We start from the raw sequence: 98,806 nt of genomic DNA, 5'->3' as shown, positions 1-98,806 counted from the left end.
AATGTCCAAGGAAAAGTTTGAAAGAACAAAGCCCCATGTCAACATCGGCACCATCGGCCACGTTGACCATGGCAAGACCACGCTGACTGCCGCTATCACCAAGGTTCTCGCCGAAGCCGGCGGCGCCGAGGCGATGGCCTTTGACCAGATCGACAACGCTCCCGAAGAGCGCGAGCGCGGTATCACCATTGCCACCGCCCATGTCGAATATGAGACCGACACCCGGCATTACGCCCATGTTGACTGCCCGGGTCATGCCGACTACGTCAAGAACATGATCACCGGTGCTGCGCAGATGGACGGCGCGATCCTGGTCGTGTCCGCGGCCGACGGTCCGATGCCGCAGACCCGTGAGCATATCCTGCTCGCCCGTCAGGTCGGTGTTCCGGCGATGGTTGTCTTCCTCAACAAGGCCGACATGGTCGATGACGAGGAGTTGATGGAGCTGGTCGAGCTTGAAGTTCGCGAGCTGCTCTCCAGCTACGACTTCCCCGGTGACGATATTCCGATTGTGGCCGGCAGTGCTCTGGCCGCCCTCGAAGGTCGTGACGACGCCATTGGTAAAGACAAGGTTCTTGAACTGATGGCTCAGGTCGACAGCTACATTCCGACCCCGGAGCGTGACATCGACAAGCCTTTCCTGATGCCGGTCGAGGATGTTTTCTCGATTTCCGGTCGCGGTACCGTGGCCACCGGTCGTGTCGAGCGTGGGGTTGTCAAGGTCGGCGAGGAGATCGAGATCGTCGGCATGAAGGAGACCAGCAAGACCGTCGTGACCGGCGTCGAGATGTTCCGCAAGTTGCTGGACCAGGGGCAGGCCGGTGACAACATCGGTGTTCTGCTGCGCGGCGTGAAGCGCGAGGAGATCGAGCGCGGCCAGGTTCTGGCGAAGCCGGGCAGCATCACCCCGCACACCAGGTTCAAGGCCGAGGCCTACATCCTGACCAAGGAAGAGGGTGGTCGTCATACCCCATTCTTCAAGGGCTATCGTCCGCAGTTCTACTTCCGCACCACCGACGTGACCGGGATCTGTACTCTCCCCGAGGGGACCGAGATGGTCATGCCTGGCGACAACGTGGCGATGGAGATCAATCTGATCACCCCGATCGCCATGGACAAGGAACTGCGTTTCGCCATCCGCGAAGGCGGCCGCACCGTCGGTGCCGGCGTCGTCAGCGAAGTTATCGAGTAATTTAAGGGCATACAGGCCCCCTCCCGTGCGGGAGGGGGCTGAGGAATTTTTATCATGCGGGATATTGTTACTCTCGCTTGCACTGAGTGCAAGCAGCGAAATTATACGACCACCAAGAACAAGAAGACCACGCCGGACCGGCTTGAGTTCAAGAAATACTGTCGGTTCTGCCGCAAGCATACACCGCACAAGGAAACCAAGTAGTCGGTGATCATCCGGTCGTTCATGGTTTCGGCCGCAGTCCGCTGTGGCTTTTTGTCTGCAGGCCAGTAGCACAATTGGCTAGTGCACCGGTCTCCAAAACCGGGGGTTGGGGGTTCGAGTCCCTCCTGGCCTGCCACTTTAATAACCCTCTCCAGGATTGGAGAAGCGCATAGTGATTGGCAAAACGAACGAGTTTCTCGGCAACGTCAAGAGTGAACTGAAAAAAGTTACCTGGCCCACCCGCAAGGAGACCTACAGTTCGACCATCGTGGTGGTTGTACTGGTCATGATTGTTGCGGTTTTTCTCTGGGTGGTCGATTCGGCCTTGTCCACCGCAGTTCGCATGCTGCTTAATTGAAGGTGGAGGGGAGGTTCCGATGACGATGAAATGGTATGGAGTTCACACTTACTCCGGTTATGAAAACAAGGTCAAGGCCAATCTGGAAGAGCGAATCCGGCAGTTGGGCGCCGAGGAGGAGTTCGGTGAAATCCTGATCCCGTCCGAGACTGTGGTGGAACTGAAGAAGGGCGAACGCAAGACTTCTACGCGCAAGTTCTTTCCCGGTTACATCCTGGTGCAGATGGAATTGACCAACGAAACCTGGCACGTTGTCAAGGATACCCCCAAAGTGACCGGTTTTGTCGGCGGTGGTACCAACCCGCCCGCGATCCCGGACGAAGAGGTTGCCAAGATCGCAAGTCGGATGGAGGAAGGTGTCGACCATCCCAAGCCGAAGGTTGAATTTGAAGTCGGCGAGACGGTGCGTGTCATTGATGGCCCGTTTCTCAATTTCACCGGCGTGGTTGAAGATGTCAAGCCGGAGCGGGCGAAGCTCAAAGTCATGGTCAGTATTTTCGGTCGGGTGACCCCGGTCGAACTTGAATTTATACAGGTCGAAAAAACCAGCTGACGCTGGTCGCGATAGTTTTCACTCAAGGAGTCTCTCATGGCCAAGAAGGTTATTGGACAGATTAAGCTGCAGATCCCTGCCGGACAGGCAAACCCCTCGCCTCCGGTCGGCCCGGCGCTCGGTCAGCACGGTGTCAACATCATGGAGTTCTGCAAGGCGTTCAATGCCAAGACCCAGAGCGAAGCCGGCATGATCATTCCGGTGGTTATCACCGTCTATGCCGATCGCTCATTTTCCTTTATCACCAAGACTCCGCCGGCGGCGGTACTGCTGCTCAAGGCGGCCAAGCTGCAGAAGGGCTCCGGAGTTCCGAACAAGGAAAAGTGTGGCAAGGTTACGCGTGATCAGGTGTGGGAAATCGCCCAGATCAAGATGCCCGATCTTAACGCTTTTGACATTGAGGCAGCGATGCGAACCGTGGAAGGTACCGCGCGCAGCATGGGTCTCGAGGTTGAAGGGTAACATTCCGTTCCAGTTGGAGATTGAACCATGGCGGTAGGAAAAAAACATACTGAAGCCAAGGGCAAGGTCGATCGTGAATCGACCTACGCGCTTGATGAAGCGCTGGCGCTGCTCAAGGAAACTGCGCATGCCAAATTCGATGAAACCGTGGATATGGCGGTTCGGCTCGGAGTTGATCCGCGCAAGGCTGACCAGATGGTTCGCGGCGCGGTAGTGCTTCCCAACGGGCTCGGCAAGACGGTTCGTGTTGTTGTCTTCGCCAAGGGCGAGAAAGCCCAGGAGGCAACTGCTGCCGGGGCCGATTTCGTCGGCGGCGAGGACCTTGTCGAGAAAATCAAAGAAGGCTGGTTCGATTTCGATACCGCTATCGCGACGCCTGACATGATGGGAACGGTCGGCAAGATCGGCCGCCTGCTCGGACCGCGTGGTCTGATGCCGAATCCCAAGGTCGGCACTGTGACTTTTGAAGTTACCAGGGCGGTTGAAGAGGCCAAGTCGGGCAAGGTTGAATACCGTGTCGAGAAAGCCGGGATTATTCATGCCCCGGTGGGCAAGGTGTCCTTTGATGTTGAGAAACTGCAGGGCAATGTTCTCGCCCTGATGGATGCTCTGATCAAGGCTAAACCGAGTACTGCCAAGGGGACGTACCTGAAGAAGGTCAGTCTCTCAAGCACCATGGGCCCCGGCATCAATCTCGATGTCCCCGCCCTGCAGGCTCTGGTCAAATAAGAAAGATGAAGGATTAAAGACCTTCAACCTGACCTGTCGGTCAGTTCAGACATAGCTTTCAGCACCCGGTCAAAGACAGCAGGTACGCATGCGCGTTTAATGGAACTCGCCACCTGCCGAGGCCGAGGACGGAAGGACGACCTCTGAATCGTCTCTCCCGCGCCTCAGACTGGGTCCCGGACCCACGAGGCATCCGGAAATACCGAAGAAAGGAGGAGAGACGTTGAATCGAAATACGAAACAGGAAGTTGTCGCCGAATTGAACGGCAAGCTGTCAGCCGCGACCGCTACATTTGTGGCCGATTACCGTGGGCTGACTGTCGAAGAAGTCAATGATCTGCGTGGCAAGCTTCGTGAAGCTGGTGTTGAGTACAAAGTGGTCAAGAACACTCTGCTCAAGCTTGCCATCAAGGATACCGACAATGCCTGCCTTGAGGAATTTCTGAACGGCCCGACGGCGCTTGCCATCGCCGGTGATGACCCGGTGGCCCCGGCCAAGGTCCTCAGTGATTTTGCCAAGGCCAACGGCAAATTCGAGCTCAAGGGTGGATCCCTCGAAGGCAAGGCGCTCGACCTGGACGCCATCAAGGCACTGTCCGATCTGCCCAGCCGCGAAGTTCTGCTGGCCAAGATGCTCGGTTCGATCAATGCGCCGGTCAGCAACTTCGTTGGTGTACTGGCCGCCGTTCCGCGGTCCCTGGTTCAGGTTCTTGCCGCCGTGCAGGAAAAGAAAGCCGCCTGAACAGGGATTTGAAACAAAATTTTAAACACTTTCTATTTATACGGAGAATTGAATCATGGCTGAAGTTACCAAAGAACAGGTTATTGAGTTCATCGAGAACATGTCGGTGCTGGAACTGTCCGAACTGGTCAAGGAACTGGAAGACAAGTTCGGCGTGTCCGCCGCCGCTCCGGTTGCCGTGGCCGCCGGTCCCGTCGCCGGTGGTGAAGCTGCCGCGGCCGAAGAGAAAGACGAGTTCGATGTTGTCCTGACCGCTGTCGGCGACAAGAAGATCAACGTCATCAAGGTGGTTCGCGCCATCACCGGCCTGGGTCTGAAAGAAGCCAAGGAAATGGTTGACGGTGCTCCGAACACCATCAAGGAAGCGGCCGGCAAGGATGAGGCCGAAGACATCAAGAAGCAGCTGGAAGAAGCCGGCGCTTCGGTGGAACTCAAATAGTTCCTGATCCATACATTCTGTGTCAAGCCAAGGTCGCCTCGCGGCCTTGGCTATTCTTACTTTCATATGCCCGGGCTGTTTCCCACCGCCGTCAGCGGCCCTGGCGAGGGGTTGTTCCGGGCAATCGCCCCGAACAAGTAAAGTCTTGATTCCAAAGGGGTTCTGCGGACGCCCGGCCGGCGTTACGTGGACACATCAAAGGAGAACCCATGGCTTATTCGATTGCGAATAACCAGTTGCTGAGGAAGCACTTCGCCGATATCAAGAAAATTATTGATATCCCCAACCTCATCGACATTCAGAAAAACTCCTATAAACGTTTTCTGCAGTCTGACCTGCCCGCGTCGGCGCGTCAGTGCATCGGGCTGGAAGCGGTTTTTCGTTCGGTTTTTCCGATCCGCGATTTCAGTGAGACCAGTTCTCTGGAATACGTCTCCTATTCCCTCGGTACACCGAAGTACGATGTGGAAGAATGTCATCAGCGCGGTATGACTTTCGCCGCTCCGGTCAAGGTTCGGGTGCGCCTGGTTTCCTGGGATGTCGACAAGGAATCGGGAGTTCAGTCGATTCGTGACATCAAGGAGCAGGAAGTCTATTTCGGTGAAATTCCGCTGATGACCGAAAACGGCACCTTTATTATCAACGGGACTGAAAGAGTCATCGTCAGCCAGTTGCATCGTTCCCCCGGGGTCTTTTTCGACCATGACAAGGGGAAGACTCATTCCTCCGGCAAGATCCTGTTCAGCGCCCGGGTGATTCCCTACCGAGGGTCCTGGCTCGACTTTGATTTTGACCATAAAGATATCCTCTACGTGCGCATCGATCGTCGGCGAAAACTGCCCGCCACTGTGTTGCTCAAGGCCCTGGGCTACAGCACGGAGGAGTTGCTCAACTATTATTACGACACCGAACAGATTTCTTTCAGTGACGGGCAGTTCAGGAAAACCGTCAACCTTGAACTGCTGGCCGGTCAACGGGCCGAAACCGATGTCTGTAACAGCAAGGGAGAAGTTCTGGTCAAGGCCGGCCGCAAGTTCACCAAGGCCGCGCTGCGTAAAATCGAAGAGGCCAAGGTCGATTCGATCGTCGTGGCCGAGGAGTCCCTGGTCGGTCGTATCGCTTCCACTGACGTGGTGGACACCGCCACCGGTGAGGTGGTCATCGAGTGCAATGAAGAGGTGACTGAAGCCAAACTGGAGGAAATCAAGCAGCGTGGCATCGAGCAGTTCAACCTGCTGTTCATCGATAACCTCTATGTCGGCCCTTACCTGCGCGATACCCTGCTGCTCGACAAGGTTGCCAACGAGGAAGAGGCGATTATCGAGATCTACCGCCGCCTGCGTCCTGGAGATCCGCCGACCCTGCGCAGTGCCACCGCGCTCTTCGAGGGACTGTTCTTTAACCCCGATCGTTACGATCTCTCTGCCGTCGGCCGCCTGAAGCTGAATTACAAACTCGGGCTGGAGACTCCGCTGGAGCACAGCACGCTGACGAAGGAAGATATCCTTGAGGTGGTGCGCTACCTTGTTGACCTGCGCAACGGCAAGGGTTCCATCGATGACATCGATCATCTCGGCAACCGTCGCGTTCGCGCTGTCGGAGAACTGCTGGAGAACCAGTACCGGGTCGGTCTGGTGCGCATGGAGCGTGCCATCAAGGAGCGCATGAGCCTGCAGGAAGCCGACAGCCTGATGCCGCATGACCTGGTCAATTCCAAGCCGGTCTCGGCAGTGGTCAAGGAGTTCTTCGGCTCTTCCCAGCTTTCCCAGTTCATGGACCAGACCAATCCGCTTTCCGAGATCACTCACAAGCGACGCCTGTCGGCGCTTGGCCCGGGTGGTCTGACCCGTGAACGGGCGGGATTCGAGGTTCGTGACGTACACCCGACCCATTACGGGCGGGTCTGTCCGATCGAGACCCCGGAGGGACCGAACATCGGTCTGATCGCCTCGCTGTCGACCTACGCGCGGATCAACGAGCATGGTTTTGTCGAGACCCCGTACCGGATTGTCAAGGACGGCAAGGTGACCGCAGAGATCAAGTACTTTTCAGCGCTTGAAGAAGAGGGGCACGCCATCGCCCAGGCCAACGCGCCGCTCGACGACAAGGGCCGGTTCGTCAACGAACTGGTCAATGCCCGGCAGAGTGGTGAGTTCATGCTGATGAACCGCGATGACATCCAGTTGATGGATGTCTCTCCGAAACAGCTGGTTTCGGTTGCCGCGGCCCTGATTCCGTTTCTGGAAAATGACGACGCCAACCGCGCTCTGATGGGGTCGAACATGCAGCGCCAGGCGGTTCCTCTGCTGCGTGCCGACGCGCCGCTGGTCGGTACCGGCATGGAGCGGGTTGTCGCCCACGATTCGGGCGCCGCGGTGGTGGCGCGTCACGATGGTATTGTCGAGGCGGTCGACGCCGACCGGATCGTGGTCAAGATCGATGAGGGTGAGATTGACGAGACCGGCACCGGTGTTGATATCTACAACATGATCAAGTTCATCCGTTCCAATCAGAACACCTGCCTCAACCAGAAGCCGATCGTTGAAGTGGGTGATCATGTCAAGCGGGGCGAGATTATCGCCGACGGTCCGTCGACTCAGTACGGGGAGCTGGCCCTCGGCCAGAACGTATTGGTCGCTTTCATGCCCTGGCATGGTTACAACTTCGAGGATTCGATCCTGATCAGCGAAAAACTGGTCAAGGAGGATCGCTATACCTCGATCCATGTCGAGGAGTTCGAGTGTGTCGCCCGCGACACCAAGCTCGGCAAGGAAGAGATTACCGACGATATTCCCAACCTCGGAGAGGATGCTCTGGCCGATCTCGATGAATCCGGTATTATCCGCATCGGCGCCGAAGTCAAACCGGGTGATATCATGGTCGGCAAGATCACTCCGAAGGGCGAAACCCAGCTTTCCCCGGAGGAAAAACTGCTGCGCGCCATTTTCGGCGAAAAAGCCGGTGACGTTCGTGACACCTCGCTGCGGGTGCCGCCGGGGGTTGAAGGTGTGGTGATCGGGGCACGGGTTTTCTCGCGCAAAGGGTCCGACAAGGATGCCCGCACCGAGTTGATCGAGAATGCCGAAATCGAAAAACTTCTCAAGGACCAGGATGATGAGATCCGCATCATCCGGGAATCGGCCCACGGTAAGCTTGAACAGCTGCTGGTCGGCCAGACCTCGGCGGTTACTGTTAACGATGTGACCGGCAAGGTGGTCATCAGCAAGGGCAAAAAGCTTACGGCCGAATCCCTTGACAAGGTTCCCTTCAGCCAGTGGCAGGAGATCAGCCTCGCCAAGGCCGACGAGGTTGAGGAGAAGGTCGCCACTCTGTTCGCTCGTCTTTCCGAGCGGGAAGAGCTGATCCGCGGTGTTTTCAGCGACAAGATCGAGAAGCTCAAGCGTGGCGATGATCTGCCGCCGGGCGTGATCAAGATGGTCAAGGTTTATATCGCCATCAAGCGCAAACTTTCGGTCGGTGACAAGATGGCCGGACGCCACGGCAACAAGGGTGTCCTTTCCCGCATCCTGCCGGAAGAAGACATGCCTTATATGGCTGACGGAACACCGGTTGAGATTGTCCTCAATCCCCTCGGCGTGCCATCGCGTATGAACGTCGGGCAGATTCTGGAGACCCATCTCGGACTCGCCGCTCGCGGCCTGGGGCAGCAGATTCAGCAGATGATGGAAACCAGGTTCAGCACCGCGGCGATGAAGAAGCAGATCAAGTCGTGTTATGGTAATAAAGAACTGAATTCTTTCATTGACGGCCTTTCCGACTCTGAAACCCGCAGTCTTGCCCGCCGGCTTTCTTCCGGTGTGCCGATGGCGACGCCGGTTTTCGAAGGTGTCAGCGAGGAGCAGATGAAGGCGCAGATGGAGAAGGCCGGGGTTCCCACCAGCGGCCAGATGACCCTTTACGACGGCAAGACCGGCGAACCCTTCAAGGAACAGGTCACCGTGGGCATCATGTATATGCTCAAGCTGCACCATCTGGTTGATGACAAGATCCATGCCCGTTCCATCGGTCCCTATAGTCTTGTTACCCAGCAACCGCTCGGTGGCAAGGCGCAGTTCGGTGGCCAGCGTCTCGGGGAGATGGAGGTCTGGGCGATGGAAGCCTACGGCGCGGCTCACGCGCTGCAGGAATTCCTCACCGTCAAATCGGATGATGTTGCCGGTCGGACCCGGATGTACGAGGCGATCGTCAAAGGCAAGCACACCCTGGAGGCCGGCCTGCCCGAGTCCTTCAACGTGCTGGTCAAGGAACTGCAGTCGCTCTGTCTCGATGTAGAGCTGCTGGAAGAGGACGACGCGTAAAAAAGCTGCCATCCACTAAGGAGGATGTGTTTTGGAAGATATTTTCAGTCTGTTTGAGCGGCCGAAAGATCCGTTGAACTTCAACGCCATCCGTCTCTCGGTTTCCTCTCCCGAGGCGATCCGCGAGCGTTCCTTCGGCGAGGTCAAAAAGCCGGAGACGATCAACTACCGGACGTTCAAGCCTGAGCGTGATGGCTTGTTCTGCGCCAAGATTTTCGGTCCGACCAAGGACTACGAGTGTAATTGCGGTAAGTACAAGCGCATGAAACACCGCGGCATCGTCTGCGAAAAGTGCGGCGTCGAGGTCATTCCCAGCAAGGTGCGTCGTGAGCGGCTCGGGCATATCGACCTGGCCTGCCCGGTGGCGCATATCTGGTTCCTCAAGTCGCTTCCGAGCCGCATATCGACCCTCCTCGACCTGACCCTGAAAGAGGTTGAGCGGGTTCTCTATTTCGAGGCCTATATTGTTCTGGACGCCGGCGATACCGCGCTGACGGTCGGCCAGTTGCTGACCGAGGACAAGTACCGTGAGGCGATGGACGAGTTCGCCGGCCAGTTTACCGCCGGCATGGGGGCCGAGGCCATCCGTGAACTGCTGATGGCCATCGACCTCGAGGAACTCGGGACCACCCTGCGGCTGGAGATGAAGGAAGCCGCGAGCGAGGCCAAGCGGAAAAAGACCGCCAAGCGACTCAAGGTGGTCGATGCCTTCCGCGACAGCGGCAACCGTCCCGAGTGGATGATTCTTGAGACGATCCCGGTGCTGCCGCCGGAACTGCGTCCGCTGGTTCCTCTTGACGGCGGCCGTTTCGCGACCTCCGACCTGAACGACCTCTATCGTCGGGTGATCAACCGCAATAATCGACTCAAGCGGTTGATGGAACTGCGTGCTCCGGATGTCATTATCCGTAACGAGAAACGGATGCTGCAGGAGGCGGTCGATGCCCTGTTTGACAACGGTCGACGCGGGCGGGCGATTACCGGCCCCAACAAACGTCCGCTGAAATCTCTCTCCGACATGCTCAAGGGCAAGGGTGGCCGGTTCCGGCAGAACCTGCTCGGCAAGCGTGTCGATTATTCCGGTCGTTCGGTTATCGTTGTCGGCCCCGAGTTGAAGCTGCACCAGTGCGGGTTGCCGAAGAAGATGGCCCTCGAACTGTTCAAGCCGTTCATCTACAACCGGCTTGAAGAACGCGGCTTCTGCACCACCATCAAGAGCGCCAAGAAGATGGTGGAGAAGGAAAAGCCGGAGGTGTGGGATGTTCTCGAAGAGGTCATCAAGGAACATCCGGTGATGCTCAACCGTGCCCCCACCCTGCACCGCCTCGGTATCCAGGCTTTTGAACCGGTGCTGATCGAGGGCAAGGCAATTCAGTTGCATCCGCTGGTCTGTACCGCTTTCAACGCCGACTTCGACGGCGACCAGATGGCGGTTCACCTGCCGCTTTCGATTGAGAGCCAGATCGAGGCCCGGGTGCTGATGATGTCGACCAACAACATCCTCTCCCCGGCGCACGGCAAGCCGATCATCGTTCCGTCGCAGGATATGATCCTCGGTCTCTACTATATGACCCGTGAGCGGGCCTTCGTGCCGGGGGAAGGGCAGACCTTTGCTGATGAGGACGAGGTGCGCCGTGCCTATGATGCCGGGGAGGCCGATCTGCAGGCAAAGATCAAGGTCCGTTTGTCTCCCGTAGCCGGGCAGTCGCCGGAACTGGTCGAAACCACCGTCGGTCGCGTCCTGCTGCATGAGGTGCTGCCCGCGTCGATCCCCTTCAGTTATATCAACAAGGTGATGGGGAAGAAAAATGTTGCCGAGTTGATCGATGCCTCCTTCCGGCTTGCCGGCAACAAGGACACGGTTATTCTCGCCGATCGTCTTAAGGCAACCGGCTATCGTTTTTCGACCCTGGCGGGGATTTCCATCTGTCTCGATGACATGGTTATTCCGGAAAACAAGCAGGATTATATCGATGCCGCTGTCAAGGAGGTCACCGAGATCCAGCAGCAGTACACTGAGGGTTTGATCACCGATGGCGAGCGTTACAACAAGGTCATCGATATCTGGGCCAAGTGTACCGAGGATATTGCCGAAATCATGCTCGGCAATCTTTCCATAGATGAGGTCGAAGACCCCCGTACCGGGGAGAAACGAACCATCCCCTCGCTGAACGCCATCCATATGATGGCCGACTCCGGCGCCCGGGGCAGTGCCCAGCAGATTCGTCAGTTGGCCGGTATGCGTGGTCTGATGGCCAAGCCGGACGGTTCGATCATTGAGACCCCGATCACCGCCAACTTCCGTGAGGGCCTGACGGTTCTGCAGTACTTCATTTCGACCCACGGTGCCCGCAAGGGTCTGGCCGACACCGCGCTGAAGACCGCCAACTCCGGTTACCTGACCCGACGCCTGGTCGATGTTGCCCAGGACGCCATCGTCACCGAGCAGGACTGCGGCACCCTCAACGGCATCGAGGTTTCATCGTTGACCGAGGGGGGAGAAGTGATCGAACGGCTCGGTGACCGGATCCTTGGCAGAACGTCTCTTGAAGATGTTCTTGATCCGGTGACGGATGAAGTTCTGGTCGAGGCTGATCAGGAGTTCACCGAGGAGCAGGTGGCTAAAATCGAGAATGCCGGAATCGAGAAGCTGAGTATCCGCTCGGTGTTGACCTGCCAGAGCAAGCGCGGTATCTGCGCCCTCTGCTATGGGCGGGACCTGGCACGCGGACACATGGTCAACCTCGGTGAGGCAGTCGGCGTCATCGCCGCCCAGTCGATCGGCGAACCGGGAACCCAGCTGACCATGCGGACCTTCCATATCGGCGGGACCGCCGCCAAGAAGGCCGAGCAGACCTCCCTGGAGGCCCGTTTTGATGGAACTTTGAAATACATCAATCTCAACACCGTCGTGAACCGTGAGGGCCACCACGTGGTCATGAACCGTAACGGTGAAATCGCGGTTGTCGACGAAACCGGGCGTGAGCGTGAGCGTTACGGAGTCGTCTATGGTGCCCATCTGCCGGTCGGGCCCGACGGCGAGGTCAAGCCCGGGGCGCTGCTGGCGGAGTGGGATCCCTACACCATGCCGATCCTCACCGAGATTTCCGGACATGTTCGTTTCGGGGATATCATCGAGGGTGTCACCATGGAGGAACAGCTTGACGAGGTGACCGGACTGGCGCGTAAAGTTGTTGTTGAAAGCAAGAATATTGACAAGCGTCCGCGGATCACTCTCAAGGGCGAGGATGGTAAGACTGCCAAGTTGCCCAATGGCCAGCCGGCACGTTACATGCTCCCTGTCGGGGCCAATATTATCGCCCCTGAAGGTATCGAGGTCGGTGCCGGAGAGATCCTCGCCAAGATCCCGCGGGAAACCACCAAGACCAAGGACATCACCGGTGGTCTGCCGCGGGTTGCCGAACTGTTCGAGGCCCGTAAGCCGAAAGAGTATGCCGTCATCTCGGAAATCGATGGTATCGTTTCCTTCGGCAAGGATTCCAAGGGTAAGCGCAAGGTGGTTGTAACCCCCGAACTGGGTGAAAGCAAGGAATACCTGATTGCCAAGGGCAAGCACATCTCGGTTCATGAGGGCGACTTCGTCAAGGCCGGTGAGGCCTTGATGGACGGCTCTTCCAACCCCCACGATATTCTCCAGGTGCTCGGTGAAGAAGAGCTTTCGAAGTACCTGGTCGATGAGGTGCAGGAGGTTTATCGCCTGCAGGGGGTCGGGATCAACGACAAGCATATCGAGGTTATCGTCCGCCAGATGCTGCGCCGCATCAAGATCAAGGAGGTTGGCGACACCGGCTTCCTGGTTGATGACCAGGTGGAACGTTGGCGGTTCGAAGAAGAGAACGAGCGGGTTCTGACCGCCGGCGGCCAGCCGGCCGTGGGTGAACCGTTGATGCTCGGTATCACCAAAGCTTCGTTGTCGACCGAATCCTTTATTTCGGCCGCCTCCTTCCAGGAAACCACCAAGGTGCTGACCCAGGCCGCTATCGAGGGCAAGGTGGATCAGTTGCGTGGGCTCAAGGAGAACGTCATCATGGGACGGCTGATTCCCGCCGGAACTGGGGTTATGAAGTATCGCAGCGCCCAGCTGCTGATCGAGGATCCCGAAGAGTTCATGGAGGAGCCGGAAGAGATCGACGAGGAGGCCGAGGAGGTCGCCGAAAGTGCTGCCGAAGGGCCCTCCGAAACCGTAAATTAGCCCTTTTTCCGGCGTTGCCGGAAAAAGGAAAAACAGTCCAAAAAGTCCTTGACAAGAGGGAGGCCGATTGATAGATTCAGCGGGTTTTCCCCCGAAGGAGCCGTACGCTCTTTTGCAAGGAAGCTTACTGAGAAAATGGGAGTCTTTGAATGCCGACGATCAATCAATTGATCCGTAAGGGACGTAAGAAGAAAATCAATAAATCGACCGCGCCGGCACTGCAGTGCTGTCCGCAGCGGCGCGGTGTCTGTACACGCGTTTATACGACGACGCCGAAGAAGCCGAACTCGGCTTTGCGTAAGGTGGCGCGTGTGCGGCTGACCAACGGCATTGTGGTGACCTCCTATATTCCCGGGGTCGGCCATAACCTGCAGGAGCACTCCGTGGTGTTGATTCGTGGCGGCCGTGTCAAGGACTTGCCGGGTGTTCGTTATCACATCGTGCGTGGTGCTCTTGATCTGGCCGGTGTGCAGGATCGCCGCCAGGGACGTTCCAAGTACGGCGCCAAGCGCCCGAAATAAGATAGGTTTTGAGAGGTCGTTATGCCTAGAAGAAGAGAAGTTCCGAAGCGTGTTATTCTGCCCGATCCGAAGTATCATGATCGGATGCTGGCCAAGTTTGTCAACAGCATCATGCTTGACGGTAAGAAGAGTACCGCTGAGGGAATCGTCTACGGCGCTTTTGATCTGATTGCCGAGCGTACCGGAGACGACCCGCTTGAGGTCTTCAAGAAGGCGCTTGAGAATGTTCGTCCGGTGCTGGAAGTCAAGTCCCGCCGTGTTGGTGGTTCGACTTATCAGGTGCCGGTGGAGGTTCGTTCTGATCGCCGTAATGCCCTTGCCATGCGCTGGCTGATCAACTATTCGCGGCAACGTGGTGAAAAGACCATGCGTGAGCGGTTGGCTGGAGAGCTTCTGGATGCTGCCGGGAATCGCGGCAATTCGGTCAAGAAGCGTGAGGATACCCATCGGATGGCCGAGGCCAACAAGGCCTTCGCCCATTATCGCTGGTAGTTATATTTTCTGGTCGGAATGTGCGGTCCGACTGAGGCTTGAAAGACGTGGCACGTAAAGTAGCACTTGAAAAGACGCGTAATATCGGCATTATGGCTCATATTGATGCCGGCAAGACAACGACCACTGAGCGGATTCTCTATTATACGGGGGTCTCTCACAAGATCGGTGAAGTCCATGATGGTGCTGCCACCATGGACTGGATGGAGCAGGAGCAGGAGCGTGGTATCACTATTACCTCCGCCGCGACGACCTGTTTCTGGAATGATCATCGGGTCAACATCATTGACACCCCGGGGCATGTCGACTTTACGATCGAGGTTGAGCGCTCGCTGAAGGTGCTTGATGGATCGATCGCGGTCTTCTGCTCGGTTGGCGGTGTCGAGCCCCAGTCTGAGACCGTCTGGCGGCAGGCCGACAAATATGGTGTTCCGCGGATAGCTTTCATCAATAAGATGGATCGTATTGGTGCCGATTTTCAGCGAGGCATCGACATGATGCGTGATCGGCTTGGTGCCAATCCGGTACCGATTCAGTTGCCGATTGGCAGGGAAGATCAATTTCGTGGTGTCATCGACTTGGTGCAGATGAGGGCGATTGTCTGGGATGATGAGTCGATGGGTGCCAACTACGAGGTGATCGACATCCCTGATGACCTGAAGGGTGAGGCCGAGGCTGCCCGTGAGGCGATGATTGAAGAAATCAGCTCTCAGGATGAAGAGCTGATGGAGAAGTATCTTGCCGGTGAAGAGTTGACGATCGACGAGGTTAAGGCCGGCATCCGTAAGGCGACCATTGGTCTGCATATCAATCCGGTCCTCTGTGGGTCCGCCTTTAAGAATAAGGGTGTTCAGACCCTGCTTGATGCTGTGGTTGATTACATGCCGTCGCCGCTTGACGTTCCCGCCATCAAGGGTGTCAATCCGGATAATGGTGAAGAATTGACCCGGCCCGCTGATGATAATGGGCCCTTCTCGGCTCTGGCGTTCAAGATCATGACCGACCCGTTTGTCGGTCAGTTGACCTTCTTCAGGGTTTACTCCGGAGTCGCTGAGTCCGGCGCTTCGGTGCTGAACTCGACCAAGCAGAAAAAAGAACGGTTCGGTCGGCTGTTGAAAATGCACGCCAACAAGCGGGAGGAAATCAAGCAGGTTTACTCGGGGGATATTGCCGCGGCGGTTGGGCTGAAAACGACGACCACTGGCGATACTCTCTGTGATGACAAGCAGCCCTGTCTCCTGGAGGCGATGGAGTTTCCGGAACCGGTCATTCATATCGCCGTTGAACCAAAGACCAAGGGTGATCAGGAGAAACTCGGAACCGCACTGCAGAAGTTGCTGCAGGAGGACCCTTCGCTGCAATGTCATACTGACGAGGAGACCGGTCAGACCATTCTTTCCGGAATGGGTGAACTGCATCTTGAGATCATTATCGATCGTCTCAAGCGGGAGTTCAAAGTTGAGGCCAATGTCGGTGCGCCCCAGGTTGCCTACCGTGAAACTATTACCAAGACGGTTGAGGTAGAGGGCAAGTTCGTGCGTCAATCGGGTGGCCGTGGACAGTATGGTGATTGTCATTTGCGGCTTGAGCCGGTGGAGCCGGGCGGCGGGTTTGAGTTCGTCGATCAGATCAAGGGTGGCGTCATCCCGCGAGAATATATCCCGGCGGTCGGCAAGGGCTGTGAAGAAGCCTGTCAGAATGGCCCTGTGGCCGGATATCCGATGGTCGATGTCAAGGTGACTTGCTTTGACGGTTCCTATCATGATGTCGACTCCTCGGAGATGGCTTTCAAGATTGCCGGTTCCATGGGCTTTAAAGAGGGGGCCAAAAAGGCTGGACCGGTTCTGCTTGAGCCGATGATGGCGGTCGAAGTCGTGGTTCCTGAAGAATATATGGGCGATGTCATGGGTGACTTGAGCAGCCGACGCGGCAAAGTTATGGGAATGGACAGTCGCGGTGGAGCTCAGGTGGTGAATGCCCATGTGCCGCTGGCAAATATGTTCGGTTATGCGACCGATCTGCGCAGCTCGACCCAGGGCCGTGCGACCTACACCATGGTTTTCGATCATTATGAGCAGGTACCGAACTCGATTGCAGAAGAGATCGTTGCCAAGGCTAACGGATAAAGGATCAGGGAGGACGACCCCATGTCCAAGGAAAAGTTTGAAAGAACAAAGCCCCATGTCAACATCGGCACCATTGGCCACGTTGACCATGGCAAGACCACGCTGACTGCCGCTATCACCAAGGTTCTCGCCGAAGCCGGCGGCGCCGAGGCGATGGCCTTTGACCAGATCGACAACGCTCCCGAAGAGCGCGAGCGCGGTATCACCATTGCCACCGCCCATGTCGAATATGAGACCGACACCCGGCATTACGCCCATGTTGACTGCCCGGGTCATGCCGACTACGTCAAGAACATGATCACCGGTGCTGCGCAGATGGACGGCGCGATCCTGGTCGTGTCCGCGGCCGACGGTCCGATGCCGCAGACCCGTGAGCATATCCTGCTCGCCCGTCAGGTCGGTGTTCCGGCGATGGTTGTCTTCCTCAACAAGGCCGACATGGTCGATGATGAGGAGTTGATGGAGCTGGTCGAGCTTGAAGTTCGCGAGCTGCTCTCCAGCTACGACTTCCCCGGTGACGATATTCCGATTGTGGCTGGCAGTGCTCTGGCCGCCCTCGAAGGTCGTGACGACGCCATTGGTAAAGACAAGGTTCTTGAACTGATGGCTCAGGTCGACAGCTACATTCCGACCCCGGAGCGTGACATCGACAAGCCTTTCCTGATGCCGGTCGAGGATGTTTTCTCGATTTCCGGTCGCGGTACCGTGGCCACCGGTCGTGTCGAGCGCGGGGTTGTCAAGGTCGGCGAGGAGATCGAGATCGTCGGCATGAAGGAGACCAGCAAGACCGTCGTGACCGGCGTCGAGATGTTCCGCAAGTTGCTGGACCAGGGGCAGGCCGGTGACAACATCGGTGTTCTGCTGCGCGGCGTGAAGCGCGAGGAGATCGAGCGCGGCCAGGTTCTGGCGAAGCCGGGCAGCATCACCCCGCACACCAGGTTCAAGGCTGAGGCCTACATCCTGACCAAGGAAGAGGGTGGTCGTCATACCCCATTCTTCAAGGGCTATCGTCCGCAGTTCTACTTCCGCACCACCGACGTGACCGGGATCTGTACTCTCCCCGAGGGGACCGAGATGGTCATGCCTGGCGACAACGTGGCGATGGAGATCAATCTGATCACCCCGATCGCCATGGACAAGGAACTGCGTTTCGCCATCCGCGAAGGCGGCCGCACCGTCGGTGCCGGCGTCGTCAGCGAAGTTATCGAGTAATCAGGGAGCAGTTTCATGCAGAGCCAGAAAATAAGAATTCGTTTGAAGGCGTACGATCACAAACTGCTCGATCAGTCCGTTACCGAGATCGTCGACACCGCGAAGCGGACCGGCGCTCGGATTGCCGGGCCGGTGCCGTTGCCGACCGTGATCAACAAGTACTGTGTTCTTCGCGGGCCGCATGTCGACAAAAAGAGTCGTGAACAGTTCGAGATGCGTACCCACAAGCGGTTGCTTGACATCGTTGAGCCGACCCAGCAGACGGTCGACGCGCTGATGAAGCTTGACCTGTCAGCGGGTGTCGATGTCGAGATCAAGCTGTAACCAAACGTTTTCGTCGCATCAGGGATACGAACGATGATCAAGGGAATTTTGGGAAAAAAACTGGGCATGACCCAGATCTACGCGGCCGACGGGCGGCGGGTGCCGGTGACAGTTGTTGAGGCCGGGCCCTGCGTTGTTTTGCAGAAGAAAACCGTCGAGAGCGATGGCTACAACGCCGTACAGCTCGGATTCGCGCCGAAGGCTGCCCACCGGGTCAACAAGCCGGAGATGGGTCATTTCAAAAAGGCCGGCAAGGGAGCGTTTGCTCACCTTAAAGAATTTCGAGTCAAGGATATTGACGGTATTAATGTCGGTGACGAGGTGACCTGCGCCGACATGTTCCAGATCGGGGATATCGTCGACATCACTGGCACCAGCAAGGGTAAGGGCTACCAGGGTGTCATGAAGCGGTGGAATTTTGCCGGTGGTCGTTCGAGCCATGGTTCCAAGTTTCATCGTGCTCCCGGTGCCATCGGTTGCAGCGCGTGGCCATCACGGGTCTTCAAGGGCAAGAAAATGGCCGGTCAGATGGGTAATGAGCGTGTCACCACCCAGAACCTGGCAATCGTTGATGTTCGCCCCGAGCAGAATCTGCTGCTCATCAAGGGGGCCGTTCCGGGGTCGCGCAACAGTGTTGTGACTATCCGTCCCGGTGTTAAGCTGCCCACCGAATAACGGCGTGGTCGCTCCTGGAGAAAGATAATGGCGAAGATTACTGTTTTTGATATCGATAAAAATGAGGTCGGGGAACGAGACCTTGCAGACGCTGTTTTCAACGACGACGTCAAGGGTTACCTGATCCACGATATGGTTCGTTACCAGTTGGCCAAGAAGCGTCAGGGAACGGCCAAGACCAAGGGGCGCAGTGAAGTCTCCGGTGGCGGCAAGAAGCCCTATCGGCAGAAAGGGACCGGCAACGCCCGCCAGGGTACCATGCGGGCTCCCAACTTTGTCGGTGGCGGTACGGTGTTCGGCCCGACCCCTCGCGACTACACCTTCAAGCTTAATCGCAAGGTGAAGAAAGCGGCACTGCGAAGCGCTCTCTCCGCTCGTTACAAGGAGGAGAAGCTGACCGTTCTCAATGGACTGAAGTTCGAAACGATCAGCACCAAGGGCTTTGCCGCAGTTTTGTCGCGCTTCGAGCTCGACAAGACCCTGGTGGTTATTGATCAGCCCGAACCGACCGTCGAACTGTCGGCGCGCAATCTTCCCGGTGTCAAGGTTCTGCGCGCCGAGGGCGTCAATGTGTATGACATTATGAAGTACCCGAACCTGGTACTGACTGAGGCCGCCGTGGCCCAGCTTGAAGGAGCGTTGGCATCATGAAACCCCTGCATCAGATCATCAAGCGCCCCTTGATTACTGAAAAAACCAGCATGGTTCGTGAGGGTGGCAATGTTGTGGCCTTTGAGGTTGCGCGTACTGCCAACAAGATCGAGATCAAGCAGGCCGTGGAAAAAGCCTTCGATGTCAAGGTTGAGGGAGTGAACACGGTTCTGGTCGCTGGTAAAGTCAAGCGTGTCGGCCGGAATTTCGGTAAGCGCAGTAATTGGAAGAAGGCCTATGTGACCCTCGCCGAGGGGAACGAAATCGATCTCTTCGGGGTTTAGGTCTTCAGACAGTGGATAGGGAGTTGCGATAATGGGCATCAAGAAATATAAACCGACATCGGCCGGCCGCCGTCATATGACCTCGGCCAACTTCGACGAAATTACCCGTTCGGAGCCCGAGAAGTCCCTGCTGGCCCCGCTCAAAAGCAGTGGCGGCCGCAACAACAACGGCCGCATCACCAAGCGGCATACCGGGGGCGGTCATAAGCGCAAATACCGGATCATCGATTTCCGGCGTGACAAGAAGGAGATCCCGGCCAGGGTTGTCGGGGTTGAGTATGATCCGAATCGTTCAGCGCGTATTGCCCTGCTCCATTACGCTGACGGTGAAAAGCGTTATATCCTGGCTCCGAATGGATTGCAGGTCGGCCAGGAGGTGATTGCTTCAAGCAGCGCCGACATCAAGCCCGGCAACGCCCTGCCGATCCGTTCGATACCGCTCGGTACCTGGGTTCACAATGTTGAACTCAAACTTGGCAAGGGCGGGCAGTTGGCGCGCAGTGCCGGCAGTTACGCCATGATCGCCGCCAAAGAAGGCAAGTACGCTCAGTTGCGGCTCCCTTCGGGCGAAGTCCGACTGGTGCTGCAGGATTGTTGTGCCACTGTTGGTCAGGTCGGTAATCTTGACCATGAGAATGTCAAGCTTGGCAAGGCCGGCCGCGCCCGCTGGCTCGGCAAGCGCCCGCAGTCCCGCGGTGTCGCCATGAACCCGGTCGATCATCCCCATGGTGGTGGTGAGGGCAAGAGTTCCGGTGGTCGCCATCCGGTCACTCCCTGGGGCGTTCCGACCAAAGGCTACAAGACTCGAACCAACAAGCGTTCCGACCGCTTTATCGTGCGGCGGCGTAAGAAATAAGTTTCCGCTGCGCGGATGAGATTCTAGAGGAGAATATCGATGGCAAGATCGATCAAGAAGGGACCTTACGTTGAAGAAAGCCTGATGCGTAAAATCGACCCCGAGGGGCAGCCCGATTCACGCAAGGTCATCAAAACCTGGTCCCGGCGGTCCACCATCCTGCCCGAGTTCGTCGGCTACACCTTTGCGGTCCACAATGGTCGCAAATTCGTGCCGGTCTTCGTCTCCGAGAACATGGTTGGCCATAAACTTGGTGAGTTCGCTCCGACCCGGACTTATTACGGGCACGGTTCTGACAAGAAAAAGAAAAAGTAAATTCGGCGAGGAGTGGTTCCAATGGAAGCCAAAGCCAAATTGAGATATGTACGCCTGTCACCGCAGAAGGCGCGTTGGGTGGTCGACATGGTCCGCGGCAAGGGAGTGCAGGATGCCTTGAATGTCCTGAAATTCTCTCCGCAGAAAGCCGCCGGGATCGTTGCGACCCTGGTCAGTTCCGCGGTCGCCAATGCCGAACAGAAGGGCGTTTCGGACGTTGACCAGTTGTACGTTAAAACCATCACTGTTGATCAGGGTCCGGCCCTTAAGCGGTTTCTTCCGCGCGCCCAGGGGCGGGCCACCCGTATCCGTAAACCGACGAGCCATATCACCGTGGTTCTGGACGTGAAGTAGTCGTTGAGGAGGTGAAACTTTGGGCCAGAAAGTTCATCCAGTAGGTTTTCGTCTCGGAGTAATCCGGACCTGGGAGTCGAAGTGGTTCGCAACGTCGAACTATGCCGACTTGCTGCATGAGGATATCAAGCTCCGTGACTACCTCAAGAAGCGACTGTTCCATGCCGGGATCTCGAAGATCGAATTAGAGCGTGCCGCCAATAAGGCCAAGATCAATATCTTCGCCGCGCGGCCGGGTATCATCATCGGCAAGAAGGGCTCTGAAGTTGAAGCCCTGAAAAGAGAGCTTGCCAAGCTGACCGATAAAGAGGTGTTTATCAACATCCAGGAGATCCGCAAGCCGGAAGTTGATGCGCAGCTGGTTGCCGAGAATGTCGCCCTGCAGCTTGAACGCCGGGTTGCGTTTCGGCGGGCAATGAAAAAATCGGTTGGCCAGGCCCTCAAGTTTGGTGCCGAAGGCATCAAGATCGAATGTTCCGGTCGTCTTGGCGGTGCTGAAATGAGCCGCCGCGAATGGTACCGCGAGGGACGGGTTCCGCTTCATACCCTGCGCGCCAATATCGACTATGGTTTCGCTGAGGCCAAGACCACCTATGGCATTATCGGTGTCAAGGTGTTGATCTTCAAAGGCGAGGTCCTGAGCCAGGAACAGGCTCAGTAAGATTTAGAACAGAGGAGTTCCCTGACCATGTTAATGCCCAAAAAGGTTAAACATAGAAAGCAGTTCAAAGGGCGCATGAACGGAGCCGCCAAGGGAGGTACCGGCCTGAATTTCGGGGACTTCGGTCTTCAGGCTACCGAGTGTGGCTGGCTTTCATCCCGGCAGATCGAAGCTGCCCGGCGGGCGATGACCCGTTATATCAAGCGTGGCGGCAAGATCTGGATTCGTGCCTTTCCTGACAAGCCGCTGACCAAAAAACCGGCCGAAACCCGCATGGGTAAAGGTAAGGGATCGCCGGAGAGCTGGGTTGCCGTGATCAAGCCCGGTGTCATGCTCTACGAAATGCAGGGTGTCAGTGAAGAGGTTGCTCGCGAGGCGATGCGCCTCGGCGCCCACAAACTTCCGATGCGGACCAAGTTCGTGACCAGGGAGGACTCCAATGAAGGCAAGTGAGATTCGCGAACTGGATGCTGCCGAGCTGGAGAAGAAGATTCTGGAACTCGATCAGGAACTCTTCAACCTTCGCTTTCAACTGCATACCGGACACCTTGAAAACACCGCCCGTATCGGTCAGGTGCGTAAGGATATCGCCCGGGTTAAGACGGTTCTGCAGCAAAAGCAGGCGTAACAGACGCGACGAGGAAAACAGATGACGCAGCGTGGTAATCGAAAAACCCGAGTTGGGGTTGTGGTCAGTGACAAGATGGATAAAACCGTCGTTGTCAAGGTTGATAACCTGGTCAAGCACCCCGTTTACAAGAAATATATCAAGCGCCGTTACACCTGTAAGGCCCACGATGAGCAGAACAACTGTGAAATCGGGGACAAGGTGCTGATTGTGGAAACACGTCCTCTCTCCAAGCAGAAGCGCTGGCGGGTGCGTGAAATCCTTGAGAAGAACGTCTAGGCAGGTTTAGGAGATACACCGATGATCCAGATGCAGTCCATGCTCGATGTAGCAGACAATTCCGGTGCCCGGAAACTCTGCTGTATCAAGGTTCCGGGAGGCTCCAAGCGGAAATACGCCGGTCTGGGGGACATTATTATTTGTTCCGTCAAGGAGGCGATGCCGAACTCCAAGGTCAAGAAGGGCGATGTGGTGAAGGCCGTCATTGTCCGGACGAAGAAGGAGATCAACCGCCCGGATGGCAGTTATATCCGTTTTGACAATAACTCGGCAGTGGTGATCAATGCTGCCGGTGAGCCGGTGGGGACACGAATTTTCGGTCCCGTGGCGAGAGAGTTGCGCGCCAAGCGTTACATGAAGATTGTCTCTCTTGCTCCCGAAGTTCTGTAATTCGCAGCGCTTGGAGATTGTGAACGATGGCAGCGATCAAATATCACGTTAAAAAAGATGATACCGTCATGGTTATTGCCGGCAAGGAAAAAGGCAAAACCGGCAAGGTGATGCGTATCATCGCTGACAGTAACCGTGTTGTGGTGGAAAACCTCAACATGGTCAAGCGTCACACCCGCCCCAGCCAGACCAATCAGGATGGGGGGATTGTTGAAAAGGAAGCGCCGCTGGCCATCTCCAACGTGATGTTGGTCTGTGCCTCCTGCAACAAGCCGACCCGGACTGGTGTCCGTGTCCTTGATGACGGTGCTAAGGTCCGCTTCTGCAAGAAGTGCAACGAGATCGTGGATAAGTAACGGAGTTTTTCCATGGCCAGATTGAAACAGCAATACGAGACCGAAATGGTCCCGCGCCTCAAAGATTCCCTGGGGCTTAAAAATGTGATGGAAGTGCCCAAGGTTGAAAAGGTCGTTGTCAACATGGGGCTCGGCGAAGCGATTCAGAACATCAAGGTTCTAGAGTCCGCTGTTGAGGAGCTTGGCCTGCTGACCGGGCAGAAACCGATCGTCACCAAGGCCAAGAAGTCCATCGCCCAGTTCAAATTGCGCGAAGGGATGCCGATCGGTGCTGCCGTGACGCTGCGTCGCGAACGGGCGTACGAGTTTCTTGATCGCCTGATCAATGTCGCATTGCCTCGGGTTCGCGATTTCAAGGGAATTTCTCCCAAGGCATTTGATGGTCGTGGTAACTACACTCTCGGCATCAAGGAACAGATCATTTTCCCTGAGATTGATCTCGACAAGATCGATAAGGTCAAGGGGCTGAATATCACCATTGTCACTACTGCCAAAAACGATGAGCATGGCCGTGCGCTGCTGCGTGAACTCGGCATGCCGTTCCGTAAAGGCTAGGGCGGAGGAACAACGTGGCTAAGAAATCCATGATCATCAAGGCCAAACGGCCGAAAAAGTTCAAGGTTCGGGAGTACAATCGCTGTCCCCTCTGCGGTCGTCCCCGTGCTTACTATCGTAAATTCAACATGTGCCGGATCTGCCTCCGGAAGCTTGCCTCCGACGGTAAACTTCCCGGAGTGACCAAGTCCAGCTGGTAACACCTCGAGGAGTAGCAGCCAATGTCGATGACAGATCCTATCGCGGATTTGCTGACCCGCATCCGTAATGCCGGAATGGCTAAGCACCAGAAGCTTGACATGCCGTCTTCGAAAATCAAGGTGGCAATCGCGACGGTGCTCAAGGAGCAGGGTTACATCAAGAATTTCAAGGAGACCCCCGACTCCAAGCAGGGTATGCTGCGGATTTACCTCAAGTACGATGAGGAACAGCAGCATGTCATTCATGAATTGCGGAGGGTTTCGACTCCGGGTTGCCGGGTCTATGTCGGCAAGGACGAGATCCCCCAGGTTAAAAACGGCCTCGGCTGTGCCATCCTGTCCACCTCGCAGGGGGTGATGGGGGATGTGGCCGCACGTGGAGCGGAAATCGGCGGCGAGCTGATCTGCACCATCTGGTAGGCATTAAAGGAGAGTTTCGGATGTCTCGAATCGGGAAGAAACCCATCAGCATACCTTCCGGCGTCAAGGTTGCCCTCTCCGGGGCGGTCATCAACGTTGAAGGGCCCAAGGGCAAACTGAGCCGCAGCGTGCACCAGGACGTCAGTGTTGAAGTCGGTGCCGAAGAGATCCTGGTCAAGCTGGGTGAAAGCGCCAAGGGGACGGCCATGCAGGGCCTGACCCGGTCCCTGATCGCCAATATGGTGGAAGGGGTGACCAAGGGCTTTGAAAAGGTTCTCGAAATTAACGGTGTCGGCTACCGTGCGGATCTGAAAGGCAATGTCCTCAATCTGTCGCTCGGTTTTTCTCATCCGGTTGAGTTTTCTCTGCCGGACGGAATCACCGCAGAGGTTGAGAAGCAGACCAAGGTTTTCGTTCGCGGGATCGACAAGGAACTGGTCGGCTCTACAGCCGCCAAGATCCGCTCGTTCCGCGAGCCCGAGCCCTACAAGGGCAAGGGCATCAAGTACGCAGACGAACGCATTATCCGCAAGGCGGGTAAGGCCGGTAAGAAATAACCCGCAACAGGGTAAGGAGTCAGACCGTGAACAACGCAGAAAAACGGCGCCAATCCCGACTCAAGCGGCAGGTCCGTGTTCGCAACAAGGTGCGGGGCACCGCAGAACGCCCGCGATTGAGTGTTTTTCGCAGCGCCCGCCACATTTATGTGCAGGTGATCGACGATGTCAACAACCGCACCCTGGTGTCCGCCTCGACCGTCAACAAAGAGGTTGGCGCGGATCTGCAGGGGACCGGGAATGTCGATGCCGCCAAGGCGGTTGGTGTCGCCATCGCCAAGAGGGCAATCGCCCAGGATATCAAACAAGTGGTATTTGACCGCAATGGCTTTCTGTATCACGGCCGGGTCAAGGCCCTTGCCGACGCGGCTCGGGAAGCCGGCCTGTCGTTTTAGCTGAAGGAGGAGATCCTTGCTGCGCAATGATCCGAACGAAATGGAATTGACCGACCGCGTGATAGATATCAATCGCTGTTCGAAGGTCGTCAAAGGTGGCCGACGTTTCAGTTTCTCTGCACTGGTTGTGGTCGGTGATGGAAAAGGCTCAGTCGGCTTCGGGCTTGGTAAGGCCCGCGAAGTGCCCGAGGCGATTCGCAAGGGTGTTGAAAAGGCCAAGAAGAGCATGATCACCGTACCGCTCAAGGGCAAGACGGTCCCTTATGACGTCATCGGCAAGTATGGTGCCGGGCGCGTGCTGCTGAAGACCGCTTCGGAAGGTACCGGGGTTATCGCCGGGGGACCCGTCCGTGCTGTTCTTGAGGCGGCAGGGGTTGGCGACATTCTCTCTAAGTGCCTGGGATCGAACAACCCGCACAACGTGGTCAAGGCGACCCTTAATGCTCTGCAGCAGCTCAAGAGCCCAGAGACCATTCTGGCCCGCCGCGGCATTACCGCTGACGAATAGGCGGCACAGCAGGAGATACCCAAGATGGCCAGTGAATTGAAAGTCACTCTGAAACGAAGCCCCATCGGACGCCCTGAGTACTTCAAGAAAGTGCTCAAGGGGATGGGTCTGACCAAGCTCAACAAGACGGTCGTGCTCAAGGATACGCCTGAGATTCGCGGGATGATCAACAAGGTCTCGCATATGGTCTCGGTGGCCGAGTAAGCCGACAAGGATGGGTACCATGGATTTGAGCAATCTCAAACCGGCAATCGGTTCGACAAAAAATAGAAAACGGATTGGTCGCGGCCCCGGGTCGGGCACCGGAAAGACTTCCGGCAAGGGACATAAGGGGCAGAATGCCCGTTCCGGCGGTGGAGTCAAGCCCGGGTTCGAGGGTGGCCAGATGCCGATGCAACGGCGTCTGCCGAAGCGCGGCTTCACCCCGCTGATGAAGAAGGTCTATGCCCTCGTCAATCTGCGTGATCTCGAATTGTTCGAGGCCGGCAGTGTTGTCGATGTGGCAGCTCTCGGCAAGGCCGGGCTGATCAACAAGGTCGGTGACGGGGTCAAGATTCTCGGTGACGGTGAGTTGAGTAAGGCTCTGACCGTCCAGGCTCACAAATTCAGCAGGTCGGCCGCCGAGAAGATCGAGGCTGCCGGCGGAAAAGCCGAGGTCCTCTAAATTGTTCGCCTTCATCCAGAATATCTTCTCCATACCTGAACTGCGACGTCGCATCCTCTTTACCCTGGGCATGCTTGCCGTCTACCGTGTCGGTTGTCATGTGCCGACCCCCGGTATCGATGCCAGCGTGTTGGCGAAGTTCTTCGAGGGGACGCAAGGAACGTTGCTGGGGCTGGTCAGTGCCTTTACCGGCGGCGCCTTGAAACGGATGACGGTTTTTGCTCTCGGAATCATGCCGTATATCTCGGCATCGATTATTCTGCAGTTGCTGACTGTGGTCTTCGAGCCGGTTGAAAGACTGGCCAAGGAAGGGGAGCAGGGGCGCAAAACGATCACCAAGTGGACCCGTTACGGGACCATCATCCTGTCGGTGATCCAGGGTAGCGGCATTGCCATCGGCCTGCAGACCATGACCGGACCGGCCGGTGAGCCGGTTGTGCCCAACCCCGGAACCGGTTTCATCCTGCTCACGGTCATTACCTTGACCGCCGGTACCGCTTTCATCATGTGGCTGGGTGAGCAGATTACCGAACGTGGGATCGGCAACGGTATTTCGCTGATCATCTTTGCCGGCATCGTTGCCAACATGCCGAGCGCGCTGGTCAACTCGGTGCGGTTGATGAAAACGGGTGAAATCACCCTGTTCATCTCTCTGCTGATCCTGATCATCATGGCACTGGCCGTATGGGCTATTATCTACATGGAGCGGGCGCAGCGGCGGATACCGATTCATTATGCCAAACGAGTGGTCGGTATGCGTAATGTCGGCGGGCAGACCAGTCATCTGCCCCTGAAGATCAACATGAGCGGAGTTATTCCGCCGATCTTCGCCAGTTCCATTATCATGTTTCCGGCGACTGTCGCCAACCTGGTCGATGTGCCCTGGGTTCAGAAGATCGCCTCGATGATGACGCCGAGCCACTGGCTGTACAATCTGTTTTACGTTGCATTTATCATCTTCTTCTGTTATTTCTACACGGCTGTCACCTTCAACCCGGTTGATGTGGCGGACAATATCAAGAAGCAGGGTGGTTTTGTTCCCGGGATTCGTCCCGGATCGGCGACTGCCGAGTATATCGATACCGTTCTCGGGCGGATAACATTTGCCGGTGCGATCTATGTGTCCGCCGTTTGTGTTTTGCCGACTTTGCTGATCAGCAACCTGAATGTTCCCTTTTACTTTGGCGGGACTTCGTTGCTGATTATTGTCGGAGTCGGGATGGATACTGCTTCGCAGATCGAGTCTCATCTGATTTCGCGGTCTTATGAAGGGTTTATGAAGGGTGTCTCGCTTAAGGGCCGTCGTGGCTAGGTGGAGGGTAAGGTGAATCTGATATTGCTTGGCCCTCCCGGGGCCGGAAAAGGCACCCAGGCGAAACTGCTGATCGAACACTTCGGTATCCCGCAGATTTCGACCGGTGATATGTTGCGCGCCGCCGTCAAGGCGGGTACAGAGATGGGACTCAAGGCCAAGGCGTGCATGGACTCAGGCGCCTTGGTTCCTGATGAGGTTGTTATAGGAATTGTTCGGGACCGACTCCAGGAAGCAGACTGTGAAAAGGGTTTTATTCTGGATGGGTTTCCCCGTACCGTTCCGCAGGCCGATGCCCTGAAGAGCACTCTGGCTGGACTGGGCAAGGAATTGCAGGCGGTGATCTCGCTTGAGGTCGATATCGAGGCTTTGGTTGAGCGTCTGACCGGCCGTCGCACCTGTCGCAGCTGTGGACAGGGCTTCCATCTCCGTTTCGATCCTCCCGGGACTGCCGGCGTTTGTGATGCCTGCGGGGGCGAATTGTATCAACGCGATGATGACCGTGAAGAGACGATTCGTAACCGAATGAAGGTTTACCAGGAACAGACGGCACCATTGGTTTCTTATTACCAGCGGGACGGTTTGTTGGCGGCGATTGACGGAATGCAGGATATCGCTGTCGTTCAGTCAGATATTCGCGCCGCTCTTCTGGAAGGCTGAATTGATAGTTCTGAAGTCGAGGCAGGAAATCGACCGGATGCGTGTTGCCGGGCAGATGGTCGGAGAAATACTCGCACTGCTTAAAGAACGGATTCAGCCGGGAGTAACCACCGGCGAGCTTGATTGCCTCGCTGAGAAAGAATGCCGGAAAAGGAAGGCCTTGCCAGCCTTTAAGGGGTATGGCGGTTTTCCTTTTTCGATTTGTGCATCGCCCAACAATAAGGTTGTACATGGGTTCCCTGATGATGTTCCGTTGCAGGAAGGGGATATCCTCAGTATCGACTTCGGCGTGCTTTACAAGGGTTATTACGGTGACTCGGCAATGACTGTTCCGGTTGGGAAGGTCAGTCCGCATCGCCGACAATTGCTGGAGGTGACCGCGCGATCCCTTGATGCCGGGATCAGTCAGGCGTTGGTTGAGCAGCGATTGGGAGATATCTCCCATGCCGTCCAGGCCACTGTAGAACCGCTTGGATTCAGTGTTGTCCGTGAGTTTGTCGGCCACGGAATCGGGCAGAAATTGCATGAGTCGCCGCAGGTACCCAACTTCGGCCGTCCCCATCAGGGGCCAAAGCTCAAGGAAGGAATGGTGCTGGCGATCGAGCCGATGATCAATGCCGGCAAGCCCGGTGTCAGCGTGCTTGAGGACGGCTGGACCGCGGTGACCATCGATGGTGCCGATTCGGCCCATTTTGAACATACCGTGGCTATTACGGCCAATGGGCCGGAAATATTGACCCGGGTCTGAGGTCGACAGTCTGCCCGGATTCACGATAACCAGGAAGAACGTTAAAGGAACGGACCATGAAAGTTCGAGCTTCGGTCAAAAAAATCTGCGACAAATGCAAGGTCATCAAGCGCAAGGGTGTGGTTCGCATCATTTGCGAAAACCCCAAGCATAAGCAGAGACAGGGCTAAGGGATTAAAGGAGCAGACAATTGGCACGTATAGCTGGTATTGATTTGCCGAGAAACAAGCGGATTGAAATTGCGCTGACCTACATCTATGGAATCGGGCGTTCAACGTCCCAGCAGATTCTCAGCAAGGCCGGGGTTGATCCCAACACCCGCTCTGATGATCTGACCGAGAGTGAGGTTGGACAGATTCGGTCCATCATTGACAATGACTGTAAGGTCGAAGGCGATCTGAGACGTGATGTGACCATGAACATCAAGCGTCTCATGGATCTCGGTTGCTACCGGGGCCTGCGTCATCGCCGCGGTCTGCCGGTGCGCGGTCAGAAAACCAAGACCAATGCCCGGACCCGTAAGGGGCCGCGCAAAACTGTCGCCGGTAAGAAGAAATAATGCGGAGGAACCATGGCTAAGCCAGGGAAGCGTACAAGCAGAAAAAAAGTCGAAAAGAAGAATGTGGCCACGGGTATCGCGCATATCCAGGCGACCTTCAACAACACGATCGTTACCTTTACCGATGTGGCCGGGAACGTTATCTCCTGGGCCACGGCCGGAGGTTCCGGTTTTCGTGGGTCGCGCAAAAGTACTCCTTTTGCCGCTCAGGTCGCTGCCGAAAGGGCTGCCAAGACGGCTCAGGACCACGGCATGCGCAGCGTTGAGGTTCGTGTCAAGGGGCCGGGGTCCGGTCGTGAATCCGCTCTGCGTGCGATCTCTGCTGCGGGGTTGACCGTGACCATGATCAAGGACGTTACGCCGATTCCGCACAATGGCTGCCGTCCCCCCAAACGTCGTAGAGTCTAAGTAGAGGAGGACGAACGTTGGCTAGATATACTGGTTCCGTCTGCCGTCAGTGCCGGCGAGAAAACATGAAACTGTTCCTCAAGGGGGACAGGTGCTATACCGACAAATGCGCCATCGAGAGACGCAATTACGCTCCCGGCCAGCATGGTCAGGGTCGTATCAAGGTTTCCGATTATGGCACTCAGCTGCGCGAGAAGCAGCGGGTCAAACGTACTTACGGCCTGTTGGAGAAGCAGTTCCGGTCCTATTTCAAGAAAGCGGACCAGATGAAAGGTGTTACCGGTGAGAACCTGCTGGTTCTGCTGGAGCGCCGCCTCGACAGCATGGTCTACCGTCTCGGGTTTGCCTCGTCGCGCAATGAGTCCCGGCAGTTGGTGCGTCACGGACATTTCCTGGTGAACGGGCGTAAGGTCAATATCCCGTCCTACCTGGTTCGTCCCGGGGACGAGATCACCCTGCGTGAAAAGAGCCGCGAAGTTGTGCGTATCAATGAAGCGCTTGACGGCGTGATGCGGCGCGGGGTCCCGTCCTGGGTGGAGCTTGATCGGGCCGGTTTCAAAGGAACGGTCAAGACCCTCCCGGTTCGCGAAGAGATGACGACTCCGGCTTTCAATGAACGCCTGATTGTCGAACTGTACTCCAAATAATTCAACGTGATATCAGGCTGCTGGCCTGAACGTGGAGGGAAACGCATGTATAAAAACTGGAGAGATCTGATTAAGCCCAAGCGCCTCCAGGTCGAAGCGGATACCCTGACGGACACCTACGGCAAGTTCTACGCCGAGCCTTTTGAGCGCGGATTCGGTACCACTCTCGGCAATTCTCTGCGCCGGGTGCTGCTCTCTTCCCTGCAGGGAGCGGCCATCAGTTCGGTGCGGATCAAGGGTGTCCTCCATGAATTCTCCACCATCCCCGGGGTGACTGAGGATGTCACGGATGTCATTCTCAACCTCAAGGGTGTACTGCTGAAACTGCATGGCAGTGACAGCCGTAACGTGCGGATTGTGAAGAAGGGCGCAGGAGAAATTACTGCCGCTGATATCATCACCGATTCACAGGTTGAGATTCTCAATCCCGATCATCATATCGCCACCTGTTCCAAGGAGGCCGATGTCGAGATCGATATGGTGGTCAAACTCGGCAAAGGGTACGTGCCGGCGGAACGCAACCGCGATGAGAAGGCCCCGGTCGGGACCATTCCGATCGATTCGCTCTTCTCGCCGCTGCGCAAAGTCAACTTCAACGTTACCAACGCCCGTGTCGGCCAGATCACCGACTATGACAAGTTGACGCTTGAAGTCTGGTCGGATGGAAGTGTCCGCCCCGATGATGCCGTGGCATATGCAGCCAAGATCCTCAAGGAGCAGCTGCAGATTTTCATCAATTTCGATGAGGAGCAGGAGCCGGAGGAGAGTGAGGAGACAGAAGAGAGTCGCCGGATCAACGAGAACCTCTACCGGACTGTCGATGAGCTTGAACTCTCGGTGCGCAGCGCCAACTGCCTGAAGAACGCCAATATCCGCCTGATTGGCGACCTGGTTCAGCGCAGCGAGGCCGAAATGTTGAAAACCCAGAATTTCGGCCGCAAGTCCCTCAATGAAATCAAGGATATCCTTGCTGAAATGGGACTTGGCCTGGGAATGGTTCTTGAGAATTTCCCTGATCCGGAATATCTGAAAATTTTGCAGAAGCAGGCTGACGAAGAATAGACCGTCCGTCGAACTGTCAGAAAGGATTTAGAGATCATGCGCCATCGTAAAGCAGGAAGACGCCTCGGTCGCAACAGCAGTCACCGCAAGGCAATGCTTCGCAATATGGTAACTTCGCTGCTCCAGCACGAGAAGATCACCACCACCGATGCTCGCGCCAAGGAGTTGCGCAAGCTGGTTGAGAAGATGATTACCCTCGGCAAGCGCGGTACCCTGCATGCCCGTCGTCAGGCCCTGCAGGTGATTCAGGACAAGAAGGTGGTCGCCAAGCTCTTCGAGCAGATTGCGCCCCGCTACCAGGAACGTCCCGGTGGCTATACTCGTATCATCAAGCTTGGACATCGCTCGGGTGACAATGCCTCGATGTCGATCATTGAACTGGTCGAAGAGGAACTGACGATCAAGCCGAAAAAGAAGAAGGCTGCCAAGAAGGCGGAACCCAAGGTCGAGGCACCGGTTGTTGAGGAAACCACGACGGAGGAAGCTCCGGTCGAAGAAGCCCCTGTCGAGGAAGGCACGGCCGGGGTAGAAGCCGCTGAGGAGCCCGCGGCTGAAGCCAGCGTCGATGATGACGCGGTCGGGGAAAAGAGTAAAGACTGATTTTTGCAGTTTTTTGCGCAACCGGGGGCAGGGATAATACCTGCCCCTTTTTTTGTTTTTTGTCCGGCGCAAACTTGACGATTCAGGGGTCTCCGTGCTAATGATGATCGACTTATCGCCCCTCCCGGAGACCGCATGTTTTATCCTACCTGTGAAGAATTCCAGGCCTTGTCAGCAACCGGCAACCTGATTCCGGTTTACCGCGAAATCCTGGCGGATATGGAAACTCCGGTGTCCGCGTTTCGCAAGATCGACGACGGGCAGACCGCTTTTCTGCTCGAAAGTATCGAGGGCGGCGAAAAGTGGGCGCGTTATTCCTTTCTCGGCGGCGGCCCGGGGCGGGTGTTCCGCAGCCGGGACAACTATTTTGAGATCTGCGCCGGAGACCGGGTGCTGCGCAGTGGCGAAAGTGACGATCCGCTGGCGGAGCTGCAGAGTCTGATGGCCGAGTACCGGGCGGTGGAACTGCCGGGACTGCCTCGTTTCTGCGGTGGTGCCGTCGGCTACCTCGGTTACGACATGGTTCGTTTTGTCGAGACTCTTCCCGATCACAATCCGCGCCGGATCGATACCTGGGACAGTTGCTTCCTGCTCACCGAGCGGTTGTTGATCTTCGATAATGTGCGGCAGAAGATCAAAGTCGTCTGCAATGTCCATCTGCAGGCGGATGAAGACCCTGAGCTCGCCTACAGAAGGGGCGTAGCCAGTGTCGAGGAGATGATCGCTCAACTCCGGCAGCCGATTGATCGCCGCGGTATGAACGTCCCGGTCACCGCTGATGGGGAGCTGCAGCCCAACTTCACCCCCGACCAGTTCAAACAGGCGGTTGCCCGTTGCAAGGAATACGTCCGGGCCGGTGACATTTTCCAGGTGGTGCTTTCGCAACGATTTTCCGGTGAACTCGGTGCCGATCCCTTTGATGTCTACCGCGCCCTGCGGACGCTGAACCCGTCGCCCTACATGTTTTTTCTCCGTTTCGGCGAAACCCAGGTGATCGGTGCCTCGCCCGAGGTTCTGGTGCGCAAGGAGGGACACCGGGTTGAGGTGCGTCCGATTGCCGGTACCCGGCCGCGGGGAGCGACGCGCGAGGAGGATCTGGCGCTGGAAGCGGATCTTCTGGCCGACGCCAAGGAATGTGCCGAACACATCATGCTGGTCGATCTGGGCCGCAACGACCTCGGGCGGGTCTGCCGCACCGGAACGGTTGAGGTCAGCGAACTGAAGGTCATCGAGCGCTATTCCCATGTCATGCACATCGTGTCCAATGTGCGCGGCGAAGTCGATGCCGACAAGGATTGCTTCGATGTCTTCCGCGCCACCTTTCCTGCCGGCACGCTCTCCGGCGCGCCCAAGATCCGCGCCATGGAAATTATTGACGAACTGGAACCGGCACGCCGCGAGATCTACGGTGGAGCCGTCGGTTATTTCAGTTTTTCCGGTAATATGGATACCGCCATCGTGATCCGCACCCTGGTCGCTCATGATGGTCGCATCCACCTGCAGGCCGGCGCCGGGATTGTTGCCGATTCCGATCCACAGATGGAATACCAGGAAACTCTGAACAAGGCGATGGGGGTTTTCAAAGCCATTGCCATGGCTCGGGAGGGGCTCGATTGAGATGTTGTTGATGATCGACAACTACGATTCGTTCACCTATAACCTGGTTCAGTATTTCGGTGAACTCGGCGCTGAGGTCGAGGTTTATCGCAACGACCGGATCAGTGTTGCCGACATCGAACGGCTGGCTCCGGATCACCTGGTCATCTCCCCCGGCCCCTGTACTCCCAACGAAGCGGGAATTTCGGTGGCCGCGGTGCAGCAACTGGCCGGCCGGATTCCATTGCTCGGCGTCTGTCTCGGACATCAATCGATCGGTCAGGCATTCGGCGGCAAAGTGGTCGCCGCCGCCTCGCTGATGCATGGCAAGACCAGTCCCGTTGAACATGACGGACGCGGGCTGTTTGCCGGTCTCGACAACCCTTTTGTCGCTACGCGCTATCATTCGCTGATTGTCGAGCGGGAAAGCCTGCCCGATTGCCTTGAGGTCACCGCCTGGACCGCGGACGGTACCATCATGGGGCTGCGACATCGACAGCTTCCGGTCTGGGGTGTCCAGTTCCATCCGGAATCGATTCTGACCAGCGCCGGCAAACAGCTGTTGCGCAACTTCCTCAACTTCACCCCCGGAGCCCTGGCTTCGGAAAGGGGGGCGGCATGATTAAACAGGCTATCGCCAAACTGGTCGAAGGACAGAACCTGAGTGAAGCGGAAATGATCGAGGTGATGAACCAGGTCATGGGCGGGGAGGCGACTCCGGCCCAGATCGGCGCGCTGATCACCGCCCTGCGCATCAAGGGCGAGACAGTCGAAGAAATCCGCGGTGCCGCGCGGGTGATGCGGGACCACGCCACCCCGATCCGGGTCGGCCGGACCCTGGATATCGATCGCGACGAGATCAATCTTGACCGTGAGTCGATTCTCGATACCTGCGGCACCGGCGGCAGCGGTACGCGCAGCTTCAACATTTCGACCACGGTCGCCTTTGTTGTCGCCGCCTGTGGCGTCAAGGTCGCCAAACACGGTAACCGCAGCATCTCATCGGCCTGCGGCAGTGCCGACGTGCTTGAGGCTCTCGGCGTCAATCTTGATGTGACCCCGGATCAGGTTGCCGCCGCCATCGAGCAGATCGGTGTCGGTTTCCTCTTTGCCCCGGCTCTGCACGGAGCGATGAAACATGCTATCGGTCCACGCCGCGAGATCGGCATCCGGACTATTTTCAATATTCTCGGGCCCTTGACCAATCCGGCGGGTGCTGATTGCCAGGTCCTCGGGGTTTTTCGCGAAGACCTGGTCGCGTCGTTGGCGGAAGTCCTTTGCGGACTGGGCTGTCGACGCGGGTTCGTTGTCCATGGCAGTGACGGTATGGATGAGATCACTCTGACCGGGCCGACCCGGGTGGCCGCGATTGCCGATGGCAAGGTGGACATGGGACTCATCGATCCACGCAATTTCGGCCTGGAAACCTGTTCGTTGAGTGACCTGCAGGGTGGCGATGCCGCATGTAACGCGGCCATTGTCCGCGCTGTTCTTGCCGGTGAAACAGGCCCGAAACGGGATGTGGTGCTGCTCAATGCCGCTTATGCCCTGGTGGCCGCAGGCGCTGCCGAGAACCCGCTTACGGGGCTGTCCCGGGCCGCGACCGCCATCGACGAGGGACGGGCTCTTGCCTGTCTGAATGCCCTGGTCGAACTGACCAACCGGGTCTGATCTGCCTGAGTGAGTTGCAACGGATGTCGATTCTGGACAAAATTCTGTGTCATAAACAGCAGGAGGTCGCCGATGCGGTTGCCCGGATGCCGCTCTCCGAGTATCGGGCCCGCTGTCGTGATCTCGAGCCGACGCGCGGCTTTGCCGCCGCTCTTTCGTCCCGCAGTGAAACAGGCACCGCCATTATCGCCGAGGTGAAGAAGGGGTCTCCCTCGCGGGGAATTATCCGGGCCGATTTCGATCCCGTCCGGATCGCCGGTGACTACCGGGACGGTGGTGCGACCTGCCTGTCGGTGTTGACCGACCGGGAGTTCTTCTACGGTGATCTCGCTTACCTGCAACGGGTCCGGGATCAGGTTTCGCTGCCGTTGCTGCGCAAGGATTTTATGATCGACCGCTATCAGCTTTTTGAGGCGCGGGCGGCCGGCGCCGATGCCGTACTGCTGATTGCCGCCGCCCTCGAGTCGGCCCAGCTGGAGGATTTTGCCGCCGAGGCGGCCGAACTCGGTCTCGATGTGCTGCTTGAAGTGCACGACGCGGCTGAAATCGAAAAAAGTTTCCAGGTCGCCGCGCCGCTGTTCGGCATCAACAACCGCAACCTGAAAACCTTTGCCACGGACCTGGCGACCACTGAGCGGCTGTTGCCGCTGCTGCCGCCGGAGGCGTTGCCGGTTGCCGAGAGCGGACTGCACACGCGGGCGGATATCGAGCGCCTGCAGCGGGCCGGGGCGCGCGCGTTTCTGATTGGTGAGAGCCTGATGCGTGAAACTGATATTCCGGCCAAGCTGGCCGAACTCCAGGGAGGTAGTCATGTCTGAGGTAATCAAGATTCTTCTTCCGGAAGACCGTATTCCGACCAGCTGGTACAATGTCATCCCCGATCTGCCGGGCCCGATGGCACCGGTGATCCATCCCGGCACCCTGCAGCCGGTGACCCCGGACGATCTGCTGCCGCTGTTTCCCATGGGACTGATTGAACAGGAAGTTTCCAGCGAGCGCTGGATCAAGATTCCCGAACAGGTTCTGGATATCTACCGCCTCTGGCGTCCTTCGCCGCTGTTCCGCGCCCGTCGTCTGGAAAAGGTCCTCGGCACCCCGGCGAAGATTTACTACAAGTACGAAGGGGTTTCCCCGGCCGGCAGCCACAAGCCGAATACCGCCGTTCCCCAGGCCTATTACAACAAGCTGGCCGGGACCAAAAGGATTGCCAGCGAGACCGGCGCCGGGCAGTGGGGGTCGTCGATCGCCCTGGCCTGCCAGATGTTCGGCCTGGAATGCACCGTCTACATGGTCAAGGTCTCCTTCAACCAGAAACCCTACCGCAAGAGCATGATGCAGCTCTGGGGAGCCAATGTCATTCCCTCGCCCTCGGACCAGACCGATGCCGGCCGGGCGATTCTCGAACAGCATCCCGACAGCAACGGTTCGCTGGGAATCGCCATCAGCGAGGCGGTGGAGGATGCGGTGACCCACGAGAACACCCGCTATGCTCTCGGCAGCGTCCTCAACCATGTCTGTCTGCATCAGTCGGTGATCGGCCTGGAAGCCAAGGAGCAGCTGGCCCTGGTCGGCGACTATCCCGATGTTGTCATCGGCTGCCATGGCGGCGGTTCCAATTTCGCCGGGCTTGCCTTCCCGTTTGTGGCCGACAAGGCGGCCGGCAAGGAGGTTCGTCTACTGGCGGCCGAGCCCCAGTCCTGCCCGACCCTGACCAAGGGGGTCTACGAATTCGATTACGGTGACACCGCCAAGATGGCACCGATTTCCCGGATGTACACCCTCGGCCACGATTTCATGCCGCCGGGTATTCATGCCGGCGGGCTGCGCTACCATGGTGCCGCTCCGCTGGTGTCGCAACTGCTGGACGCCGGTGTGATCGAGGCACAGGCGTTCGGCCAGACCGGTTGTTTCGAGGCCGCGGTGCAGTTCACCCGCGCCGAGGGCATCATCCCGGCGCCGGAGTCATCCCACGCCATCCGGGCCGCTGTCGTCGAGGCCCTCAAGGCGAAAGAGGAGGGTAAGGAACGGACCATCCTGTTCAACCTCTCCGGTCATGGCCATGTTGACATGGCCGCCTACGACGCCTACTTCTCCGGCGCACTGGAGGATTACTCCTATCCGGCCGAGGCGATCAGGGAATCGCTCGCGGCGCTGCCGAAGATCGGTTAGGAGCGCCGGTGACGGTTCGGGTCAAAATCTGCGGTATCACCCGTCGCGAGGATGGCGAGCATGCTGTCGCCTGTGGTGCCGATGCGCTCGGGCTGGTCTTCTTCGAGGGCAGCCCGCGTTGTGTCAGCATCGAGCAGGCGCAGAGGATTGTTGCCGGGCTGCCGCCCTTCATCACTCTGGTCGGCCTGTTTGTCAATGCCGACCCGCAGACGATTCGCGAAACGGTGGCGGCCTGCGGACTGGATGCCGTTCAGTTCCATGGTGACGAGCCGCCGGAAGCCTGCCGTATGGACGGGGTGAAGGTGATCAAGGCATTGCGGGTGCGGAACGCGGCAACCCTTGAACAGGCGGGTTCCTATCAGGTTTCGGCGCTGCTGCTCGATGCCTGGGATCCGGAGTGCTATGGGGGCAGCGGACGCAGTTTCAACTGGCAGCTGGCGGCGGAGTTGGCGAGTCGCCGTCCGCTGATCCTGGCCGGTGGGTTGACACCGGACAATGTTGCTGACGCCGTGCGTTGTGTCGGACCCTATGCCGTTGACGTTTCCAGCGGAGTCGAGTCGGCGCCGGGAATCAAGGATCCGGCCAGGGTTGCAGCCTTTATCAGAGCTGTCCGGAGAGAGAGCCGGGGGATGAATTCGCCTCCCCGGCGGGAGATGTGAGAGTGAGCTACAATTATCCAGACAACCAGGGGCACTTCGGTATTTTCGGCGGTCGCTACGTTGCCGAAACCCTGATGCCGGCGATTCAGGAACTGGAGGAGGCCTATCGCAAAGCGCAGGCGGACTCCTCCTTTCAGCGCGAACTCGACTATTACCTGCGCCATTATGTCGGCCGTCCCAGCCCGCTTTATTTCGCCCGGCGCTTGACGGAGCATCTCGGCGGGGCGAAAATCTACCTGAAGCGTGAAGACCTTAACCATACCGGGGCCCACAAGGTCAACAATACCGTCGGCCAGGCTCTGCTGGCACGGCGGATGGGCAAACAGAAGGTGATCGCCGAAACCGGCGCCGGCCAGCACGGGGTCGCCACCGCTACGGTCGCTGCCCTGTTCGGGCTCGAATGCCAGGTTTTCATGGGAACCGAGGATATCCGCCGCCAGGCACTGAATGTGTTTCGCATGAAACTGCTCGGCGCCGAGGTTCACGGGGTGACCAGCGGTACCGCCACCCTCAAGGACGCGATGAATGACGCCCTGCGCCACTGGGTCACCCACGTGCGTGATACCTTCTATGTCATCGGCACCGTGGCCGGGCCGCATCCCTACCCGGAGATGGTGCGCGATTTCCAGGCGGTGATCGGCCGTGAGACCCGCCGCCAGATTCTTGAGATTGAGGGGCGGCTGCCCGACGGGGCGGTGGCCTGTATCGGTGGCGGCTCCAACGCCATGGGTATGTTCTATCCCTTTATTGCGGATGAAAAGGTGCGCCTGATCGGGGTCGAGGCGGCTGGACTCGGTATCGACAGCGGCAGGCACGCCGCGTCCATCGGTGCCGGCGAGGTCGGAGTTCTGCACGGCAACAAGACCTACCTGCTGCAGGACGAACATGGGCAGATCGAGCATGCCCACTCTATTTCCGCCGGTCTCGATTATCCGGGCGTCGGCCCCGAGCATGCCCACCTGCATGATATCGGCCGGGCCGAATATGTCTCGATTCGGGATGACGAAGCGTTGGCGGCGTTTCAGACCCTGACCCGGCTTGAGGGGATCATTCCGGCGCTGGAGAGCGCCCACGCCATCGCCCAGGTGATCAAGCTGGCCCCGCAGCTTGGCAGGGATCAGGTGCTGGTGGTCTGCCTCTCCGGTCGCGGCGACAAGGATATACATACCGTCGCCGATGCCATCGGCGTCGAGATTTGACTGGCACCTGAATCAGTGAATTCAGGTGCCAGGCTGATGAAAAACGTCCGTCTGCTGCGTTGTCCTTCCCCCGCGTCAACGACGTACCTTCCGGTACGCCTTATTCCGCGGGTGTGCGGACGCCTTACATCTGGATATTTTTGCTCAGCCCGGGGAACGATTTTTTCAGCACCCAGCTAAGGTTTTCATCCGGGACTGATTGTTTATCGGCCGGATTTCGCAGACCTCGCCATTTATGGCGGGTACGTTCATCAACAGGATGCCAGATCCCGCAGTCGCGGTGATCCGCAACATCCGGAACCAGGAGCTTATGAAATTTACCGAACTCGACCTGCCGGCCGAAGTGCTGCAGGGGATCAACGCTGTCGGTTTCAGCGAACTGACCCCGGTGCAGGAACAGTCCATCCCGCTGGCGCTGGCCGGCAAGGATGTCGCAGCCCAGGCCCAGACCGGAACCGGCAAGACCGCCGCCTTCCTGATCTCGCTCTTTACCCGTCTGCTGCGCAGCGGGGGACGGACCACCGCCAACCCGCGCGCCCTGATCATCGCCCCGACCCGGGAGCTGGTGGTGCAGATCTGCGCCGATGCCGAAGGACTCGGCAGCGGTTGTCCATTCAAGGTGCAACCGATTTTCGGCGGTGTCGATTATGAAAAACAGCGACAGGCGCTGCGCAACGGCGTCGACGTGATTGTGGCGACACCGGGGCGTTTGATCGATTACTACAAACAGAAGGTCTTCGCCCTCGACCGGATCGAGGCGGTGATCATCGACGAGGCCGACCGGATGTTTGACATGGGCTTCATCCGTGACCTGCGTTTTCTGTTGCGCAAGCTGCCGTCCTATGAAAAACGCCAGACCATGCTCTTTTCGGCGACCCTCAGCCAGCGGGTGATGGAGCTGGCCTACGAGTTCATGGATATTGCCGAAAAGGTTCGCATCGAGCCGGAGAAGATGACCGTCGACCGGGTTGAGCAGATTCTCTATCATGTGACCCGCCGGGAGAAATTCCCCCTGCTGCTGGGGCTGATCCGGCAGGAACAGCCCCAGCGCACCCTGTTGTTTGTCAATACCAAGCGCGAGGCGGAACATCTGGCCGACAAGCTCAAGGCCAACGACTGCAGGGCGGCGGTTATTTCCGGTGACATCGTGCAGCGCAAACGGATGCGTATCCTTGACGATTTCAAGGCCGGACGGTTGAATTTCCTGGTTGCGACCGATGTCGCGTCCCGCGGCATCCACGTCGAGGATGTCAGTCACGTTGTCAATTACGATCTGCCGCAGGATCCGGAGGATTATGTTCATCGCATCGGTCGGACCGCGCGTGCCGGAGCGATGGGGAAGGCGATCACCCTGGCTGATGAAGAGCTGGTTTTTTACCTGGCCGACATCGAGGAATACCTGGGACAGAAGATTCCCAGCACCTTTCCCGAGGATGATCAGCTGGTCTGGAATTACAAGCGGCCGGCGCCGCGCAAGAAGCCGCCGCAGAAGGGACGACCGACCGAAGGTGAAAAGCGGCGTCGGTCCAGACGACACCCCCGGCAGAAACCGCGCGGTTCGAAGAGCGGATCCTGACGGACAATGACCATTGTCCGCCCACCAGATCCGGCACTGTTCCACTGGATCGGGTTGCCAGGAGATGATGATGCTCGGTGCTGAACTCCCCGGTCTGTTGAGCTGCCGGTGTTGCCCGCGCCTGGTGCAGTTGCTCGGTGATCTCCCACCCCGCCAAGGTCTCAGTCGAAGTGATTACTGGAACCGGCCGGTGCCCGGATTCGGTGACCGCCGGGCACGTGTCTGCCTGGTCGGACTGGCGCCCGGGGCGCACGGGGCCAATCGGACCGGACGCCCCTTCACCGGGGACGGTGCCGGTGACTTCATGTACCCGTTGCTGCACCAGGCGGGGTTCAGCAATCAGCCCCAGGCGGTGGCGGCGAATGACGGCCTGCGGTTGCATGATCTCTATCTGACCAATGCCGTCAAGTGCCTGCCGCCGGGAAATAAACCGCGGGCCGATGAATTTCATGCCTGTCGCGGTTTTCTGCTGAATGAGCTTGCCGCCCTGCCGCGGTTGCGGGTGGTGGTCGCCCTTGGAGGAGATGCTTTCCGTTCCCTGCTGCAGGCCTATAAGGCGTGGGGGTTTGTCGAACGTCTCGGTGATTATCCCTTCGGGCATGGTGTTGTTTATCCCTTTGCAGGAGCGCCGAGCCTGGTCGGCAGCTATCACACCAGCCGCTATAATATTCAGACCGGTCGTCTGACGGTTGCCATGTTTCAGGACCTGCTGCAGACGGTGCGACGCCTGGCGGGATAACGGTTGAAAAGGCATCGTCGTTCGATTAGACTGGCAGAATTTGAATGGAAAACGGGTAAAGCATGGGACGGATTGCCGAAACATTTGCTAAACTGAAAAAACAGGGCCGCAAGGCACTGGTACCCTTTGTGACCGCCGGCGATCCTGATATGGCGACCACCGAGACGTTGTTGCACTCTCTGGTTGAGAATGGGGCCGATGTCATTGAGCTGGGGATTCCGTTTTCCGATCCGATGGCGGACGGACCGACGATTCAGGCCGCTTCAGAGAGGGCCCTGGCCGGTGGCGTGACTCTTGGGGCGATTCTGCAGCTGGTGAGTCGGGTGCGGCAACACACCAACACGCCGATTGTGCTGATGGGGTATTACAACCCGGTGCTGCGTTATGGCATCGACGCCTTTGCCGCGGATGCCGCCGCCGCCGGGGTGGATGGCCTGTTGCTGGTCGACCTGCCGCCGGAAGAGGCGGGAGAAATCCATGGAGCTCTGCGCCGCAGGCAGATCAACCTGATAACGCTGCTGGCCCCGACCAGCCCCCCGGAACGTCGTCGGCAACTGGCTGCCGCCGGCGAAGGTTATCTCTATTATGTTTCGATGACCGGCGTCACCGGTACTCAGCATGTCGATCCTCAGGCGATTGCCGCAGACGTCGCCGCGTTGCGCCGCGAAAGCAGGGTTCCGGTTGCGGTCGGTTTCGGTATCACCTCGCCGAGCGACGCGGAAGCGGTGGCTGCTTTTGCCGATGCGGTGGTGGTCGGCAGCGCGTTGGTCAAAATTATTGCCGAATATGGCAAATCACCCGAACTGCCGGAGCGGGTCGCGGAATTCATCGCCGCCCTGCGCCAGGGAGTTGACCGGGCCACCTGAAGCTCGGGGCGGTCCACGGGGAATTCATGGAGATACGTGTCTTAGGCAGTTTCGGATCGCGCCTGCCCGGCTTCAATACCAGCAGCCTGCTGCTTGACGGGCGGCTGTTGCTCGACGCCGGAACCGTGACCGCCATTCTTCCCCTGGAAGAACAGGCTGCCATTGACGATGTGCTGCTGACTCACGGCCATCTCGATCATATGGTCGACCTTGCTTTTCTGGTTGACAATGTCCTGACCCTGCGCGAAACCCCGTTGCGGGTTTGGGGCCCTGCTGTCGTGCTGGAAAGCCTGCGCCGCAATCTCTTCAATGGTGAGGTCTGGCCCGACTTTTCGCGCCTGCCGCAGGCCGCCGCGCCGGCCCTGCAGTTCTGTCCTCTCAATGAGGCGGGTGGAACTGAAATCGCCGGTTATCGGGTCGAGTGGGCTCGAACCAGCCACCCGGTCTTCACCGCCGGCTATCTGCTCCATGGTGATGCCGGTTCGGTTCTCTTCTCCGGGGATACCACGACGACCGAAGCCATCTGGCAGCTCGGCAGAGGGTGTCGTGATCTGTTGCTGGCGTTTATCGAAACCTCATTTCCGGACCGGCTTCGTGAGCTTGCGATTGCCAGCGGTCACCTGACTCCGGCGATGCTCAGGAGTGAACTTGCCAAGTTTGGCCGTCCGGATGTTCCCGTCAAAATTTTCCATGTAAAACCCCAGTTTCTGGCTGAAGTTGAAGCCGAACTGGCCGCCTTGGGAGACCTTCAACTGGAAGTTCTCAAGGGGGGCGAAGCCTTCTATTTCGCCGGTTCTGTGCGTGCTGCGAGGTAACCATGGCCTGGTTCAAGAGAAAGAAAAAGCCCCTGACCGGGGCGGTTGAGGCGAAAAAGGTTCAGATGCCCGAAGGTGTCTGGACCAAGTGTAAAAACTGCGATGAGATCATCTATACCAAGGAGATCGAGCGCAATCTGAACGTCTGCCCGAAATGCGATTACCATTTCCGCATTTCCGCGCGGGCGCGGATCGACCTGGTGCTTGACGGCGGTTCCTTCGAGGAGGTCGATGCTGGCATGCAGTCGGTTGATTTTCTCGGTTTCAAGGACTCGAAGAAATACAAGGAACGCATCAAGGCCGCCCTGGCCAAGGCCGGGGGGGGGGATGCCATTGTCTGTGGAACGGGCGCCATCGAGGGTCTGCCGGTCGCCGTCGGAGTCTTTGATTTCAGCTTCATGGGCGGCAGCATGGGTTCGGTGGTGGGCGAGAAAATCACCCGGATCATGGAGAAGGGGCTGGAGTTGAAGTGCCCGGTCATTATCTTTTCTTCGTCCGGTGGCGCGCGGATGCAGGAGAGCATTCTCTCCCTGATGCAGATGGCCAAGACCAGCGCCGTGCTGGCCAAGCTCAAGGCCGAAGGTGTTCCATTTATTTCAGTTCTTACCGATCCGACCACCGGTGGCGTGACGGCGAGCTTTGCCATGCTCGGCGACATCAATATGGCTGAACCGAAGGCGCTGATCGGTTTTGCCGGTCCGCGGGTCATTGAACAGACCATCCGCCAACAGCTTCCGGACGGGTTTCAACGCTCCGAATTTCTACTTGAACACGGCATGGTCGACATGATTGTCCAGCGCCAGGAAATGAAGGCACGCCTGGCGCAGATCCTGCGGATCTTCACCAAGAGCTGAGCGGTGGATTACCGCCGCAGCCTGGATTACCTCTACGGCCTGCAGCAGTTCGGCATCAAGCTCGGGCTTGACAATGTTAAGGAACTGCTGAGGCGGGTGGGGAATCCGCAGCATTCGCTGTCAATCGTGCACCTCGCCGGAACCAACGGCAAGGGTTCGACCGCCTGTGCCCTTGCCGCCCTGCTCGGCAGCAGCGGCCTGAGGGTCGGGCTGTATACCTCGCCCCATCTGCATTCCTTTACCGAACGCATCCAGATCGCGGGGACGCCGATCCCGGAGTCCGAAGTCGCGGCACTGACGGCGGAGTTGAAGTCAGTCGCGGTCGGCATTCCGGTCACCTTCTTCGAGTTTACGACGGTGCTGGCGCTGCTCTATTTTCAGCGTTGCCGGGTCGACTGGGTGGTCCTCGAAACCGGTCTCGGCGGGCGGCTTGACGCCACCAATGCGGTGCATCCGCAGCTTTGTCTGCTGACACCGATCGCCCTTGATCACCAGGCCTACCTGGGGGAAGGATTGACGGCGATTGCTATGGAAAAGGCGGGAATCATGAAACCGTCAGTGCCGGTCCTCAGTGCCCGGCAGACTCCCGAGGCGATGCGGGTTGTCCTGCAGCGCGCCGTGCGTCTTGCCGCCCCATTGCGCATTGCCGGGGTGGATTGGCGGGTCGCGTCCTGTTCCCCGCGAAGCATCCATTTCTCCGGTCGCAACTGGCGGCTGACTGACTTGCCGCAGGCCCTGCCCGGCGCCCACCAGTGTGACAACCTCGGACTCGCCCTGGCGGCTGCTGAACAACTGACTGAAATGGGCTGTGCTCTTGACCCTCGCCTCTTTTCCGCCGCCCTGAAGAGACTGACCTGGCCCGGTCGGATTGAACTCTGGCGGGGACGGGGGCCGGTTCTGCTCGATGGTGCCCACAACCCTGCCGGTGCCCGCAGCCTGGCCGACTATCTCGCTGCCGAGGGACTGGACGAACTGGTTCTGGTTACGGCATTCAAGGCGGACAAGGACTGCGGCGAAATCCTCTCGCTGCTGGCCCCCTTCTGCCGCTCCTGCTGCATCGCTCCCCTGGCCGGCCAGCCGAGCGTTGCGCCCCGGGAGATCGTCGAACACCTCCGGGCCTCCGGTCTGCCCGCGGATGTTTTTGCTTCGGTTGCCGAGGCGTTGCGGGCGGCCCTTGAAAGCCCCGGCAGTGAGAAGGGGGTGCTGGTGGCCGGCTCCCTGTTCCTGGTCGCCGAGGCGCGGACAGAACTGTGTCGCGCCGATAACTATGTATTGACTGTTTCTTCGGATTGTTGAGGGTATCGATGCGTTCGGTTCTGCTGCTGCTTTTTTTGCTGTCGCTGTTGCCCGGTCGTCCCGTGGCGGCCGCCGATCCTCAATCGGAGGAGACTGTGTCGGCTGTCGGCGCCCTTGATCAGTTGAAAAACCAGCCCATCGACATCGAGGCCGACCGGCTGGAGTTTGACCAGCAGAGCGGAACCTACCAGGCGGACGGCGCGGTACGTATCACGTCCGGTCCGATAACGCTGCGTTCCGAGTCGGTCAGGGTCAATCCGCAGACGACGGAGGTCACGGCCAGCGGCAAGGTGAGCATCAGCAGCCCGGAAGGAGAGGTCCAGGGCGAGTCACTACGACTCAACCTTCGTTCCGGCCGAGGTCGCCTGGAAAAGGGGAAATTACTGATCCGGGAGCAGAACTTTCATGTTGCCGGTGAGGAGATTGAGAAGATCGACCAGAAAACCTACCTTCTCACCCGCGGAAGTTTTACCACCTGTGACGGTGACAACCCCGACTGGCATTTCTCGGCCCGCGACCTGGAGGTAACTGTCGATGGTTACGCCAAGGGGCACGATGCGGTTTTCTATCTGCGCGATATCCCGATCCTCTACACGCCCTACCTGATTTACCCGGTCAAACAGAAACGTGAAAGCGGGTTCCTGATACCGAGTGGGGGTTATTCGCAGAAACGGGGCACCCAGATTTCGATCCCCTTCTACTGGGCCATCGCCCGTAACCAGGATGCCACTTTTTACCTTGACTGGCTCTCCGATCTCGGCCTCGGCAAAGGGGCGGAATATCGTTACGTGTTCAGTGGCGGCAATGTCGGTGATCTCGACCTCTACCATATCAACGGGGTCAAGGGGGCTGACAGCCGCTATGCCGGCAAATGGAATCACGACGGCATGCTGCCGTATCAGTGGCGGTTGAAAGCCGATGCCGAGTATGTCAGCAGTCGTGACTATTTCGAAGATTTCGGCAAGGTCTCCGGGGAGTACAACAAGGACAAGGTTGATACGACAATCAGTGTCAACCGCAACTGGAACAAGTTCAATCTGACGACCCAGGTCAAGTACACCAAGGACCTGCAGAAAAATAACGACCAGACCCTGCAGCGACTCCCCGAGGTTCGTTTCGAAGCCATGCAGCAGCGGCTTGGTTCCTTGCCCGTCTACGCGGAATTTGCCGGGGCAAGTACCTACTTCTGGCGGCGGAGAGGCCTCAAGGGGGAACGGTTGCAGGGGCGGCCGGCGCTGTCGGTGGTCTGGCAGCCGGGGGACATCATCGAGATCCAGCCGGAAATAGGCTATACCCGCAGCCATTACTGGACGTCCAAAGAAGGGCCGGGGTACGAAGACAGCGGCATCTATGATTTCAAAACCCGCATTTCGACCACCCTTTACCGGGTTTTTCCGTTGTCGGGAAAACTGGTGACCCGGATTCGACACAGCATTGAAACCGATCTGGCTTATACTTTCGTTCCTGACGAGGATCAGTCACATCTGCCGGAGTTCGATTCTCTCGACCGGATCGAAGCGGTCAACCGTCTCAGCTACGGTCTCACCAATCGGCTGGTTGCCCGGATTGAATCGCCCGGCGCCGACCCCGTTTACCATGAATTCCTTTATCTGCGTCTCACACAGGAGTACGATATCGGAGAGTCACGGCGGGAGCTGCTCAACCCGGTTGATGAGCGGCGGCCCTTTTCGTCTCTGCGCAGCGAACTGATTCTGCGGCCGACCCGCAAAAGCCTGCTTGATATCGACGCGCGGTTCGATCCCAATCGGGATACACGTGGCTTCACCACCTTCAATGTCGATGGTCGTTATCGTGACGGCCGTGGCAATGGACTGCAGATCGGTTATCGTTATCGCGAAGGGACGGTTGATTACGCCCGTGCTGAAATTGATCTCTCTGTTTTGAAACCGCTCTATGTCAATTATCAGCAACGCTACAATTTTTCCGGCGGCGGCGGGAGCCTGGAAAAGGTTGTTGATCTGGAATATCGTTCCCAATGCTGGAGTCTTTATTTTACCTATCGTGACCGCCGTGATGATACCGAGTATCTCTTCTCCTTTTCCTTGAGCGGGCTGGGGCGTAGCGGGTCGCGCAGGGAACCGCTCGCAACGCAGCCGTGACAGTCATGACTGAACCGTTTTCATTTCGCCGGCGTTTCCGCTTTCCCCTTTGGTGGTTGCTTCCGCTACTGCTGCTGGCCGGTTTCGCCCTGTTGGGTGACAACGGCGTGCTGCGTCTGTGGAAGGGGTACCAGCAGCGCCAGGAACTGCGGATCAAGGTGGGGCAGTTGCGTGATGAGAACCGCCATCTGCGGCGGGAAATCGAAGCGTTGAAAAATGATCGGCGCACAATCGAGGACCTGGCAAGGCGAAAACTCGGGATGGTTCGTCCGGATGAGCTGGTCTATCAGTTTCCGCCAACCGGAAAGACGGGGACTGCAGCGGAAAAATGATCGTCAGGGGACGGGTCGGCTGCCTTGACACCCCGCTCGACGGAGCGCTAACATGTCCTGCCGTTTCAACCGGGTCAGTTCGTCGCTGATTCAGGTCTTGAACAAGGAGGCCCCATGAGCCGTCCGAACCAGAAAACCTGCCTGGTCTGTGCCTGGCGGGCGAATTGCCTGAAACGATTCAATAGGGGCAGTGACGTCAGCCTGCATTGTCCTGATTTCAGCGAAGATCTCACCTTGCGCAGGTCGTCGGCACAGGATGCCGATGAAGATTCTTCAGAACTTTCCGGGAAAAAATGAAAAAACAACTAGAAAAGCATATTGTCACCGCTCTTGAATCCTGCTTTGCCGAGGGAACCCTCGATTCCGCCCAGTTGCCGTCCGGCTGGACCATCGAGGTTCCCGGCAACCCGGACCATGGCGATTTCGCCAGCAATGTGGCCATGACCATGGCTCGCGCCGAGCGCAAGGCCCCGCGCAAGATCGCCGAAATCCTGATTGCGGCTCTCGGCCGGGTTGACGGTCCCTGGGAACGGGTCGAGATCGCCGGCCCCGGTTTCATCAACTTTCATCTCAAACGCGGCTGCTGGTACGCGGTCCTCGACCAGGTCCTGAGCCGGGGACGATCCTATGGATTGGCGCCTGAGGCCGGTGGTGAGAGGATCCAGGTCGAATTCGTCAGCGCCAATCCCACCGGGCCACTGCATATCGGCCATGGCCGCGGCGCGGTGGTCGGCGATGCCGTGGCCTCACTGCTGGAGGCGGCCGGGCATCAGGTGCAGCGCGAATACTATATCAACGACGCCGGCAACCAGGTCACTCTGCTCGGCCGTTCGATCTGGCTGCGGTTGCGCGAGCAGGCCGGCTGTCCCGTTGATTTCCCCGAAGATGGCTACCAGGGGGAGTATATTCGTGAAGTTGCGGCCTCGCTGGCCGCGGAACAGCCGGCCCTGGTGGATGCGCCGGAAGCCGAGGCGGTGCCGATCTGCAGCTCCTATGGCGTCAAGCTGTTGCTGGGTAAAATTGAGGAAGATCTGGCCTGTTTCGGCATCCGTTTCGACAACTGGTACAGTGAGTCGTCCCTCTACGAGCGTGACCTGGTGGCCGAAGAACTGGGCAAACTGAAAAAACTCGGACTGACCTTCGAAAAGGATGGCGCCCTCTGGCTGCGGACCACCGACTACGGTGATGACAAGGACCGGGTGCTGATCCGTTCCGACGGCAGCCCGACCTATTTTGCCTCGGATGTCGCCTACCACATGGAAAAATTCGATCGTGGTTTTTCGCGGGTGATCGATGTCTGGGGGGCGGATCACCATGGCTATGTTCCGCGTATGAAGGCGATGCTGGCCGGTCTCGGGCGTGAACCGGAGGCTCTGCAGGTGTTGATGATTCAGATGGTCAACCTGCTTCGGGGCGGAGAACCGGTGTCCATGGGGAAACGTTCCGGCCAGTTTGTCACTCTGCGTGAGGTGGTTGACGAGGTCGGCCGGGATGCCTGCCGTTTCTTCTTCCTCATGCGGCGAGCCGACAGCCAACTCGATTTCGATCTTGAGCTGGCCAAACAGCAGAGCAATGACAACCCGGTCTACTATGTCCAGTATGCTCATGCCCGGATCTGCAGCATCAACCGCAACGCGGCCGAGCAGGGATTGCAGGTGCCGGGGGTCGGAGAAGCCGATGTCGATCGACTGACCGGGGCCGAAGAACTGGCGCTGGCCAAGATGCTGTACCAGTATCCCGAAACATTGGCGACGGCGGCCCGCAATCTGGAGCCGCACCGGGTTATTTATTATCTGCAGGATCTCGCCGCCATGTTTCACAGTTATTACAATCGTTGCCGGGTGTTGGGTGAAGATGTCGAAACCGGTCGGGCCAGACTCTATCTGTTCAACGGTGTTCGCCAGGTCCTCGAAAACGCCCTGCGGCTGCTGGGTGTCAGCGCGCCGGAACGGATGTAGGGGAGGGGAGGCGGCAACATGGCTCAAGCTCAGAGAGTTGTTTCGCGCACGCAGCGACGCATGGAACGTAAACAGGCGGTGATCCTGGTGCTGCTGGTGCTGGTGGTGTCTCTGGCGAGTTTTTCACTTGGGGTCATGGTCGGCCGCAGTGGCGGTCGCGAGCCGTCGCCGGTTGTCCGGATGGATCAGCCCTTGTCCCTGCCGAAAGCCAATTCAGCGGGGGTGGCGTCCACTCCCGCGGCGGGACAATCCCCCCCGGCGGCAACGACCGATGCGTCCTCCGGAACTCAGGCTCCGGCCGCTGCCGATGAAGGCGCGACCGACAAGCTGACCTTTTACGACACCCTGCCGCGCGGCGAGCAACCGCTCGGCAGTGGTATCAACCTGCCGCCGGTGACAACACCCGCGCCGTCGTCACTCCCGGAAAAGGGGGCTGCTGCCACCAGGCCGGTTCGTCAGGCCCGCCCGGCGGTGGTGCCGAAACCGGTTGCGCCCGCGCCGCGCACGATGCCTTCCGCCGCACCCGTTTCGGGGCCTGGTTACGTGGTGCAGATCGCCTCCTTCCAGAAGGCGGAACAGGCGACCGCGTTGCGCAACCGGTTGGCCGGCAAGGGCTATGTGACCTTCGTCAAACGGACCGATCTCGGCAGCAAGGGGATCTGGCACCGGGTTTACGCCGGACCGTACAGTGAGCGCGGGCTTGCTGATAAGGCCGCCGGACGATTGCGCAAGGAAGAAAAATTTTCACCGCTGGTGCGCAAACGCTGAGCCGTGGTGTGTGGCGCGGATGGAGCGAAAAAAAATCTTGACTTTGCCACTTCGGGCGAGTAAATTCCCAAGCTCTGACGCGGGGTGGAGCAGTTTGGTAGCTCGTCGGGCTCATAACCCGAAGGTCGGGGGTTCAAATCCCTCCCCCGCAACCAGAATCAATGCCTTTCGGGATGGAAGGCTGACCATAGTTTACGGCGGTGTAGCTCAGTTGGTTAGAGCATGCGGCTCATATCCGCAGTGTCCGGAGTTCGAATCTCTGCACCGCCACCAACCATGACAGCAGCCCCCTTCGGTTTCGGAGGGGGCTGCCGTCGTTTCGAGGCTGCCGTGTTTCAGCAATTCCTTGCCGCCCTGCAGGGGCCATGTCGTCTTGCCGCCGGAACCCGGCTGGTTGTGGCCTGCTCCGGTGGCGCCGATTCGATGGCGCTGTTGCAACTGCTTGTTCTGGCGGCCCCGGCCCTGGATCTTCATCTCGTTGTGGCCCACCTGGATCATGGCCTGCGTCCGGAGAGTGGTGAGGACGCACGATTTGTCGTTTCACAGGCCGATCTCCTCGGCCTGCAATGCTTTGTCGAACGGGAGAATATCGCTGCCGCAGCCGCCGGCGGGAATCTCGAAGCCGTTGCCAGGAGGGTACGTCGCAGTTTTCTTTGCCGGGTGGCGGAACGGACCGATTGCAGCCGTATTGCTCTTGGTCACCACCGCGATGATCAGGCGGAAACAGTCCTGTTTCGCATTTTGCGTGGTTGCGGCACCACCGGCCTGGCCGCCATGGCGCCATGTGATCCCCCTTTTCTTCGCCCCCTGCTGGGTTTCTCCCGCAATCAGTTGCGGGCTTTTTTACATGACCGGCAACTGACGTGGCGGGAGGACCGCAGCAACCGTGACCTGGCCCGGACCCGCAACCGTCTGCGTCATCAGGTTCTGCCCCTATTAAGCGAAATTCAGTCGGATGCGCCTGAGAAGTTGGCCGAATTGGCCTCCCGGGCGGGGCGGGACGAGGATTACTGGCGGCAGATGGTTGACGACTGGGCCGACTGTCACGTTCACTCCGAGACCGACGGCGCGTGGCTGCCGCTGGCCTCTCTGGCGCAACAGCATCCCGCCCTGAGGCACAGGATCTGGCTGCAGTTGCTGCGGCGGTACGGCGGCAGGGATGACTACGGTGAAGTTCACCTGGTTGCATGCGAGAGGTTGCTCGAGGCCGCCCGACCGCAGTTGGCGGTCGATCTGCCCGGACTTTGGGTGGCGCGTCGTTACGACCGGGTGCTGCTGCGCCGGCAGCCCCCGGAAATTCCCGGCGAGTGGCAGATTGAAGTTGCCGCCCCGGGAGTCTACCCACTTCCCGACGGCCGGTTTCTGCGATTGGCTTTCGCGGAAAGGGGCAGGGCCCTGGGAGAAAATGAGGTTGAATTCTCCGCGGATCAAATCCGTTTTCCCCTGTGGTTGCGGAACCGACGTCCTGGAGACCGTTTTTACCCTTGCGGCGCACCCGGTCAGCGCAAGCTCAAGGATTATTTCATTGCCGCCCGGTTGAGTCATGAACAGCGGGCCGGTCAGGCGCTGCTGGTCGGGGACCGGATTCTCTGGGTTGTCGGTCTTCGCCGGTGCCATGGGCTGGTCGCGGGAGAGGGTGCAAAAGTGCTGCGGTGCTCGCTTGTTCGGGGGGCGGAGGGGACAAAACTGCTTGAGAAGACGACTTTTTCGTGTTAAGTTTTCCGGATCATTAAGCGCTTGAGGAAGAGCGCATTCCTGTCGCTACGCCACCTAGGGGGTACCGTGAACCAGTTTTATAAAAATCTCGCTTTGTGGTTGGTCATTTCCCTGGTCATGATCCTGCTGTTCAACATGATGACACAGCATGGACAGGATCAGAAGCCGATCAGCTACACGGCGTTTTTAGAGGCCGTCAATGACGGCCAGGTCAAGGAAGTCACCATCCAGGGGCCAAATCTCGAAGGTCGCTACGAGGATGGCAAGTCTTTCAAGACCTACATTCCGGATGATCCTGAACTGATCAAGGATCTTCGCGCCAAGGGGGTTGTTATCCAGGCGCGTCCCGAGGAGGATCGCAGTTTCTGGTTCACCCTGCTGGTTTCCTGGGGACCGATTCTGCTGCTGATCGGGGTATGGATCTTTTTCATGCGCCAGATGCAGTCCGGCGGCGGCAAGGCGATGAGTTTCGGCAAGAGCCGGGCCAAGCTGCTCAACGACGGTCAGGCCCGGGTGACCTTCAAGGATGTCGCCGGAATCGATGAAGCCAAGGATGAACTTGAGGAAATCGTCGCCTATCTCAGGGACCCGAAAAAGTTCTCCCGGCTTGGCGGCCGTATTCCCAAGGGCGTATTGCTGGTCGGGGCACCGGGAACCGGCAAGACGTTGCTGGCCCGGGCGATAGCCGGTGAAGCCGGGGTTCCCTTCTTTTCCATCTCCGGTTCTGATTTTGTCGAGATGTTTGTCGGCGTCGGTGCCAGCAGGGTGCGTGACCTGTTCGTACAGGGCAAGAAACAGGCACCCTGTATCATTTTTATTGATGAAATCGATGCCGTCGGCAGGCACCGCGGAGCCGGTCTGGGGGGGGGGCACGATGAACGAGAGCAGACTCTCAACCAGTTGCTGGTCGAGATGGACGGGTTCGAATCCAACGAAGGCGTGATTCTGATCGCTGCCACCAACCGTCCCGACGTTCTCGACCCCGCGCTTTTGCGTCCCGGTCGTTTCGACCGTCAGGTGGTGGTGCCGCGTCCTGACATCAAGGGACGGTTGAAAATCCTGCAGGTTCATGCCCGCAAGGTGCAGATGGCGGACAATGTCGATCTGGAGACCGTTGCCCGCGGCACGCCTGGTTTTTCCGGGGCTGACCTGGCCAACCTGGTCAATGAGGCGGCCCTGCTTGCCGCCCGAGCTGACAAGAACCGGGTTGAAACCGAGGAACTTGAGGCCGCCAAGGACAAGGTGATGATGGGCGCGGAGCGACGTTCGATGGTCATCACTGAAGATGAGAAAAAGGTGACGGCCTACCACGAGGCGGGGCATGCGCTGGTTGCCCAGTTCATTCCGGGTGCTGATCCGGTACACAAGGTTTCGATCATTCCCCGGGGGAGGGCCATGGGGGTCACCATGTATCTGCCCGAAGAAGAAAAATACAATGAAACCAAAGTCGGGTTGCATACCAAGATCTGCACCCTGCTCGGTGGTCGGGTGGCCGAAGAACTGACCTTCGACAGTGTTACCTCCGGTGCCGCCAACGACCTGGAACGGGCCACGGCCATTGCCCGCAAGATGGTCTGCGAATGGGGGATGAGTGATACCCTCGGACCCCTGACCTTCGGTGAAAAGGAAGGTGAGGTTTTCCTCGGCCGTGATATGGGCCATATAAAGAATTACAGTGAGGACACGGCGCGGCAGATCGATGAGGAGATCCAGGCGATCGTCACCTCCAATTACCAGCGTACCCGGCAGATTCTGGAAGATCATAAGGCTGAACTGAATCGGGTCGCCGAGGCGTTGCTGGAGCGGGAGAATCTTGACGCCGGGGAGCTCAAGGACCTGGTTTTCCCGGCGGAACAGACCCCTGCGGACAGGGATTCCGACAGACGGGCTGTTCCGGAGAATGCGCCGGAGGCCGATCCCCCGGAGTCCTGATGCCCTTCCTTGCACAGGCTCCGGCCCCTGTCCTTGAGGGTAGAGAGTGTCGGATTCAGCTTGATCGCCCGCGAATCATGGGGATTCTCAATCTGACCCCTGATTCCTTTTATGACGGCGGCTGTTACACTGGTCTGGATGGGGCTCTGCGCCATGCGGAACGAATGTTGGCTGAAGGCGTCGACCTGATCGATGTCGGCGGCGAAAGTACCCGTCCCGGTGCCGCGGTTGTCAGCGAAGAGGAAGAACTGGCCCGGGTTGTGCCGGTGGTCGAGGCCCTTGTCGGGCGGCTTGGGCCGATCATTTCGGTTGATACCAGCAAGAGTCGAGTGGCACGCGAATGCCTTGCCGCCGGTGCTCATTTCGTCAACGATATCAGCGGTCTCAGTTTTGATGCCGAGATGGCTCAGGTGGTTGCCGCTGCCGGAGCCGGGCTGTTTCTGATGCACACCCCGGCGCGCCCGGATCGGATGCAGCAGCAAACCGGCTACGATGATCTCTTAGGTGAAGTTGTTGCCTTTCTGCGTCGGGCTATGGATCAGGCCGAGGCTGCCGGAGTTCCCCATGCAAAGCTGGCGGTTGATCCCGGTATTGGTTTCGGCAAAGATGTGACCGGAAATCTTGAACTTCTGCGCCGCCTTTCCGAGTTGCGGTGTCTTGGAGTGCCGATTCTCCTGGGGACTTCACGCAAGAGTTTTATCGGTCGGATACTCGACCAGCAGGATCCGGAGCAGCGCCTTGCCGGAACCCTGGCGACGGTGGCACTGGGAGTCAGCCGGGGTGCCATGCTGCACCGGGTGCATGATGTCGCCGCGGCACGCCAGACGGCGCTGATGGCCTGGGCGGTTTGTCGCGATCCCGTTGTCTTTTAGGTCGCCCGTGTCCCGTTACGCTCGGGACGAATGATTCCCGTTATTTCTCTGCTGCACAGGATGGAGCCCCATGGGCGGTCTGATTGACGCACTGCATGATTTTCGCTGGTTGCTCGATGCACTCGATATCGGGCTGGTGGCGTTTATTATCTATCGCATCATCCTGTTGATCAAAGGCACCCGTGCGGTGCAGATGCTGCTCGGCCTGGCGGTCGTTCTGATCGTCTATGTCGTCTCCCAGGCCTCCGGGCTCTATACCCTGCACTGGTTGCTCGATAATTTCCTTTCTTCAATCATTCTGGTCATCGTTGTCATCTTCCAGAATGATATCCGGCGGGCGTTGATTCACGTCGGCCGGAATCCCTTTTTTGCCGACATGTCGTATCGGGAAGAGAGCGCGATCATGGAGGAGCTGGTCAAGGCCTGCGTCATTATGGCCGGCAAACGCATCGGCGCGCTGATCGTCATCGAACGTGAAACCGGGCTCAACGATTTTCTTGAGGTTGGTGTCGAGATTGACGCCCAGGTCAATTGCGAGCTTATCATTTCCATCTTCAATCCCAAGGCCCCGATTCACGACGGCGCCCTGATCCTGCAGGAGGGACGCCTGAAACGTGCCGGCTGCTTTTTGCCGCTGACCCAGGATACCACTGTCAGCAAGGCCCTCGGAACCCGGCATCGCGCCGCTATCGGGCTCACCGAACTGGTCGATGCTCTGGCGATTGTCGTGTCGGAGGAAACCGGCAAGATTTCGGTGGTTATCGGGGGGCGGATTACCCGTGATCTCGACTCTAACGGCTTGAAACGGGTGTTGAAGAAACTGCTGGAGCCGAAGGATCGCAAGACCCGGAAATCCCCGAAAAAACGGTGATTTATGCTGAGTAGCCTGGCGCAAAACTGGTTCCTGAAACTGATTTCACTGATATTCGCTCTGGTTCTGTGGTTTTTTGTCATGGGAGAACGGCGACAGGAAATCGGCCTCTCCGTCCCCCTCAACCTCGGCAATATTCCAAAGGGGATGATGATTGCCAATGAAGTGCCGAACCTGATCGATGTGCGTATCAGTGGGCCACGTACCCTGCTGATGAATCTCAGCCCGCAGGATGTCAGTATTTCTGTCGATCTGAAGGGCCTGGAACCGGGAATCACTTCCTTTAAACGTCTTGATGAACGGCTTAATATCCCCAGCGCGTTGCGTGTCACGCGACTCTCTCCATCCTATGTCGATGTCAAACTGGAACGGGTTAAAAAGAAGAGTGTTCCGGTTAAGGTGGCCGTCAGCGGTGAACCGCCCGAAGGCTACAAACTGGTCAAGGTCAGTATCAAACCGTCAAAGGTTACGATCGAGGGCGCCGAGAGCGAACTGAAAAATGTCCACCAGGTCCAGACCGAGCCGGTTGATCTGGCCGGAGTCAAAGAGAGTTTTACGCTGATGGTGCCGATTGCTTACCGCGGCACCTATACCAGGCTGACCGGACAGGCGGCCGTTGAAGTGCAGGTCACAATTAAGGGACCTCCTGAGCCGGAGGGCAACCTGGTGGAAAAGGTTCCGGCCGAAACTGCCGGTGATGCCGAATCCGCCGGCGGCGCCAAGGGCTCCGCCGGCAAAAAACAGGACGCAAAATGAAGAAGAAGTTGTTCGGCACCGACGGTGTGCGCGGCGTTGCCAATATCCACCCGATGACCAGTGAAATCGCCATGCAGCTCGGACGGGCGGTGGCCTATATTTTCAAGGACGGTGTGAAGCGACATCGAATCGTCATCGGCAAGGATACCCGTCTTTCAGGTTATATGATCGAGAATGCCCTTGCCGCCGGGATCTGTTCCATGGGCGTTGACGTGTTGCTGGTCGGGCCCCTGCCGACACCGGGTATTGCCTTTATCACCTCGTCGATGCGGGCCGATGCCGGGGTGGTGATTTCCGCTTCTCACAACCCCTATCAGGATAACGGCATCAAGTTTTTTTCCGGCGACGGATTTAAACTTCCCGATGAGCAGGAACTGAGTATCGAAGATCTGATTTTCTCGAAAAAGATCGATGCCCTGCGACCGATTGCCGCCGAGGTCGGCAAGGCCTTCCGTATCGATGATGCCGGCGGCCGTTACATCGTCTTCCTGAAAAATTCCTTCCCCCGTGATCTTGACCTTAAGGGCCTTAAAATTGTCCTTGATTGCGCCCATGGCGCCGCCTACAAGGTCGCACCGGCGGTGCTTGAGGAACTTGGGGCGGAGGTGGTTCGTCTCGGGGTGTCTCCGGACGGGACCAATATCAATGCCGGTTGCGGCAGCCTTCATCCCGAAGGGATTGCCGAAGCGGTGCGCGAGCACCGGGCTGATCTCGGTATTGCCCTGGATGGTGACGCCGACCGGGTTATCTTTGTCGATGAATTCGGTAACGAGGTCGACGGAGACCATATTATGGCGATCTGCGCCATTCGGATGCTGGACTCCGGAACCCTGGCCAATAAAACGCTGGTGGCGACGGTGATGAGCAATCTCGGCCTCGAACTGGCGATGCGCAAGGCCGGCGGCAGGATGGTCCGTACCGCCGTCGGCGACCGCTACGTGGTCGAGGAGATGCGCCGTAACGGCTATAATTTCGGTGGCGAGCAGTCGGGGCACATGATTTTTCTTGATCACAATACCACTGGCGACGGTATGCTCTCCGCGTTGCAGGTGCTGGCGATCATGCAGCGCAGTGGGCGCAGACTCTCGGAACTTGCCCGGGTGATGACCGCTCTGCCGCAGGTACTGGTCAACGTCCGGGTTGCCGAAAGACGCGATCTTTCAGAATGTCCCGGTGTACGGAAAACTGTTGCCGCAGTGGAAAAAAAGCTCGGTCGGGAAGGGCGGGTATTGATCCGTTATTCAGGTACCGAACCGTTGCTGCGGATTATGCTGGAAGGATCTGACAAACGGCAGATCGCCGAAATGGCAAATGACATCGCGGTCATGGTCAAAAATGAAATCGGCGTGGAAGAGGAGGCTTGATCCAGTGGCAAAACTAGGCGTCAATGTTGATCATGTTGCCACGGTGCGTCAGGCCCGTGGCGTCAGTGAACCCGACCCGGTTATCGCCGCGTCTCTGGCGGAACTTGCCGGAGCCCACGGTATCACCGTCCATCTGCGCGAAGATCGCCGCCATATCCAGGACCGTGACGTGCGCCTGCTTCGACAGACAGTGCAGTCACGGCTCAATCTGGAGATGGCGGCAACGGACGAGATGGTCGGCATCGCGCTTGATATTCTTCCCGACAGTGCCACTCTGGTTCCGGAAAAACGTGAGGAATTGACCACCGAGGGCGGGCTGGATGTTTGCCTGCATCGAAACCTGATCAAGAAACAGACCGGTCTTCTGCGGCAGGCCGGTATCAGTGTCAGCCTTTTCATCGACCCTGATATAGAACAGGTCAAGGCGGCCCATCGGGCCGGCGCCGACTTTATCGAAATCCATACAGGATCCTATTGCGAGGCACGTACCGACCAGCTTCGCCGTCAGGAACTGGAGAAGATCGAAACCGCCCTGCGGGCCGGGCGCAAGCTTGGCCTTGGGGTCAACGCCGGACATGGTCTCAATTACCAGAACGTCGATAAAGTGGCGGCGCTGAGCGGGTTTCATGAATTCAATATCGGTCACAGCATCATCTCCAGGGCGGTGCTGGTCGGCATGGAGCGCGCGGTGCGTGAGATGCTGGCGTTGATCAGCTGATGCAGCTCACATCTTCCATTGCCGGGTTGGGCGTCGACCTGGTTCGCATTTCCCGTTTTGAAAAATTGCTTGCCGACCCGGCCAGGGCGGTCCTGGGGCGGCTTTTCACCGCTTCGGAACGGGATGACTGCCTGGCCCGGGCGGTTCCGGCCCGCCACTTCGCCGCCCGCTTCGCCGCCAAGGAGGCACTGCTTAAGGCTTATGGCCTTGGCCTGCGTCAGGGGCTCAGTTGGCAGGATATGGAGGTGGTTCGTGACGCGCTGGGAAAACCATCCTTTGTCCTGACGGGAACGGCGGCCGAACTGCAGGCGGAGCGCGGGTTGCTGCCGCCGGTACTCTCCTACAGCCATGACGGTGATTACGCCATGGCAACTGTTATACTGGAGAAGTCATGCGAGTCCTGACTGCCGAACAGATGCGCGAACTGGATCGGCGCACCATCGAGGAGATCGGGGTGCCGGGCGTCGTTCTGATGGAAAATGCCGGACGCGCGGTTGCCGATGTTCTGTGCCATGAGTATGCCGACCTTTCTCCGGGACCGGTGCTGATTCTGTGCGGCAGGGGGAATAACGGCGGTGATGGCTTCGTGGTTGCCCGGTTGCTGCTGGATCGCGGCTGGCAGGTTGAAACCCTGTTGCTGGCCGAGGCCGATCAGGTTGTTGGTGATGCCGCCGTCAACCTGCGGGCACTGAGGAATCGCCATGGAAAGATCACAGTCGTCGTCGATGAGGAGAGCCTGCGGACCGAACTGGCTCGTTGTCAGCCGAAACTGGTGGTCGACGCCCTGTTCGGCACCGGTTTGAATGCCGATCTGCGCGGCCATGCGACGATGGCCGTCGCGTGGATCAACGCTTTCGCGGGACCGGTTGTGGCGGTCGATATTCCGTCGGGAGTTGCCGCCGGAAGCGGTCGGCAGCTCGGTTGTGCCGTCCGGGCCGATGTGACGGTAACCTTTGCCGCGCCGAAACTCGGTCACCTGCTTCATCCCGGTGCCGAGTTGCGGGGGGAATTGCGTATTGTTGATATCGGCATCCCGCAACGTCTGGCCGAAGATCTGGACGAAAGTTGCTTTTGGTTGACCGCGGAGGAGGCGCGCTCCCTGCTCCCGGATCGTCCCTGTTGCGGACACAAGGGCACTTTCGGGCATCTCCTGCTGGTTGCCGGTTCCCGAGGTAAAAGCGGAGCGGCGGTTCTCGCCGCGAAGGCCGGTTTGCGCAGTGGCGCTGGGCTGGTCTCGGTGGCTGCGCCCGGCAGCCAGCAGCCGATTATCGCGGCTGCGGTTCCGGAAGCGATGACGGAACCGTTGGCCGAGGATCAGGGGAAGATCGCGGCCGCGGCGGCTGATGCGCTGTCGCGACTGACGGTCGGAAAACAGGCGCTCGCCATCGGGCCCGGTTTGGGACAGTCCTCTTCGATCCGGTCGCTGGTGACCCGTCTGCTTGGTGACTGGAAGGGCCCCCTGGTGCTCGACGCGGATGCTCTCAATGTCCTGGCCGACGCAACTGAGATTCTGCGTCGTCATGGTGGAGAGCCACTGGTGGTGACGCCGCATCCCGGGGAGATGGCTCGTCTGCTGGGAACACGTGTCGCTGAGGTTGAAGCCGACCGACCGTCCGCGGCCCGTGATTTTGCCATGCGCCGGGGCGTGGTGGTGGTCCTCAAGGGGGCACCGACGCTGATTGCTTCTCCCTCGGGAGAGTGGGCGGTCAACAGCAGTGGTAACCCGCTGCTGGCCACTGCCGGTAGCGGCGATGTCTTGACCGGGCTGATCGGTGGACTGCTTGCCCAAGGACTGAACAGTTTTGCAGCGGCACGCCTGGGTGTCTACCTGCATGGCGCTGCCGCAGACCGGTTGCGTTGCCGAATCGGGGATGCCGGCATGCTTGCCGGTGAACTGGCCACCGAAATTCCCTCGACCCGCCAGGCTTTGAAAGGAGGCTAGCTATGCTGACCGCTGCTGACATCATGACCCGCGAAGTCTACACGGTAACACCTGACACCAGCGTTGATGAACTGGGGAAAAAGTTTGTCGAACTGGACAAGAACGCCTTGCCGGTGCTCGATGAGCAAAAGAAGCTGTTCGGCATCGTCACCCAGACCGATCTGGTCGAGCAGGACCGTCCCCTGCATATTCCGACCGTAATTTCGATTTTTGACTGGGTTTTCTATCTCGAAAGCGAAAAGGAGTTCCGGCAGGAAGTCGAGAAGGTCACTGCCCGCCGGGTTGATGCTATCTGCCGTCGTGACCCGCCAACCTGTCGCCCGGAAACACCCGTTGCCGAATTGGCGCAGATGATGGTCGATAAAAAAGTTCACCTGATTCCGGTCGTGGATGACAATCGTCATGTCCTCGGCGTGGTCGGCCGGCTTGATATTATTCGCTCGATGAATTTATGAACTGTTGCTGGGAAATGCTCAGTCGCAGCGCGGAGGATACCCATCGTATCGGACGGATGTTCGGCGAGACTGCTCCGGCGGGGGCGGCGCTGTTTCTCAATGGTGAACTGGGGGCGGGAAAAACCTGCTTTGCCCAGGGAGTGGCTGCCGGTTTGGATGTCCCGGAGCGGATGCCGGTGACCAGCCCCTCCTATACCCTGCTCAATCTCTATTCGGGAAGGTTGCAGCTGTTTCATTTCGATCTCTACCGCCTCACGGATATCACGGAGCTGGATGAGATCGGCTTTGATGACTGTCTCTACGGAGATGGCGTCACGTTGGTTGAGTGGCTGGACCGTTTCCCGGATCTGCAGCCGCCGGGAATCTTTCTGCGGCTCGGTTATGGTCAGAAAGAGGACGAGCGTCTGCTCAGCTTCAGCCCCCGGGGAAGCCTGGCCGGAGCTTGGCTGGAACAGGTCCGTAACAGGTGGCAAACGGAAAACGGCCCGCAGATGCCGGGTTGTCAGGGAGGAAACGATGAAGGAATTTGATATCGCAGTCGTCGGAGCGGGCCCCGGCGGTTACGTCGCGGCGATCAAAGCCGCCCGTGCCGGCGCGGCGACCTGTGTGATTGAAGATGACAAAGCTGGCGGAACCTGTCTCAATCGCGGCTGTATTCCGACCAAGGCCCTGTTCAGTACCGCCCACCTGCTGCGTCGTCTGCGGCAGGCTGCCGATCATGGCATCGATATCCCTTCGCTCAATTTTGATTATACCCGTGCCGCTGAACGTAAGGACAAGGTGGTGGCGAAACTTGTCGGCGGGGTTGAACAACTGCTCAAGGGTCATGGTGTCGACCTGTTTCGTGGCCGCGGTACCCTGGAGGGTCCGGGACGTTTGCGGGTGCGGCGAGGAGGGGTGGTCGGTCATGTCCGGGCGAAAAAGATTATTCTGGCGACCGGTTCGTTGCCGGCGGTGCCGAAAAGCCTGCCGGTTGACGAGGAAAATATTTTGACCAGTACCGGAATTCTTGCTATTAAGAACCTTCCGCAAAGCCTGCTGGTGGTCGGTGGAGGCTATATAGGTTGTGAATTTGCAAGTATTTTTTCAACTTTCGGTTGCCGGGTGACGGTGGTCGAAGCATTGCCGCGGCTGTTGGCGATGAGTGACCGGCAGGCGGTACGGGAGGTTGAAAAAAGCTTTCAGAAACAGGATGTCAAGGTTCTCACCGGTACCTCGGTCACGTCTCTTGAGACCATTGACGGCGGGGTCAGGGCGACTCTTTCAAACGGTGACGTCCTGCAGGTGGAAAAAGTTCTGATCGCGATCGGCAGGCGACCCAATACCGAAGGTCTTGGGCTTGAGGAGGTCGGCGTCGCCCGCGATGAGCGTGGTTGTGTTCGGGTTGATGACCAGATGCGCACCAGCGTTGATGATGTTTATGCCATCGGCGACGTGACCGGCGGCATTCAACTGGCTCATGTTGCTTCCTACCAGGCCGGTATTGCTGTGACCAACGCTCTGGGGGGGGCGGCGCATGCGGACTACCGGGTGGTGCCGAGTTCCATTTTCACCCTGCCCGAAGTCAGCCAGGTCGGCCTCAGTGAAGAGCAGTGCAAGGAGCAGGGGATCGAGGTTGCGATCGGCCGCTTCGCTTACCTGGCGACCAGCAAGGCGGTCTGTGAAGGCGAAACCGAAGGATCAATCAAACTGCTTGCTGAAAAGAGGAGCGGTCGCCTGCTCGGCGCGTCGATCGCCGGGGCCGATGCCTCGACCCTGATTGCCGAGGTCGGTGTCGCCATGGCCGCCGGTCTGACAGCTGAGCAACTCGGTGAAATTATTCATTCTCACCCGACCCTTCCGGAGATGGTCAAGGAGGCGGCTGAGGATGTCAGCGGTCAGGCCGTTCACAAGGTCGGACGGCGTAAACGTTAACAGTTGCCGGTCACTGCATGTGCCGGTCTCAGGGAGGACGGAAGAACCATGGCTCTGGTGGTTCAGAAATACGGCGGAACGTCGGTCGGCACGGTCGAGCGGATCCGCAATGTTGCCCGCCGAGTGGCAAAAACCTATGATAAAGGCAACGATGTGGTGGTCATCGTCTCGGCCATGGCCGGAGAAACCAACCGCCTGGTCGCCCTGACCCAGGAGGTCTGTGAATTTCCCAACGAGCGCGAATACGACGTTGTTGTTTCGACCGGAGAGCAGGTGACGATCGGCTTGCTGGCGATGTGTCTGCAGTCGATGGGGTACGCCGCCAAGAGTTATCTCGGCAGCCAGATCCCGGTACGGACCGATGCCGTTCACACCAAGGCCCGAATCGACTGCATTGACGATGCCCGGGTGCGGCACGATCTCGATGCCGGCAGCATTATCATCGTCGCCGGTTTCCAGGGTATCGATCCGGACGGCAATATCACCACCCTCGGCCGCGGCGGCTCCGATACCTCCGCGGTGGCTATGGCGGCAGCTCTCAAGGCCGATGTCTGCGAGATATACACTGACGTTGACGGCGTCTACACGACCGATCCGCGCATTGTCGACAATGCTTCCAAGATTGAGAAGATCTCCTACGACGAGATGCTTGAAATGGCCTCGTTGGGAGCCAAGGTGCTGCAGATCAGGAGTGTCGAGTTTGCCAAGAAATACGGCGTGGTCATTCACGTCCGCTCAAGTTTCAACGACCACCGGGGGACCCTGGTGACGAAGGAGGATGCCGATATGGAAACCGTGCTGGTTTCGGGAATCGCCTATAACAAGGATGAAGCCAAGATCTCCGTGCTGGGAGTCCCCGACAAGCCCGGCATTGCCTCGCAGCTCTTCACGCCGCTGGCGCATGCCAACATTACCGTCGACATGATCATTCAGAATGTTTCAAGTGACGGCATCACCGATATGACCTTCACCGTCCCCAAGGGAGATTATCGGAAGGCCCTGCAGATTGTCGGGGAGTGCGCCCGGGAAATCGGTGCCGCCGAGGTTTGCAGTGACGAGGCGATCTCCAAGATTTCCATTATCGGTGTCGGTATGCGTTCTCACTCCGGGGTTGCCAGCAAGATGTTCCAGGTCCTGGCGCAGGAGGGTGTCAATATCCAGATGATTTCGACCAGCGAGATCAAGGTTTCCTGTATTATCGACGCGAAATATACCGAGTTGGCGGTACGTGTTCTGCACGAGGCTTTCGGGCTGGGTGCCGAGGATGTGCAGCAGGAATAGACTGCTGCGCTCCGGCGCAGCTATTTTGCGGGTGGCCTGCCGATATGGGCGGGCTCCTTTGAGAAGGGGAGGAGAGTATGAGTCAGATCCGTTTGTATGATACGACCCTGAGGGACGGCACCCAGGCCGAAGATATTTCGTTTCTGGTTGCCGACAAGGTTCGTATTGCCGAAATGCTCGATGACCTTGGCATCCATTATATTGAGGGCGGGTGGCCGGGATCCAATCCGAAGGATATCGCTTTCTTCAAGGAGATTCGCAACATCTCCCTCAAACAGGCTAAAATCGCCGCCTTCGGATCGACCCGTCGGGCCAAGGTCAAACCGGAAGATGACGACAACATCCGTACCCTGATCCAGGCCGAGCCGGATACCATCACCATCTTTGGAAAATCCTGGGATTTTCATGTGCGCGAGGCGTTGCGGATCTCCCTGGAACAGAACCTTGAGTTGATCAATGACTCGCTGGTTTATCTCAAGCAGCATGTCGGTGAAGTGATCTATGATGCCGAACACTTTTTCGACGGTTACAAGGCCAACCCCGCGTATGCCCTGCAGACGCTCAAGGCGGCTGCCGATGCCGATGTTGACTGCATTGTCCTGTGTGATACCAACGGCGGCTCCCTGCCGTTTGAGATCGCCGACATCATTGACGACGTCAGGAAACATATCAGCACTCCGCTCGGGATTCATGCCCACAATGACAGTGAATGTGCTGTTGCCAACTCCCTGACCGCTGTTGAACACGGCGCCGTTCATGTCCAGGGAACCATCAATGGTTTTGGTGAGCGCTGCGGCAATGCCAACCTCTGTTCCATCGCTCCGGCTCTGGCCCTGAAGATGAACCGCCCGTGCATGACCGAAGACCAACTGCGCCATTTGCGGATCGCTTCGCGGACGGTGTACGAACTTGCCAACCTGGTGCCGAACAAGCATCAGCCCTACGTCGGCAATTCGGCCTTCGCCCACAAGGGCGGAGTGCATGTTTCAGCCATCCAGAGACACCCCGAAACCTACGAGCACATCCGTCCGGAGAAGGTCGGCAATCTGACGCGGGTGCTGGTCTCGGATCTTTCCGGGCGCTCAAATATTCTGGCCAAGGCCGAGCAGTTCAATATTGATCTTGACAGCAAGGACCCGGTGACCCAGGAGATTCTTGAAACCATCAAAAATCTGGAGAACCAGGGGTTCCAGTTCGAGGGAGCGGAAGCCTCCTTTGAGTTGATGATGCGTCGGGCCCTCGGCACCCTGCGGCATTTCTTCTCGGTCCTCGGGTTTCGGGTGATCGATACCAAGCGCCATGATGATGACAATCCTCTTTCCGAGGCGACGATCCAGGTCAAGGTCGGTGGCAAGATCGAGCATACCGCGGCTGAAGGGCGGGGGCCGGTCAACGCTCTCGACCATGCCCTGCGCAAGGCGCTGGAGAAGTTCTATCCGCAGCTCAAGCAGATGAAACTGCTCGACTACAAGGTTCGGGTTTTGCCGGCAGGCCGTGGTACGGCTTCCATTACCCGGGTTCTGATCGAGTCGGGAGATAAAAACTCCCGTTGGGGAACCGTCGGTGTCAGCGACAACATTATCGATGCTTCCTACCAGGCCCTGATCGACGCCATCCAGTACAAACTTGTCCAGGATTATGCTGCCGACAAGAAAGAGTAAACGGGATGGCGGTCGCCTGCTGGGCTTGCTGCTGCTGGTTCTGATAGCCACATCATTTTACCGGGGTCCCCTGCTACATTGGGGGACCCCGTCTTTTGTTTTTGACCATAATAAGTTACTGATATCACTTGGAAAAGGGTTTTGCAGTCCGGGCATCCACCAATTTTCTGACGCTTCTGATGTATTGTCCGTCATTTCAATGACGGTTTCTTCGGAAAATCGGGCTCGCCTCGTTCGGGAGTTGCGGAGATGGCCGATCAGAAGCGGAGAATGCCTTGAATTTACAGGGAATCAGGCGCAAAATCAGGTTCTTGTGCGGCATTGGATGCCGGCGGCGCAGCGGGTTGTTTTAGGGATACCGCTTCACCCTGACCGAATGACAGAATCGGATTGGTGTTTTTTATCGGGCGTGGGGCCGGGTTTGGCCCGGCGGATTGTTCAAAATCGTCAAAAATATGGCGATTTCCGTAACTTCAATGGACTTCAGAGAGTTCCCGGTATCGGTCCTGCTGTATTAAGAAAAAATTCAGCATTATTTTGATCTTGGAAGTTGCCGAAAAATAAAGAGAAAAAAAATTAAGGATAAATATTACTAAAAAAGTCATTTTATTTTTCTCAGTCTGGCACGTCCTGTGAAATAGCTCTATGGCACACGGGAAAGAAAACATCCTGTCAGGGATTTGATCAAGCCATTGAACAAGGAGGAGACGCCATGAAATGCCCGAAATGCCGTGGACGCATGTACGCTGAGAAGTATTACGATTTTGTTCGTTCCTTCGACGCCTGGAAGTGCTGCTCCTGTGGTGAGGTGGTCGATCCGACGATTCTCGCCAACCGGGCGAGGAACAACAATGTTTTTCTGGGTTGAATGACCCACGTAGATTATGTCGTTACAAAAGGCCGGGCTGCACGCCCGGCCTTTTGCTATTGGTGTTGCAAGGGGTAAACTGTTTTAGTGACTAGGGTTGCGGTCTATTTGGGGAGAGACATTGTATGGGGAAGACTATCTGTTTGCCGAAATTGAGCGAGGAGATGCAGGAGGGCACCCTGCTTGGCTGGCGTGTCGGAGTCGGGGATCCGGTTCATCAAGGGCTTGTCATTGCCGACATTGAAACCGACAAGGCGACGATTGAGTTGGAAGCCGATTGTGATGGGGTGATTGCCGCGTTGCCGGTTGCAGTCGGGGAGACAGTGCCGGTTGGCGGTGTTCTCGCTCTGATCAGCGATGCTTCACAAGAGCGACGGGGGGGGGCGGGCAGCCGTGAGACCGGTCCCATGTCACCGGCGGCCGAACAGAGAGTCGCGGAATTGGGTCTGGACCCCGCGACTCTTGTCGGCAGCGGCCCCGGGGGCAGGATTGTTCTGGAGGATGTCGAACGGGTTGCCGGTGTTTCATCCGGGGCGACAGCGTCCATGCGGGAAACTCCGGAGAAACCTGCCAAATTAAAGAAATCAGTGAAAATCAGGCGTATCATGGCACGCAAGATGACGGAAGGATGGCGTACCATCCCCCATTTTTATGTCACTTACGCGATCGATATGACAGATGTCATTCGTTTTCGTAAAGATCTTGATATTACCATTAATTCGTTTGTTCTGGCCGCTGCGGCCCGGACTCTGCGGGAACATCCCTGGGTGAACAGCTGGTGGGTTGACGGTGAGGCCGTTGAACAGCCGAAAGTCAATATCGTCATGGCGGTCGCGACGGACCGCGGGCTCTACAATCCGGTCCTCAAGGATTGCAGCGGGATGAGTCTCAAGGAAATCAGCCGCCGGGCCGCCGAGCTTGTTGACCGGGCACAGCGGGGCAGGTTGCTGCCGGAAGATCTTGATACGGGAACTTTCACGATCACCAACATGGGCATGCTCGGAGTTGAATCCTTTCGAGCCATCATCACCCCCCCCAGGCGGCGGTGCTGGCGGTCGGAACGGTGCGGGGCGAGGTGATTGTCGATGATCATGGGGAACCGGCGGTTGCCACTGTGGCGCGCATGACTCTGGCGGCCGACCACCGGATTCTGGATGGCGCGGATGCGGCTGAATTCATGATGACGCTGAAAAGTTATCTGGAAGCACCGATAACTCTTCTCACTTGTGACTATGGTGACGAGGGGAGCTGAGTCAGTCCCCTTTCCTCCCAGAATTTTTCCGCTCCCGGATGAAGCGGTGTTACGACTCCTGTCAGTGCGCCGGTGATGGACATTGCCCGGGCGGTACTCTTGACCTTGACCATGTAGCTCAATCCTTCAGGGCTGAAAATATCTTCCAGGGCGCGATGGACGATTTCTGACGGGACCTGGCTGCCGACAATCCAGAGAGCGGCATCCTGAAAAGTCCTGATGTCCCTGCCGAGTCCGGGGTAGGTGGCGGCTGGTATGGTGACCGGATCGTAGAAGGGGTAGTTTTGCAGGAGCTGTTCCTCGGTCCCGGTTTCCCAGGTATCCACCAGGCGGATTTTTTTTCGGGCGGCGAGTTGGGTGACGCTGGCATTGGGACATCCGGCCAGGATCCACATGGCGTCTATCTGGCCACCGGCCAAGGCTCGCGCCGCCTCGCTGTAGCCGATAAATTCAATCTTCATCCGTGTCCAGAGACCCCGTGCGGTGAAGTAGCGTCGTGCGGCGGCCGCGGCGCCTGAACCGGTTCCCCCGACAGCAATCCTGTGCCCGACAAGGTCTTTGACCTTGTGAATGTCACTGCTCGCGAGAGTGACCAGGTGGACCGGTGCTCCGTACAGATAGGCCATGACCCGGACGTTAAGGTCGTTTTTCGGATCTTTGTCGAGTCTCCCTTTTGCGGCCAGGAAAATGTCTCCCGCATAGGCGATGCCGAAATTGGCTTCGCCGGTGTTGACACGGCGAATGTTTTCCACGGAGCCGGCCGAGGAAAGATTGTTGACTTCGAGGTTGTTGGCCAGACGGCTGAGGCGGGTGGCAATTCCGTTGGAGAAGTACTGGAAGGTTCCGCCGTCGGGTCCCCCGCTGAACTGGAGTGTTGTCGTCGCGGCTCCTCCGGTCTGCGGAGGGACCAGGAGGAGCAGGAACAGTATTGCCAGAACCGTAAACGGCCGGCGAATGGTCATCAGGCCCTCCTTGAACTGATGCAAAAAGGGCGGTACAGGGAAGACCCTGTACCGTCCCGCATAGGATGCCGGAAGGATCTTCTCTCAGTTCGGCAGGGGAATGGCGAAGACCGGCCGTTTCGACTTGCGCAGCACCTTCTCCGCCGTACTGCCGAGAAAGGTATATTCAAGGGCCCCTTTACCGTGTGTTCCCATGACGATAACGTCGGCCTTGATTTGATCGGCGACCTGCAGGATTTTCGCGACGGTCGGGCCGTGGGTGACGATGCTTCCGGCAAAACGTTTCAGATCCTCTGGATGGTCGGTCAGTTCAGTGGTGGCAAAATGATCGATTTCAGCGTGGATCGCGGCCTGTGCCCTGGTCTCATGCTGAGCTTCAAAGTCTTCCAGTTTTCCTTCCCCCATGACCGCGGCAACATAGCTGCGAACCGTAGCGTCAATTTCGGGGACGACATGAAGCAGATGGATTCTGGCATCATTATGGCGGGCCAGCATCACCGCGTGGCGGAATGCGTGTTCCGAGTTGGGACTGAGGTCGGTGGTCACGAGAATGTTCTGATATTGAGGCAGCATGGGATCTCCTTATCAATCGCGTTTCAGGAAATGACGACAACGACATCCTGTCTTCTTGTCCGGTCACTCACCGGGTGTTGGAAACGTGTCGGCGGTACCTGGTCAATTTTAACATGCTTCAGCGGTTTTCGGTCAGCTGTAGATATACATTGGACGGGTATGAATGTCGTCTTTTCTGCTTCTCACCGGCAGTATTTATTGCTCCGCCGCCACCGTGTCTTCGATCAGCTTTCTGCCGATTGTGTCGTAGAATTCGGGATAGATTTTCCGCAGTCGGATCTGCCAGGCATGACGCTGCTCCGGGGTCAGGTCGTGGATGCGGGTTTTGCCGGAGAACCTGATGGCCTTCAGGCTCTGCCGATTCAGTTCGGCCGCCCTGCCGCGGATATAGGCGGTGGCTTCCTGCAACGAGCTGGTAATGATTTTTTTCTGTCGGCCGGTGAGCTGGCCCCAGAAGAGCTGGTTGGTGACCACCAGGTAGCCGAGATAGCCGTGGTTGGTGAGACTGAGATCTTTCTGAACCGCATAAAATTTTTTGCTGTAGATGTTGGACAGGGTGTTTTCCTGCCCATCAATCGTTTTGTGCTGCAGGGCGCCATAGACCTCGGCAAAGGGAAGCACTTCCGGTTGAGCCCCGAGAGCCCTGAATTGTCTGGCCAGGACCATGGAATTCATAATCCTGAATTTCAGGCCGGCGGCATCTGTGGGGTACACCAGCGGGCGGTTGGCCGTCAGTTGTTTGAAGCCGTTGTCCCAGAATCCGAGTCCGACCAGTCCACGTTTGGAAACACTTCTGAGCAGGGCCCGTCCGACGTCTCCATCGAGGACCCGGTGCAGGTGCCGGGTGTTTTTAAATAGAAACGGGAGGTCGAACAGCTGCAGTTCCGGAACAAATCGGGTGAACTTGGCAAACGCGGGAGCTGCCATCTGCAGGACATTCAGGGAAAGTGCCTCGATGGCTTCGTGATCGCTGTAGAGAGAAGCATTGGGGTAGACTTCGACCCTGATGCTTCCCTTTGATTTCTGCTCGACAAGTCGTTTGAAATAGAGTGCGGCCTGCCCTTTCGGAGTGTCGGTGGCAACAACATGGCTGAACTTGATCGTCACCTGGGCGGCCGGAGCCGGTGTGATGACGGCCAGCAGAAGCAGAGGCACCAGGAACATGAACAGGCGGTAGGGCTGCAGGCTGAGCTGCCTGATGATGGTTTTTCGAGTCAAACGTCGCATCGTTTCCGGTCGTCATAAGGATGTCCTGCCGGCAGGGGCCGTGACCCCTGCCGGCAGGTTTGTGATCGCCTGTCAGTACCCCTTGAGGTAGTCGATATATTCCGGCAGCCAGAGTGAGATCTGCGGAATGTAGGTGATCAGTGCCAGGAAGAACAGCAGGATCATCAGCCACGGCAGGGCGGCGCGAAGCACCCAGACCAGGTTTTCTCCGGTGATCCCGGCGGTGACGAACAGGTTGAGTCCGACCGGCGGGGTGATCATGCCGATCTCCATGTTGACGACCATGATGACTCCGAGGTGGATCGGGTCGATGCCGAGTCTGACCGCGATCGGAAAGAGGATCGGGGCCATGATCAGGATGATCGCCGAAGGCTCCATGAAGTTGCCGGCCGCCAGCAGCAGCAGGTTGACCACGACCAGGAAGCCCCAGGCGGGTAGGCCCCAGCTGACAATGATCTCGGCGATGTGGTGCGGAATCCGCTCGGTTGTCAGCACGTGGGCGAAGAGCATGGCGTTGCCGATGATGAACAACAGCATGATTGAAACCTTGGCCGAGTCGAGGAGAACCTTCTTGGTGTCCTTGTGAAACAGTGACAGCGGAAAGGCCTTGATCGACAGCAGCAGGTTGCGGGCGAAGACGGTGCTGGCGGAATCTCCTTCGCGCCGCCAGGTCATTCCCTTGAGCGGTCCCATGTCGCGGTAGACGAAGATGGCGATGAAGAAGGCGTAGACCGCGGAAACAGCGGCGGCTTCGGTCGGGCTGGCGATGCCGCCGTAGATCGAACCGAGAACGATGACGATCAGCATCAGGCCGCCGCTGGCCCTGCCTCCCGATTTGAGAATGCCCTTGAATCCGACCCAGGGCTGTGCCGGCAGACCTTTGACTCGCGCGACCAGGTAGATGACCAGCATCAGCAGGGAGCCCATCATCAGGCCGGGCAGGAACCCCGCCATGAACAGACGCGCCGCGGATTGCTCGGTGGCGGCCGCGTAGACCAGCATGACGATCGAAGGTGGGATCAGGATGCCGAGGGTTCCGGCGTTGGTGATGACCCCGGCGGCCATCTCCTTCGGGTACCCCGACTTGACCATGCCGGCGATGACGATCGAGCCGATGGCGGCAACGGTGGCCGGGGATGAGCCGGAAACGGCGGCGAAGATCATGCAGGCGAGAACCGAGGCCATGGCCAGTCCGCCGCGGATCCAGCCGACGCAGTCCGTGGCAAAATTGATGATGCGGTTGGCGACCCCGCCGGTCGACAGGAAAGTCGACGAGAGGATGAAGAAAGGGATCGCCAGCAGCGTGTAGTGTTCGGACTGGGTGGCGAAGAGCTTGAGAGCGATCGAGGCCAGCGAGTCGTGTGAGAAGAGCAGGATTGTCGTGATACTCGACAGTCCGAGGGCAAAAGCGATCGGCATGCCGGTCAGCATGCACAGGAGCAGAAGAACAAACAGTGCCGCCGTGGTCATTTGGAATCACCTCCCGCACCAGCTACCTGGACGGTTTCTTCCGCCAGACGCATACTTTCCTTGGCCTCGTCGGTGAGGACGAATCCTTCGTTTTTGCCGGTAAAAATTCCCCATAACAGCTGCAGAAGGCGCCAGGCGATCATCACCATGCCGATCAGCAGGATGCTGTGGGCGATCCATTTGGGGATCGGCATATCGTCGAGTTCGAGGCCGATGCTGTAGACCTTGTGCAGGTAGACCCAGGCTCCCTCGATGAAGAGACCGCAGTAGAAAAGGCAGGCACAGATTGCCACCCCACCGACTATTTTACGTGCCAGGGGGGGGAGAATTTTGACCAGGGCATCGACGCCGATGTGCGAGCCGACCTTGAGGCCGTACGAGGCGCCGAAGAGGACCATCCAGGCCGAGAGGTGCAGGGTCAGCTCCTCTCCCCACATGACCCCGGTTCCGAAGCCGTAGCGCATGACGACCTCGATGAAGACTTCAAGAGTCATGGCGGCCAGAAGAATGCAGATGATCCCTTCTTCGAGGCTGTTTATCATCCTGTTCAACATAATCAATTCCTTATGACACCGTGCAGTAAATAACGCGGACCCCGCCCGGCGAGGTCCGCGTCAGGGTTGTTCCAAGCGTGGTTAATCGTTCGCTTTGACAGCGGCTTCGATGTAGTCCTTGCCGATCTGGCCTTCGAACTTCTTCCAGACCGGTTTCATCACTTCAACCCACTTCTGACGCTGGGCGTCGGTCAGCTCGATGACTTCGCACCGGCCGGAGTCGATGATCTTCTGGCGGTCGGAAATCGCCTTCTCGGCAGCAACCTTGTTGCCGAAAGCGATGGCTTCATCGAGGGCTTTCTTGACTTCGGTGCGGATATCGGCGGGCAGGCCGTTCCAGAATTCGGACGAAGTCACGACCAGGTAGTCCAGGACGCCGTGGTTCGACTCGGTGATGTAGGGCTGCACTTCGTAGAACTTCTTGGAGTAGATATTCGACCAGGTGTTCTCCTGGCCGTCGATCGCCTTGGTCTGCAGCAGGGTGAAGACTTCGGAGAAGGGTTTTTTGATCGGCAGGGCGCCCACCGCTTCAAACTGCGCGGCGAGAACGTCGGAACTCATGATGCGGAATTTTTTCTTGGCGGCATCAGCAGGAACAACCAGCTTGGAGTTGGCCGAGAGCTGTTTGAGGCCGTTGTGCAGGTAGCCGAGGCCGATCAGCCCCTTTTTCTCCGTGGCCCGGAGCAGTTTCTGCCCGTAGGGACCCTGCTGGAATTTTTCTACCGCGTCCATGTTCTTGAACAGGAACGGCAGGTCGAAGATCTGCAGGCTCTTGGTGTACTTCTTAAATTTCGACAGGGAGGGGGCCGCAATCTGCACGTCGCCGAGCAGCATCGCCTCAAGGACTTTCTTGTCGGTGAAGAGCTGCGAGTTGGGGAAGACCTCTACCTCGACCTTGCCGGCCAGCCGCTCATCGACGAGCTGCTTGAACTTGTTGGCCATCTGACCCTTGGGAGTGTTTTCCGCGACCACGTGTGAAAACTTGATGACGATTGGGGCGGCAAAAGATGCCGTGGCCGTAACGACCATGGCAACCGCAGCAAACAGACTGACCAGCAATAGTTTCTTTTTCATGTTCAACTCTCCTCTTTGCGTGATGGGTGATAAATAATGTTGCTACCATAGCAACACTTTAAAGGCAGTGATGCCTATTGGAACGCCGATTCGCATACGGAGCTGTCCGGCTCGACCGAATTCGCAACTTCAGTTTTTGAGCAAATAGAATGCCAGTAAATAGAACGAAATTTCCCGTTTGAATTTTTCGAAGGCGATTAGTTCTCGAAATTCAGCATGTTGGAAGCATTTTCAGTTATGCTGCAAAACTCATGTTTAACAGGAGCAAAAGCTGCCCTCGCGCTGTCCGGCGGCAAAATCATCTCTTCTGACAAGGTTCCTGCAGGAGGGTCGAAACTGGCGGGAAGGACGCCCAAGTTGTTGAAATACAGGGTATACGACAGGGGTGTTGAGAGGCTCCGGGGACGATTTTTCCACCGGACATGAAAGAAAATAGAATCCTTTTCTATTTAACTGTTGCGCCCATAGATGGCCTGTCCTGCAACGCGAACGGTTTTCTGAAGGGGTGGCCAATTTCAGCCGATTGGAAGTTGATGGTGGCCAAAATTGCCCATTTTCTCTGAGGAAGATTCCCGGTTGAATGCGGGCGTGACATGGAGTAGGTTCAGGTATTGATCAATGAAAAGGATTGTTCAGATGATTGAGCAGACTACTTTCAGGGCTGCCGCCAAAATAAACCTCTGTCTTCATGTGCTCGGTCGGCGGAGCGACGGTTATCATGAACTGGCCATGCTGATGCAGCAGGTCGGGCTCTATGATCGGGTGACGATCACCTTGCGGGACCGTCCGGGGATCGAGATTGTCTGTCCCGGTCTGCAGCTTGCTGCGGGTGAGGAGAATATTGCCGCGCGCGCCGCACGTATGGTGCTGGAGAAAGCGGGTGCCCGTTGCGGTGCGGTGATTGCCATTGAAAAACAGATCCCGGTTGCCGCCGGTCTGGGAGGAGGTTCTTCGGATGCGGCCACGGTCCTGCGGGGGCTCAACCAGATGTTGAAGGCGGGCCTTTCTGTTCAGGAAATGATGTCCATGGGGATTCGCCTCGGTGCTGATGTGCCCTTTTTTCTGCTCGATTCGGCAGCCTGGGCAACGGGGATCGGTGAATGCCTCCGGCCGGTGGCCGATCTGCCGCGGGTATGGTACCTGCTGGTCAATCCGAATATCCCGGTTTCGACCGCCTGGGTGTTCCGAAATTTGGGGTTGACATCCCCCGGGCAGACGGCTAAACTGCGCGAGTTTCCCCGGGATTCAGGTGACTTGGTGCGTCTGTTTCACAATGATCTTGAGGCGGTGACCTGTCGCCGTTTTCCGGTGGTTGCGGAAATGAAGCAAAAGTTGCTGTCCGCTGGAGCCTTGGGGGCTCTGATGTCGGGCAGCGGGGCAACGGTTTTCGGTCTGTTTGATTCCGAATCGGCCGCCCGCGAAGCGGAGCGGTTCATCTCCTCCGCTACTGGATGGAGTACTTTTGTGGTTCGATCGTTGCCCTGAACCGGCAGACTGCGGGCGCGAAGGCATTGTTGGGGCGTCGCCAAGCGGTAAGGCACCGGATTTTGATTCCGGCATTCCCAGGTTCGATTCCTGGCGCCCCAGCCACTCCGCAGTTGTGGTCCTCTCGTTGATTTCGCGTGGTTTGAAGGCAACGTCGGGATGTATGTTCGGGTTCACATTTAATGAATAGCGGAAGGCGTTGGAGCGGGTCCCGTCTTTCTTCCTCGGCAACCGGGCAGGTCATGGCGCTTCCATGGCCTCATCGTTTTTTTACGGGTAGCGGATATGAGCAGTAAGGTCATCGACAAGTTGAAGATTTTTGCCGGGAATTCCAATCCCGAGTTGGCCAGGGAGATCTGCCACAACCTGTCCGTTCCCCTCGGCAAGGCCAATGTCAAGACCTTTTCCGATGGCGAGATCATGGTCGAAATCGGTGAAAATGTCCGTGGCTGTGATGTCTACCTGATTCAATCCACCTGCAAACCGTCGAACAATACCCTGATGGAGCTGCTGGTCATGACTGATGCCCTGAAAAGGGCTTCGGCGGCCAGTATTACGGCGGTCATTCCCTATTTCGGTTATGCCCGTCAGGATCGCAAGGTGGCACCGCGCACGCCGATCACCAGCAAACTGGTCGCCGATCTGATTGCTGTCGCCGGTATTGACCGGGTGGTCACCATGGATCTGCATGCCGGGCAGATTCAGGGTTTTTTCAATGTTCCGGTCGATCATCTCTATGCTGCTCCGGTTATTCTGGCTGACGTCATGGAGCGCTTCCGGGACCAGTATCTGGTGGTCGTGTCACCCGATGCCGGCGGTACCGAACGGGCCCGTGCTTTCGCCAAGCGCCTTGACGCGGGGCTGGCGATCATCGACAAGCGGCGTAGCGGTCCGAATGTTTCCGAGGTCATGCATATCATCGGGGACGTGGAAGGGCAGACCTGCCTGATCGTCGATGATATGATCGATACTGCCGGAACTCTCTGTCAGGCTGCCCAGGCGCTGATCAAGCAGGGGGCCGGCAAGGTTTACGCCAGCGCCACGCATCCGGTTCTTTCCGGCCCGGCTCTGGAGCGGATCAATGACAGTGCGCTTGAGGAAGTCGTTGTCACCAATACCATCGGTATTGAAGATAAACTTGAAAAATGTTCCAAGTTGCGAGTGCTTTCGGTGGCAGGCCTGCTCGCCGAGGCGATCCGGCGTATTCATGGGGCCGAATCGGTCAGTTCCCTGTTTGTCTGACGAAGGTCGGAGAACAGAACATAATTTACGAGAATTTACTGGAGGATCATAGATATGGCACAAGTTGAACTTAATGTTTCCGCCCGCAACAAGGTCGGCAAGGGTATCTCCCGCTCTCTGCGACGTGAAGCGCTGGTCCCCGCTGTGGTGTATGGCCCCGGTATGGAGCCCAGCCCGATCAGTGTTGATCCGAAAGTGCTGGTCAAGTGTCTGGATCCGGAAGCCGGTTGGAACACGCTGATCACTCTCAAGGGGGATGGAGCTTTCGACGGCCGGCAGGTGATCGTCAAGGATATGCAGGTTGATCCCCTGCGGGGACAGACCCTGCACGTTGATTTTCACGCTGTTGATCTGACGTCCACGGTCAGCGTCATGGTTCCCCTGGTGCCGGTGGGCAAGTCGGCCGGCGAGATTGCCGGCGGCAACCTCGAAGTGGTGCGCCATGAACTGGAAGTTGTCTGTCTGCCGACCGCGATCCCGTCCACCATTGAGGTTGACGTGACCGGGTTGAATATCGGCGACGTGCTGCATGTCGCTGATATCGTAACCCCTGCGGGTGTCGAGATCCCTCACGATGTCAACTTCACCGTCATCACCTGCACCGGCCACAAGGATGAGGTTGTTGCCGATGAAGAAGGCGAAGAGGTGACGGCGGTCGAAGAGCCTGAAGCCGAATAAGGCCGCGAAGCGGGGGTTTTGTGAAACTGCTGGCCGGGCTTGGTAATCCCGGAGAAAAGTACCGGTTGACCCGGCATAATGTCGGTTTTATGGTGGCCGAGCGGTTGGCCGCCGTTGCCGGTATAGCTCTCAAGCGCAAGGGGCATCAGGCCCTGTATGGCGCCGGGAGGGTGGCCGCGGTTGAAACAACGGTGCTGCTGCCCCAGACCTACATGAACCTCAGCGGCGCCAGCATCGGCTCTGCCCTCAAGTCCCTCGGCATCGCTCCGGGGGATTTGATTGTGGTTCACGATGATATTGACCTTCCGTTCGGGAGGATCAAGTTCAAATTCGGCGGTGGTCATGGCGGCCATAACGGTATCCGTCATATCCGTCAGGTCCTTGGTCACGGCGACTTTGTCCGCTGTAAAATCGGTGTCGGGCGTCAGGTCGGTGAAGGTGATGTCGTAGCCCATGTTCTTAAACCGTTCAGCAACGCCGAACGGAAGGTTCTTGACCAGGTTCTAGACGGTGCCGTCGATGCCTTGCGAATCGTTCTTTGCGAAGGTGTCGAGGCCGGAATGAACGCTTACAATAATCGGGATTTGTTCATTTCATAAATACCTGTCCGCGGTGGCAGGGAACCATTAACCGAGTGTAGAGAAGAAGAGAGGGAAAGAGTCCAATGGAACTGCAGATGTTTGCTCCCATCCTGGGGGTGATCGGATTCGTGATCGCCATCGTGATGTACGCCATGGTCAAGGCTCAGCCGGTCGGCAATGAGAAAATGCGGGAGATCTCCGACGATATCCACGCCGGGGCCATGGCCTTTCTCGGTCGCGAGTACCGGGTGCTGGCCATCTTTATCGTCGTGGTCTTCGTGCTGATCGTCATCGGCATCAACTATCAGACAGCTCTCGCCTTCGTCGGCGGTGCCCTCTGCTCCATGACCTGCGGTTTTATCGGCATGAAGGCGGCGACCCGCGCCAATGTCCGTACCACCGAGGCGGCCAGGGCTCACGGCCAGGCCAAGGCTCTTGAGGTTTCCTTTAACGGTGGCGCTGTCATGGGACTGGCGGTTGCCTCTCTCGGCCTGGTCGGGGTCGGTATTGCCTACATCATGTTCGGCGGCGACCCGGAAACGGCCAAGTACATCAACGGCTTCGCCATGGGAGCTTCCTCCATCGCGCTCTTTGCCCGGGTCGGCGGCGGCATCTATACCAAGGCCGCCGACGTCGGTGCCGACCTGGTCGGCAAGGTCGAGGCCGGCATCCCCGAGGATGATCCCCGCAATCCCGGCGTCATCGCCGACAACGTCGGCGACTGCGTCGGTGACACCGCCGGCATGGGGGCCGACATCTTTGAATCCTATGTCGGTTCGATCATCGCCACCATCGCCATCGCTGCGGCTGCCGGTCCGGCGTTGCTGGTCAAACTCGGCGGCGGTCCGGAAGCCCTGACCCGCCTGGCCGAGGTCAAGGCGGCCGCCATGCTGCTGCCGCTCGGTCTGGCCATCGTCGGCTTGGTTTTTTCGCTTATCGGTATCGGTTCGATGAAGGTTCTCAAGGGCATGAACCCGGCCAAGGCGCTGCATGCCACCACCTTTGTTGCTGCCGCCGGATTCCTGGTTGCCGCCTTCATCATGATCCATGCACTGGGCATCGCCACCGGGGTCTTCTGGGCGATTCTCGCCGGGACCCTGGCCGGGATCGCCATCGGCCAGGTCACCGAGTACTACACCGCCCATGCGCCGGTGATGCGCATCGCCGAGGCGAGCAAGACCGGCCCTGCGACCAACATCATCCATGGTTTGGCGGTCGGTCTTGAATCCTGCGGCCTGCCGATCCTGATCATCTGTGCCGGCATCCTGGTCGCCAACGCCACGGCCGGGCTCTACGGTATCGGCATCGCCGCCGTCGGCATGCTGGCCACGGTTGGTGTCACCATGACGGTTGATGCCTATGGGCCGATCGCCGACAATGCCGGCGGCATTTCGGAAATGGCCGGTCTCGGCGAAGATGTGCGGAAAATCACTGACGGCCTCGACGCCATCGGTAACACCACCGCCGCCATCGGCAAGGGGTTTGCCATCGGCTCGGCGGCGTTGACCGCCCTGGCGCTGTTCTCCGCCTATGCCACCACTGTCGGGCTGCAGAGCATCAACCTGATCAACCCGCTGGTCGTTGTCGGCCTGCTGATCGGTGGCGCTCTGCCGTTTTTCATGGGTGCGATGACCATGACCAGTGTCGGCCGCGCCGCCGGCAAGATGGTCGAGGAGATCCGCCGGCAGTTCCGTGAAATTCCCGGTCTGCTCGAAGGCAAGGAAGGGGTCAAGCCCGAGCCGGAGAAATGCGTCGATATCTCCGCCCGCGCCGCTCTCAAGGAAATGATCCTGCCGGGCGTGGTCGCGGTTGTCGCCCCGGTGCTGGTCGGCCTTGTACTCGGCAAGGAAGCGCTCGGCGGGATGCTCGCCGGTGCCACTCTGACCGGTGTGCTGCTGGCACTGATGATGTCCAATGGCGGCGGCGCCTGGGACAATGCCAAGAAATATATTGAACAGGGCAAGATTGAAGGGGAGAAAAAGGGCGGCGAGGCCCACTCCGCTGCCGTTATCGGTGACACCGTCGGCGACCCCTTCAAGGACACCAGCGGCCCGGCGATGAACATCCTTATCAAGCTGATGAGTGTTGTTTCGCTGGTTATTGCCCCGCTGCTCGCCTAGGCGGCTGATGAAAAACTGAATCACTTCATAGCCGGGGCCCTGCGCCCCGGCTATCTGTTTGCGGACGAAAAAAATTATGGGCTTTAAATGCGGTATCGTCGGTCTGCCGAATGTCGGCAAGTCGACTATCTTCAATGCCATCACCTCGGCCGGAGCCGAGGCTGCCAACTATCCCTTCTGCACCATTGAACCGAATGTCGGGGTCGTTTCCGTTCCGGATGAGCGCCTTGACGCGCTGGCGGAGATCGTCCAGCCGAAAAGAGTGCTGCCGACCGCCATCGAGTTCGTCGATATCGCCGGCCTGGTCCGGGGGGCCAGCACCGGGGAAGGTCTGGGAAACCAGTTTCTTGGTCATATTCGACAGGTTGACGCCATCGCTCATGTCGTCCGTTGCTTCGAGGATGACAACGTGGTCCATGTCGACGGCAGTGTCGACCCGTTGCGGGATGTTGAGGTGATCCAGACCGAACTCAACCTGGCGGATCTGGCGACTCTCGGCAAACGCATCCAGAGGATTGAAAAACTGGCCAGAAGCGGTGATAAGTCGGCACAGGCCGAATTGACTGTTCTGCAGCGTGTTGAAGAGGTCCTCAACGATGGCAGGCCGGTTCGTGCGGCCGGGCTTGAAACCGAGGAACTGGCCCTGTTGCGGGATCTTTTCCTGATTACCGCCAAGCCGGTCCTCTATGTCGCCAATGTCGCCGAGGACGATCTCCCCGAGGGCAACGAGTATGTCGAACAATTGCGGCGTCATGTCGCGCAGGAAGGCTCCGAGCTGGTCATTCTCTGCGGCAAGATCGAGGCCGAGATCGCAGAACTCGACGGCGGGGAAAAGGTCGAGTTTCTGCAGGCTCTGGGCCTCGACGAATCCGGGCTCGACCGGATGATTCATGCCGGTTACCGGCTGCTCGGGCTGATCACCTACTTCACTGCCGGCGTGCAGGAAGTTCGTGCCTGGACGGTTGTCGACGGGGCCAGGGCCCCGCAGGCGGCCGGCGTGATTCACACCGATTTTGAAAAGGGGTTTATTCGTGCGGAAGTCATTGCCTATGATGCCTTCATCGAGGCCCGTGGTGAAGCCGGCGCCAAGGACCAGGGGCTGATGCGTCTGGAAGGCAAGGACTACCGGGTGCAGGACGGTGACGTCATGCATTTTCGATTCAATGTCTGATGTCTTGCCTTTTTCCGCCGACCTGTGCTAAAAATTCCCTTTTACGTCGGGTGGTCCGACGTGAAAGCTCCTTGCTCCGGCTGACCGGGGCTCACAACTCATGAGGAGGAACGTTATGCGTACCTACGAAACAGTGGTCATTCTGCACCCTGATCTGATCGGGGATGAGCTGACCGCCCAGATCGACAAGCTCAAAGGGTATCTCGAGGGTGAACAGGCCGAGATCCTCAACATCGACAACTGGGGCTCACGAAAGCTGGCCTACCTGGTCAACAAACAACCTCGTGGGACCTTCGTCCTGTACATTTATCAGGCTCCCGCTGCCGCCATCGCCGAATTTGAGCGGCGTTTGCGGATCGAGGATTCGGTTCTCAAATTCCAGACTGTTCAGCTTGAAAAGGGCTACCAGGCTCCTGTCGAGCCGGTTGCCGAAGAGTCCGAAGAAGTGACCGCCGCGCCGGTTGCTGAAACCGAAACCGCTGAAGGCGAAGCGACTGCCTGACACCAAAACAGAGACGAAGGAGAGATACCATGGCATTTCAAAGACGATCCACTGGTGGCGGTGGCCCGCGGCGGCGTTATTCCCGGCGTAAGGGCTGTCGGTTCTGTGCTGACAAGAGCCTGACCATCGAATATAAAAATATCGACACCCTGAAATATTTCCTTTCCGAGCGCGGGAAAATTGTCCCCCGGAGGATTTCCGGCAACTGCGCTACGCATCAGCGTAAACTGACCGCTGCCATCAAGCGTGCCCGTAATATCGCGTTGCTGCCCTTCACCTCCAGTCATTCTCTGAAAGACTAGCGGGGATTGTAACGAACCGCATGAAGAGGGACAACCTGCGGTTTCTGCTGATCGGTACTCTCGGCAGCCTGTTGCTGCAATTGCTCGCGGGGCAGTTCGGGATTCTGGGAATGCTGCTCAGTTTTCTGGTGCCGGTGCCGCTTGCCTATGTGGCGATGAGACGTGGTCTGCTGATCGGCTGCGGCTCGGCATTGCTGGCCTGTGGCGGGATGCAGATGCTCGGCGGCCTTAGTGCAATGCTCGCATTTGCCACCCAGTTCGCCTTGCCGGCAATGATCGTCGCCGGCCTGCTCCGACGGGGCGTCCCTTGGGACCGGGTTCTGTTGTACGGTACTCTCGGATTGGTTTCTCTGGCTTCGGTGGCGTTGCTGATCTACAGTCAACAATCCGGCGTCTCACTCCCATCGCTGGTGGATCAGTACCTTCAGGGCGAGGTGACAAGCGCCCTGAAACTCGCCGATCAGGGGAACCTCAATGCCGAACAGGCCGAGTCGTTTCGCTCGGCGATACAGCAGATGGGAACCTTTTTGAAGGGAACTTTTCCCGCCTGGGTCGCTCTGGTGACCGCCGTCATGCTGGGTTTGCAGGTGGTATTTCTCGGGCGGCTGGCGCGTGGTGGATACCGGATACCCGGAGCCCCGCTTTCAGGCTGGAAGGCCCCGGAAATGTTGATCTGGCCCTTGATCCTGGCCGGGTTCGGGGTTCTGCTCGGTGATGGTGCGGTCCGGCTTGTGGCCCTGAATGGCCTGGTCCTGCTGTTGCCAATCTACTTTCTGCAGGGGCTGGCGGTGGTCAGCTTCTTTTTCGGCCGGAAGGAAATCCCTTCCTTCATGCGTGGCTTCGGTTACCTGTTGATTGCGGTACTGAACCCGTTGCCGATTATCGTGACCGGAATCGGGGTTTTCGATATGTGGGCCGATTTTCGTAAACCAAGGCAAAAGAAATCTGACAGATAGAAAGAATTTGGAGGAGACCGATGGAAATCATTCTTACCGAAAATGTTGATGGTCTCGGCAATATTGGTGATCTGGTCAAGGTGAAACCCGGGTATGGTCGTAATTACCTTGTCCCCCAGGGGATGGCCGTCATCGCCAACAGCCGTAACATCAAGGAGTTTGAACACCAGAAGCGCCAGGCCGAGCGTAAATTTCAACGCGTTGTCCAGGCTGCCGAGGTTCTCAAGGGCAAGATCGAAGCGAACCGCATCGAGGTTGCCCACAAGGCGGGCGAAGAAGGCAAGCTTTACGGCGCCGTCACCGGCATGGAGATCGAGGCCAAGCTGGCCGAGAAGGGCATTGAACTGGATCGGAAGAAAATCCAGCTTGATGAACCGATCAAGCAGCTGGGCGATTTTGAAATCGCCGCCAAGCTCGATGCCGGTGTCACCGCCACCATCAAGCTGACCGTTGTTGCCGAGTCTGAAGGTGAATAACCATCCTGCCGGCCGGGGGTTCTTCCCCGGCCGGTATTAATCCCGGGGGTCGGATGACCGACAGCATTCATCGCCTGCCGCCCCAGAGCCTGGAAGCGGAAATGTCGATTCTCGGCGGAATTCTGCTTGAGAACAGGGCTCTCAACAAGGCGCTTGAGTTGCTTTCCGCCGATGATTTCTACAAGGAAAGTCATCGCAAGATTTTCACCGCCCTGGTGAACCTCTCCGAAAAAGGTGAACCCGCCGATCTTGTCACCCTGACGGCCGAACTTGACCGCAGAAGTGAACTCGATGCCGTTGGCGGCAATGCCTATCTGGCGACACTGGTCGATTATGTTCCGACTGCCGCCAACATTTCCTATTACTGCAAACTGGTGAAAGAAAAGGCGATTTCCCGCCGTTTGATCAGTACCGCCACCGAGATTGCCACGCGGGGGTATGAGGGCGGGGATGTCGAACAGGCCCTCGACTGGGCGGAGAAATCAATCTTCGAGATCACCGGGATGAAGACCCAGCAATCCTATTTCTCGGCCAAGGAAATCCTCAAGGATACCTTCAAGGCGATTGAGAAGCTCTATGATCGCAAGGAGATGGTTACCGGGGTTCCAACCGGGTTTACCGACCTGGATGAAAAGACCGCCGGCCTTCAGGGTGGCGACCTGATCATTCTTGCCGGGCGGCCGTCGATGGGTAAGACCGCCTTCTGTCTCAACATCGTCGAGAACGCCGCCGTGCATCATAAGGAACCGGTGCCTACCGTGGTCTTTTCCCTCGAAATGGGCAAGGAACAGCTGGTTCAGCGTATGCTCTGCTCTTTGTCGCGTGTTGATGCCAGCCGGTTGCGAACCGGTAACCTTGGTGAATCGGACTGGCCCAAGTTGACCACCGGTGCCGGTCTGTTGGCAGAGGCGCCGGTCTATATCGATGATACCCCGGCGATTTCAGTTCTTGAACTGCGCGCCAAGGCCCGGCGTCTGAAGGCTGAACGCGGACTCGGGTTGATTGTGGTCGACTATCTGCAGCTGATGCAGGGGTCCAACCAGGAAAGTCGTCAACAGGAAATTTCTGAAATTTCCCGTTCCCTCAAGGCTCTGGCCAAGGAACTCGATGTGCCGGTGATGGCTTTGTCGCAGCTTAACCGTTCACTGGAAAATCGTACCGACAAACGGCCGATTATGGCCGACTTGCGTGAGTCGGGTGCCATTGAGCAGGACGCTGACGTGATCATGTTCGTTTATCGCGAGGCGGTCTATTGCGAGGAGTGTCGCAACAAGGACAAGACCTGCGACAAAGGGCATGATATGGACGCCGAAATCATTATCGGTAAACAGCGTAACGGTCCGATCGGCACCGTCAACCTGACTTTCCGCGGGATGTACACTCGTTTTGAAAACCAGGCTCGCCGTGACGACGGATTCTGATCGATGCCGGCGGCATCGGTCGACATGTTTTCAGGTGGAGGATGGTCTTTTCATCTTCAGATCCGGCAGTAGAAACAACGCCTGAAACCCGAATATCTCTCTTCCCGTTCGATTTCCCATTCTGACCATTCGATTGCCGGAAAGAAGGTATCGCCCTGCGGCTGACCTTCAACCCAGCTGAGAACCATTTTCTCGCAGCGCGGCAGTGCCTGCCGGTATAGTTGCGCTCCACCGACGATGAAAACAGGTCTCGGCAGGGTTGCGGCCAGTTGCAGCGCGGTTTGCAGAGAGCTGCAGACAGTGCGCCCCGGGGCCGTTTGCAGATGCCGACTGACGACCAGGTTGATCCGGCCGGGCAGGGGGGCGGGCAGTGATGTAAAGGTTTTTCGGCCCATGATCAGGATCCCGCCCATGGTCAGCTGCCGAAACAACTGCAGTTCGGCGGGTAGCCACCAGGGCATTTCCCCCCGCCGGCCGATAACCCCGTTGTCAGTCATGGCCGCCACCAGGGTCAAGGTGAGATTCCTGTTGTTTGCGGCCGGTTTCGCGGACTGACCGACAACGCTCTTTTTGTTTGCGCTCATTGACTTTGCCATGAAGTCGGCTAAAAATTAGTTAAAGCTCACGATGGTTTTCAGGTGACTCCGGCAGGAGGTGGGAAATGATGATCCCTGTTGTTTATCCCGATGGCCGCCATGATTTTGTCAAACCGGTCATTCTCGATCAACTGTTGGAAAATGCCGCCATCAGTCGCTTTCGGCGTGCCGATGGCTGGGTCGATGTCGCAACCGGCCCGCTGCGCGGCCGCCGCCGCGTGTATTCCTTCCCCGAAAGACGGGCCGCTCTCCGCAATCCAACCGGTCTGCAGTAGGCGCCGGGTCGGTGTCGTCTCACTGTTGCGACGGGACCGGGATTGTTTAATCCCTGCTGATGTTGATACCGAGGGTCTTGATCTTTTTGCGCAGAGTGTTCCGGTTGATCCCCAGGATTTCCGCGGTGCGTACCTGGTTGCCGCGGGTTTTCCGAAGCACAATCTGAATCAGAGGACGTTCCATCTGGTGCAGCACCATTTCGTAGAGGTTGTCCAGTTCATTGACATCCATCTGGGCCAGCGAGGCGCTGAGCTTGTTGTGAACCAATGCCTCCAGCGAATTGTCATTCTCCTGTCTGCTGATTTCGTTGCCGAGACTGCCGAAATCGGCGGGGGTGAGGAACTGGTCGGGAGAAAGCAGGGCGGCGCGCTGGATGGTGTTTTCCAACTCCCGGACATTGCCCGGCCAGGCATGTTTCTGCAGCAGGTTCAGGGCTTCGTCACTGATGCCCCGGGTGGAGACATGCAGGTCATCCCGGGCTTTCTGCAGGAAATACCGGGCCAATAACGGAATGTCCTCGCGGCGTTCACGCAACGGTGGAAGTTCAAGCGGCATCACGTTGAGGCGGTAAAAGAGGTCTTCACGGAATTCCTTGTCGGCAACCTTGCGTTTCAGATTCTGGTTGGTGGCGGCGACAATGCGCACGTTGACCTGGAGGGTCTGGCTGCCGCCGGTGCGAGTGAGCTCCTTTTCCTGCAGGACCCTGAGCAGTTTGGCCTGAAGATCGAGAGACATGTCGCCGATTTCGTCGAGAAACAGGGTCCCGCCATCAGCTTGTTCAAACTTGCCGGCCTTGCGCTCGGAGGCCCCGGTAAAGGCCCCTTTTTCGTGGCCGAACAGTTCGCTTTCAAGCAGGTCCCGGGGGATGGCGGCACAATTGATGGCAAGGAAAGGTTTTCCCAGTCGAGGACTGTTGAAGTGGATGGCGCGGGCGACGAGTTCCTTGCCGGTTCCTGATTCGCCGGTGATCAGCACGGTGATATCTGAGGGGGCGATGCGACCCAGTTGCTTGTAAACCTCCTGCATCGGCTGGCTGTTGCCGATGATATTGCGTTCAAACTGGTAATGCTCTTTCAGTTCATCCTTGAGCAGTGTGACCTGGTCACTGATGGCGGTCGCTTTGCCGGCCTTGAGGATGATGGCATCCAGCTCATCGAGATCAAAGGGTTTAGTCAGGTAGTCGTAGGCTCCGCGCTTCATCGCCTCGACGGCATTCTTCATCGAGGATTCGGCGGTCATGATGATGACCAGCATCTCCGGTCTTTCCTGCTGAAACAGATCGAGCAGTTCCAGGCCGGTCGGTTTCGGCATTTTGATGTCAAGGATTGCCAGGTCATATTTGTTGCGACGAAACAGTTGCAGGGCTTCATCTCCGTCGACGGCAAGGTCAACTTTGTGCCCTTGTTTCCCGAGTGCCTTCGACAGCACCCAGCGGATAGAGTCTTCGTCGTCGGCGACCAGAATTCTACGGATGGACATGGGTACGAACCCCTCCTGAAAAAGGCATCTGCTGTAACTCAGTTGCGCCTGCGGATAAAGGGCAGGGCCACTCGTATCCGGGTCCCCTCACCGGGAGTGCTGCTGACCTTCATGAATCCCTGATGCTCGGTCACAATTTTTTGACAGATCGACAGCCCGAGCCCGCTGCCGGTTGTTTTACTGGTAAAGAAAGGCGTGAAAACCTGTTCCAGATGCTCACTTTGTATGCCGCAGCCATTGTCGATAATGTCCACCTCGACGAAGGGGACCGGTCGGGTGCCGGGTCGGGTCAGATGGACATCACCACTGATGCGTGATCGGATTTCGATCCGCCCTTCTCTTGTCACGGCTTCGGCGGCATTCTTGATCAGGTTGAGAAACAGCCTGGTCAGCAGATTCTCGTCGCCGCTGAGTGGGGGGATGCTGGGATCGAGGGCCAGGTTGAACTCGATATCCTGCCCGCGATAGGCCTCCTTCTGAAACAAGACGATATCGTTCAGAATTCTCGTCAGATCGACCTCGGACCATTCCGCCGACCGCGGGTTGGCCAGGTCCATCAGTTCCTCAATGATGCCGTTGACACGGTCGGCTTCGCGAATCATCACCTGGGTGTATTCGGCAACCAGGTTGTTGTCGTCAAGCTCCATGGCCAGCAACTGCGCCGCCCCCTTGATGCCGCCCAGAGGGTTCTTGATCTCGTGGGCCAGACCGGCGGCCAGGGTGCCGAGCATGCTCAGGCGGTCGGCGCGACGGACGGCATCCTCGAGTTCCCGGATGCGGGTCAGGTCACGTATCAGCAGCACCACTCCTTCCTGGGCACCGGCGGCGTCGAGCAGCGGGCAGGCCGACACGCTTACCGGTAGCGGGGCTGCCATCGGTCGCAGCAGGTGGACATTCTCCGGGTCGGAGATGGCCCGTCCTTTCCGCTCGGTTTCATCGACCAGTTCCAGCAGCCGCGGCTGACCGGCGAACAGTTTCCTGAAGGAGCGGCCGCGGGCCTGTTTCTCGGAGAGGCCGGTATAGGACTGGGCGGTCGGATTGAAGAGTGTGATCAGTCCCCCGCGGTCGACGGCGATGACCGCCCGGTCGACATTCTCCAGAATCTGGCGATAGAGCTGGGCTTCACGTGGCGGGATGATTTCCTGCATCCTGGTTCTCATTCCGGGCGAAAAAGTTCCGCATCAGGCTGAGCATCTGCTCCAGTGATGTGGCATGGTTGACGACCTGGCGAAAATGGGCGGCATCGACCATGCCCCTGGAGTACCAGCAGAGATGCTTGCGCATTTCAAACAACGTTTTTCCGGCACCGATATCCTCTTCCATAAAGCGGAGATGCCGTTCCGCCACCCGGAGTTTTTCGGTGGCGGAAGGAGGGCGTTCGGGCTGTCCGGCAAGGCGGTTCAGGATGTTGCGGATCAGCCAGGGATTGCCGTACCCGCCACGGCCGATCATGATGCCGTCGCAGCCGGTGGTTCGCAGCATGCGCAGGGCGTCGTCGGTGTTGAAAATGTCGCCGCTGCCGATCACCGGGATGCCGAGCGCCTGTTTCAACCGGCCGATCTGCTCCCAGTCGGCGCTGCCGGAAAAGCCTTCGGCCCGGGTGCGCGGATGCAGGGTCACCGCGTCGGCTCCGCAATCTTCGGCAATCCGTCCGATGTCCAGGTAATTGATACTCAGGCGGTCCCAGCCGGAACGTATTTTAACCGTCAGCGGCTTGTCGGTGGCCTTGCGCAAGGCACCTATCAGCTTCGCGACCAGGTTGGGATCGCGCAACAGGGCACTTCCCGCTCCGCCGCGCACGACCTTGTTGACCGGGCATCCGAGGTTGAGGTCGATCAGGTCTCCGGCGCCTTCCAGGTGGCGGACGCTTGCGGCGAGGACGCTCGGTTCGGAACCGAAAAGCTGAATGCCCAGGGGTTTCTCCGCGGCGCAGGAGCGAACCAGTTCCAGGGTCCGTCGTCCATCGCGGATCAGGCCATTGGCGCTGACCATCTCGCTGAAAACCAGGGCCGCACCGAATTCCTTCATGATGCGGCGATAGGGCAGATTGCTTATGCCGGCCATGGGCGCCAGCAGAACCGGATTGGCCAGCCTCAGGGATGCTATGTTGAGCTTTTTGTATTGCACAATTTTTACGCATTTTAGCATGAGGCCGGAAGAAAGCAAGGCCTAAACCGATCCATGTCCGAGATCGTTCAGTCGGCGTCGTGCGGACCGGCAGGAGCCCGCATTCGTCTTTTCGGGAGCGTGGTCGGGGGTTGAATCCAGGGGGGGGAAGACCGGATACTGTATACAAATTTTCTTGACATCTCCTCATCGGGTTGCTAAAACGATATTTGGAATTTGCCACCAGACAAGGTTTGCCGACCTGCCTGCTCCTGCAGGCTCCCTTGTCAGGGCTTTTCTTTTTGTTATGGTTATCGAACCCCTCTTTCCCGGCGATCCGCAGGGTAGAGTGAGGGGTGGCGACTCAAGGATAAAGGGGCAGTTTTCGTTTGGTGGGTTTTTCCCACAGCATTCACATCTGCAAAGGAGAGAGAGTATGTCCACGTTGAAAGAAGTCCTGCGCAAGAAGATCGATGAGCATCGTCCGCGTACCGTCAAGCTGATCAAGGAATGCGGTGATGTCAGTCTCGGTGAGGTCACCATTGCCCAGGCGATTGGCGGCGCCCGCGGTGTCAAGTGCCTGGTGACCGACATTTCCTATCTTGACCCGATGGAAGGCATCCGTTTCCGTGGCAAGACCATCCCCGAGACCTTCGCCGCCCTGCCGAAGGTTCCGGGTTCCGACTATCCCTATGTCGAGGGATTCTGGTACATGCTGATGACCGGCGACGTGCCGACCATGGAGCAGACCCTGGAAGTGGTTGAGGACTGGAAGAAGCGTTCTCAGGTCCCCGAGTATGTCATCGACGTGCTGCGCGCCATGCCGCGTGACTCCCATCCGATGACCATGTTCTCCACGGCAGTGCTGGCCATGCAGCGTGACTCGATCTTCGCCAAAAACTACCGCGAAGGCAAGTTCAACAAGATGACCTGCTGGGAGGACATGTACGAGGATGCCACCAACCTGATGGCGAAACTCGCTCCGATCGCGGCTTACATCTATCGCATGAAGTACAAGGGCGACACCCATATCGATGCCGACCCGAACCTCGACATGGGCGGCAACTTCGCCCGCATGATGGGTGTTGATGCTCCGTATGATGATGTTGCGCGGATGTACTTCATCCTCCATTCCGACCATGAGTCGGGCAATGTTTCGGCGCACACTACCCATCTGGTCGCTTCGGCTCTCTCCGATGCCTACTATTCCTACAGTGCCGGACTCAATGGCCTGGCCGGCCCGTTGCATGGCCTCGCCAACCAGGAAGTCCTCGGCTGGACCCAGGACTTCATGGCCAAGCTCGGCGGCGAAGTGCCGACCAAGGAGCAGCTGGAAAAAGCCCTCTGGGACACTCTCAACAGCGGCCAGGTCATCCCCGGCTACGGTCATGCCGTGCTGCGCAAGACCGATCCGCGCTACAGCTCGCAGCGTGAGTTCTGCCTCAAGACCGAAGGTCTTAAGGACTACCCGCTGTTCAAGCTGGTCAGCATGATCTACGAAGTGGCTCCGGGTGTTCTGCAGGAGCACGGCAAGGCCAAGAACCCCTGGCCGAACGTCGATGCCCAGTCCGGCGTCATCCAGTGGTACTACGGCGTCACCGAGTACGACTTCTACACCGTCCTGTTCGGTGTCGGTCGTGCCATCGGTTGCCTGGCCAACATCACCTGGGACCGCGCTCTCGGTTATGCCATCGAGCGTCCGAAGTCGGTTACCACGGCGATGCTGGAAGACGCTGCCGGCATCAAGTAAGCTGTGATATGCACACAAAAAAAGGGATGCCGCAAGGCATCCCTTTTTTTGTGTGCGCGGGGCGGTTCTTTTGCTCCAGTTCTGCGTTACGCCCCTTTTCGCTTGTGCGACTATAGCTGCCACTACGACCCCGCGCTCATTGGTGCTCGGGGCGGTTCTTTTGCTTCAGCTCTGCGTTACGCCCCTCTTCGCTTGTGCGACGTAGCTGCCGCTACGCCTCCGCGCTCATCGGCGCGCGCCTTGATCTGAAACAAAATCCCTCGCCCTTCAACGTATCGTTCAGGTATAGACCTGAGCGTCTCTGTCGCCGCAGGTCGGGGCGGTTCTTTTCCGCCAACTCTGCGTAGCCGTTTTATGGCAGATGTTGTTTGCTTTTCCAGCCCCCAGCCTCACACTTCTCCTTGCGCCTTGCGCCTTGCGCCTTGAACCTCTACTTCTTATCAATCCGGGTCGCGTAGATCAGCAGCTTGCGGTCGGTGTAGGCTTCGACCTCTCCGGCGAAGGTTTCGATCTGGAAATAGTCGTGGATCTTGTCCGGGGCGTCGATGAAGAACTGGTTGAGGCGCTTGACGCCGGCGGCATCAAGGCCGGAACGGCGGGACCATTCGGGGAAATCGTGGGTCTTGGGAAAGATGGCGGTGTGTTTGACGTCGAACAGCGCGCCACTGACCATGCGCACCCATTCCGGTTCGGTGTAGGCGCGGACATGGGTCGGGTCGCGCATCTGTTCCATGGTCTGATAGAATTCGGCGATTTCCGGGTCGTCCGGCAACAGCGTGTCGATGATGACCATCCGCCCGACATGACGCCGCAGCACCCGGTGAAATTCGTTGAGAGCGCGGGGAACGTCGGCGAAATGGTGGGGGGCGATGCGGCAGGTCAGGGCGGTGAAGGACCCGGCCGGGAAGGGCAGGTCCTCGGCATCGGCTTCCCGAAAGGTGACATTGTCGACCCGGCCCTCCTCGCTGAGAAATTCCTGGGCTTTTTTCAGCATCTGCATGGTCAGGTCGGAAGCGACCACCGAGCGGACATGCGGGGCGAAAAACATCGCCGTGTGGCCACCGCCGCAGGCGACATCGAGCAGGGTGTCGTCGCTGCCCGGCTGCAGCAGGTTCAGGGCCTCTTCCAGATCCGCGCCGCCGGCAAACCCCTTGTCGTGAATATAACCATCCGCGGTACGCGAAAACTGTTCCCGTACCCTGGTTTTGAAATCCTTTGCCATAACTGCTCCTGAACCTGAGTCGGTGGATCTTGTCCGGTGAGACGCCGGCGACTGAGCCTTCGGCACTCAGGCTGAATTTTCCACATTATAGCACTGACATGTAAAAATGCTCGGCCTAACGTTGTTCGCCGGGTGAAAAAACAGTTTACCGGGATCCTGCTGCAGGCGTGAGGTTTCGGAACGGGAATTGCTTTGTCTCGACTACTTGACTGTCAGTGGTTGCTGTTGTCCGCACGGGATGCGTGGCGACGGCGGAATCCTGCCGTCCTGATGGCGGTGGCGACAGAAAGTTTTCACTCGGCGGCGGTGGTGGTTGCCCCGGGACTATACCAGCCAGGAGGTTTGCGTACGTGGATCAGTTTCTCCAGACCCTGAATGAGATCGGTCGTGACCTGGGCCGTGAATTTCTCTATATCCTGCCTTATCTGGCGATCGGGGTGCTGTTCGAGGCCGTGATCCGCACCATGAAATGGCATGTCAAAATCCGCCACGCGTTGACCCGCTTCGGGGCCTGGTCAATTGTCCTGGCGACCCTGCTCGGCACCATCAGTCCGTTGTGTGCCTGTGCCACCCTGCCGCTGGTGATTTCCCTGATGCTGGCCGGTCTGCCGCTGGCTCCGGCGATGGCGCTGCTGGTCACATCGCCCCTGATGAGTCCGGCTTCCTACGCGATGTTGTCGGGCATGCTCGGCATCGGTTGGGCGAACACGGTTGTGGTCTGCGCCCTGCTGCTCGGCCTGTTTGCCGGTTATGTGACCCTGCTGCTGCGGAATCACGGTTTCAGCGATGAGGAACTGTTCCGGCAGAAGTTGCCGGAGGGGAACTTTCACGATCCCGACTACCCGGTGGAGGAGTTGCGCTGTGATTGTGGCAAGCAGCTCTCGCACAAGGTCGATCGCTGCACCCACAACAAGTTCCTGGTCTTTCTCGCCAAGTTCTGGGAGGGGAGCATCAAGATCGGCAAGTTCGCCCTGCTGGGTATGCTGATCGAGGTGCTGGCCGGTTTCTTTATCCCCAACGGCTGGATCGAAGGCCTGCTTTCGGGCCAGGGGATCATGCCGATCTTCACCATCACCTTCGCCGCCCTGCCGCTGCACATGCCGCAGGTGACCGCCGCCTCGATGATCTTCGGTTATTTCCTGCCCGATCCGGGCCAGGCCATCCCCCTCGCCAAGGGGCCGGGGATCGCCATGCTGGTCGGCGGTCCGGTGACCGCTCTGCCGGTCATGGGGGTCTTCATCTCGATGTTCAAGAAACGGGTGCTGGCTCTCTACCTGGCGATCTGCATCAGCGGCACCCTGGCCCTGGCCCTGAGTTGGCGGTTGTTCGGCGGTTGATCGCGATTGGTTGCCTAATCGGTCTGCCCCGTTTTTTCTTTCTCCTCATCCGCTCCCGACGCAAGCTCAAGTTCTATCTGTCGTGCCAGTTCATTCAACGGATCCCGGCAGGATTCCGCGTGCTGCGGCAGGGTCTGCAGGGCGTTCTGCAGCCGCCGGATCGCGGCCAGGGCGGACTGCAGGCTGCGGCGGGTGGTTGCCGCGGCCGGTTCCGCGGCCCGCGCAACCTGGTTGAATTGCCGCTGCACCGTTGGTAGACTGCGGCCCTGTTCGATGACCGCCTCGCGCAGCTGCCGGTAATCGTCTTCGCCGAACCCCGCTTCTTCACCCGCCTGCCGCAACAGGTCAATGGCCCGGTAGTCGGGGATGGTTCCGCTGTCGGTCGGCTCCTTGAGCAGCTCCGGTTCCCTCTTTTCCAGGAAGCGGTAGGCGTTGGTCAGCTTCAGGGCGGTCAGGCGCTTGATGTGGATTTCCAGCCGGCAGTAGTCGTCGAAGCTGTCATAGCCCCATTCGCTGTACAGTTGACGTTTGCGGACGCTCTGCAGCTGTTCGCCGAGGCTGACCCAGGATGATTTGAAATCGCGTGCCGAGGCCAGGGCCCGGTAGCGGGGCGAGTCCGGCGGCAGCTGCTGCATCAGGGTTTCGATCTGTCGTTCGGAGCTGGTTTTTGCAGATCTGGACATGGCTCCCTCCTCGAAAGCAGATTTATATCATGCGGCCGCGGCGGGGAAGGAAAAACTTTCGGGAGGATGGGGCATGGCCCTCAGGACATTGAAGGTTGGAGCTGAAACGGCGCGCATGCTGCAGCTCGGTCACCCCTGGGTGATCGCCGATCGTTACACCGCCGCCTGGCCCGCATCCCTGCGCCCTGGACAGCTCGCCCGGCTGCAGGCCCCGGATGGTGGACTGCTCGGGACGGCACTGCTGGAGCCCGGCGCGCGGGTGGTTGCCCGGCTGCTCGACCGGGGTCTTGTCGAGCCCGGAGCGGGCTGGTTTTCGCGGCGGCTGCAGGCAGCCGAACAACTGCGGGAGAGGTTTCTCGATCTCGACCGCACCGACGCCTTCCGGCTGGTTAACGGCGAGGGGGACGGTCTGCCGGGTCTGACCGTGGATCGTTACCGCGACTGGCTGGTGGTGCAGTTCTACACCCCCGCCTGGCAGCCGCATCTGAGACCGCTGCTCGCCGCCCTGGAGGAGACCTGGCGGCCGGCCGGCATCTACCTGAAGCAGCGACCGCAGCAGACCCGCAACCTGAAACAGCAGTTCGGCAGTGAGGAGCAGCTGGTTGAGCTGGTCACCGGAGAGGCGGCTCCCGAGAAGCTGACGGTGCGGGAACACGGGCTGCGATACCTGGTGCGGCTCAACGCCGGGCTGCACACCGGGCTGTTCCTCGATCAGCGCGACAACCGGCGTCATTTCGGCCGCTGGTGCCGGGACCGGAAGGTCCTCAACCTGTTCTGTTTTACCGGCGCCTTTTCGGTGGCCGCCGTCGCCGCCGGCGCGGCCGGGGTGACCAGCGTCGATGCCTCGCGGCACTATCTCGACTGGGTTCGCGACAATGCCGAACTCAACGGCCAATCGAAGCAGAAGCATGAGCTGCTCTGCGGTGACTGCCGCAAGGTTCTTAAACGCCTCGCCCGGGAGAAACGTCTTTTTGACCTGGTCTTCGTCGACCCGCCGAGTTTTTCCACCACCCGGAAGGGAAAGTTCTCCTCACGTGGTGGTACCGCCGAGATCATCGCCGCCCTGCTCGCGGTGCTGAAGCCGGGAGGGCTGGTGATGGCCTGTTCCAATCATCAGAAAATGGAGATTGCCGACTATCTCAAGGAACTGCGGCGGGGCGGACTGGACGCCGGGCGGAACCTGAAGGTGATCGACCAACGCGGGCAGGGGGGGGATTTTCCCTATCCGGTCGGGTTCCCGGAGGGGCGGTATCTCAAGGTTGTAACGCTGGTCGCGGATTAAGGTGGTGGGGCGGTTCTTTTCCGCCAACTGAAGCGTTGTCGGCTTCTTCGTATGGGGACTGTCCCCGAACGGGGACTGTCCCCCTCCAAAATCCACTGTAGAAAGTTGCCTGGGACGTTTTTTTCGGACCCTCTCTCAAGAAAGCGGGCCGCGGAATCTTGTGATTCCGCGGCCCGTTGTTTTCAGATCCGTTCGACCTTTTCGATCAGGATCGTCTCCTTCGGGACATCCTGGTGCATCCCCTTGTTGCCGGTCGCGACCTGGCGGATGGCGTCGATGGTCTCCATCCCGTCACTGACCCTGCCGAAAACGCAGTATCCCCAGCCCATCGGGTTCTTGGCGGTGTGGTCGAGGAAGTCGTTGTCGCCGACGTTGATGAAGAACTGGCTGGTGGCGCTGTGCGGATCGTTGGTCCGGGCCATGGCGACGGTGCCGCGCTTGTTCTGCAATCCGTTGTCGGCCTCATTCTCGATCGGCGCCCGCCCCGGTTTCTGATCCAGGTCGGGGGTCAGGCCGCCGCCCTGGATCATGAAGCCGTCGATGACGCGGTGGAAAACGGTGCCGGCGAAGAAGCCGTCATCGACATAGGCGAGAAAGTTGGCGACGGTCTTGGGGGCCTTTTCGGCATCCAGTTCCAGGGTGAAGGCTCCCATGGAGGTCTCGAAACGGACCTGGGATATCTGTTCGGACATTGTCTGCTCCTTGAGGAAATTGCCGGCCGGGAGGCCGGACATGGTTGGCGCATGAAGCCGGAATCTACCACAGCGGCGGCCCGCTTGTCCACGTCCGCGGGGCAACGACCCGGGTTGCCCGCCGGTGATGAACGGCCGCGGTTATTCCTGCAGGAGGTCCGCCAGCCGGAACCGCCAGGCGGCCGGGCGGATGGCCTGGTCGAGGATCTTTTCGCCGATGTTGAGGCAGGCGCCGTTTTTAAGCGGCGGCAGGTAGAGGCTCTGCGCCCAGGCTTCGCTGCCGTTCTCCCGCAGGGCGTAGACCTTGAGCAGCCGGGCGCCGCGAGTGCCGCCGCTGTTGCAGATTCGTCCGCGCAGCCGCCGGCCGGTGACGCGCAGCTTATCGTAGCTCAGCCCGGGAACGATGTCGCCGCTGCGCAGCGGGGCGGGCGGGGCCTGGGGCAGGACGTTGAACAGGATCGTGCGGGCCAGTCGGCGGGAGTCGAGATCGGTTCGCAAGCTGGTGCAGGCGCCGTCGGCCAGCCTCCGCAGCGGAAAATTCTCCCGCCAGATCACCTCGCCGTGGCCGCTTAAGGCCAGCAGGTTCAGGCCGTATTCGCTCAGTTCGCGGCCGGAGCGGTTGCAGAACTCGCTGGTCAGCCGGCCGCCACGCACCGTCAGGCCGTTGAAGCGGTAGGGCAGGTTGAGGTTGCCGACCGGCAGCAGCGGCTGATGGTGGAATGTGACCAGCTGCCCGCGCAGTTTTGACGGCTGGCTGAAGTCGTCCGGGCTGCGCAGAAAGCTCCGGCAGCGCCCGGCGCCGATACCGGCCAGGTCGACAACCGTGTGCCAGAGCGGACGGTCGCGGAAATCCTCGGCCGTAAACAGCACCGCCACCTCATCCACCGGCGTCCGGCGCAGGTTGCAGATTTCGCCGCGCAGATCACCGAAACGCAGTTCCAGACGGCGGTATTCGAACCCACCGCCGAGTGAGTCGGTTACCGGCACGGCCGCGGCGGGAAGGGCGGACAGCAGAAGCAGGAGGGTGAGGGTCGGCAGGGTGAAGCGCATGAGGGCTTCCTTCCGGGAAAAACCGGGGCTGAGGTGTGACGGATGTCCTGAAAAATAGTATATTGTTTCGGGATGTCAAAAACAGCAATGATTGCTGTTTTTTGTGGCTTGTCATGGGGTCCCTGTTGAGCAGATCTGCATTGTCCTCCCTAGGAGGTTGTCGGACTATGCAGGCTGAAGCGAAAATTCGAGCGTTTGAGTACAGATTTCGGCTCAATTGCAGCCTCATAGCAGTGGCTATGGGGCAAAATGGCCTCCTGGAGTTGATTTGCTTTGATCGTCCGCAGCTTTTGGGTCGGGATATTCTTGTCCAGGGCAATGCCGGCAATATTTGATTGACCCTAATGGCCCGCTTCAGGAGGGACACGGTGGCAGAATTGGAAGGGTTGATTCCGAAGCATGGCGGTTACCGAAAGCTCAAGAGCTTTCAGGTTGCGCAGCTGGTCTACGACGTGACGGTGCGTTTCTGCGACCGCTACATCGACCGCTTCAGTCGTACCCGCGACCAGATGGTGCAGGCCGCCCGCAGCGGGGTGCAGAACATCGCAGAGGGGTCACAGGCCTCGGCGACCTCGAAGAAGACTGAACTGAAGCTGACCCAGGTGGCGCGGGCCAGCCTGGAAGAGCTGAAGCTTGATTACGAAGATTTTCTGCGTCAGCGGGGCTTTCGCCATTGGTCAAAGGATGAG

The 98,806-nt window shown here is 58.4% G+C and carries 108 protein-coding genes, 4 tRNA genes and 1 pseudogene (1 of these 113 cut by a window edge); 99 read left to right on the top strand and 14 right to left on the bottom strand.

Annotation, left to right across the window (positions count from 1 at the left end):
• The first annotated feature begins 1 nt into the window (after position 1).
• The 82 genes and pseudogenes from tuf (C2E25_RS01860) (at position 2) to C2E25_RS01455 (ending at position 68,850) form a co-directional block, all read left to right on the top strand.
• A complete protein-coding gene (gene tuf, locus C2E25_RS01860; RefSeq protein ID WP_103114089.1) occupies positions 2–1,192 on the top strand; it encodes an elongation factor Tu in 1,191 nt (396 codons plus the stop codon).
• A gap of 51 nt (positions 1,193–1,243) precedes the next feature.
• Entirely contained in the window at positions 1,244–1,396 is a 153-nt protein-coding gene (gene rpmG, locus C2E25_RS01855) for a 50S ribosomal protein L33 (RefSeq protein ID WP_420094615.1), read from the top strand.
• Positions 1,397–1,455: 59 nt separating this feature from the next.
• A tRNA-Trp gene (locus C2E25_RS01850) sits at positions 1,456–1,532 on the top strand.
• A gap of 36 nt (positions 1,533–1,568) precedes the next feature.
• Positions 1,569–1,754, top strand: coding sequence for a preprotein translocase subunit SecE (gene secE / locus C2E25_RS01845; RefSeq protein ID WP_085009348.1), 186 nt, complete (start codon positions 1,569–1,571; stop codon positions 1,752–1,754).
• A 19-nt stretch (positions 1,755–1,773) separates the two neighbouring features.
• Positions 1,774–2,307, top strand: coding sequence for a transcription termination/antitermination protein NusG (nusG, locus tag C2E25_RS01840; RefSeq protein ID WP_085009347.1), 534 nt, complete (start codon positions 1,774–1,776; stop codon positions 2,305–2,307).
• 36 nt (positions 2,308–2,343) lie between these two features.
• Entirely contained in the window at positions 2,344–2,769 is a 426-nt protein-coding gene (gene rplK / locus C2E25_RS01835) for a 50S ribosomal protein L11 (RefSeq protein ID WP_103114095.1), read from the top strand.
• 27 nt (positions 2,770–2,796) lie between these two features.
• The gene (rplA, locus tag C2E25_RS01830; RefSeq protein WP_085009345.1) at positions 2,797–3,498 is read left to right on the top strand and encodes a 50S ribosomal protein L1; all 702 of its coding nucleotides are present in this window, start codon (positions 2,797–2,799) and stop codon (positions 3,496–3,498) included.
• 223 nt (positions 3,499–3,721) lie between these two features.
• Complete coding sequence (gene rplJ / locus C2E25_RS01825) at positions 3,722–4,240, top strand: 50S ribosomal protein L10 (RefSeq protein ID WP_085009344.1); 519 nt, start codon at positions 3,722–3,724, stop codon at positions 4,238–4,240.
• A 55-nt stretch (positions 4,241–4,295) separates the two neighbouring features.
• Positions 4,296–4,679 carry a 50S ribosomal protein L7/L12 gene (rplL, locus tag C2E25_RS01820; RefSeq protein WP_103114094.1) on the top strand — a complete coding sequence of 128 codons (384 nt, stop codon included), beginning with the start codon at positions 4,296–4,298 and terminating at the stop codon, positions 4,677–4,679.
• A gap of 209 nt (positions 4,680–4,888) precedes the next feature.
• A complete protein-coding gene (gene rpoB, locus C2E25_RS01815; protein ID WP_103114093.1) occupies positions 4,889–8,998 on the top strand; it encodes a DNA-directed RNA polymerase subunit beta in 4,110 nt (1,369 codons plus the stop codon).
• A gap of 31 nt (positions 8,999–9,029) precedes the next feature.
• Positions 9,030–13,211, top strand: coding sequence for a DNA-directed RNA polymerase subunit beta' (rpoC, locus tag C2E25_RS01810; protein ID WP_103114092.1), 4,182 nt, complete (start codon positions 9,030–9,032; stop codon positions 13,209–13,211).
• Positions 13,212–13,360: 149 nt separating this feature from the next.
• Positions 13,361–13,732, top strand: coding sequence for a 30S ribosomal protein S12 (rpsL, locus tag C2E25_RS01805; protein WP_085009340.1), 372 nt, complete (start codon positions 13,361–13,363; stop codon positions 13,730–13,732).
• A gap of 21 nt (positions 13,733–13,753) precedes the next feature.
• Complete coding sequence (gene rpsG / locus C2E25_RS01800) at positions 13,754–14,224, top strand: 30S ribosomal protein S7 (RefSeq protein ID WP_103114091.1); 471 nt, start codon at positions 13,754–13,756, stop codon at positions 14,222–14,224.
• Positions 14,225–14,271: 47 nt separating this feature from the next.
• Positions 14,272–16,350 (top strand): elongation factor G, encoded by a 2,079-nt coding sequence (fusA, locus tag C2E25_RS01795; RefSeq protein WP_103114090.1) that lies wholly within the window; start codon positions 14,272–14,274, stop codon positions 16,348–16,350.
• 21 nt (positions 16,351–16,371) lie between these two features.
• The gene (gene tuf / locus C2E25_RS01790) at positions 16,372–17,562 is read left to right on the top strand and encodes an elongation factor Tu (protein WP_103114089.1); all 1,191 of its coding nucleotides are present in this window, start codon (positions 16,372–16,374) and stop codon (positions 17,560–17,562) included.
• 15 nt (positions 17,563–17,577) lie between these two features.
• Positions 17,578–17,886, top strand: coding sequence for a 30S ribosomal protein S10 (gene rpsJ / locus C2E25_RS01785; RefSeq protein ID WP_085009336.1), 309 nt, complete (start codon positions 17,578–17,580; stop codon positions 17,884–17,886).
• A gap of 33 nt (positions 17,887–17,919) precedes the next feature.
• Positions 17,920–18,561 carry a 50S ribosomal protein L3 gene (rplC, locus tag C2E25_RS01780; protein WP_103114088.1) on the top strand — a complete coding sequence of 214 codons (642 nt, stop codon included), beginning with the start codon at positions 17,920–17,922 and terminating at the stop codon, positions 18,559–18,561.
• Positions 18,562–18,588: 27 nt separating this feature from the next.
• Positions 18,589–19,212, top strand: coding sequence for a 50S ribosomal protein L4 (gene rplD / locus C2E25_RS01775; RefSeq protein ID WP_103114087.1), 624 nt, complete (start codon positions 18,589–18,591; stop codon positions 19,210–19,212).
• Positions 19,209–19,496: a 50S ribosomal protein L23 gene (locus C2E25_RS01770; RefSeq protein WP_085009333.1), complete on the top strand. Its 288-nt coding sequence runs from the start codon at positions 19,209–19,211 to the stop codon at positions 19,494–19,496. The genes rplD and C2E25_RS01770 overlap by 4 nt, the downstream gene beginning before the upstream one ends.
• A gap of 31 nt (positions 19,497–19,527) precedes the next feature.
• The gene (rplB, locus tag C2E25_RS01765; RefSeq protein WP_085009332.1) at positions 19,528–20,352 is read left to right on the top strand and encodes a 50S ribosomal protein L2; all 825 of its coding nucleotides are present in this window, start codon (positions 19,528–19,530) and stop codon (positions 20,350–20,352) included.
• A 39-nt stretch (positions 20,353–20,391) separates the two neighbouring features.
• Positions 20,392–20,667: a 30S ribosomal protein S19 gene (gene rpsS, locus C2E25_RS01760; RefSeq protein ID WP_103114086.1), complete on the top strand. Its 276-nt coding sequence runs from the start codon at positions 20,392–20,394 to the stop codon at positions 20,665–20,667.
• A 21-nt stretch (positions 20,668–20,688) separates the two neighbouring features.
• Positions 20,689–21,021: a 50S ribosomal protein L22 gene (gene rplV / locus C2E25_RS01755; RefSeq protein WP_085009330.1), complete on the top strand. Its 333-nt coding sequence runs from the start codon at positions 20,689–20,691 to the stop codon at positions 21,019–21,021.
• Between the two features lie 19 nt (positions 21,022–21,040).
• Entirely contained in the window at positions 21,041–21,682 is a 642-nt protein-coding gene (gene rpsC, locus C2E25_RS01750) for a 30S ribosomal protein S3 (RefSeq protein ID WP_085009329.1), read from the top strand.
• A gap of 27 nt (positions 21,683–21,709) precedes the next feature.
• Positions 21,710–22,135 (top strand): 50S ribosomal protein L16, encoded by a 426-nt coding sequence (rplP, locus tag C2E25_RS01745; protein ID WP_085009328.1) that lies wholly within the window; start codon positions 21,710–21,712, stop codon positions 22,133–22,135.
• On the top strand, positions 22,122–22,310 hold the full coding sequence (gene rpmC, locus C2E25_RS01740) for a 50S ribosomal protein L29 (RefSeq protein ID WP_085009327.1): 189 nt from the start codon (positions 22,122–22,124) through the stop codon (positions 22,308–22,310). Before rplP ends, rpmC begins: the two co-directional genes overlap by 14 nt.
• A 21-nt stretch (positions 22,311–22,331) precedes the next feature.
• Positions 22,332–22,589, top strand: a complete 258-nt coding sequence (gene rpsQ, locus C2E25_RS01735; protein ID WP_085009326.1) for a 30S ribosomal protein S17 — start codon at positions 22,332–22,334, stop codon at positions 22,587–22,589.
• A 21-nt stretch (positions 22,590–22,610) separates the two neighbouring features.
• Entirely contained in the window at positions 22,611–22,979 is a 369-nt protein-coding gene (gene rplN / locus C2E25_RS01730) for a 50S ribosomal protein L14 (protein ID WP_085009325.1), read from the top strand.
• Positions 22,980–23,005: 26 nt separating this feature from the next.
• Positions 23,006–23,335: a 50S ribosomal protein L24 gene (rplX, locus tag C2E25_RS01725; protein WP_103114085.1), complete on the top strand. Its 330-nt coding sequence runs from the start codon at positions 23,006–23,008 to the stop codon at positions 23,333–23,335.
• Positions 23,336–23,347: 12 nt separating this feature from the next.
• Positions 23,348–23,890 carry a 50S ribosomal protein L5 gene (rplE, locus tag C2E25_RS01720; RefSeq protein WP_085009324.1) on the top strand — a complete coding sequence of 181 codons (543 nt, stop codon included), beginning with the start codon at positions 23,348–23,350 and terminating at the stop codon, positions 23,888–23,890.
• 14 nt (positions 23,891–23,904) lie between these two features.
• Entirely contained in the window at positions 23,905–24,090 is a 186-nt protein-coding gene (locus tag C2E25_RS01715; protein ID WP_085009323.1) for a type Z 30S ribosomal protein S14, read from the top strand.
• Positions 24,091–24,111: 21 nt separating this feature from the next.
• On the top strand, positions 24,112–24,510 hold the full coding sequence (gene rpsH / locus C2E25_RS01710) for a 30S ribosomal protein S8 (RefSeq protein WP_085009322.1): 399 nt from the start codon (positions 24,112–24,114) through the stop codon (positions 24,508–24,510).
• A gap of 20 nt (positions 24,511–24,530) precedes the next feature.
• Entirely contained in the window at positions 24,531–25,067 is a 537-nt protein-coding gene (gene rplF, locus C2E25_RS01705; RefSeq protein WP_103114084.1) for a 50S ribosomal protein L6, read from the top strand.
• Positions 25,068–25,093: 26 nt separating this feature from the next.
• On the top strand, positions 25,094–25,462 hold the full coding sequence (rplR, locus tag C2E25_RS01700; protein WP_103114083.1) for a 50S ribosomal protein L18: 369 nt from the start codon (positions 25,094–25,096) through the stop codon (positions 25,460–25,462).
• Positions 25,463–25,502: 40 nt separating this feature from the next.
• Positions 25,503–25,970 (top strand): 30S ribosomal protein S5, encoded by a 468-nt coding sequence (rpsE, locus tag C2E25_RS01695; protein WP_420094614.1) that lies wholly within the window; start codon positions 25,503–25,505, stop codon positions 25,968–25,970.
• 24 nt (positions 25,971–25,994) lie between these two features.
• On the top strand, positions 25,995–26,174 hold the full coding sequence (gene rpmD / locus C2E25_RS01690; RefSeq protein WP_103114081.1) for a 50S ribosomal protein L30: 180 nt from the start codon (positions 25,995–25,997) through the stop codon (positions 26,172–26,174).
• A gap of 19 nt (positions 26,175–26,193) precedes the next feature.
• Positions 26,194–26,634 (top strand): 50S ribosomal protein L15, encoded by a 441-nt coding sequence (gene rplO / locus C2E25_RS01685; protein ID WP_103114080.1) that lies wholly within the window; start codon positions 26,194–26,196, stop codon positions 26,632–26,634.
• Between the two features lies 1 nt (position 26,635).
• Positions 26,636–27,946, top strand: a complete 1,311-nt coding sequence (gene secY / locus C2E25_RS01680) for a preprotein translocase subunit SecY (protein ID WP_085009317.1) — start codon at positions 26,636–26,638, stop codon at positions 27,944–27,946.
• Between the two features lie 12 nt (positions 27,947–27,958).
• The gene (locus C2E25_RS01675) at positions 27,959–28,606 is read left to right on the top strand and encodes an adenylate kinase (protein ID WP_103114079.1); all 648 of its coding nucleotides are present in this window, start codon (positions 27,959–27,961) and stop codon (positions 28,604–28,606) included.
• 1 nt (position 28,607) lies between these two features.
• Positions 28,608–29,354: a type I methionyl aminopeptidase gene (gene map / locus C2E25_RS01670; protein WP_103114078.1), complete on the top strand. Its 747-nt coding sequence runs from the start codon at positions 28,608–28,610 to the stop codon at positions 29,352–29,354.
• Positions 29,355–29,410: 56 nt separating this feature from the next.
• On the top strand, positions 29,411–29,524 hold the full coding sequence (gene rpmJ, locus C2E25_RS01665; RefSeq protein WP_085009314.1) for a 50S ribosomal protein L36: 114 nt from the start codon (positions 29,411–29,413) through the stop codon (positions 29,522–29,524).
• Between the two features lie 20 nt (positions 29,525–29,544).
• Positions 29,545–29,913 (top strand): 30S ribosomal protein S13, encoded by a 369-nt coding sequence (rpsM, locus tag C2E25_RS01660; RefSeq protein ID WP_103114077.1) that lies wholly within the window; start codon positions 29,545–29,547, stop codon positions 29,911–29,913.
• 12 nt (positions 29,914–29,925) lie between these two features.
• On the top strand, positions 29,926–30,321 hold the full coding sequence (gene rpsK / locus C2E25_RS01655; protein ID WP_085009312.1) for a 30S ribosomal protein S11: 396 nt from the start codon (positions 29,926–29,928) through the stop codon (positions 30,319–30,321).
• Positions 30,322–30,338: 17 nt separating this feature from the next.
• Positions 30,339–30,968: a 30S ribosomal protein S4 gene (gene rpsD / locus C2E25_RS01650; RefSeq protein WP_103114076.1), complete on the top strand. Its 630-nt coding sequence runs from the start codon at positions 30,339–30,341 to the stop codon at positions 30,966–30,968.
• Positions 30,969–31,013: 45 nt separating this feature from the next.
• Positions 31,014–32,030 carry a DNA-directed RNA polymerase subunit alpha gene (locus tag C2E25_RS01645; protein WP_103114075.1) on the top strand — a complete coding sequence of 339 codons (1,017 nt, stop codon included), beginning with the start codon at positions 31,014–31,016 and terminating at the stop codon, positions 32,028–32,030.
• Between the two features lie 36 nt (positions 32,031–32,066).
• On the top strand, positions 32,067–32,630 hold the full coding sequence (rplQ, locus tag C2E25_RS18070; RefSeq protein WP_103114074.1) for a 50S ribosomal protein L17: 564 nt from the start codon (positions 32,067–32,069) through the stop codon (positions 32,628–32,630).
• A 135-nt stretch (positions 32,631–32,765) separates the two neighbouring features.
• Positions 32,766–34,247: an anthranilate synthase component I gene (gene trpE, locus C2E25_RS01635; RefSeq protein ID WP_103114073.1), complete on the top strand. Its 1,482-nt coding sequence runs from the start codon at positions 32,766–32,768 to the stop codon at positions 34,245–34,247.
• A gap of 1 nt (position 34,248) precedes the next feature.
• Positions 34,249–34,848, top strand: coding sequence for an anthranilate synthase component II (locus tag C2E25_RS01630; protein ID WP_103114072.1), 600 nt, complete (start codon positions 34,249–34,251; stop codon positions 34,846–34,848).
• Positions 34,845–35,897: an anthranilate phosphoribosyltransferase gene (trpD, locus tag C2E25_RS01625; protein WP_103114071.1), complete on the top strand. Its 1,053-nt coding sequence runs from the start codon at positions 34,845–34,847 to the stop codon at positions 35,895–35,897. Before C2E25_RS01630 ends, trpD begins: the two co-directional genes overlap by 4 nt.
• Before the next feature lie 23 nt (positions 35,898–35,920).
• A complete protein-coding gene (trpC, locus tag C2E25_RS01620; protein ID WP_103114070.1) occupies positions 35,921–36,715 on the top strand; it encodes an indole-3-glycerol phosphate synthase TrpC in 795 nt (264 codons plus the stop codon).
• The gene (locus C2E25_RS01615; protein ID WP_103114069.1) at positions 36,708–38,066 is read left to right on the top strand and encodes a TrpB-like pyridoxal phosphate-dependent enzyme; all 1,359 of its coding nucleotides are present in this window, start codon (positions 36,708–36,710) and stop codon (positions 38,064–38,066) included. Before trpC ends, C2E25_RS01615 begins: the two co-directional genes overlap by 8 nt.
• Positions 38,067–38,074: 8 nt before the next feature.
• Positions 38,075–38,725: a phosphoribosylanthranilate isomerase gene (locus C2E25_RS01610; RefSeq protein ID WP_103114068.1), complete on the top strand. Its 651-nt coding sequence runs from the start codon at positions 38,075–38,077 to the stop codon at positions 38,723–38,725.
• Between the two features lie 2 nt (positions 38,726–38,727).
• On the top strand, positions 38,728–39,924 hold the full coding sequence (gene trpB, locus C2E25_RS01605; protein ID WP_103114067.1) for a tryptophan synthase subunit beta: 1,197 nt from the start codon (positions 38,728–38,730) through the stop codon (positions 39,922–39,924).
• A gap of 310 nt (positions 39,925–40,234) precedes the next feature.
• Complete coding sequence (locus C2E25_RS01600) at positions 40,235–41,500, top strand: DEAD/DEAH box helicase (protein WP_103114066.1); 1,266 nt, start codon at positions 40,235–40,237, stop codon at positions 41,498–41,500.
• A 70-nt stretch (positions 41,501–41,570) separates the two neighbouring features.
• A complete protein-coding gene (locus tag C2E25_RS01595) occupies positions 41,571–42,239 on the top strand; it encodes a uracil-DNA glycosylase (RefSeq protein WP_103114065.1) in 669 nt (222 codons plus the stop codon).
• A 62-nt stretch (positions 42,240–42,301) separates the two neighbouring features.
• On the top strand, positions 42,302–43,105 hold the full coding sequence (gene trpA / locus C2E25_RS01590) for a tryptophan synthase subunit alpha (RefSeq protein WP_103114064.1): 804 nt from the start codon (positions 42,302–42,304) through the stop codon (positions 43,103–43,105).
• A 26-nt stretch (positions 43,106–43,131) separates the two neighbouring features.
• Positions 43,132–43,920: a 3',5'-cyclic-nucleotide phosphodiesterase gene (locus C2E25_RS01585; RefSeq protein ID WP_103114063.1), complete on the top strand. Its 789-nt coding sequence runs from the start codon at positions 43,132–43,134 to the stop codon at positions 43,918–43,920.
• Positions 43,921–43,922: 2 nt separating this feature from the next.
• Positions 43,923–44,774: an acetyl-CoA carboxylase, carboxyltransferase subunit beta gene (gene accD, locus C2E25_RS01580; RefSeq protein ID WP_103114062.1), complete on the top strand. Its 852-nt coding sequence runs from the start codon at positions 43,923–43,925 to the stop codon at positions 44,772–44,774.
• Between the two features lie 3 nt (positions 44,775–44,777).
• Entirely contained in the window at positions 44,778–46,070 is a 1,293-nt protein-coding gene (locus C2E25_RS01575; protein ID WP_103114061.1) for a bifunctional folylpolyglutamate synthase/dihydrofolate synthase, read from the top strand.
• 8 nt (positions 46,071–46,078) lie between these two features.
• Positions 46,079–48,190 carry an LPS-assembly protein LptD gene (locus C2E25_RS01570; RefSeq protein ID WP_103114060.1) on the top strand — a complete coding sequence of 704 codons (2,112 nt, stop codon included), beginning with the start codon at positions 46,079–46,081 and terminating at the stop codon, positions 48,188–48,190.
• A gap of 5 nt (positions 48,191–48,195) precedes the next feature.
• Complete coding sequence (locus tag C2E25_RS01565; protein ID WP_103114059.1) at positions 48,196–48,522, top strand: FtsB family cell division protein; 327 nt, start codon at positions 48,196–48,198, stop codon at positions 48,520–48,522.
• Positions 48,523–48,636: 114 nt separating this feature from the next.
• A complete protein-coding gene (locus C2E25_RS01560) occupies positions 48,637–48,819 on the top strand; it encodes a hypothetical protein (protein WP_103114058.1) in 183 nt (60 codons plus the stop codon).
• Positions 48,816–50,480 carry an arginine--tRNA ligase gene (argS, locus tag C2E25_RS01555; RefSeq protein WP_103114057.1) on the top strand — a complete coding sequence of 555 codons (1,665 nt, stop codon included), beginning with the start codon at positions 48,816–48,818 and terminating at the stop codon, positions 50,478–50,480. Before C2E25_RS01560 ends, argS begins: the two co-directional genes overlap by 4 nt.
• Positions 50,481–50,498: 18 nt before the next feature.
• Positions 50,499–51,248: an SPOR domain-containing protein gene (locus tag C2E25_RS01550; RefSeq protein ID WP_103114056.1), complete on the top strand. Its 750-nt coding sequence runs from the start codon at positions 50,499–50,501 to the stop codon at positions 51,246–51,248.
• A 78-nt stretch (positions 51,249–51,326) separates the two neighbouring features.
• A tRNA-Met gene (locus tag C2E25_RS01545) sits at positions 51,327–51,403 on the top strand.
• Between the two features lie 41 nt (positions 51,404–51,444).
• A tRNA-Met gene (locus tag C2E25_RS01540) sits at positions 51,445–51,521 on the top strand.
• 57 nt (positions 51,522–51,578) lie between these two features.
• Positions 51,579–52,964, top strand: coding sequence for a tRNA lysidine(34) synthetase TilS (gene tilS, locus C2E25_RS01535; protein WP_158247087.1), 1,386 nt, complete (start codon positions 51,579–51,581; stop codon positions 52,962–52,964).
• 66 nt (positions 52,965–53,030) lie between these two features.
• The gene (gene ftsH, locus C2E25_RS01530; protein ID WP_103114054.1) at positions 53,031–54,896 is read left to right on the top strand and encodes an ATP-dependent zinc metalloprotease FtsH; all 1,866 of its coding nucleotides are present in this window, start codon (positions 53,031–53,033) and stop codon (positions 54,894–54,896) included.
• Positions 54,896–55,768, top strand: coding sequence for a dihydropteroate synthase (folP, locus tag C2E25_RS01525; RefSeq protein ID WP_103114053.1), 873 nt, complete (start codon positions 54,896–54,898; stop codon positions 55,766–55,768). Before ftsH ends, folP begins: the two co-directional genes overlap by 1 nt.
• 70 nt (positions 55,769–55,838) lie before the next feature.
• Positions 55,839–56,639 (top strand): diadenylate cyclase CdaA, encoded by an 801-nt coding sequence (cdaA, locus tag C2E25_RS01520; RefSeq protein ID WP_103114052.1) that lies wholly within the window; start codon positions 55,839–55,841, stop codon positions 56,637–56,639.
• A gap of 81 nt (positions 56,640–56,720) precedes the next feature.
• The gene (locus C2E25_RS01515; protein WP_233189297.1) at positions 56,721–57,395 is read left to right on the top strand and encodes a YbbR-like domain-containing protein; all 675 of its coding nucleotides are present in this window, start codon (positions 56,721–56,723) and stop codon (positions 57,393–57,395) included.
• Complete coding sequence (gene glmM, locus C2E25_RS01510) at positions 57,392–58,759, top strand: phosphoglucosamine mutase (RefSeq protein ID WP_103114050.1); 1,368 nt, start codon at positions 57,392–57,394, stop codon at positions 58,757–58,759. The genes C2E25_RS01515 and glmM overlap by 4 nt, the downstream gene beginning before the upstream one ends.
• 4 nt (positions 58,760–58,763) lie before the next feature.
• Positions 58,764–59,477: a pyridoxine 5'-phosphate synthase gene (locus C2E25_RS01505; RefSeq protein WP_085009285.1), complete on the top strand. Its 714-nt coding sequence runs from the start codon at positions 58,764–58,766 to the stop codon at positions 59,475–59,477.
• Positions 59,477–59,881, top strand: a complete 405-nt coding sequence (gene acpS / locus C2E25_RS01500) for a holo-ACP synthase (protein ID WP_103114049.1) — start codon at positions 59,477–59,479, stop codon at positions 59,879–59,881. The genes C2E25_RS01505 and acpS overlap by 1 nt, the downstream gene beginning before the upstream one ends.
• Positions 59,869–61,419 (top strand): NAD(P)H-hydrate dehydratase, encoded by a 1,551-nt coding sequence (locus C2E25_RS01495; protein WP_103114048.1) that lies wholly within the window; start codon positions 59,869–59,871, stop codon positions 61,417–61,419. Before acpS ends, C2E25_RS01495 begins: the two co-directional genes overlap by 13 nt.
• A 2-nt stretch (positions 61,420–61,421) precedes the next feature.
• Positions 61,422–61,874 (top strand): CBS domain-containing protein, encoded by a 453-nt coding sequence (locus C2E25_RS01490; RefSeq protein WP_103114047.1) that lies wholly within the window; start codon positions 61,422–61,424, stop codon positions 61,872–61,874.
• Positions 61,871–62,404 carry a tRNA (adenosine(37)-N6)-threonylcarbamoyltransferase complex ATPase subunit type 1 TsaE gene (tsaE, locus tag C2E25_RS01485; protein ID WP_103114046.1) on the top strand — a complete coding sequence of 178 codons (534 nt, stop codon included), beginning with the start codon at positions 61,871–61,873 and terminating at the stop codon, positions 62,402–62,404. The genes C2E25_RS01490 and tsaE overlap by 4 nt, the downstream gene beginning before the upstream one ends.
• Positions 62,391–63,788, top strand: a complete 1,398-nt coding sequence (gene lpdA, locus C2E25_RS01480) for a dihydrolipoyl dehydrogenase (protein ID WP_158247086.1) — start codon at positions 62,391–62,393, stop codon at positions 63,786–63,788. Before tsaE ends, lpdA begins: the two co-directional genes overlap by 14 nt.
• Before the next feature lie 48 nt (positions 63,789–63,836).
• Positions 63,837–65,069, top strand: coding sequence for an aspartate kinase (locus C2E25_RS01475; RefSeq protein WP_103114044.1), 1,233 nt, complete (start codon positions 63,837–63,839; stop codon positions 65,067–65,069).
• Between the two features lie 77 nt (positions 65,070–65,146).
• A complete protein-coding gene (cimA, locus tag C2E25_RS01470; protein ID WP_103114043.1) occupies positions 65,147–66,730 on the top strand; it encodes a citramalate synthase in 1,584 nt (527 codons plus the stop codon).
• A complete protein-coding gene (locus C2E25_RS01465; RefSeq protein ID WP_103114042.1) occupies positions 66,708–67,271 on the top strand; it encodes a ComEA family DNA-binding protein in 564 nt (187 codons plus the stop codon). Before cimA ends, C2E25_RS01465 begins: the two co-directional genes overlap by 23 nt.
• A 171-nt stretch (positions 67,272–67,442) precedes the next feature.
• On the top strand, positions 67,443–67,598 hold the full coding sequence (locus C2E25_RS01460) for a hypothetical protein (RefSeq protein WP_103114041.1): 156 nt from the start codon (positions 67,443–67,445) through the stop codon (positions 67,596–67,598).
• Between the two features lie 125 nt (positions 67,599–67,723).
• Positions 67,724–68,850 (top strand): annotated as a pseudogene (locus C2E25_RS01455) (dihydrolipoamide acetyltransferase family protein).
• Here C2E25_RS01455 and C2E25_RS01445 read toward each other — a convergent pair.
• The 6 genes from C2E25_RS01445 to C2E25_RS01420 form a co-directional block, all read right to left on the bottom strand.
• Positions 68,829–69,812 (bottom strand): TAXI family TRAP transporter solute-binding subunit, encoded by a 984-nt coding sequence (locus C2E25_RS01445; protein ID WP_103114038.1) that lies wholly within the window; start codon positions 69,810–69,812, stop codon positions 68,829–68,831. The pseudogene C2E25_RS01455 and the gene C2E25_RS01445 overlap by 22 nt on opposite strands.
• 84 nt (positions 69,813–69,896) lie before the next feature.
• Complete coding sequence (locus tag C2E25_RS01440) at positions 69,897–70,385, bottom strand: universal stress protein (protein WP_103114037.1); 489 nt, start codon at positions 70,383–70,385, stop codon at positions 69,897–69,899.
• Between the two features lie 195 nt (positions 70,386–70,580).
• Positions 70,581–71,612, bottom strand: a complete 1,032-nt coding sequence (locus C2E25_RS01435; RefSeq protein WP_233189296.1) for a TRAP transporter substrate-binding protein — start codon at positions 71,610–71,612, stop codon at positions 70,581–70,583.
• A gap of 72 nt (positions 71,613–71,684) precedes the next feature.
• Positions 71,685–73,082, bottom strand: a complete 1,398-nt coding sequence (locus C2E25_RS01430; RefSeq protein WP_103114036.1) for a TRAP transporter large permease — start codon at positions 73,080–73,082, stop codon at positions 71,685–71,687.
• Positions 73,079–73,636: a TRAP transporter small permease gene (locus C2E25_RS01425; RefSeq protein ID WP_103114035.1), complete on the bottom strand. Its 558-nt coding sequence runs from the start codon at positions 73,634–73,636 to the stop codon at positions 73,079–73,081. Before C2E25_RS01425 ends, C2E25_RS01430 begins: the two co-directional genes overlap by 4 nt.
• 81 nt (positions 73,637–73,717) lie before the next feature.
• Positions 73,718–74,710, bottom strand: a complete 993-nt coding sequence (locus C2E25_RS01420; protein ID WP_103114034.1) for a TRAP transporter substrate-binding protein — start codon at positions 74,708–74,710, stop codon at positions 73,718–73,720.
• A gap of 639 nt (positions 74,711–75,349) precedes the next feature.
• Between C2E25_RS01420 and ispE the strand changes: the two genes are divergently transcribed.
• From ispE to dnaB, 12 genes are all read left to right on the top strand, one after another.
• Complete coding sequence (gene ispE, locus C2E25_RS01415) at positions 75,350–76,195, top strand: 4-(cytidine 5'-diphospho)-2-C-methyl-D-erythritol kinase (RefSeq protein ID WP_199177349.1); 846 nt, start codon at positions 75,350–75,352, stop codon at positions 76,193–76,195.
• Positions 76,196–76,225: 30 nt separating this feature from the next.
• Positions 76,226–76,300 (top strand) — tRNA-Gln (locus tag C2E25_RS01410).
• A 180-nt stretch (positions 76,301–76,480) separates the two neighbouring features.
• Positions 76,481–77,437 (top strand): ribose-phosphate pyrophosphokinase, encoded by a 957-nt coding sequence (locus C2E25_RS01405; protein ID WP_103114032.1) that lies wholly within the window; start codon positions 76,481–76,483, stop codon positions 77,435–77,437.
• Between the two features lie 54 nt (positions 77,438–77,491).
• On the top strand, positions 77,492–78,115 hold the full coding sequence (locus C2E25_RS01400; RefSeq protein WP_103114031.1) for a 50S ribosomal protein L25: 624 nt from the start codon (positions 77,492–77,494) through the stop codon (positions 78,113–78,115).
• A gap of 20 nt (positions 78,116–78,135) precedes the next feature.
• Positions 78,136–78,714 carry an aminoacyl-tRNA hydrolase gene (gene pth, locus C2E25_RS01395; protein ID WP_103114030.1) on the top strand — a complete coding sequence of 193 codons (579 nt, stop codon included), beginning with the start codon at positions 78,136–78,138 and terminating at the stop codon, positions 78,712–78,714.
• A 65-nt stretch (positions 78,715–78,779) separates the two neighbouring features.
• Positions 78,780–80,816 carry a sodium-translocating pyrophosphatase gene (locus C2E25_RS01390; RefSeq protein ID WP_103114029.1) on the top strand — a complete coding sequence of 679 codons (2,037 nt, stop codon included), beginning with the start codon at positions 78,780–78,782 and terminating at the stop codon, positions 80,814–80,816.
• A gap of 76 nt (positions 80,817–80,892) precedes the next feature.
• A complete protein-coding gene (gene ychF, locus C2E25_RS01385; protein WP_103114028.1) occupies positions 80,893–81,987 on the top strand; it encodes a redox-regulated ATPase YchF in 1,095 nt (364 codons plus the stop codon).
• A 115-nt stretch (positions 81,988–82,102) separates the two neighbouring features.
• Positions 82,103–82,489: a 30S ribosomal protein S6 gene (gene rpsF / locus C2E25_RS01380; RefSeq protein ID WP_103114027.1), complete on the top strand. Its 387-nt coding sequence runs from the start codon at positions 82,103–82,105 to the stop codon at positions 82,487–82,489.
• A 29-nt stretch (positions 82,490–82,518) separates the two neighbouring features.
• Positions 82,519–82,791 (top strand): 30S ribosomal protein S18, encoded by a 273-nt coding sequence (rpsR, locus tag C2E25_RS01375; protein WP_085009263.1) that lies wholly within the window; start codon positions 82,519–82,521, stop codon positions 82,789–82,791.
• Between the two features lie 20 nt (positions 82,792–82,811).
• Positions 82,812–83,747, top strand: coding sequence for a DUF2232 domain-containing protein (locus tag C2E25_RS01370; RefSeq protein ID WP_103114026.1), 936 nt, complete (start codon positions 82,812–82,814; stop codon positions 83,745–83,747).
• A gap of 20 nt (positions 83,748–83,767) precedes the next feature.
• A complete protein-coding gene (rplI, locus tag C2E25_RS01365) occupies positions 83,768–84,223 on the top strand; it encodes a 50S ribosomal protein L9 (RefSeq protein ID WP_103114025.1) in 456 nt (151 codons plus the stop codon).
• A 53-nt stretch (positions 84,224–84,276) separates the two neighbouring features.
• Positions 84,277–85,644, top strand: coding sequence for a replicative DNA helicase (gene dnaB, locus C2E25_RS01360; RefSeq protein WP_103114024.1), 1,368 nt, complete (start codon positions 84,277–84,279; stop codon positions 85,642–85,644).
• Positions 85,645–85,700: 56 nt separating this feature from the next.
• Here the strand turns inward: dnaB and C2E25_RS01355 are convergent, their stop codons facing one another.
• Complete coding sequence (locus C2E25_RS01355; RefSeq protein WP_158247084.1) at positions 85,701–86,228, bottom strand: dihydrofolate reductase; 528 nt, start codon at positions 86,226–86,228, stop codon at positions 85,701–85,703.
• Between the two features lie 77 nt (positions 86,229–86,305).
• Here C2E25_RS01355 and C2E25_RS01350 point away from each other — a divergent pair, with 77 nt between their 5' ends.
• Entirely contained in the window at positions 86,306–86,515 is a 210-nt protein-coding gene (locus C2E25_RS01350; protein WP_103114022.1) for a GSU3473 family protein, read from the top strand.
• 46 nt (positions 86,516–86,561) lie between these two features.
• On the opposite strand, the gene ntrC is transcribed toward C2E25_RS01350, so the two are convergent.
• Genes ntrC through dusB form a run of 3 tightly spaced genes read right to left on the bottom strand, consistent with a single transcriptional unit; the run spans position 86,562 to position 90,122 of the window.
• On the bottom strand, positions 86,562–87,995 hold the full coding sequence (ntrC, locus tag C2E25_RS01345; protein WP_103114021.1) for a nitrogen regulation protein NR(I): 1,434 nt from the start codon (positions 87,993–87,995) through the stop codon (positions 86,562–86,564).
• 38 nt (positions 87,996–88,033) lie between these two features.
• A complete protein-coding gene (locus C2E25_RS01340) occupies positions 88,034–89,143 on the bottom strand; it encodes a two-component system sensor histidine kinase NtrB (protein WP_103114020.1) in 1,110 nt (369 codons plus the stop codon).
• Positions 89,118–90,122 (bottom strand): tRNA dihydrouridine synthase DusB, encoded by a 1,005-nt coding sequence (gene dusB / locus C2E25_RS01335; RefSeq protein WP_233189295.1) that lies wholly within the window; start codon positions 90,120–90,122, stop codon positions 89,118–89,120. The genes C2E25_RS01340 and dusB overlap by 26 nt, the downstream gene beginning before the upstream one ends.
• Before the next feature lie 415 nt (positions 90,123–90,537).
• Here dusB and C2E25_RS01330 point away from each other — a divergent pair, with 415 nt between their 5' ends.
• Positions 90,538–91,851 (top strand): citrate (Si)-synthase, encoded by a 1,314-nt coding sequence (locus tag C2E25_RS01330; RefSeq protein WP_085009256.1) that lies wholly within the window; start codon positions 90,538–90,540, stop codon positions 91,849–91,851.
• A 430-nt stretch (positions 91,852–92,281) separates the two neighbouring features.
• Here C2E25_RS01330 and C2E25_RS01325 read toward each other — a convergent pair whose 3' ends face one another.
• Positions 92,282–93,073 (bottom strand): class I SAM-dependent methyltransferase, encoded by a 792-nt coding sequence (locus tag C2E25_RS01325; protein WP_103114018.1) that lies wholly within the window; start codon positions 93,071–93,073, stop codon positions 92,282–92,284.
• A gap of 350 nt (positions 93,074–93,423) precedes the next feature.
• Here C2E25_RS01325 and C2E25_RS01320 point away from each other — a divergent pair, with 350 nt between their 5' ends.
• Positions 93,424–94,410, top strand: coding sequence for a permease (locus tag C2E25_RS01320; RefSeq protein ID WP_158247083.1), 987 nt, complete (start codon positions 93,424–93,426; stop codon positions 94,408–94,410).
• A 14-nt stretch (positions 94,411–94,424) separates the two neighbouring features.
• On the opposite strand, the gene C2E25_RS01315 is transcribed toward C2E25_RS01320, so the two are convergent.
• On the bottom strand, positions 94,425–95,093 hold the full coding sequence (locus C2E25_RS01315) for a hypothetical protein (RefSeq protein ID WP_103114016.1): 669 nt from the start codon (positions 95,091–95,093) through the stop codon (positions 94,425–94,427).
• 73 nt (positions 95,094–95,166) lie between these two features.
• Between C2E25_RS01315 and C2E25_RS01310 the strand changes: the two genes are divergently transcribed.
• Complete coding sequence (locus tag C2E25_RS01310; RefSeq protein ID WP_103114015.1) at positions 95,167–96,375, top strand: class I SAM-dependent rRNA methyltransferase; 1,209 nt, start codon at positions 95,167–95,169, stop codon at positions 96,373–96,375.
• Positions 96,376–96,557: 182 nt separating this feature from the next.
• On the opposite strand, the gene C2E25_RS01305 is transcribed toward C2E25_RS01310, so the two are convergent.
• Both C2E25_RS01305 and C2E25_RS01300 read right to left on the bottom strand, forming a co-directional pair.
• A complete protein-coding gene (locus C2E25_RS01305) occupies positions 96,558–97,067 on the bottom strand; it encodes a peptidylprolyl isomerase (RefSeq protein WP_103114014.1) in 510 nt (169 codons plus the stop codon).
• A gap of 141 nt (positions 97,068–97,208) precedes the next feature.
• The gene (locus C2E25_RS01300; protein ID WP_103114013.1) at positions 97,209–98,117 is read right to left on the bottom strand and encodes a hypothetical protein; all 909 of its coding nucleotides are present in this window, start codon (positions 98,115–98,117) and stop codon (positions 97,209–97,211) included.
• A 368-nt stretch (positions 98,118–98,485) separates the two neighbouring features.
• Between C2E25_RS01300 and C2E25_RS01295 the strand changes: the two genes are divergently transcribed.
• Positions 98,486–98,806, top strand: partial view of a four helix bundle suffix domain-containing protein gene (locus C2E25_RS01295; protein ID WP_233189294.1) — the beginning only. 327 nt of this gene lie beyond the right edge of the window; the window shows 321 of its 648 coding nt (coding positions 1–321); it begins with the start codon at positions 98,486–98,488; its stop codon lies off the right edge, out of view.

The organism is Geothermobacter hydrogeniphilus (genome assembly GCF_002898515.1).
Lineage (GTDB): Bacteria > Desulfobacterota > Desulfuromonadia > Desulfuromonadales > Geothermobacteraceae > Geothermobacter_A.
The sequence above is the reverse complement of the archived record's forward strand: the minus strand, read 5'-3'. Positions and strand labels throughout refer to the sequence as shown.

Excerpts from the sequence above, each read along its gene's own strand:
- tuf (WP_103114089.1), top strand. The coding sequence starts at position 2 with ATGTCCAAGGAAAAGTTTGAAAGAACAAAGCCCCATGTCAACATCGGC.
- nusG (WP_085009347.1), top strand. The coding sequence starts at position 1,774 with ATGACGATGAAATGGTATGGAGTTCACACTTACTCCGGTTATGAAAAC.
- rplK (WP_103114095.1), top strand. The coding sequence starts at position 2,344 with ATGGCCAAGAAGGTTATTGGACAGATTAAGCTGCAGATCCCTGCCGGA.
- rplA (WP_085009345.1), top strand. The coding sequence starts at position 2,797 with ATGGCGGTAGGAAAAAAACATACTGAAGCCAAGGGCAAGGTCGATCGT.
- rplL (WP_103114094.1), top strand. The coding sequence starts at position 4,296 with ATGGCTGAAGTTACCAAAGAACAGGTTATTGAGTTCATCGAGAACATG.
- rpoB (WP_103114093.1), top strand. The coding sequence starts at position 4,889 with ATGGCTTATTCGATTGCGAATAACCAGTTGCTGAGGAAGCACTTCGCC.
- rpsL (WP_085009340.1), top strand. The coding sequence starts at position 13,361 with ATGCCGACGATCAATCAATTGATCCGTAAGGGACGTAAGAAGAAAATC.
- rpsG (WP_103114091.1), top strand. The coding sequence starts at position 13,754 with ATGCCTAGAAGAAGAGAAGTTCCGAAGCGTGTTATTCTGCCCGATCCG.
- tuf (WP_103114089.1), top strand. The coding sequence starts at position 16,372 with ATGTCCAAGGAAAAGTTTGAAAGAACAAAGCCCCATGTCAACATCGGC.
- rpsJ (WP_085009336.1), top strand. The coding sequence starts at position 17,578 with ATGCAGAGCCAGAAAATAAGAATTCGTTTGAAGGCGTACGATCACAAA.
- rplC (WP_103114088.1), top strand. The coding sequence starts at position 17,920 with ATGATCAAGGGAATTTTGGGAAAAAAACTGGGCATGACCCAGATCTAC.
- rplD (WP_103114087.1), top strand. The coding sequence starts at position 18,589 with ATGGCGAAGATTACTGTTTTTGATATCGATAAAAATGAGGTCGGGGAA.
- C2E25_RS01770 (WP_085009333.1), top strand. The coding sequence starts at position 19,209 with ATGAAACCCCTGCATCAGATCATCAAGCGCCCCTTGATTACTGAAAAA.
- rplB (WP_085009332.1), top strand. The coding sequence starts at position 19,528 with ATGGGCATCAAGAAATATAAACCGACATCGGCCGGCCGCCGTCATATG.
- rpsS (WP_103114086.1), top strand. The coding sequence starts at position 20,392 with ATGGCAAGATCGATCAAGAAGGGACCTTACGTTGAAGAAAGCCTGATG.
- rplV (WP_085009330.1), top strand. The coding sequence starts at position 20,689 with ATGGAAGCCAAAGCCAAATTGAGATATGTACGCCTGTCACCGCAGAAG.
- rplP (WP_085009328.1), top strand. The coding sequence starts at position 21,710 with ATGTTAATGCCCAAAAAGGTTAAACATAGAAAGCAGTTCAAAGGGCGC.
- rpmC (WP_085009327.1), top strand. The coding sequence starts at position 22,122 with ATGAAGGCAAGTGAGATTCGCGAACTGGATGCTGCCGAGCTGGAGAAG.
- rpsQ (WP_085009326.1), top strand. The coding sequence starts at position 22,332 with ATGACGCAGCGTGGTAATCGAAAAACCCGAGTTGGGGTTGTGGTCAGT.
- rplN (WP_085009325.1), top strand. The coding sequence starts at position 22,611 with ATGATCCAGATGCAGTCCATGCTCGATGTAGCAGACAATTCCGGTGCC.
- rplX (WP_103114085.1), top strand. The coding sequence starts at position 23,006 with ATGGCAGCGATCAAATATCACGTTAAAAAAGATGATACCGTCATGGTT.
- rplE (WP_085009324.1), top strand. The coding sequence starts at position 23,348 with ATGGCCAGATTGAAACAGCAATACGAGACCGAAATGGTCCCGCGCCTC.
- rpsH (WP_085009322.1), top strand. The coding sequence starts at position 24,112 with ATGTCGATGACAGATCCTATCGCGGATTTGCTGACCCGCATCCGTAAT.
- rplF (WP_103114084.1), top strand. The coding sequence starts at position 24,531 with ATGTCTCGAATCGGGAAGAAACCCATCAGCATACCTTCCGGCGTCAAG.
- rpsE (WP_420094614.1), top strand. The coding sequence starts at position 25,503 with ATGGAATTGACCGACCGCGTGATAGATATCAATCGCTGTTCGAAGGTC.
- rpmD (WP_103114081.1), top strand. The coding sequence starts at position 25,995 with ATGGCCAGTGAATTGAAAGTCACTCTGAAACGAAGCCCCATCGGACGC.
- rplO (WP_103114080.1), top strand. The coding sequence starts at position 26,194 with ATGGATTTGAGCAATCTCAAACCGGCAATCGGTTCGACAAAAAATAGA.
- rpmJ (WP_085009314.1), top strand. The coding sequence starts at position 29,411 with ATGAAAGTTCGAGCTTCGGTCAAAAAAATCTGCGACAAATGCAAGGTC.
- rpsK (WP_085009312.1), top strand. The coding sequence starts at position 29,926 with ATGGCTAAGCCAGGGAAGCGTACAAGCAGAAAAAAAGTCGAAAAGAAG.
- C2E25_RS01645 (WP_103114075.1), top strand. The coding sequence starts at position 31,014 with ATGTATAAAAACTGGAGAGATCTGATTAAGCCCAAGCGCCTCCAGGTC.
- rplQ (WP_103114074.1), top strand. The coding sequence starts at position 32,067 with ATGCGCCATCGTAAAGCAGGAAGACGCCTCGGTCGCAACAGCAGTCAC.
- trpE (WP_103114073.1), top strand. The coding sequence starts at position 32,766 with ATGTTTTATCCTACCTGTGAAGAATTCCAGGCCTTGTCAGCAACCGGC.
- C2E25_RS01630 (WP_103114072.1), top strand. The coding sequence starts at position 34,249 with ATGTTGTTGATGATCGACAACTACGATTCGTTCACCTATAACCTGGTT.
- trpD (WP_103114071.1), top strand. The coding sequence starts at position 34,845 with ATGATTAAACAGGCTATCGCCAAACTGGTCGAAGGACAGAACCTGAGT.
- trpC (WP_103114070.1), top strand. The coding sequence starts at position 35,921 with ATGTCGATTCTGGACAAAATTCTGTGTCATAAACAGCAGGAGGTCGCC.
- C2E25_RS01615 (WP_103114069.1), top strand. The coding sequence starts at position 36,708 with ATGTCTGAGGTAATCAAGATTCTTCTTCCGGAAGACCGTATTCCGACC.
- C2E25_RS01600 (WP_103114066.1), top strand. The coding sequence starts at position 40,235 with ATGAAATTTACCGAACTCGACCTGCCGGCCGAAGTGCTGCAGGGGATC.
- C2E25_RS01595 (WP_103114065.1), top strand. The coding sequence starts at position 41,571 with ATGCTCGGTGCTGAACTCCCCGGTCTGTTGAGCTGCCGGTGTTGCCCG.
- trpA (WP_103114064.1), top strand. The coding sequence starts at position 42,302 with ATGGGACGGATTGCCGAAACATTTGCTAAACTGAAAAAACAGGGCCGC.
- C2E25_RS01585 (WP_103114063.1), top strand. The coding sequence starts at position 43,132 with ATGGAGATACGTGTCTTAGGCAGTTTCGGATCGCGCCTGCCCGGCTTC.
- accD (WP_103114062.1), top strand. The coding sequence starts at position 43,923 with ATGGCCTGGTTCAAGAGAAAGAAAAAGCCCCTGACCGGGGCGGTTGAG.
- C2E25_RS01570 (WP_103114060.1), top strand. The coding sequence starts at position 46,079 with ATGCGTTCGGTTCTGCTGCTGCTTTTTTTGCTGTCGCTGTTGCCCGGT.
- C2E25_RS01565 (WP_103114059.1), top strand. The coding sequence starts at position 48,196 with ATGACTGAACCGTTTTCATTTCGCCGGCGTTTCCGCTTTCCCCTTTGG.
- C2E25_RS01560 (WP_103114058.1), top strand. The coding sequence starts at position 48,637 with ATGAGCCGTCCGAACCAGAAAACCTGCCTGGTCTGTGCCTGGCGGGCG.
- argS (WP_103114057.1), top strand. The coding sequence starts at position 48,816 with ATGAAAAAACAACTAGAAAAGCATATTGTCACCGCTCTTGAATCCTGC.
- C2E25_RS01550 (WP_103114056.1), top strand. The coding sequence starts at position 50,499 with ATGGCTCAAGCTCAGAGAGTTGTTTCGCGCACGCAGCGACGCATGGAA.
- folP (WP_103114053.1), top strand. The coding sequence starts at position 54,896 with ATGCCCTTCCTTGCACAGGCTCCGGCCCCTGTCCTTGAGGGTAGAGAG.
- cdaA (WP_103114052.1), top strand. The coding sequence starts at position 55,839 with ATGGGCGGTCTGATTGACGCACTGCATGATTTTCGCTGGTTGCTCGAT.
- C2E25_RS01515 (WP_233189297.1), top strand. The coding sequence starts at position 56,721 with ATGGGAGAACGGCGACAGGAAATCGGCCTCTCCGTCCCCCTCAACCTC.
- glmM (WP_103114050.1), top strand. The coding sequence starts at position 57,392 with ATGAAGAAGAAGTTGTTCGGCACCGACGGTGTGCGCGGCGTTGCCAAT.
- acpS (WP_103114049.1), top strand. The coding sequence starts at position 59,477 with ATGCAGCTCACATCTTCCATTGCCGGGTTGGGCGTCGACCTGGTTCGC.
- C2E25_RS01495 (WP_103114048.1), top strand. The coding sequence starts at position 59,869 with ATGCGAGTCCTGACTGCCGAACAGATGCGCGAACTGGATCGGCGCACC.
- C2E25_RS01490 (WP_103114047.1), top strand. The coding sequence starts at position 61,422 with ATGCTGACCGCTGCTGACATCATGACCCGCGAAGTCTACACGGTAACA.
- tsaE (WP_103114046.1), top strand. The coding sequence starts at position 61,871 with ATGAACTGTTGCTGGGAAATGCTCAGTCGCAGCGCGGAGGATACCCAT.
- lpdA (WP_158247086.1), top strand. The coding sequence starts at position 62,391 with ATGAAGGAATTTGATATCGCAGTCGTCGGAGCGGGCCCCGGCGGTTAC.
- C2E25_RS01475 (WP_103114044.1), top strand. The coding sequence starts at position 63,837 with ATGGCTCTGGTGGTTCAGAAATACGGCGGAACGTCGGTCGGCACGGTC.
- cimA (WP_103114043.1), top strand. The coding sequence starts at position 65,147 with ATGAGTCAGATCCGTTTGTATGATACGACCCTGAGGGACGGCACCCAG.
- C2E25_RS01465 (WP_103114042.1), top strand. The coding sequence starts at position 66,708 with ATGCTGCCGACAAGAAAGAGTAAACGGGATGGCGGTCGCCTGCTGGGC.
- C2E25_RS01460 (WP_103114041.1), top strand. The coding sequence starts at position 67,443 with ATGAAATGCCCGAAATGCCGTGGACGCATGTACGCTGAGAAGTATTAC.
- C2E25_RS01445 (WP_103114038.1), bottom strand. The coding sequence starts at position 69,812 with ATGACCATTCGCCGGCCGTTTACGGTTCTGGCAATACTGTTCCTGCTC.
- C2E25_RS01440 (WP_103114037.1), bottom strand. The coding sequence starts at position 70,385 with ATGCTGCCTCAATATCAGAACATTCTCGTGACCACCGACCTCAGTCCC.
- C2E25_RS01435 (WP_233189296.1), bottom strand. The coding sequence starts at position 71,612 with ATGCGACGTTTGACTCGAAAAACCATCATCAGGCAGCTCAGCCTGCAG.
- C2E25_RS01430 (WP_103114036.1), bottom strand. The coding sequence starts at position 73,082 with ATGACCACGGCGGCACTGTTTGTTCTTCTGCTCCTGTGCATGCTGACC.
- C2E25_RS01425 (WP_103114035.1), bottom strand. The coding sequence starts at position 73,636 with ATGTTGAACAGGATGATAAACAGCCTCGAAGAAGGGATCATCTGCATT.
- C2E25_RS01420 (WP_103114034.1), bottom strand. The coding sequence starts at position 74,710 with ATGAAAAAGAAACTATTGCTGGTCAGTCTGTTTGCTGCGGTTGCCATG.
- C2E25_RS01405 (WP_103114032.1), top strand. The coding sequence starts at position 76,481 with ATGAGCAGTAAGGTCATCGACAAGTTGAAGATTTTTGCCGGGAATTCC.
- C2E25_RS01400 (WP_103114031.1), top strand. The coding sequence starts at position 77,492 with ATGGCACAAGTTGAACTTAATGTTTCCGCCCGCAACAAGGTCGGCAAG.
- C2E25_RS01390 (WP_103114029.1), top strand. The coding sequence starts at position 78,780 with ATGGAACTGCAGATGTTTGCTCCCATCCTGGGGGTGATCGGATTCGTG.
- ychF (WP_103114028.1), top strand. The coding sequence starts at position 80,893 with ATGGGCTTTAAATGCGGTATCGTCGGTCTGCCGAATGTCGGCAAGTCG.
- rpsF (WP_103114027.1), top strand. The coding sequence starts at position 82,103 with ATGCGTACCTACGAAACAGTGGTCATTCTGCACCCTGATCTGATCGGG.
- rpsR (WP_085009263.1), top strand. The coding sequence starts at position 82,519 with ATGGCATTTCAAAGACGATCCACTGGTGGCGGTGGCCCGCGGCGGCGT.
- C2E25_RS01370 (WP_103114026.1), top strand. The coding sequence starts at position 82,812 with ATGAAGAGGGACAACCTGCGGTTTCTGCTGATCGGTACTCTCGGCAGC.
- rplI (WP_103114025.1), top strand. The coding sequence starts at position 83,768 with ATGGAAATCATTCTTACCGAAAATGTTGATGGTCTCGGCAATATTGGT.
- dnaB (WP_103114024.1), top strand. The coding sequence starts at position 84,277 with ATGACCGACAGCATTCATCGCCTGCCGCCCCAGAGCCTGGAAGCGGAA.
- C2E25_RS01355 (WP_158247084.1), bottom strand. The coding sequence starts at position 86,228 with ATGAGCGCAAACAAAAAGAGCGTTGTCGGTCAGTCCGCGAAACCGGCC.
- C2E25_RS01350 (WP_103114022.1), top strand. The coding sequence starts at position 86,306 with ATGATGATCCCTGTTGTTTATCCCGATGGCCGCCATGATTTTGTCAAA.
- ntrC (WP_103114021.1), bottom strand. The coding sequence starts at position 87,995 with ATGTCCATCCGTAGAATTCTGGTCGCCGACGACGAAGACTCTATCCGC.
- C2E25_RS01340 (WP_103114020.1), bottom strand. The coding sequence starts at position 89,143 with ATGCAGGAAATCATCCCGCCACGTGAAGCCCAGCTCTATCGCCAGATT.
- C2E25_RS01330 (WP_085009256.1), top strand. The coding sequence starts at position 90,538 with ATGTCCACGTTGAAAGAAGTCCTGCGCAAGAAGATCGATGAGCATCGT.
- C2E25_RS01325 (WP_103114018.1), bottom strand. The coding sequence starts at position 93,073 with ATGGCAAAGGATTTCAAAACCAGGGTACGGGAACAGTTTTCGCGTACC.
- C2E25_RS01315 (WP_103114016.1), bottom strand. The coding sequence starts at position 95,093 with ATGTCCAGATCTGCAAAAACCAGCTCCGAACGACAGATCGAAACCCTG.
- C2E25_RS01310 (WP_103114015.1), top strand. The coding sequence starts at position 95,167 with ATGGCCCTCAGGACATTGAAGGTTGGAGCTGAAACGGCGCGCATGCTG.
- C2E25_RS01305 (WP_103114014.1), bottom strand. The coding sequence starts at position 97,067 with ATGTCCGAACAGATATCCCAGGTCCGTTTCGAGACCTCCATGGGAGCC.
- C2E25_RS01300 (WP_103114013.1), bottom strand. The coding sequence starts at position 98,117 with ATGCGCTTCACCCTGCCGACCCTCACCCTCCTGCTTCTGCTGTCCGCC.